Source organism: Pasteurella atlantica (genome assembly GCF_963693435.1).
GTDB lineage: Bacteria > Pseudomonadota > Gammaproteobacteria > Enterobacterales > Pasteurellaceae > Phocoenobacter > Phocoenobacter atlanticus.
Genome location: NZ_OY856306.1, coordinates 230,686 through 346,028, shown reverse-complemented (window position 1 = coordinate 346,028; position 115,343 = coordinate 230,686). Strand labels below are relative to the sequence as shown.

The 115,343-nt window shown below is 35.1% G+C and carries 103 protein-coding genes, 8 tRNA genes, 1 pseudogene, 1 CRISPR repeat array and 1 riboswitch (1 of these 114 running past the window's edge); of the genes and pseudogenes, 54 read left to right on the top strand and 58 right to left on the bottom strand.

Annotated elements, in window-relative coordinates:
* Positions 1-4: 4 nt before the first annotated feature.
* The 6 genes from U9966_RS01630 to menD all read right to left on the bottom strand — a co-directional run bounded on the left by U9966_RS01630 (position 5) and on the right by menD (position 4,229).
* Positions 5-1,300 carry an NAD(P)/FAD-dependent oxidoreductase gene (locus U9966_RS01630; protein WP_306347545.1) on the bottom strand — a complete coding sequence of 432 codons (1,296 nt, stop codon included), beginning with the start codon at positions 1,298-1,300 and terminating at the stop codon, positions 5-7.
* 46 nt (positions 1,301-1,346) lie between these two features.
* Positions 1,347-1,423: transfer RNA gene (locus U9966_RS01625), tRNA-Arg, on the bottom strand.
* A 39-nt stretch (positions 1,424-1,462) separates the two neighbouring features.
* Positions 1,463-1,539: transfer RNA gene (locus tag U9966_RS01620), tRNA-Arg, on the bottom strand.
* A gap of 18 nt (positions 1,540-1,557) precedes the next feature.
* Positions 1,558-1,650: transfer RNA gene (locus U9966_RS01615), tRNA-Ser, on the bottom strand.
* A 96-nt stretch (positions 1,651-1,746) separates the two neighbouring features.
* Positions 1,747-2,520: a 2-succinyl-6-hydroxy-2,4-cyclohexadiene-1-carboxylate synthase gene (menH, locus tag U9966_RS01610; RefSeq protein ID WP_306347544.1), complete on the bottom strand. Its 774-nt coding sequence runs from the start codon at positions 2,518-2,520 to the stop codon at positions 1,747-1,749.
* On the bottom strand, positions 2,520-4,229 hold the full coding sequence (gene menD / locus U9966_RS01605; RefSeq protein ID WP_306347543.1) for a 2-succinyl-5-enolpyruvyl-6-hydroxy-3-cyclohexene-1-carboxylic-acid synthase: 1,710 nt from the start codon (positions 4,227-4,229) through the stop codon (positions 2,520-2,522). Before menD ends, menH begins: the two co-directional genes overlap by 1 nt.
* A 153-nt stretch (positions 4,230-4,382) precedes the next feature.
* On the opposite strand from menD, the gene U9966_RS01600 reads away from it, so the two are divergent.
* The 11 genes from U9966_RS01600 to tuf all read left to right on the top strand — a co-directional run bounded on the left by U9966_RS01600 (position 4,383) and on the right by tuf (position 13,988).
* The gene (locus U9966_RS01600; RefSeq protein WP_211599179.1) at positions 4,383-4,661 is read left to right on the top strand and encodes a YihD family protein; all 279 of its coding nucleotides are present in this window, start codon (positions 4,383-4,385) and stop codon (positions 4,659-4,661) included.
* 41 nt (positions 4,662-4,702) lie between these two features.
* Positions 4,703-5,329, top strand: a complete 627-nt coding sequence (locus tag U9966_RS01595) for a DsbA family protein (RefSeq protein ID WP_306347542.1) — start codon at positions 4,703-4,705, stop codon at positions 5,327-5,329.
* A gap of 137 nt (positions 5,330-5,466) precedes the next feature.
* Positions 5,467-6,057 (top strand): aminoacyl-tRNA hydrolase, encoded by a 591-nt coding sequence (gene pth, locus U9966_RS01590; protein WP_306347541.1) that lies wholly within the window; start codon positions 5,467-5,469, stop codon positions 6,055-6,057.
* Positions 6,058-6,104: 47 nt separating this feature from the next.
* Positions 6,105-7,196 carry a redox-regulated ATPase YchF gene (ychF, locus tag U9966_RS01585; RefSeq protein WP_306347540.1) on the top strand — a complete coding sequence of 364 codons (1,092 nt, stop codon included), beginning with the start codon at positions 6,105-6,107 and terminating at the stop codon, positions 7,194-7,196.
* Between the two features lie 27 nt (positions 7,197-7,223).
* Positions 7,224-7,472: a hypothetical protein gene (locus U9966_RS01580; protein ID WP_306347539.1), complete on the top strand. Its 249-nt coding sequence runs from the start codon at positions 7,224-7,226 to the stop codon at positions 7,470-7,472.
* 10 nt (positions 7,473-7,482) lie between these two features.
* Positions 7,483-7,860, top strand: a complete 378-nt coding sequence (locus tag U9966_RS01575; RefSeq protein ID WP_306347538.1) for a hypothetical protein — start codon at positions 7,483-7,485, stop codon at positions 7,858-7,860.
* A gap of 178 nt (positions 7,861-8,038) precedes the next feature.
* Positions 8,039-9,463, top strand: coding sequence for a tRNA (N6-isopentenyl adenosine(37)-C2)-methylthiotransferase MiaB (gene miaB, locus U9966_RS01570; RefSeq protein ID WP_306347537.1), 1,425 nt, complete (start codon positions 8,039-8,041; stop codon positions 9,461-9,463).
* 121 nt (positions 9,464-9,584) lie between these two features.
* Positions 9,585-9,959, top strand: coding sequence for a 30S ribosomal protein S12 (gene rpsL, locus U9966_RS01565; protein WP_115316225.1), 375 nt, complete (start codon positions 9,585-9,587; stop codon positions 9,957-9,959).
* 108 nt (positions 9,960-10,067) lie between these two features.
* Positions 10,068-10,538, top strand: a complete 471-nt coding sequence (gene rpsG / locus U9966_RS01560; RefSeq protein ID WP_306347536.1) for a 30S ribosomal protein S7 — start codon at positions 10,068-10,070, stop codon at positions 10,536-10,538.
* A 94-nt stretch (positions 10,539-10,632) separates the two neighbouring features.
* Positions 10,633-12,741 (top strand): elongation factor G, encoded by a 2,109-nt coding sequence (gene fusA / locus U9966_RS01555; protein WP_306347535.1) that lies wholly within the window; start codon positions 10,633-10,635, stop codon positions 12,739-12,741.
* Positions 12,742-12,803: 62 nt separating this feature from the next.
* Positions 12,804-13,988 carry an elongation factor Tu gene (gene tuf, locus U9966_RS01550; RefSeq protein WP_306347534.1) on the top strand — a complete coding sequence of 395 codons (1,185 nt, stop codon included), beginning with the start codon at positions 12,804-12,806 and terminating at the stop codon, positions 13,986-13,988.
* 124 nt (positions 13,989-14,112) lie between these two features.
* On the opposite strand, the gene U9966_RS01545 is transcribed toward tuf, so the two are convergent.
* Positions 14,113-15,501 carry a tetratricopeptide repeat protein gene (locus tag U9966_RS01545; RefSeq protein WP_306349286.1) on the bottom strand — a complete coding sequence of 463 codons (1,389 nt, stop codon included), beginning with the start codon at positions 15,499-15,501 and terminating at the stop codon, positions 14,113-14,115.
* Positions 15,502-15,818: 317 nt separating this feature from the next.
* Here U9966_RS01545 and U9966_RS01540 point away from each other — a divergent pair, with 317 nt between their 5' ends.
* Genes U9966_RS01540 through U9966_RS01505 form a run of 8 tightly spaced genes read left to right on the top strand, consistent with a single transcriptional unit; the run spans position 15,819 to position 20,842 of the window.
* Entirely contained in the window at positions 15,819-16,376 is a 558-nt protein-coding gene (locus U9966_RS01540) for a DUF1287 domain-containing protein (RefSeq protein ID WP_306347532.1), read from the top strand.
* A 48-nt stretch (positions 16,377-16,424) separates the two neighbouring features.
* The gene (tldD, locus tag U9966_RS01535) at positions 16,425-17,870 is read left to right on the top strand and encodes a metalloprotease TldD (RefSeq protein WP_306347531.1); all 1,446 of its coding nucleotides are present in this window, start codon (positions 16,425-16,427) and stop codon (positions 17,868-17,870) included.
* Positions 17,871-17,916: 46 nt separating this feature from the next.
* Positions 17,917-18,900: a virulence RhuM family protein/type II toxin-antitoxin system death-on-curing family toxin gene (locus U9966_RS01530; RefSeq protein ID WP_306347530.1), complete on the top strand. Its 984-nt coding sequence runs from the start codon at positions 17,917-17,919 to the stop codon at positions 18,898-18,900.
* A 36-nt stretch (positions 18,901-18,936) separates the two neighbouring features.
* Positions 18,937-19,422, top strand: coding sequence for a hypothetical protein (locus U9966_RS01525; RefSeq protein WP_306347529.1), 486 nt, complete (start codon positions 18,937-18,939; stop codon positions 19,420-19,422).
* A gap of 21 nt (positions 19,423-19,443) precedes the next feature.
* Complete coding sequence (locus U9966_RS01520) at positions 19,444-19,626, top strand: hypothetical protein (protein WP_306347528.1); 183 nt, start codon at positions 19,444-19,446, stop codon at positions 19,624-19,626.
* Positions 19,627-19,674: 48 nt separating this feature from the next.
* On the top strand, positions 19,675-20,145 hold the full coding sequence (locus U9966_RS01515; RefSeq protein WP_306347527.1) for a hypothetical protein: 471 nt from the start codon (positions 19,675-19,677) through the stop codon (positions 20,143-20,145).
* A gap of 2 nt (positions 20,146-20,147) precedes the next feature.
* Complete coding sequence (locus U9966_RS01510; RefSeq protein ID WP_306347526.1) at positions 20,148-20,543, top strand: immunity 22 family protein; 396 nt, start codon at positions 20,148-20,150, stop codon at positions 20,541-20,543.
* Positions 20,540-20,842 carry a hypothetical protein gene (locus tag U9966_RS01505; RefSeq protein ID WP_306347525.1) on the top strand — a complete coding sequence of 101 codons (303 nt, stop codon included), beginning with the start codon at positions 20,540-20,542 and terminating at the stop codon, positions 20,840-20,842. The genes U9966_RS01510 and U9966_RS01505 overlap by 4 nt, the downstream gene beginning before the upstream one ends.
* A gap of 77 nt (positions 20,843-20,919) precedes the next feature.
* Here the strand turns inward: U9966_RS01505 and U9966_RS01500 are convergent, their stop codons facing one another.
* The 11 genes from U9966_RS01500 to ubiD form a co-directional block, all read right to left on the bottom strand.
* Positions 20,920-21,402, bottom strand: coding sequence for a chorismate--pyruvate lyase family protein (locus U9966_RS01500; RefSeq protein ID WP_306347524.1), 483 nt, complete (start codon positions 21,400-21,402; stop codon positions 20,920-20,922).
* A gap of 103 nt (positions 21,403-21,505) precedes the next feature.
* Positions 21,506-21,925, bottom strand: a complete 420-nt coding sequence (locus U9966_RS01495; protein ID WP_211599396.1) for a F0F1 ATP synthase subunit epsilon — start codon at positions 21,923-21,925, stop codon at positions 21,506-21,508.
* A gap of 37 nt (positions 21,926-21,962) precedes the next feature.
* The gene (atpD, locus tag U9966_RS01490; RefSeq protein ID WP_211599397.1) at positions 21,963-23,339 is read right to left on the bottom strand and encodes a F0F1 ATP synthase subunit beta; all 1,377 of its coding nucleotides are present in this window, start codon (positions 23,337-23,339) and stop codon (positions 21,963-21,965) included.
* A 17-nt stretch (positions 23,340-23,356) separates the two neighbouring features.
* Entirely contained in the window at positions 23,357-24,223 is an 867-nt protein-coding gene (gene atpG / locus U9966_RS01485) for a F0F1 ATP synthase subunit gamma (protein WP_306347523.1), read from the bottom strand.
* Positions 24,224-24,247: 24 nt separating this feature from the next.
* A complete protein-coding gene (gene atpA, locus U9966_RS01480) occupies positions 24,248-25,789 on the bottom strand; it encodes a F0F1 ATP synthase subunit alpha (protein ID WP_306347522.1) in 1,542 nt (513 codons plus the stop codon).
* A gap of 12 nt (positions 25,790-25,801) precedes the next feature.
* Complete coding sequence (gene atpH, locus U9966_RS01475; protein WP_306347521.1) at positions 25,802-26,335, bottom strand: F0F1 ATP synthase subunit delta; 534 nt, start codon at positions 26,333-26,335, stop codon at positions 25,802-25,804.
* A 12-nt stretch (positions 26,336-26,347) separates the two neighbouring features.
* Positions 26,348-26,818 (bottom strand): F0F1 ATP synthase subunit B, encoded by a 471-nt coding sequence (gene atpF, locus U9966_RS01470; protein ID WP_306347520.1) that lies wholly within the window; start codon positions 26,816-26,818, stop codon positions 26,348-26,350.
* 68 nt (positions 26,819-26,886) lie between these two features.
* Complete coding sequence (gene atpE, locus U9966_RS01465; RefSeq protein WP_211599402.1) at positions 26,887-27,141, bottom strand: F0F1 ATP synthase subunit C; 255 nt, start codon at positions 27,139-27,141, stop codon at positions 26,887-26,889.
* Positions 27,142-27,249: 108 nt separating this feature from the next.
* Complete coding sequence (gene atpB / locus U9966_RS01460) at positions 27,250-28,041, bottom strand: F0F1 ATP synthase subunit A (protein WP_211599403.1); 792 nt, start codon at positions 28,039-28,041, stop codon at positions 27,250-27,252.
* A 27-nt stretch (positions 28,042-28,068) separates the two neighbouring features.
* Entirely contained in the window at positions 28,069-28,467 is a 399-nt protein-coding gene (locus tag U9966_RS01455; protein WP_213156445.1) for an ATP synthase subunit I, read from the bottom strand.
* Positions 28,468-28,604: 137 nt separating this feature from the next.
* Positions 28,605-30,071 (bottom strand): 4-hydroxy-3-polyprenylbenzoate decarboxylase, encoded by a 1,467-nt coding sequence (ubiD, locus tag U9966_RS01450; RefSeq protein WP_306347519.1) that lies wholly within the window; start codon positions 30,069-30,071, stop codon positions 28,605-28,607.
* 134 nt (positions 30,072-30,205) lie between these two features.
* On the opposite strand from ubiD, the gene znuA reads away from it, so the two are divergent.
* Positions 30,206-31,180: a zinc ABC transporter substrate-binding protein ZnuA gene (znuA, locus tag U9966_RS01445; RefSeq protein ID WP_306347518.1), complete on the top strand. Its 975-nt coding sequence runs from the start codon at positions 30,206-30,208 to the stop codon at positions 31,178-31,180.
* Positions 31,181-31,267: 87 nt separating this feature from the next.
* Here the strand turns inward: znuA and putP are convergent, their stop codons facing one another.
* The 6 genes from putP to oxyR form a co-directional block, all read right to left on the bottom strand.
* Complete coding sequence (gene putP, locus U9966_RS01440) at positions 31,268-32,758, bottom strand: sodium/proline symporter PutP (protein WP_306347517.1); 1,491 nt, start codon at positions 32,756-32,758, stop codon at positions 31,268-31,270.
* Positions 32,759-32,776: 18 nt separating this feature from the next.
* Positions 32,777-36,232, bottom strand: a complete 3,456-nt coding sequence (putA, locus tag U9966_RS01435; protein ID WP_306347516.1) for a bifunctional proline dehydrogenase/L-glutamate gamma-semialdehyde dehydrogenase PutA — start codon at positions 36,230-36,232, stop codon at positions 32,777-32,779.
* A gap of 197 nt (positions 36,233-36,429) precedes the next feature.
* A complete protein-coding gene (tpiA, locus tag U9966_RS01430) occupies positions 36,430-37,200 on the bottom strand; it encodes a triose-phosphate isomerase (protein WP_090919705.1) in 771 nt (256 codons plus the stop codon).
* A 134-nt stretch (positions 37,201-37,334) separates the two neighbouring features.
* Positions 37,335-38,084 carry a DNA-binding transcriptional repressor DeoR gene (gene deoR, locus U9966_RS01425; protein ID WP_306347515.1) on the bottom strand — a complete coding sequence of 250 codons (750 nt, stop codon included), beginning with the start codon at positions 38,082-38,084 and terminating at the stop codon, positions 37,335-37,337.
* A gap of 103 nt (positions 38,085-38,187) precedes the next feature.
* Complete coding sequence (locus U9966_RS01420) at positions 38,188-39,927, bottom strand: chloride channel protein (RefSeq protein WP_306347514.1); 1,740 nt, start codon at positions 39,925-39,927, stop codon at positions 38,188-38,190.
* Between the two features lie 46 nt (positions 39,928-39,973).
* A complete protein-coding gene (gene oxyR, locus U9966_RS01415) occupies positions 39,974-40,861 on the bottom strand; it encodes a DNA-binding transcriptional regulator OxyR (RefSeq protein WP_306347513.1) in 888 nt (295 codons plus the stop codon).
* A gap of 114 nt (positions 40,862-40,975) precedes the next feature.
* On the opposite strand from oxyR, the gene U9966_RS01410 reads away from it, so the two are divergent.
* On the top strand, positions 40,976-41,707 hold the full coding sequence (locus tag U9966_RS01410) for a glutathione peroxidase (RefSeq protein WP_306347512.1): 732 nt from the start codon (positions 40,976-40,978) through the stop codon (positions 41,705-41,707).
* A 343-nt stretch (positions 41,708-42,050) separates the two neighbouring features.
* Here the strand turns inward: U9966_RS01410 and U9966_RS01405 are convergent, their stop codons facing one another.
* Positions 42,051-43,157: an ISAs1 family transposase gene (locus tag U9966_RS01405; protein WP_322631706.1), complete on the bottom strand. Its 1,107-nt coding sequence runs from the start codon at positions 43,155-43,157 to the stop codon at positions 42,051-42,053.
* Between the two features lie 90 nt (positions 43,158-43,247).
* On the opposite strand from U9966_RS01405, the gene U9966_RS01400 reads away from it, so the two are divergent.
* Both U9966_RS01400 and U9966_RS01395 read left to right on the top strand, forming a co-directional pair.
* Positions 43,248-43,430, top strand: coding sequence for a hypothetical protein (locus tag U9966_RS01400; RefSeq protein ID WP_306346810.1), 183 nt, complete (start codon positions 43,248-43,250; stop codon positions 43,428-43,430).
* 12 nt (positions 43,431-43,442) lie between these two features.
* Positions 43,443-44,465, top strand: a pseudogene (locus U9966_RS01395) (ISL3 family transposase); the annotation flags it as partial.
* A 114-nt stretch (positions 44,466-44,579) separates the two neighbouring features.
* Here the strand turns inward: U9966_RS01395 and purF are convergent.
* From purF to U9966_RS01340, 11 genes are all read right to left on the bottom strand, one after another.
* Positions 44,580-46,025, bottom strand: a complete 1,446-nt coding sequence (purF, locus tag U9966_RS01390; protein ID WP_425325398.1) for an amidophosphoribosyltransferase — start codon at positions 46,023-46,025, stop codon at positions 44,580-44,582.
* Between the two features lie 2 nt (positions 46,026-46,027).
* Positions 46,028-47,305 (bottom strand): phosphoribosylamine--glycine ligase, encoded by a 1,278-nt coding sequence (purD, locus tag U9966_RS01385; protein WP_306346809.1) that lies wholly within the window; start codon positions 47,303-47,305, stop codon positions 46,028-46,030.
* 10 nt (positions 47,306-47,315) lie between these two features.
* Positions 47,316-48,833 carry a bifunctional phosphoribosylaminoimidazolecarboxamide formyltransferase/IMP cyclohydrolase gene (gene purH / locus U9966_RS01380; protein ID WP_306346808.1) on the bottom strand — a complete coding sequence of 506 codons (1,518 nt, stop codon included), beginning with the start codon at positions 48,831-48,833 and terminating at the stop codon, positions 47,316-47,318.
* Between the two features lie 76 nt (positions 48,834-48,909).
* Entirely contained in the window at positions 48,910-49,476 is a 567-nt protein-coding gene (locus U9966_RS01375) for a formyltransferase family protein (protein WP_306346807.1), read from the bottom strand.
* On the bottom strand, positions 49,464-50,480 hold the full coding sequence (gene purM / locus U9966_RS01370) for a phosphoribosylformylglycinamidine cyclo-ligase (RefSeq protein ID WP_306346806.1): 1,017 nt from the start codon (positions 50,478-50,480) through the stop codon (positions 49,464-49,466). The genes U9966_RS01375 and purM overlap by 13 nt, the downstream gene beginning before the upstream one ends.
* A gap of 63 nt (positions 50,481-50,543) precedes the next feature.
* Complete coding sequence (locus U9966_RS01365; RefSeq protein WP_306346805.1) at positions 50,544-50,780, bottom strand: hypothetical protein; 237 nt, start codon at positions 50,778-50,780, stop codon at positions 50,544-50,546.
* Between the two features lie 7 nt (positions 50,781-50,787).
* On the bottom strand, positions 50,788-51,492 hold the full coding sequence (gene purC, locus U9966_RS01360) for a phosphoribosylaminoimidazolesuccinocarboxamide synthase (protein WP_306346804.1): 705 nt from the start codon (positions 51,490-51,492) through the stop codon (positions 50,788-50,790).
* Positions 51,493-51,526: 34 nt separating this feature from the next.
* Positions 51,527-52,000 carry a 5-(carboxyamino)imidazole ribonucleotide mutase gene (gene purE, locus U9966_RS01355; protein WP_407675185.1) on the bottom strand — a complete coding sequence of 158 codons (474 nt, stop codon included), beginning with the start codon at positions 51,998-52,000 and terminating at the stop codon, positions 51,527-51,529.
* Between the two features lie 75 nt (positions 52,001-52,075).
* Positions 52,076-55,813, bottom strand: coding sequence for a phosphoribosylformylglycinamidine synthase (locus tag U9966_RS01350; protein ID WP_306346803.1), 3,738 nt, complete (start codon positions 55,811-55,813; stop codon positions 52,076-52,078).
* Positions 55,814-55,991: 178 nt separating this feature from the next.
* Positions 55,992-56,089, bottom strand: a riboswitch (purine riboswitch).
* A gap of 44 nt (positions 56,090-56,133) precedes the next feature.
* Positions 56,134-57,168, bottom strand: a complete 1,035-nt coding sequence (gene rsgA / locus U9966_RS01345; RefSeq protein WP_306346802.1) for a small ribosomal subunit biogenesis GTPase RsgA — start codon at positions 57,166-57,168, stop codon at positions 56,134-56,136.
* A gap of 45 nt (positions 57,169-57,213) precedes the next feature.
* Positions 57,214-57,894 (bottom strand): YggS family pyridoxal phosphate-dependent enzyme, encoded by a 681-nt coding sequence (locus U9966_RS01340; protein WP_306346801.1) that lies wholly within the window; start codon positions 57,892-57,894, stop codon positions 57,214-57,216.
* A gap of 69 nt (positions 57,895-57,963) precedes the next feature.
* Here U9966_RS01340 and U9966_RS01335 point away from each other — a divergent pair, with 69 nt between their 5' ends.
* The 11 genes from U9966_RS01335 to U9966_RS01285 all read left to right on the top strand — a co-directional run bounded on the left by U9966_RS01335 (position 57,964) and on the right by U9966_RS01285 (position 65,690).
* The gene (locus U9966_RS01335; protein WP_211597175.1) at positions 57,964-58,503 is read left to right on the top strand and encodes a KdsC family phosphatase; all 540 of its coding nucleotides are present in this window, start codon (positions 57,964-57,966) and stop codon (positions 58,501-58,503) included.
* A 142-nt stretch (positions 58,504-58,645) separates the two neighbouring features.
* The gene (rsfS, locus tag U9966_RS01330) at positions 58,646-58,963 is read left to right on the top strand and encodes a ribosome silencing factor (protein WP_306346800.1); all 318 of its coding nucleotides are present in this window, start codon (positions 58,646-58,648) and stop codon (positions 58,961-58,963) included.
* Positions 58,960-59,427, top strand: coding sequence for a 23S rRNA (pseudouridine(1915)-N(3))-methyltransferase RlmH (gene rlmH / locus U9966_RS01325; protein WP_306346799.1), 468 nt, complete (start codon positions 58,960-58,962; stop codon positions 59,425-59,427). The genes rsfS and rlmH overlap by 4 nt, the downstream gene beginning before the upstream one ends.
* The gene (mrdA, locus tag U9966_RS01320) at positions 59,427-61,376 is read left to right on the top strand and encodes a penicillin-binding protein 2 (RefSeq protein WP_306346798.1); all 1,950 of its coding nucleotides are present in this window, start codon (positions 59,427-59,429) and stop codon (positions 61,374-61,376) included. The genes rlmH and mrdA overlap by 1 nt, the downstream gene beginning before the upstream one ends.
* Positions 61,369-62,511: a rod shape-determining protein RodA gene (gene rodA, locus U9966_RS01315; RefSeq protein WP_306346797.1), complete on the top strand. Its 1,143-nt coding sequence runs from the start codon at positions 61,369-61,371 to the stop codon at positions 62,509-62,511. Before mrdA ends, rodA begins: the two co-directional genes overlap by 8 nt.
* Before the next feature lie 25 nt (positions 62,512-62,536).
* Complete coding sequence (locus tag U9966_RS01310) at positions 62,537-63,337, top strand: septal ring lytic transglycosylase RlpA family protein (RefSeq protein ID WP_306346796.1); 801 nt, start codon at positions 62,537-62,539, stop codon at positions 63,335-63,337.
* 9 nt (positions 63,338-63,346) lie between these two features.
* The gene (locus U9966_RS01305) at positions 63,347-64,528 is read left to right on the top strand and encodes a serine hydrolase (RefSeq protein WP_306346795.1); all 1,182 of its coding nucleotides are present in this window, start codon (positions 63,347-63,349) and stop codon (positions 64,526-64,528) included.
* 2 nt (positions 64,529-64,530) lie between these two features.
* Positions 64,531-65,223, top strand: coding sequence for an epoxyqueuosine reductase QueH (locus U9966_RS01300; RefSeq protein WP_306346794.1), 693 nt, complete (start codon positions 64,531-64,533; stop codon positions 65,221-65,223).
* Positions 65,224-65,399: 176 nt separating this feature from the next.
* Positions 65,400-65,476, top strand: a tRNA-Arg gene (locus U9966_RS01295).
* A 36-nt stretch (positions 65,477-65,512) separates the two neighbouring features.
* A tRNA-His gene (locus U9966_RS01290) sits at positions 65,513-65,588 on the top strand.
* Between the two features lie 25 nt (positions 65,589-65,613).
* Positions 65,614-65,690: transfer RNA gene (locus U9966_RS01285), tRNA-Pro, on the top strand.
* 81 nt (positions 65,691-65,771) lie between these two features.
* Here the strand turns inward: U9966_RS01285 and U9966_RS01280 are convergent.
* Positions 65,772-66,914: a YjhT family mutarotase gene (locus tag U9966_RS01280; RefSeq protein ID WP_306346793.1), complete on the bottom strand. Its 1,143-nt coding sequence runs from the start codon at positions 66,912-66,914 to the stop codon at positions 65,772-65,774.
* Positions 66,915-67,606: 692 nt separating this feature from the next.
* On the opposite strand from U9966_RS01280, the gene secE reads away from it, so the two are divergent.
* The 10 genes from secE (at position 67,607) to U9966_RS01230 (ending at position 81,934) form a co-directional block, all read left to right on the top strand.
* The gene (secE, locus tag U9966_RS01275; RefSeq protein WP_306346792.1) at positions 67,607-68,020 is read left to right on the top strand and encodes a preprotein translocase subunit SecE; all 414 of its coding nucleotides are present in this window, start codon (positions 67,607-67,609) and stop codon (positions 68,018-68,020) included.
* 22 nt (positions 68,021-68,042) lie between these two features.
* The gene (gene nusG / locus U9966_RS01270) at positions 68,043-68,618 is read left to right on the top strand and encodes a transcription termination/antitermination protein NusG (RefSeq protein WP_306346812.1); all 576 of its coding nucleotides are present in this window, start codon (positions 68,043-68,045) and stop codon (positions 68,616-68,618) included.
* A gap of 187 nt (positions 68,619-68,805) precedes the next feature.
* Positions 68,806-69,234 (top strand): 50S ribosomal protein L11, encoded by a 429-nt coding sequence (gene rplK, locus U9966_RS01265; RefSeq protein WP_115316247.1) that lies wholly within the window; start codon positions 68,806-68,808, stop codon positions 69,232-69,234.
* A 3-nt stretch (positions 69,235-69,237) separates the two neighbouring features.
* Positions 69,238-69,933: a 50S ribosomal protein L1 gene (gene rplA / locus U9966_RS01260; protein WP_306346791.1), complete on the top strand. Its 696-nt coding sequence runs from the start codon at positions 69,238-69,240 to the stop codon at positions 69,931-69,933.
* 345 nt (positions 69,934-70,278) lie between these two features.
* Positions 70,279-70,770 (top strand): 50S ribosomal protein L10, encoded by a 492-nt coding sequence (gene rplJ, locus U9966_RS01255; RefSeq protein WP_211597794.1) that lies wholly within the window; start codon positions 70,279-70,281, stop codon positions 70,768-70,770.
* Between the two features lie 65 nt (positions 70,771-70,835).
* Positions 70,836-71,198 carry a 50S ribosomal protein L7/L12 gene (gene rplL, locus U9966_RS01250; protein ID WP_115316251.1) on the top strand — a complete coding sequence of 121 codons (363 nt, stop codon included), beginning with the start codon at positions 70,836-70,838 and terminating at the stop codon, positions 71,196-71,198.
* Between the two features lie 309 nt (positions 71,199-71,507).
* Positions 71,508-75,539 (top strand): DNA-directed RNA polymerase subunit beta, encoded by a 4,032-nt coding sequence (gene rpoB, locus U9966_RS01245; protein ID WP_306346790.1) that lies wholly within the window; start codon positions 71,508-71,510, stop codon positions 75,537-75,539.
* 141 nt (positions 75,540-75,680) lie between these two features.
* A complete protein-coding gene (gene rpoC, locus U9966_RS01240) occupies positions 75,681-79,943 on the top strand; it encodes a DNA-directed RNA polymerase subunit beta' (RefSeq protein ID WP_306346789.1) in 4,263 nt (1,420 codons plus the stop codon).
* A 145-nt stretch (positions 79,944-80,088) separates the two neighbouring features.
* A complete protein-coding gene (locus U9966_RS01235) occupies positions 80,089-80,568 on the top strand; it encodes a deoxycytidylate deaminase (protein ID WP_229577165.1) in 480 nt (159 codons plus the stop codon).
* Between the two features lie 142 nt (positions 80,569-80,710).
* Positions 80,711-81,934 (top strand): IS256 family transposase, encoded by a 1,224-nt coding sequence (locus tag U9966_RS01230; protein WP_306346788.1) that lies wholly within the window; start codon positions 80,711-80,713, stop codon positions 81,932-81,934.
* Between the two features lie 400 nt (positions 81,935-82,334).
* On the opposite strand, the gene lon is transcribed toward U9966_RS01230, so the two are convergent.
* Together lon and U9966_RS01220 are read right to left on the bottom strand one after the other, a co-directional pair.
* Positions 82,335-84,731: an endopeptidase La gene (gene lon / locus U9966_RS01225; protein ID WP_306346787.1), complete on the bottom strand. Its 2,397-nt coding sequence runs from the start codon at positions 84,729-84,731 to the stop codon at positions 82,335-82,337.
* 86 nt (positions 84,732-84,817) lie between these two features.
* Positions 84,818-85,114 (bottom strand): YbaN family protein, encoded by a 297-nt coding sequence (locus tag U9966_RS01220; RefSeq protein WP_306346786.1) that lies wholly within the window; start codon positions 85,112-85,114, stop codon positions 84,818-84,820.
* A 249-nt stretch (positions 85,115-85,363) separates the two neighbouring features.
* On the opposite strand from U9966_RS01220, the gene U9966_RS01215 reads away from it, so the two are divergent.
* Positions 85,364-85,439, top strand: a tRNA-Gly gene (locus tag U9966_RS01215).
* Between the two features lie 18 nt (positions 85,440-85,457).
* Positions 85,458-85,531: transfer RNA gene (locus U9966_RS01210), tRNA-Cys, on the top strand.
* A gap of 66 nt (positions 85,532-85,597) precedes the next feature.
* A CRISPR array of direct repeats spans positions 85,598-86,048; the repeat unit is 29 nt; unit sequence ATTTCTAAGCTGTGTATGCCACAGGTAAC.
* Positions 86,049-86,183: 135 nt separating this feature from the next.
* Here the strand turns inward: U9966_RS01210 and cas6f are convergent.
* The 4 genes from cas6f to csy1 are packed head-to-tail and all read right to left on the bottom strand — an operon-like array spanning position 86,184 to position 90,200.
* Complete coding sequence (cas6f, locus tag U9966_RS01205; RefSeq protein WP_306346785.1) at positions 86,184-86,843, bottom strand: type I-F CRISPR-associated endoribonuclease Cas6/Csy4; 660 nt, start codon at positions 86,841-86,843, stop codon at positions 86,184-86,186.
* A gap of 3 nt (positions 86,844-86,846) precedes the next feature.
* On the bottom strand, positions 86,847-87,851 hold the full coding sequence (gene csy3 / locus U9966_RS01200; protein WP_306346784.1) for a type I-F CRISPR-associated protein Csy3: 1,005 nt from the start codon (positions 87,849-87,851) through the stop codon (positions 86,847-86,849).
* A 28-nt stretch (positions 87,852-87,879) separates the two neighbouring features.
* Positions 87,880-88,815, bottom strand: a complete 936-nt coding sequence (gene csy2, locus U9966_RS01195) for a type I-F CRISPR-associated protein Csy2 (protein WP_306346783.1) — start codon at positions 88,813-88,815, stop codon at positions 87,880-87,882.
* Positions 88,812-90,200, bottom strand: coding sequence for a type I-F CRISPR-associated protein Csy1 (gene csy1, locus U9966_RS01190; RefSeq protein WP_306346782.1), 1,389 nt, complete (start codon positions 90,198-90,200; stop codon positions 88,812-88,814). The genes csy2 and csy1 overlap by 4 nt, the downstream gene beginning before the upstream one ends.
* Before the next feature lie 250 nt (positions 90,201-90,450).
* Between csy1 and U9966_RS01185 the strand changes: the two genes are divergently transcribed.
* The gene (locus U9966_RS01185) at positions 90,451-91,995 is read left to right on the top strand and encodes a protein kinase family protein (RefSeq protein ID WP_306346781.1); all 1,545 of its coding nucleotides are present in this window, start codon (positions 90,451-90,453) and stop codon (positions 91,993-91,995) included.
* 377 nt (positions 91,996-92,372) lie between these two features.
* Here the strand turns inward: U9966_RS01185 and cas3f are convergent, their stop codons facing one another.
* From cas3f to U9966_RS01135, 10 genes are all read right to left on the bottom strand, one after another.
* Positions 92,373-95,783 carry a type I-F CRISPR-associated helicase Cas3f gene (gene cas3f, locus U9966_RS01180; protein WP_306346780.1) on the bottom strand — a complete coding sequence of 1,137 codons (3,411 nt, stop codon included), beginning with the start codon at positions 95,781-95,783 and terminating at the stop codon, positions 92,373-92,375.
* The gene (gene cas1f, locus U9966_RS01175) at positions 95,783-96,739 is read right to left on the bottom strand and encodes a type I-F CRISPR-associated endonuclease Cas1f (protein ID WP_306346779.1); all 957 of its coding nucleotides are present in this window, start codon (positions 96,737-96,739) and stop codon (positions 95,783-95,785) included. Before cas1f ends, cas3f begins: the two co-directional genes overlap by 1 nt.
* A gap of 408 nt (positions 96,740-97,147) precedes the next feature.
* On the bottom strand, positions 97,148-98,314 hold the full coding sequence (cgtA, locus tag U9966_RS01170) for an Obg family GTPase CgtA (RefSeq protein ID WP_306346778.1): 1,167 nt from the start codon (positions 98,312-98,314) through the stop codon (positions 97,148-97,150).
* Positions 98,315-98,328: 14 nt separating this feature from the next.
* Positions 98,329-99,255 (bottom strand): DMT family transporter, encoded by a 927-nt coding sequence (locus U9966_RS01165; RefSeq protein ID WP_211597321.1) that lies wholly within the window; start codon positions 99,253-99,255, stop codon positions 98,329-98,331.
* Positions 99,256-99,328: 73 nt separating this feature from the next.
* Complete coding sequence (gene rpmA / locus U9966_RS01160; protein WP_090922052.1) at positions 99,329-99,586, bottom strand: 50S ribosomal protein L27; 258 nt, start codon at positions 99,584-99,586, stop codon at positions 99,329-99,331.
* A 20-nt stretch (positions 99,587-99,606) separates the two neighbouring features.
* Positions 99,607-99,918, bottom strand: a complete 312-nt coding sequence (gene rplU / locus U9966_RS01155; RefSeq protein WP_090922050.1) for a 50S ribosomal protein L21 — start codon at positions 99,916-99,918, stop codon at positions 99,607-99,609.
* A 224-nt stretch (positions 99,919-100,142) separates the two neighbouring features.
* The gene (rlmB, locus tag U9966_RS01150) at positions 100,143-100,886 is read right to left on the bottom strand and encodes a 23S rRNA (guanosine(2251)-2'-O)-methyltransferase RlmB (protein WP_306346777.1); all 744 of its coding nucleotides are present in this window, start codon (positions 100,884-100,886) and stop codon (positions 100,143-100,145) included.
* Entirely contained in the window at positions 100,886-102,742 is a 1,857-nt protein-coding gene (locus U9966_RS01145) for an AMP-dependent synthetase/ligase (protein WP_306346776.1), read from the bottom strand. The genes rlmB and U9966_RS01145 overlap by 1 nt, the downstream gene beginning before the upstream one ends.
* 111 nt (positions 102,743-102,853) lie before the next feature.
* Positions 102,854-103,945, bottom strand: coding sequence for a tRNA (uridine(54)-C5)-methyltransferase TrmA (gene trmA, locus U9966_RS01140; protein WP_306346775.1), 1,092 nt, complete (start codon positions 103,943-103,945; stop codon positions 102,854-102,856).
* A gap of 55 nt (positions 103,946-104,000) precedes the next feature.
* Entirely contained in the window at positions 104,001-104,324 is a 324-nt protein-coding gene (locus U9966_RS01135) for a MaoP family protein (protein ID WP_211597316.1), read from the bottom strand.
* Between the two features lie 367 nt (positions 104,325-104,691).
* Between U9966_RS01135 and acpP the strand changes: the two genes are divergently transcribed.
* Positions 104,692-104,922 (top strand): acyl carrier protein, encoded by a 231-nt coding sequence (acpP, locus tag U9966_RS01130; RefSeq protein WP_090922038.1) that lies wholly within the window; start codon positions 104,692-104,694, stop codon positions 104,920-104,922.
* Between the two features lie 35 nt (positions 104,923-104,957).
* On the opposite strand, the gene tusA is transcribed toward acpP, so the two are convergent.
* Positions 104,958-105,203 (bottom strand): sulfurtransferase TusA, encoded by a 246-nt coding sequence (gene tusA, locus U9966_RS01125; protein ID WP_211597315.1) that lies wholly within the window; start codon positions 105,201-105,203, stop codon positions 104,958-104,960.
* A 167-nt stretch (positions 105,204-105,370) separates the two neighbouring features.
* Here tusA and dnaA point away from each other — a divergent pair, with 167 nt between their 5' ends.
* The 6 genes from dnaA to rpoD all read left to right on the top strand — a co-directional run bounded on the left by dnaA (position 105,371) and on the right by rpoD (position 113,079).
* Positions 105,371-106,711: a chromosomal replication initiator protein DnaA gene (gene dnaA, locus U9966_RS01120; RefSeq protein WP_306346774.1), complete on the top strand. Its 1,341-nt coding sequence runs from the start codon at positions 105,371-105,373 to the stop codon at positions 106,709-106,711.
* A gap of 9 nt (positions 106,712-106,720) precedes the next feature.
* Entirely contained in the window at positions 106,721-107,824 is a 1,104-nt protein-coding gene (dnaN, locus tag U9966_RS01115; RefSeq protein ID WP_306346773.1) for a DNA polymerase III subunit beta, read from the top strand.
* A 12-nt stretch (positions 107,825-107,836) separates the two neighbouring features.
* Positions 107,837-108,931: a DNA replication/repair protein RecF gene (recF, locus tag U9966_RS01110; protein WP_306346772.1), complete on the top strand. Its 1,095-nt coding sequence runs from the start codon at positions 107,837-107,839 to the stop codon at positions 108,929-108,931.
* Between the two features lie 185 nt (positions 108,932-109,116).
* Positions 109,117-109,332, top strand: coding sequence for a 30S ribosomal protein S21 (gene rpsU, locus U9966_RS01105; protein ID WP_211597311.1), 216 nt, complete (start codon positions 109,117-109,119; stop codon positions 109,330-109,332).
* Between the two features lie 101 nt (positions 109,333-109,433).
* Complete coding sequence (gene dnaG / locus U9966_RS01100; protein ID WP_306346771.1) at positions 109,434-111,173, top strand: DNA primase; 1,740 nt, start codon at positions 109,434-109,436, stop codon at positions 111,171-111,173.
* Positions 111,174-111,246: 73 nt separating this feature from the next.
* A complete protein-coding gene (gene rpoD, locus U9966_RS01095; RefSeq protein WP_407675184.1) occupies positions 111,247-113,079 on the top strand; it encodes an RNA polymerase sigma factor RpoD in 1,833 nt (610 codons plus the stop codon).
* Positions 113,080-113,213: 134 nt separating this feature from the next.
* Here rpoD and srlR read toward each other — a convergent pair whose 3' ends face one another.
* The 4 genes from srlR to srlB all read right to left on the bottom strand — a co-directional run.
* Positions 113,214-113,981 carry a glucitol operon DNA-binding transcriptional repressor SrlR gene (srlR, locus tag U9966_RS01090; RefSeq protein ID WP_306346769.1) on the bottom strand — a complete coding sequence of 256 codons (768 nt, stop codon included), beginning with the start codon at positions 113,979-113,981 and terminating at the stop codon, positions 113,214-113,216.
* A 32-nt stretch (positions 113,982-114,013) separates the two neighbouring features.
* Positions 114,014-114,376, bottom strand: coding sequence for a transcriptional regulator GutM (gene gutM / locus U9966_RS01085; protein WP_306346768.1), 363 nt, complete (start codon positions 114,374-114,376; stop codon positions 114,014-114,016).
* A 62-nt stretch (positions 114,377-114,438) separates the two neighbouring features.
* Positions 114,439-115,215, bottom strand: a complete 777-nt coding sequence (gene srlD, locus U9966_RS01080) for a sorbitol-6-phosphate dehydrogenase (RefSeq protein ID WP_306346767.1) — start codon at positions 115,213-115,215, stop codon at positions 114,439-114,441.
* A gap of 14 nt (positions 115,216-115,229) precedes the next feature.
* On the bottom strand, positions 115,230-115,343 hold the end of the coding sequence (srlB, locus tag U9966_RS01075) for a PTS glucitol/sorbitol transporter subunit IIA (protein ID WP_306346766.1). 249 nt of this gene lie beyond the right edge of the window; only the last 114 of its 363 coding nucleotides appear in the window; the start codon falls outside the window, past its right edge; it ends in the stop codon at positions 115,230-115,232.

Sequence of the window (115,343 nt, the reverse complement as noted above, 5' to 3'; positions counted from 1 at the left end):
CTTTTTAACAGAATTTATCTAAGAAACGATAATAACGCATACCAACATATAACGCTGCTTTTTTGACTAACTTTCCCCCCCAAAGACTTGGGACATTTAATTGTTCAAAAATAGCTAATCTTTCATCATTTCCACAAATTGCTTCACTGATAATTCTACCTGCTAATCCTGTTAATGCAACACCGTGTCCTGAAAAACCTTGTGCAAAATATAAATTAGGCTGAATTCGACCAAAATGTGGGGCTGAATTCAGCGTCATATCAATAGGTCCTCCCCAACCATAATCAATTTTTACACTTTCAAGATGTGGAAATACGTTGAGCATATTTTTTCGCATTTTTGCGATCATATCCGTATTATTACTAGAATCACTACCAAATAATAAGCGATTATCCGCACTTAATCGGTAATAATTTAATAAATAATTACTGTCACATACAGACATTCCATTATTGATTATATTATCTGCAACTTTTTGTTCTAAAGGTTCTGTGGCAATAATAAAACTTTCTACGGGTAAAATTTTATTGGCAATACCAAAATGGATTTTATCGGATAATCCAGAAATATAGGCATTGGTTGCAAGAACAACATCTTGAGCGATAACGGTGGCTTTCTCTGTTTTTACTGTTATTTTACTTGTTGTAACATCAAGAGCGATTACGGGTGAATGTTCATAAATTTGTACACCTAAATCTTGGCAGGCTTTTGCTAAACCTAAGCAGTAATTAAGAGGATGTAAATGTCCTGAAAGACTGTCGTACAAAGCACCGTGATAAATATCACTGTTCAAATGTTGTTGTAACTGTTGTTTATCCCAAATTTGGGAATATTTATAGTCAAAAATGTCTCGAACTATTTTTCTTGAAAGTTCAAGCTCTTCCATTCGGCGTTCATTTAATGCTAAGGTTGCGTAGCCTTGTTGCCAATCACATTGAATATTATATTTTTTTATTCTTTCTTGGATAATATCTAATGCTTCAAGGGACATATCCCAAATTTTGCGGGTTTTTTCTAAACCGAGTTCTCGAATATAAGACTCTACACCTTCTTCAAAACCATTAATGGCTTGACCACCACTACGACCAGATGCACCAAAGCCCACTCTTGCACCATCGAGTACAATCACGCTTTTACCTTGTTCTGCAAGTTCTAATGCTGTTGATAAACCAGTGAAACCTGCACCAATAATACATACATCAGCGGTTTGATTTTGAGATAAATGTGTAAATTTAAATTGAATATTTGCCGTATCAGAATAATACGTTTTTTTATGTTCTTGATATGCGAAATTAAGCATAAAAAATCACTTTTTTGTTAAGAATAAGAATTGAGAGTTGAAAAAATGGCGCACCCAAGAGGAGTCGAACCTCTAACCGCTCGGTTCGTAGCCGAGTACTCTATCCAATTGAGCTATGGGTGCGTTTTGATATTACAAACAGTTTTCAATATATAAATAAAATGGCGCACCCAAGAGGAGTCGAACCTCTAACCGCTCGGTTCGTAGCCGAGTACTCTATCCAATTGAGCTATGGGTGCGTATTTCAAATTACAAAATGGCGGTGAGAGAGGGATTCGAACCCTCGATGGAGTTTTTGACCCCATACTCCCTTAGCAGGGGAGCGCCTTCAGCCGCTCGGCCATCTCACCACGGTTTGTGGGCGGAGATAATACTAGAATCTTAAAATAAGTCAAATGCTTTTTAGATGATTTATTTTTAGTTGATTGATTACTAAGCAAAATTAATCATCGTTCTATTATTGCCATTAATTTTGTTATGAAATTGGCTGGATTTTCCCAATGGCAATTATGACCAGCATTTTCAATTAGTTGATAATTGAGTTTATATTGTTCTGCTTGTGTTTTAAATTTGTGATCTCGTTCACCAATAAAAAAATAGATATTTGAAGAGCTGTTAACTTCATTTAGTAAAAATTTTTGTTTAGCAAGACTGGTTGCTTTTAACATTTTTGCTATTTGATGACCGCTATTTTGTTTACGTTTTTCGATTAATTCACTTTTTTTTGCAAAATTTAGATCAGAAAATACCGCTTGTTGATACCAATCTTGTAAAACATTTTCAATTTTTTCATTTTCAAAACGTTCAGCCCAATGTAAATCATTTTGCCAACGTTGTTGTTTTTTTTGTTCAGTAGGCAAGCCTATATTTGCACCTTCAATAATGGTTCCAAGTAAGTAGGGATTATTGTTGGATAAGTGATAATGTAATGCAATTCGTCCTCCTAGTGAATATCCCACGAGCCAAAAGGGTTGATGAATTTGAGATTGTAAACATTGATCAATTTTTTGACAAACTTCATCAAAATTACTGCAAGATATACTTTCACTTTCTCCGTGAAAAGGAAGATCAATAGTAAGCGGTATGATTTGTGGAAAATTTTGCAAATTTTTTAATACATTTTCCCAATCTTGTTGAGATCCAAGTAATCCGTGTAAAAATACGACAGGAATACTTGAACTGCAGTGGTTTAAATTATTATGCCATTTAAATGCTAACATTAATCAATAGACGCTCTTGAGATCTGTTTAATAATAGATTGATATAACGCACTACCTTCTTGATCATTGACTTTAATTTCTACAAAGGTGACCCCTCTACGAGCATAGGCTTGTTTTAGTTTTGTTTTTAAATCAGCCCAAGTAAAAGGTCGGATATAATCAATGCCAAACATTGTAGCTATTTGTGAAAATTCAAAGTGATGTGAGGCTCGGTAGTATTCTGCTTTTACTTTTGGATCAACGGGTAAGGTATCAAAAATGGCTCCACCGCTATTATTTATCACAAATAAAATTGTTGGGTGATTAATTTGGCGTAATAAAGCAACAGAATTGAGATCGTGTAATGCAGAAATATCACCAATAATGCCGACAGTTGCTTGCTCGCTCCCTATTGCGATGCCCGCCATTGTTGCAATTAAACCATCAATACCACTTGCACCTCTATTTGTATAAATCGAATAGCCTTCTGGTAATTTACACAGAGCATCAACCAATCTTACAAAGAGGCTATTACCAACAAAAAGGTGTCCATTTTTAGGTAATACTTGTTCAATATAATGAGCAAGGGAGGCTTCGTTTAAGTTAGTGCCAACTTGCTTTTTAATAAATGAATCACAAAATTGAGAAAGTGCTAATGGTTCTAGTAACCAGGCTTTTTGACGCAGTGGTGGATGAGCTCGAATAAAATGATGTGATTTTGCGATAAAACGTGTTTGTGGTTTTGCATTTTGATTGAGGTAGTCAGCGTGTTGATCCACTACCCAAAATTCTCCCTCAAACAAGTTTAGAAATCGATTAACCCTTTTGCTAACAATCTGAGAACCAAATTGTATCACTATATCTGCCTGTAATAAGCGTTGTTGAACCGTATTATTTGCAAGCCAAATATCTGCATAAGGTAGATTTGTATCAACGGCAGACTGTACATCACAAATGAGACACCATCCTAGAGTTTCAGCCCAGTTTTTTAATCCAATACCTTGCCCTGTAGGAAGTTTTCCTACAACAATTACTCCTTTTTTTGCTCGCCAATAATCCCAATCTTTATGCATTAATACATCTGTTTGGCTATCTTGTTGATCTAACCATTTTTTATTAGATTGAGTAAGCCAAGATTGAATTGATAAAAGCCAGCTATCATTTTCAATTTCGTCTTCATTTGCCTCATACAAAGGTTCAGAGAAAGGGGTGTTAATATGTATTACTCCCGCTTTATTTTTTTGTTCATAACAGACTTTTTCTACCATAGAAACCAACCAGTTTGCACTATAATCATGGCTTGGTTTTGGTAGGTTTAAATTTTCAATAGGATAATTCGCAAAAATATGTTGTTGATTAATCGCTTGGTTGGCTCCACAGTCAATAAGCTCTGGAGGTCTATCTGCGGATAAAATAATTAGTTTATGATGTGTCTTACTTGCTTCAATAATAGCAGGATATAAATTAGCTACAGCTGTACCTGATGTAACAATAATGGCAACAGGATCATTGGTTACTTTCGTTATTCCTAGTGCAAAAAAACCTAAACCTCGCTCATCAAAATGAGTATGACACTTTGCCAAATGCTGTTGTTGTAAATGTAATGCTTCTAATGTTAAAGGGGTAGAACGAGATCCTGGTGCAATACAAAAATGTTTTACACCATAACGCAAAAGAGCATTGAGTATTACTCGTGACCAAGCTCGATTAAAGGTACTGGTTGTATTCATTATTATCTACCTATTAAAATTAAAAAGTTTTGCTTATCATATAACAACTTTGACTAACAACCAAATACCAAGCGGGTAGATTTTTATAAAATTTTGCAAATTTTTCACTAAAAATATATGATAAGCCATAATTATTTCTAATAAAGGATGAAAATGAACAATCAACTAACACATCGAGTGGATGAGATTATTGAATTATTAGGTGATCATTGGCGTAAAGAACCTGATTTATCTTTACTGGATTTTTTGAAACAATTAGCAAAAGAAGTGGGAAAACCAGACGATCTTTCTGCTTTAACGGATGAAGTCTTAATCTATCAATTAAAAATGCGTGGAACCAGTAATGACACTGTTATTCCAGGGATAAAAAAAGATTACGAAGAAGATTTTAAAACGGCGTTATTAAAAGCGCGTGGAATTTTAAAAGATTAAGATTGTCCAAACAACAGCTCAAATTATTAGGATAAATTAAAATGAAAAAATTATTAAAGATAGGTACTATTGTATTACTTGGTCTAGTTTCGTTTAATGCAACTGCATTTGAACCTAAACTAGGCAAAGAGTATGTTGAAATAAGTCAACTTCCCGTTACTCAAAAAGAAGTGGTAGAGTTTTTCTCTTTCTATTGTCCACATTGTAAAAATTTTGAAATAACCTATAAAATACCGACTCTTATTAAAGAAAAATTACCTGAAAATATACCGTTAACACAATACCATTTAACCTATGGACCTCAAGGTGAAAATTTAACCCGAGCTTGGGCATTAGCAATGGCGCTTAATGTTGAAGATAGTATAAAAATACCGCTATTTAACGCTGTTCAAGAAAAGAAAATAAATTCAATGGAAGATATCCGCTCTCTTTTTGTTGAAAATGGTGTGTCTGAAAAGCAATTTGATGGTGGTATTAATAGTTTTGCGATCAATGGTTTGGTGGCAAAACAAGAAAATTTAGCGAAAACCTTAAAGGTAGAAGCGGTTCCTGCTTTTTTTGTGGATAATAAATATAAAATTAATGGTGAAGGTTTTAGTGATGTGAAAACTACTGAAGAATTTATTCAACATTATGTAGATACTATTACCTCTTTAGCAACTAAATAAAAAATACGTCTTTTTATAAGTATTGTAGGCACGAGGCGTGCCCTGTGCCTACAAATTAATATACATTTAAATCACCTTGTTAAAATCCCTTATTTTCCCTACAATATACCTTTGTTTGATTATTCAAAGAGAATGCTGTGTCAAAAATTAAATTGATTGTTGGTTTGGCTAATCCAGGAACGAAGTACGAAGGAACTCGTCATAATGCAGGAGAATGGCTAGTCAACGAAATTGCACGTTTATTTAATACAAGTTTAAAAGAAGAAAATAAATTTTTTGGAAAAGTGGCGAAAACCAATACTTCACAAGGCGAAGTACGATTGCTTGTGCCAACCACTTTTATGAATTTAAGTGGCAAAGCGGTTGGGACATTAGCGAATTTTTATCGTATCCAACCCGAAGAAATTTTAGTCGCACATGATGAACTTGATTTACCTTGTGGCGTGGCAAAAATCAAGCAAGGTGGCGGACACGGTGGGCATAACGGTTTGAAAGATATTATTGCCAGTTTAGGCAATAGCAAAAATTTCTACCGTGTGCGTATTGGGATTGATCATCCCGGCGATAAAAATATGGTGTCTAATTATGTGTTAGGCAAACCATCGCCAACTGATCAAAAGTTAATTGATGAAGCCGTTGATGAGGCAACTCGTGCGGTAGAAATTTTATTTAAAGACGGCGTAGAAAAAGCAATGAACCGTTTAAATGGGTTTAAAGCAACGCCGTAAATAGCGGTCAAATTTTAGTAAAAATTTACAAAAAGTAAGGAAAAATTATGGGATTTAAGTGTGGGATTGTCGGTCTTCCAAATGTAGGGAAATCAACCCTTTTTAACGCATTAACAAAAGCAGGGATTGAAGCGGCAAACTATCCGTTTTGTACTATTGAACCAAATACTGGTGTTGTACCGATGCCAGATCCACGCTTAGATGCGTTGGCTGAAATTGTAAAACCACAGCGAGTATTACCAACCACAATGGAATTTGTGGATATCGCAGGTTTAGTGGCTGGGGCGAGTAAAGGCGAAGGATTAGGAAATAAATTCTTAGCCAATATTCGTGAAACTGACGCAATTGGACACGTGGTACGTTGTTTTGAAAATGATGATATCGTTCACGTTGCAGGAAAAATCGATCCAGCGGAAGATATTGAAATCATCAATACTGAGTTAGCATTAGCCGATTTAGAAAGCTGTGAGCGTGCAATTCAACGTTTAAACAAACGTGCCAAAGGTGGCGATAAAGACGCACAATTTGAATTATCAATTATGCAAAAAATCTTACCAGTGGTTTCAGAAGCGGGAATGATTCGTAGCATTGATTTAGACAAAGATGAGCTATTTGCGATAAAAGGTTATAACTTCTTAACGTTAAAACCAACAATGTATATCGCAAACGTGAACGAAGATGGTTTTGAAAATAACCCTTATTTGGATAAAGTACGTGAAATTGCAGCCACAGAAAATGCGGTTGTGGTACCTGTTTGTGCGGCGATTGAATCTGAAATTGCAGAACTTGAAGACGATGAGCGTGATGAATTCTTAGCAGATTTAGGTATTGAAGAAGCAGGGTTAGATCGTGTGATTCGTGCAGGTTATTCATTACTAAATTTACAAACTTATTTTACCGCAGGTGTAAAAGAAGTGCGTGCGTGGACAGTGGCAGTGGGTGCAACTGCTCCAAAAGCGGCTGCCGTTATCCACACTGACTTTGAAAAAGGCTTTATCCGTGCCGAAGTGGTTGCTTATGAAGACTTTATTCAATATAAAGGCGAAAACGGTGCCAAAGAGGCGGGTAAATGGCGTTTAGAAGGTAAAGAGTATATAGTTAAAGATGGTGATGTAATGCATTTCCGCTTTAATGTTTAATTTTTCTTTAATCTAGTGGGGTAAAGAATGAATATTATTGATTCATTGGGCTCAATGGTGAATTATCCTAAAGAGAAAATCGCAAAAAAAATTCGAGAAAAAGCAATTATTGCAACGAAAGCAAGAATTGCTGAGCGTAATAAAACTTTTGATGATTATAGTGATGATGAATTAGAAATTATTATTGCTGATGAAGAACGAAAAATTACCGAAGATCTAAAATCAAAATCCTTAGTAGTCGCATTAGCTGCTCTAGGGCTTAATATCTTCGTTTAAAGGATTTTAAATGTTTAAGCAGTTTAAATCAGCATTGATTTGGTATTATCTTTTTAAATTACGACGTCGTTTAGCTCTTGTCGTCTTTTTATTATTGATTGCTTTTTTTGCTGATGCAATTTATGAAGATTTTATTGAGTTTTTAACATTACAAAATATGCTTGAATATTTAGCATTAGTATTAATTATTAAATGGATAATTATTATTGGTAATATTGCACTTTCTAGCTATTTACTGATTACAATGTTTAGGAGAAAAGATGATCCTAAAAGTGAAGAAAAAGAAGCCGTTAAAGTGGCAGTAAAAGAAAAATTTACTGATAGAGAGAAAAGGTTTCTTAATAAGAAAAAATTACGCTCAAAGGCTGATATATTACTTGATGATTAATAAATGGTTTGTTTAATAGTAAAGGGACTAATAAATAGTGCCTTTAGTGAAACTAAAAATAAACACTAGCGATAAAACATACAAAAAGGTAGAATGCTCCGCTACACCTCAAAGCGTGGATAAGCTCTTACTTACGCTTTTTTTATTTTAACTGATTAATTCTTAGATAAATTTTATAATGGCAAAGAAATTACATATTAAAACATGGGGCTGTCAAATGAATGAATATGATTCATCAAAAATGGCAGACCTATTAAACGAAACACACGGATTTGAACTCACAGATAATGCTGAGGAAGCAGATGTTTTGCTTTTAAATACGTGTTCAATTCGTGAAAAAGCACAAGAAAAGGTGTTTCACCAATTAGGTCGTTGGAAAAATCTAAAAAAGAATAAACCTGACTTAATGATTGGTGTTGGCGGTTGCGTGGCATCACAAGAAGGGGAGCATATTCGTAAAAGAGCACCTTATGTAGATATGATTTTTGGTCCTCAGACTTTGCATCGCTTACCTGAAATGCTCAATCAAAGAGGAAAAAATAATAATCCGATTATTGATATTAGTTTTCCTGAAATTGAAAAATTTGACAATTTACCAGAGCCTCGAGCAGAAGGACCAAGTGCTTTTGTTTCTATTATGGAAGGGTGTAATAAATATTGTTCTTTTTGTGTTGTACCTTACACGCGTGGGGAAGAGGTGAGTCGTCCTATTGATGATATCCTTTTTGAGATTGCTCAATTAGCAGAGCAAGGTGTACGTGAAGTAAATTTATTAGGTCAGAATGTAAATGCTTATCGTGGTGCAACCTTTGATGGTGGGGTTTGTACATTTGCAGAATTATTGCGTTTAGTTGCGTCAATAGATGGCATTGATCGTTTACGCTTTACAACTAGTCACCCAATTGAATTTAGTGATGATATTATTGAGGTATATCGTGATACACCTGAATTAGTTAGTTTCTTACATTTGCCAATTCAAAGTGGTTCAGATCGTATTTTAACAATGATGAAGCGTAATCATACTGCGTTAGAATTTAAAGCGATTATTCGTAAATTACGTCAAGCTCGTCCGAATATTCAAATTAGTTCAGATTTTATTGTGGGATTTCCTGGTGAAACAGCAAAAGATTTTGAAGATACAATGAAAATCATTGAACAAGTAAATTTTGATATGAGTTTTAGTTTTATTTACTCTCCTCGACCAGGCACGCCTGCAGCTGATTTGCCTGATAACGTAAGTGAAGAAGAGAAAAAAGAGCGTTTGTATCGTCTTCAGCATCGCATTAATACCCAAGCGGTACAATTTAGTCGGATGATGCTGGGTACTGAACAACGCATTTTAGTTGAAGGACCATCTAAAAAAGATTTAATGGAACTCACTGGACGCACTGAAAATAATCGTATTGTGAATTTTAGCGGTTCACCAGATATGATTGGTAAATTCGTTGATGTTAAAATCACTGAAGTTTATACAAACTCCCTACGAGGTGAAGTGGTGCGAACAGAAGAAGAAATGGGATTACGAGTGGTTGAATCGCCACAAAGTATTATCGAGCGAACTCGCAAGGAAGACGAATTAGGTGTTGGACGATTTATCGTTTAATTTATTCTCGCATTTATTAGAATTTCTTGACAATTGAGCAATACAGCAATAGAATTACACGTCCTTTTCTCGTAAGAAAAGGATTTTTAATTAATATTTAATTTTAAACTGGAGTTTTTTAATGGCAACTATCAACCAATTAGTACGCAAACCGCGTGTGAAAAAGGTTGTAAAAAGCACCGTTCCTGCATTAGAGGCTTGCCCGCAGAAACGTGGCGTGTGTACACGTGTGTACACAACTACACCTAAAAAACCGAATTCAGCATTACGTAAAGTATGTCGTATTCGTTTAACAAATGGTTACGAAGTAACTTCTTATATCGGTGGTGAAGGTCATAACCTTCAAGAGCATAGTGTTGTTCTTATCCGTGGTGGTCGTGTTAAAGACTTACCAGGTGTGCGTTACCACACCGTACGTGGAGCACTTGACTGTGCTGGCGTAAAAGATCGTAAACAAGCGCGTTCTAAATACGGCGTTAAACGTCCTAAATCTTAATGGTTCTCCGTTAAGTAAGGCCAAACGTTAATTTAGTTATTTATATTTATACGAAACTCCAGTCAAAAGAGTTTTGGATATCCTGAAGATTTATACGGAGAATTTGCAATGCCACGTCGTCGTGTTATTGGACAACGCAAGATCCTTCCAGATCCTAAGTTCGGATCAGAATTACTTGCGAAATTTATTAATGTTTTAATGGTAGATGGTAAAAAATCTATTGCTGAAACAATCGTTTATGGTGCTTTAGAGACGCTAGCACAGCGTACAGGTAAAGACCCATTAGAAGCATTTGAAGAAGCACTTGAAAATGTGCGTCCAACGGTTGAGGTTAAATCTCGTCGTGTGGGTGGTTCAACTTATCAAGTGCCAGTTGAAGTTCGTCCAGTGCGTCGTAATGCACTAGCAATGCGTTGGATCGTAGATGCAGCACGTAAGCGTGGTGATAAATCTATGGCATTACGTTTAGCTAACGAACTTTCTGATGCAACAGAAAATAAAGGTACATCGGTGAAAAAACGTGAAGACGTACACCGTATGGCTGAAGCGAATAAAGCGTTTGCACATTACCGCTGGTAATAGCGAAATCGTTTTATTTTTAGGCTTCATCACATACATTATTATGCGATGAAGCCTTGTTATATAAAAAATTTTAAAATAGTTAGGAAATAGTATGGCTCGTACAACCCCGATTGAAAGATATCGTAATATCGGTATTAGTGCTCACATTGATGCTGGTAAAACAACAACAACTGAGCGTATCTTATTCTATACAGGTCTTAGTCATAAAATCGGAGAGGTGCACGATGGTGCAGCTACGATGGACTGGATGGAACAAGAACAAGAGCGTGGAATCACAATCACATCAGCAGCGACAACAACCTTCTGGCAAGGTATGTCTCAACAATACGATCAACACCGTATTAACATCATCGATACTCCTGGACACGTTGACTTTACTATCGAAGTAGAACGTTCAATGCGTGTTCTTGATGGTGCGGTAATGGTTTACTGTGCAGTTGGTGGTGTTCAACCACAATCAGAAACAGTATGGCGTCAAGCAAACAAATATAAGGTACCTCGTATTGCATTTGTAAATAAAATGGATAGAACGGGTGCTAACTTCCTACGTGTTGTTGAACAAATTAAAACACGTTTAGGTGGTGAAGCGATAACTCTTCAACTTCCTATCGGTGCTGAAGAAAACTTCAAAGGTGTGGTTGATTTAGTTAAAATGAAAGCAATCAACTGGAATGAAGAAGATATGGGTATGACATTTACCTATGATGATATTCCAGCAGATATGTTTGAAGCTTGTGAAGAGTGGCGTGGTAAATTAGTTGAAGCTGCTGCAGAATCATCTGATGAGTTAATGGATAAATACTTTGGTGGTGAAGAGTTAACTGAAGAAGAAATCAAAGCTGGTTTACGTAAACGTGTTCTTGCAAATGAGATTATTCTTGTAACTTGTGGTTCAGCATTCAAAAATAAAGGTGTTCAAGCAATGCTTGATGCAGTTATTGATTATTTACCAGCTCCAACCGAAGTTCCAGCAATTAAAGGTATTAACCTTGATGAAACAGAAGGTGAGCGTAATGCAGATGATAACGAACCTTTTGCTGCATTAGCATTCAAAATTGCAACAGACCCATTCGTAGGTAACTTAACTTTCTTCCGTGTATATTCTGGTGTGGTTAACTCTGGTGATACAGTAATGAACTCTGTACGTCAAAAACGTGAGCGTTTTGGTCGTATCGTACAGATGCATTCAAACAAGCGTGAAGAAATCAAAGAAGTTCGTGCTGGCGATATCGCTGCAGCAATCGGCTTAAAAGATGTGACTACAGGTGACACGCTTTGTGATCTTAATAAACCAATTATTCTTGAGCGTATGGAATTCCCAGAACCAGTAATTTCTGTTGCTGTTGAACCAAAAACCAAAGCCGACCAAGAAAAAATGGGTCTAGCATTGGGTCGTTTAGCACAAGAAGATCCTTCGTTCCGAGTTCACACTGATGAAGAGTCTGGTGAAACCATCATTTCAGGTATGGGTGAATTACACTTAGATATCATCGTTGACCGTATGCGTCGTGAATTTAAAGTTGAAGCGAACGTTGGTAAACCACAAGTATCTTACCGTGAAACAATCCGTACACGAGTTAATGATGTTGAAGGTAAACACGCAAAACAATCTGGTGGTCGTGGTCAATATGGTCACGTAGTGATCGACTTATATCCATTAGAAGCAGTGGAAGATGGTCCAGGTTACGAGTTTATCAATGAAATCAAAGGTGGGGTAATTCCAAGTGAATATATTCCTGCAGTTGATAAAGGTATCCAAGAACAGCTTAAATCTGGTCCATTAGCGGGTTACCCAGTAGTTGATATCGGTGTTCGTTTACACTTCGGTTCATACCATGATGTGGATTCATCTGAATTAGCATTTAAATTAGCTGCATCATTAGCATTTAAATCAGCATTTGGTAAAGCAGAGCCTATACTACTTGAACCATTAATGAAAGTTGAAGTAGAAACTCCAGAAGAGTATATGGGTGATGTAATTGGTGACTTAAACCGTCGTCGTGGTTTAGTTGAAGGTATGGATGATACTGGTCTTGGTAAAACAGTTCGTGCACAAGTTCCATTATCTGAAATGTTCGGATATGCAACGGATCTTCGTTCACAAACACAAGGTCGTGCATCATACTCAATGGAACCATTGAAATACGCAGAAGCACCAAGAAATATTGCAGAAGCAATTATTGAAGCTCGTAAGAAGTAATTTTATAAACCGATCTATAACACATCAAGTGTTATAGATCCTTTTTCTAGGAAAATTGACAAATGTCTAAACAAAAATTTGAACGTACTAAGCCACACGTAAATGTGGGTACAATCGGTCACGTTGACCACGGTAAAACAACGTTAACTGCTGCAATCACAACTGTTTTAGCTAAAAAAACAGGTGGTGAAGCGCGTGATTTCGCACAAATCGATAATGCGCCAGAAGAAAAAGCGCGTGGTATCACTATCAATACTTCACACGTTGAGTATGATACAGAAACTCGTCACTATGCACACGTTGACTGTCCAGGACACGCGGACTATGTGAAAAATATGATCACTGGTGCTGCACAGATGGACGGAGCAATCTTAGTAGTTGCTGCAACTGATGGTCCAATGCCACAAACTCGTGAGCACATCCTTTTAGGTCGCCAAGTAGGTGTTCCATACATCATCGTATTCTTAAACAAATGTGATATGGTTGATGATGAAGAATTATTAGAATTAGTTGAAATGGAAGTACGTGAACTTCTTTCTGACTATGACTTCCCAGGTGATGATACACCAATCGTTCGTGGTTCAGCATTAAAAGCATTAGAAGGCGAAGCAGAATGGGAAGAAAAAATCCTTGAATTAGCAGACCATTTAGATAGCTACATTCCAGAGCCAGAACGTGCAATTGACCAACCATTCCTATTACCAATTGAAGATGTATTCTCAATTTCAGGTCGTGGTACAGTAGTAACTGGTCGTGTTGAGCGTGGTATCGTTCGTACTGGTGATGAAGTAGAAATCGTTGGTATCAAAGATACAACAAGAACAGTTGTAACGGGTGTTGAAATGTTCCGTAAATTACTAGACGAAGGTCGTGCTGGTGAGAACGTAGGTGCATTATTACGTGGTACAAAACGTGAAGAAATCGAACGTGGTCAAGTACTTGCTAAACCAGGTTCAATCACGCCACACACAGACTTCACATCAGAAGTTTATGTATTAAGTAAAGATGAAGGTGGACGTCACACTCCATTCTTTAAAGGTTACCGTCCACAGTTCTACTTCCGCACAACTGACGTAACTGGTACTATCGAATTACCAGAAGGTGTAGAAATGGTAATGCCAGGTGATAACATTCAAATGGTAGTAAGCCTAATTCACCCAATCGCAATGGACGAAGGTTTACGCTTCGCTATCCGTGAAGGTGGACGTACAGTAGGTGCGGGTGTTGTTGCTAAAATTGTTAAATAATTAGATTTATTTAAGCACAATGCTAAAGGGTGTATCACAAGATATACCCTTAACAGAATATTAAGAAACCCATCTAGTTTTATAGATGGGTTTTCTTTTTTAGTATTAGATTTATTCTTATGTTCTATTTTTTGTTTTTTAGCATTTCATAGTTGCTTTCTATAATATCAATATCAGGGTGACCCTTAGGAAATATTTTGTGCAAGATATTTAAAGCCTTTTTGTACAAAGGCTCTGCTTTAGCATACTCGCCTTGTTTTTTATATAAAAGTGCAAGATTATTTAATGTGGTTGCCACAGAAGGATGATTTTCCCCCAAAGCCTTTTCTTTTATTGCTAAAGACCTTTTGTACAAAGGCTCTGCTTTAGCATACTCGCCTTGTGCTTTATATAAAAGTGCGAGATTATTTAATGTGGTTGCCACATCAGGATGATTTTCACCCAAAGCCTTTTCTCTGATTACCAAAACCCTGTTGTACAAAGGCTCCGCTTTAGCATACTCGCCTTGTGCGTAATATAGTGCTGCGAGATTATTTAATGTGGTTGCCACATCAGGATGATTTTCACCCAAAGCCTTTTCTCTGATTACCAAAGCCCTGTTGTATAAAGGCTCAGCTTTATCATACTTGCCTTGTTCATAAAAGACCCCAGCCAGTCCGCCTTGAGCATTTGCATAATCAAGGCTATTGGTATCGTGTTGAGTAAGTTCAATCAGTTTTTCAAACCATTGTTTTGCTTGGTCAAAATCACCTACTTTTGTTGCCATTTGTGCTGCTTTAAGTAAATAATCAGGGTTGTTTTCATCAAGTATTACCGCTTTAGTAAATGCTTTCATTGCTTTGCGGTAATCCACACGGTTTTCTGCTAATCTACCGCTTTCATAAGCTGCTGGGGCGATTTCTTTAGCTCCTGATTCAACAATTTCATCAAGGTCTTTTTCTGTTTTCCGAGTATCAGGATTATTACGTAGCTCTTTTAAAACTTGAGCTATTTCTGCTTTAGGTTGTTTTGATTGTAAAGTAAGAAGGTTTTTTTCGATTTCTTGTTTTAATTGTATTGTTTGTTTGTATGTGGCGGCTGTTGTATTTTTTAGTTCTTTTAATTCGTTGTTTATGCGATAATTTTCTTTCTCTAATCTAGTCGCTTTTTCTTTTAATAGTGTTATCAGCAGGTTGTCCTTGATAGCCCCACTTTGGAGTTTTGTATTGATTTCTTGTAATTCTTTTACTGTGTTCTCTTTTTCTAATAAAACTTGGTCAATTCGTTTTTTTCGTATTTCATATACTTGTTCTTCTGTGAAGTTATAATTATTAGTAATCTCTTGATGAATTTGGACATTGTTTCCTCCTGTGACATTAGTTATGTTTCCCCCTTCTGCTACCTGACTTCCTTCTTTTTCTGATGTTGGGGGATTAAATATAAGAGTTAATATAAAAACAATAACAGCAGTACCTAAACCACTGAGTAATTTATGTTTTGATAATAATGTTTTGAATTTCTGCCACTGTTTCATTATGCAATCCTCCATTAAAAGTTTGTATAAGTTCATTAATATTCTCTTTATTATAATAGGCGATTTATTTTTCTATTGCAAATTAAGGCTAAGGTATTGAAAATAGAAAACAGGGTAAATGTAAAATTTTGGTTTTTATCTAACGTGGAGGAGTAGCATTCTATATTTCTATAAATAAAATTATAAATCAATATGTTATAGACATCAAAAGGAGATAATCATATCTTCAATTAAGCGGTACGATCTTGATATAAATTTGCAAAAAACTCCTATTTTCTTTAACCTTAACGTTATCTTATTATTCAACAGAGGCGGTTATGCGATTTATTCTTCTTTTATTATTTTCTTTTTTTAGTACTCAATTATTGGCTTTGTCTGGTGAGCAACTGGTTAAAGATGCTCGATCTCAAATTGGAAAAACACTGTTTTATGATCCTGCTTACACCAAACTCACATATCCAATGGGAGATGTGCCTATGATAAAAGGGGTGTGTACGGATGTGGTAATTCGAGCATTAAGAAAACAAGGTATGGATTTACAAAAACTTATTCACGAAGATATGCAACAGCATTTTAATCAATATCCTAAAAAATGGGGATTAAAAAAGACGGATAAAAATATCGATCACCGCCGAGTCCCTAATATAGCGACCTACTTTAAACGAAGAGGCTATGAAATTAAAACCGATAAGTTTCAAAGTGGTGATATTGTGACTTGGGATTTAGGGCGAGGTATTACGCATATTGGGATTATTTCAGATAAAAAATCAGGTAATGTTCCTTTAGTTATTCATAATATTGGTTATGGCACTCAAGAAAATAATATACTCTATGATTTTAAAATTACAGGTATTTTTCGAATTCCGAGTAAATAAATTGCAAAAATCTGTTAAAATCATACCGCTTAATAATAAGGAATAAAAATGTTAAATACCGTATCTCAACGTTTACTTGCTCCAAGTGGGTTAGAATTATCAAAATTACATAATATCTTAGATATGTTCTCAACGCGTCAAATTGATTATGGGGATCTCTTTTTCCAGCTGAGTATGGATGAAAACTGGTCGTTAGAAGATAGTATTATTAAAGAAGGAGGATTTTATATTGATCGAGGCGTGGGTGTGCGAGCTGTTGCAGGGGAAAAAACAGGTTTTGCTTATACCGATCAGATCAATTTTAATCAGTTAGAACAATGTGCCAATGCCGCAAGAAGTATTACCAATGAAAGTGGACATTTAAATATTCAATCGTTTAAACAAACCAATGCGATTATTCGTTATCCTTCAATTAATCCTCTTGAAACAATGAGCCGTGAGAAAAAAGTTGAGTTATTGCATTTAGTTGATAAAACCGCACGAGCTGAAGATCCTCGAGTTATTCAAGTGAATGCAGGGCTTTCTGCATTATATGAAGAAATGTTAATTACAGCCACAGATGGCACAGTTGCCGCTGATATTCGCCCTTTAGTTCGTTTATCTATTTCTGTTCTAGTTGAACAAAATGGTAAACGAGAAAGAGGTGGCACGGGTGCAGGTGGACGATTCTCACTCAATTATTTTTTAGAACCCAATTCACAAGGTGAAGTAAGAGCCATTTATATGGCAAAAGAAGCTGTTCGCCAAGCATTAGTAAACTTAAATGCGATTACAGCACCTGCTGGTGTTATGCCAATTATTTTAGGGGCAGGTTGGCCAGGTATTTTATTACACGAGGCAGTGGGTCACGGTTTAGAAGGTGATTTCAACCGCAAAAAATCCTCGCTTTTCACGGGTAAAATTGGACAAATGGTGACTTCACCTCTTTGTACTATTGTGGATGATGGCACTATCGCAGATAAACGAGGCTCATTAACTGTTGATGATGAAGGCGTTCCTTCACAACGTAATGTGTTAATTGAAAAAGGCATTTTAAAAGGCTATATGCAAGATAAACTCAATGCTCGTTTAATGGGTGTTGATCCAACAGGTAATGGACGACGTGAGTCTTATGCACACTTACCTATGCCACGAATGACGAACACCTATTTAACGGAAGGAAATAGTAGCTTTGATGAGATGATTGCCTCTGTAGATAAAGGGTTATACGCCCCTCATTTTAGTGGTGGTCAAGTTGATATAACATCAGGAAAATTTGTATTTTCTACTTCTGAAGCTTATTTAATTGAAAAGGGCAAAATAACTAAACCAGTAACTGGGGCAACGTTAATTGGCAGTGGTATTGAAGCAATGCAACAAGTTTCAATGGTTGGTAAAACGATGGAATTAGATCAAGGTGTTGGAACTTGTGGAAAAGAAGGACAAAGTGTTCCTGTTGGCGTGGGGCAACCAACGGTTAAATTAGATAAAATTACTGTTGGAGGGCGTGGATAGCGGTACGATCTTTGTGAAAATTTGCAAAAATAATAGAGGTAAGTAGATGCAAAGTGATTTACTGATTTATAAAGATGATAATGGCAATGTTGCAATAGATGTGCGTTTAGAAGATGAAACTGTTTGGCTATCACAAGCTCAAATGGCGGAATTGTTTGAAAAAGATGTTAGAACAATTAATGAACATATCAAAAATGTTTTTAATGAGCAAGAATTAGAGGAAATTGCAACTATCCGGAAATTCCGGATAGTTCGTCAAGAGGGTAGTAGGCAAATTAAAAGAGAGATAGAACATTATAATTTAGATATGATTATCTCAATTGGTTATCGTGTGAAATCTAGGCAGGGTGTTGCATTTCGCCGCTGGGCAACCTCTCGATTAAAAGATTATTTGATTAAGGGTTATGCGATTAATCAACAGCGTTTACTACAAAATAGTCAAGAATTACAACAAGCCCTTGCACTTATTCAAAAAACAGCAAATTCATCTGAATTAACTGTAGAGAGTGGTAGAGGTTTGGTGGATATTGTTAGTCGTTATACGCAAACTTTTTTGTGGCTACAACAGTATGATGAAGGGTTATTGACTGAACCTAAAACACAACTAGGTGGGGAGTTGCCTAGTGTTGAACAGGCTCGTATAGGATTAAGTGAGTTAAAACAACAATTGATATCTCGAGGCGAAGCATCAGAATTATTTGGACGTGAGCGAGATGATGGGTTAAGTGCAATTTTAGGTAACCTTAGTCAAAGTGTTTTTGGCGAGCCTGCTTATCCAAGTATTGAAGAAAAAGCCGCTCATTTACTCTATTTTATCGTTAAGAATCACCCATTTTCAGATGGCAACAAGCGTAGTGGCGCATTTCTTTTTGTTGATTTTTTACATCGTAACAATAGACTATTTAATACTGATGGTAATGTTGTGATTAATGATACAGGATTAGCTGCACTAACCTTGCTGGTGGCTGAATCTGATCCAAAACAAAAAGAGACTTTGATTAAACTGATTATACATATGTTAAAAAAATAAATTAAACAATGTTATAAAAAAGAAAGGATTAAACCAGTGAAAACAAATTTCGATGAAATTTTACAAAAAATAGAAGAAACACAGTTTTTTAGTCGTGCTGGTATTAATGAATTTTTAGGAGAAAATATTATTTTAATAAAAAGCTTAGAAGATGCTTTTATAAATAATTATACTACTGATTTTCAAGGACTTTTTAATAAAATGGAATACCTTCCTTCAAGTTTGAAAGTGATAGAGGATCCTTTTTATAAAGATATCTATACCCCCAAAGCACTTGTAAAGCAAAAGGTACAAATAAGTAAAATGATTTTCCAAAAAATAGCAAAATTAGATGAAAATTTGTTTAACGTAAAGCAGCATAATTTTCATCAATGCTTCAAATACTCAGCAAGTTGTGCTTTCAGCGGATACTTTCTTGAAAATTATTTGCAGTTGGGTAATCAATGGAAAAGGGTGGTAGATATTTATCATAAAGGACACTATCCCTTTGGTTTTTATAAAGAGACATTATTTGTGGTTTAGGTACGAAAGGGATAATTTAAAATGAATGCAGATTTTGAAGCCTTTAAAGAATACGCCTCTTGGTTTATTAAAAAATCAGATAAAGTTGAGTTTTTAGATATAAAAATTGTGCCTCTTACTCTAAAATTCCGAAAAACCTTTCCTTGTCTTGCAAGTTTAATCGATGCTTCAACTATATTAAATTTGAAAATTAATGATCAATAATATAGATTATATTCTTGGACAAACAAGGATAATCTCTCTTGTGGTTGGTTGAGTAAAATTGAGTGTACTGAAAATATAAAGTTAAATTTGATTGAAGAGCATCTTTTATTACTTTCAGAAATCGGTGGGATTCAAGAATTTTATAATCCACCAGAAGGAAGCCTTTGTGAAAACCAAAATTTTGTGTTTATGGGTAGTAAATGCATTTGTGGAATTGGAGCATCAATAGATTACTATCAGGAGCTATGTTTCGAAGAAAATAAAAAACCTATAAATTGTAGTGATTTTATTTGCTTTTCAGAAGAGGCTAATGGAAATTTGACATTGTATGATCCACATACAAAAGCAGTGTTGCTATTTGCTCCTGATCACTGTTTTGATAATGTTAGTTTTATAGAAAATCAGCCTGAATTTACTTTTTATACATTTGATAATATTATCAATTTCATTGATTATGTCGAAGCTTTTGCCTCTCAATGGGTAGATAAAATAGAAATAACTTTTCAAAAAGAGAAATAGAAATGAATAATAATGTGGTTTGTGTTTGGATTGGATATTTCAGCTCTGAAGAAGAGTTATATGATAACTATTTAAGTTTTAATTATGAAAATGAAGAAGTATCCCATTTATGTAAAGATACAGGTTTAGATTATTATGATGAGGATTTTATTGAAAGTTGGTGGTTTGAAACCTTAGAAATAAATAATTTATTGAATAATAAAGATTATTTATTTGATTCTAAGTATTTTTTTGATGAACTTATTGCAAAATTAAAAGAGCTAGATTTATCTCAATATAATTCCATTTCATTTTTATTTGGTACACAAGATCAAAATGAAAATTTATTTGCTTATCAGGGAATGACGATGAAAAATGCACCCATTCAATTTGTATTTAAAAAGGAATATGTGAAATGAATGGCTTCCATTTTTCTAAAAATCAGTGTGAAAACTGTGGTTATAAAATAGAGGAAGGTGATCTTTTACAAGTTGTTAATTTTTGGGATAACGTAAATTGTCGTATTTTTGCAAATTATTTATATGTTTGTGATAAGTGCTTTGAAACTCGTACTACCTGGTGTAAAAATATTTTTACTGATTATTGCGAAAGCTGTAATAAATATATTGATGTAGGTGAGCATGATATTTATGAGATCGTTGAAAATATTAAATACAAGGTAGTATGTGCTGAATGTAAAATAAAGTTAGATAAATAAAGCGGTATGATCTTTGTAAAAATTTGCATATTTCCTGCGATGACAATAATTAAAGTAGCTTCTATGCAATGAAATATCTAATTTATTGGAAAAGTAAAATTTTCTAAAAATAGTTCTGTAATTTCTAACGGATAGCCCTTCAGAAGTAATGTTGAACGGCGAGCATATAATTCGGTCTCAGGATCTTGTGTCCATTCTAAGTGGGTACGTTCAGGATTTTGGGGAAATAACCATAAGCCAATGGATTTGTTACCTAAAGTTAAAATATCGTGAGCAACATTATTAATGGTTGCTTGTGGTAAGGTTGTACGAGCAAAAATAATTTCCGTGTTATCTCCCATTAATAAAATATCACGTTGCCAGATCGGGATATCGAAATTGGTATCAGATACCCATTTTTGAGAAATTACTTTTACGGTGATATTGGTATAGTATTGCTGTAATTTGAGTGTGAGAGAATGTTGATATAATAACCAGTCTTTGTGTTTTTTTGATAATAAATGTTTATTATTTTCTTCAAAATAAAGATTGGAAAGTATATTTTGATAATTATTATTCATTATTTTAATATAATAAGCGGTATGATTTTATAAGAAATTTACAAAAATAGACACCTTATCGCAGTTAATTATTTTTTCACTTAGATAAGGTGTGGATAATTTTTTAACGTTTATTCATCAATTGAGAATGAGTAATTTCATAAACGCGTAATTTTGCGATTTCTCGTGCAAGTTTTGCTGCAAGATCTGCATTATTTGTTTTAGTAAGATTTTCTTCTGCTTGGCGTTTGGCCTCCAGAATACGTTGTCGATCTAGCTCTTCTCCTCGAATTGCTATATCAGCCAGTACTGTTACTATATTTGGTTGTACTTCTAAAAATCCACCAGAAACATAAATTGCATCCTCACTACCATCAGCAAGCGTATATTTCACCATTCCCGGTTGAATTGCTGTGAGTAAGGGGGTATGCCCTGCATAAACCCCTAATTCACCATCAATTCCTGAAACACGAACACTTGTAATTTTGCCAGAGAAAATTTTACTTTCTGCACTTACGACAGTCAGTTCAAATTCAGTCGCCATATCTTGTTCTCCTTATGCCCTATGGTTTAGGGAACAATTACATTTTTTGTGCTTTTTCAATAACATCGTCAATTGAACCTGCCATATAGAATGCTTGTTCAGGAATGTCATCATATTCACCATTTAAGATACCTTTAAAACCACGAATAGTTTCTTTTAAAGATACATACTTACCTGGAGTACTATTAAATACTTCAGCAACGAAGAATGGTTGCGATAAGAAACGTTCAACTTTACGTGCTCGAGATACCACGAGTTTATCTTCTTCAGATAATTCATCCATACCAAGAATGGCAATAATGTCTTTTAACTCTTTGTAACGTTGTAATATTCCTTGAACACCACGTGCGGTATCATAATGCTCTTGACCTACAACCAATGGATCTAATTGACGTGAAGTTGAATCTAAAGGATCAATCGCAGGATAAATACCTAAAGATGCAATTTGACGGCTTAGTACCACAGTTGAGTCTAAGTGAGCAAAGGTCGTCGCTGGTGATGGGTCAGTTAAGTCATCGGCTGGTACATATACCGCTTGGATTGACGTAATTGATCCTGTTTTAGTTGAAGTAATACGCTCTTGTAATACACCCATTTCTTCAGCCAATGTTGGTTGATAACCTACTGCTGATGGCATACGACCTAAAAGAGCTGAAACCTCGGTTCCTGCAAGAGTATAACGATAAATATTATCGACAAAGAATAATACATCTCGTCCTTCTTCACGGAATTTTTCGGCCATTGTTAAACCCGTTAATGCAACACGCAAGCGGTTACCTGGTGGTTCATTCATTTGGCCATAAACCAGTGATACTTTGTCTAATACATTAGAGTCTTTCATTTCATGGTAGAAATCGTTACCTTCACGGGTACGTTCTCCTACCCCTGCAAATACAGAATAACCAGAATGCTCAATTGCAATATTACGGATTAACTCCATCATATTTACAGTTTTACCTACACCAGCACCACCGAATAAACCAACTTTTCCCCCTTTTGCGAAAGGGCAGATTAAGTCGATTACTTTGATACCTGTTTCAAGTAATTCTGTACTATTTGCTTGATCTTCATAACTTGGTGCTTCACGGTGAATAGACCAACGTTCTTCTTCTCCGATCTCACCTTTTTCATCAATAGGATCACCTAATACATTCATAATACGACCCAAAGTCTTCGTTCCTACTGGAACTTGAATTGGGTTATTTGTATTTACTGCCTCTAAGCCACGTTTTAAACCATCAGATGTACCTAATGCAATACAACGTACTACACCACCGCCTAATTGTTGTTGAACTTCAAGGGTCAAACCTGCTGACTCAACTTTTAAGGCATCATACACTTTTGGTACTGAATTTTGTGGAAACTCAACATCGATTACTGCGCCGATGATTTGGACTATTTTTCCAGTTGCCATTACCGTTCCTCTTTTATTTAAATTGCAGCAGCGCCTGCCACAATTTCATTTAACTCATTTGTAATGCTTGTTTGACGAGCTTTGTTATACACTAATTGTAAATCATCAATTAGTGAACCAGCATTATCTGTTGCTGCTTTCATTGCTACCATTCGAGCTGCTTGTTCAGAAGCTAGATTATCCACTATTGCTTGGTAAACTTGGGACTCAAGATAACGTACTAATAATGAATCTAGTAATACCTCTGGATTTGGTTCATAAATATAATCCCATAATCCATTGTTATTTAGATCATCGTTATCGAGCTTTGGCAATGGAAGTAACTGTTCAATTGTAGGCTCTTGAGTCATCGTATTTACAAAACGGTTAAATGCAATATAAACTACATCAATTTCACCATTACGATACGCTTCAATCATTGTATTGACTGAGCCAACAACTTGTTCCATTTGTGGATTATCGCCTAAGCCTGTAACTTGACTTGTTACTTTTAACCCTGTTGGTTTAAAGAACGCTACAGATTTTGAACCCACCAAACCAAGTTCAACACTAACGTTTTTGTCTTTCCACGCTTTTAACTTGCCTAAAGTAGCTTTAAACAAGTTGATGTTAAGACCGCCACATAAACCACGATCTGTAGAAATAACTAAATATCCTACATTTTTTACATCACGTTGAACCAAAAACGGGTGCTTATAACCAATGCTTCCTTTCGCAATATGGCTGATCACCTTACGTATCATTTCTGAATACGGACGTGATGCAGACATACGCTCTTGCGTTTTACGCATTTTAGAGGTAGCAACCATTTCCATTGCTTTTGTGATCTTTTGGGTATTTTGAACACTTGCAATTTTGGTTCTTATCTCTTTAGCACCTGCCATTTTTATTCTCCGCTAAAGTTTAACTTACCACGAACTGTTCTTTTTGAAACTCTTAACAATGTCAGTTAATTGATCTTTGATTGAATCATTATAATCGCCTGATTTTGTTAAATCTTTCATAAAGTCGGCATAATTGTTTTCTGCATACTCTAAAAGACTAGTTTCAAATGAACTGATACGTTCAAGTTCTACATCATCAAGATAACCAAACTCAGCAGTAAATAATACAATCGCAAGCTGTGCAACAGACATTGGTGCATATTGTTTTTGTTTAAGTAATTCAGTTACTTTTTGACCATGTGAAAGCTGTTTACGTGTTGCTTCATCAAGATCTGAGGCAAATTGCGCAAAGGCTGCTAGTTCACGATACTGTGCAAGTGCGGTACGAATACCACCAGACAATTTCTTAACAACTTTAGTTTGTGCAGCACTACCTACACGAGAAACCGAGATACCTGGGTTTACCGCTGGGCGAATTCCCGCATTAAATAAACTTGATTCTAAGAAAATTTGACCATCTGTAATAGAGATTACATTAGTAGGTACAAACGCAGAAACATCACCTGCTTGAGTTTCAATAATTGGCAATGCAGTTAATGAACCTGTTTTACCTTTAACTTCGCCGTTGGTGAATTTTTCTACGTAATCAGTATTTACTCGAGAAGCACGTTCTAATAAACGTGAATGTAAATAGAATACGTCACCTGGGAATGCTTCACGACCTGGTGGACGACGAAGAAGTAGTGATACTTGACGATAAGCCACGGCTTGTTTTGATAAATCATCATAAATGATCAATGCATCTTCACCACGATCACGGAAATATTCACCCATTGTACAACCAGCATAAGGTGCTAGATATTGTAATGCAGCTGATTCTGATGCACTTGCTACAACCACAATGGTATTGTGTAGTGCATTATGTTCTTCTAATTTATGTACTACGTTAGCTACAGTTGATGCTTTTTGACCAATTGCAACATAGACACATTTAATACCAGAATCACGTTGGTTAATGATAGCATCAATTGCTAGTGCTGTTTTACCAGTTTGACGGTCACCGATAATCAATTCACGTTGACCACGACCAATTGGTACCATTGAATCGACAGCTTTATAACCAGTTTGAACAGGTTGATCAACGGATTGACGTTCAATTACCCCTGGAGCAATGACTTCAATAGGAGAAAAACCATCATTCTCTATTTCCCCTTTACCATCGATAGGTTGACCCAATGTATTTACAACACGACCAAGTAACCCTCGACCAACAGGCACTTCTAAGATACGACCAGTACATTTTACTGTCATACCTTCGGCTAAGTCTGCGTAAGGTCCCATTACTACCGCACCCACTGAATCTCTTTCTAAGTTCAATGCGATTGCATAACGATTGCCAGGTAATTCAATCATTTCGCCTTGCATTACATCAGCAAGACCATGAATTTTGATAATACCATCACTTACTGAAACGATTGTACCTGTACTTTGAGCTTCACTAACCACTTCAAATTTGGCAATTCGTTTTTTAATTAACTCACTAATTTCTGTTGAATTTAGTTGCATATTTTATTCCTCTTACAAGCATAACTCATTTGCTAAGCGATCTAATTGTCCTCGGCTACTACTGTCAATCACAATATCATCATAACGAATGATAACACCTGCGATTAATTCTTTTGACACCTTAGAGACAATTCGCACTTTACAATTAAGTCGCTTCTCCATCGCTGTTGCGATTTTAGTTTCATTAGCTTTACTTAACTTTGTTGCAGAGATAACTTCAATATCTTTAATTGATTCATACTCTGATCGCAATTGAATAAATGCTTTTAATACTGAAGGCAACACCGTTAAACGTTGATTTTCAGCCATAATACGAATGAAATTTTGCCCATATTGATCGAGCTGATTTTCACAAATTCCAATAATGACTTCTGAAATTTGCTGTGGCGATGATGCTGATTTTAAATAATTTGTTACTTGTTCATCTTGGATAACAAGTGTGACAAATTGTAACATCTCCTGCCATTTATCTAACTGATCATTTTCTAAAGCAAAATCAAAAGTCGCTTTAGCATAGGGGCGAGCTACTGTACTAATTTCTGACATAGCTCCTCCTTATTATAGTTCTGCAACTAATTTATCAATAATGTCATTGTTTGCCGCAGCATCAATATTGCGACCCACAATTTTCTCTGCTCCTGCAACAGCTAAGGCAGCGACTTTTTGACGAAGCTCTTCTTGAACACGTTTACGCTCATTTTCAATTTCAGCATAACCTTGTTCAATAATACGTGCTTTCTCAATCTCTGCTTCGGCTGTGACAGAATCCAAAATTTCATTACGACGTTTATTTGCCAAATCAACAATGTGTTGCGCTTCTTCTTTTGCTTTTAAAATTTCTTGTTCTGCAAGATTTTTTACTTCAGCTTGTTCTTGTTTCGCTTTTTCAGCAGAAGCAAGGGCATTAGCAATTTCTGCTTGACGCTCTTCTATTGCTGTTATAATTCTTGGCCATATATATTTCATACAAAACGTAACAAATAGTACGAATGTAATCATTTGACCAATTAATGTTGCATTTAAATTCACAATGCCTCCTTAAATCGGATTAATCACTCTAAAAGAGTAACTATTGTTAATAAAAAATCCGACTATTACTATGATAGTAAAGAGATGAATGGGTTTGCAAAAATGAATAGTAACGCAATACCTACAGCAATCATAGAAATAGCATCTAAAAGACCTGCAACAATAAACATTTTTGTTTGCAAACTATTTGCTAACTCAGGTTGACGAGCAGATGATTCTAAGAATTTTCCACCTAAAATACCAAAGCCAATTGCTGTACCTAGTGCCGCAATTGCAAGTAAGATTGATGCACCAATGATTGTTGCTGTAATTACAGATTCCATAGTTTTCTCCAATTAAGGTTAAAGGAAATTGACCCAAAGGGTCGGTTAATAAAAAGTTAATAATTAAAAGCAGAATAACATTATTATTTGTTATTCTATTTTAAATAGTTAATGCTCTGATTTGTTATAAGCAATACTCAAATATACTATCGTTAGCATCATAAAAATAAATGCTTGTAAGGTGATAATTAGAATATGAAATACCGCCCAAGCCCACTGCAATGGTAAACCTAAAACTTGTAATAAAACGTTATCAGCAGTGTACATAACAGCGATTAGAACAAAAATCAATTCTCCCGCATACATATTACCAAACAAACGAAAAGCTAATGATATTGGTTTTGCTATTAAAGTAACAACTTCTAAAATTAAATTTACAGGAATCATTATTGGATTATTAAAAGGATGTAAAGTATATTCCTTTACAAAGCCTTTCCAACCTTTTGATTTTATTGTATAAAATATAATTAAGAAGAAAATACAGATAGAAAGTCCCAATGTTGAATTAATATCCGCTGTTGGAACAGCTCGAAGGTGTTCAATTCCAAACAAATGAGCCATTTGTGGTGGTATGTCGACTGGGATTAAATCGATTGCATTCATAATAAATACCCAACAGAATATTGTTAATGCAATAGGTCCAACAACATTACGAGGTCCTTCAAAATTGTCACGAACCACGCCATCAACCCATTCAATCACCATTTCGACAGCACATTGTAATTTACCTGGAACACCAGATGTTGCATTTTTAGCAACTTTGCGAAAGATCCAAAGGAATAAGGCACCAGATACAAAAGTAAAGAATAGTGTATCTAAATGAATACTCCAAAATGAATCACCAGAAGCTAAAAATGTTAAATGGTGTGTAATATATTCAGCAGTAGTTTGCCCAGCCATAATTTACCCTTCTAAATAAAAGAAATGTTAATTCTTTTTTATTTTAATTCCTTCTTTTTTTATTACAAAAGGAACTAAACTATTACATATAAGTATTAAAAAATACCCTAAAAAAAACACAATTACATCTATTTTTAAATAAAATTTAAAAATCAAAATAAGTAGAACAATAGTAACCAACCATTTTATCGCTTCACCTGTATAAAAGACAGTGATTTGTTGCTTTTCTTGGGATGACTTTCTAAAAAATACCCAATAAGTAAACAAACAATGGGGTATAAAACCCGCAACAGTTCCCAAAATGTAAGAAGAAAGTGAGTTAAATTTAACGACACTAATACTTATTGAACTTACTATTAAAATATACAGTGTGATTCTTATTGCTTTTAAATAGGTTTGCTTTGCCTGATTGATTACCGCTGACATTTAATATCCCATCAAATTAATAAAATTAACTGTTACTAGCCTATTGTTATGCAACCTGTAGATTATACACATCTACCTATGCGATTCAACAATAAATCTTTTAAATTGTACAAATATAATTTTGATTAGAAATTATTTTAGTCAATTCCTAATTCACTCCAAATATCATCTATTTTTTTTACTATCTTTGGATCTTTAATAATCGGTGTTCCCCACTCTCTATTCGTTTCACCTTGCCATTTATTGGTAGCATCAATGCCCATTTTGGAACCAAGTCCCGCTACTGGCGAAGCAAAATCTAAATAATCAATTGGAGTATGTTCAATCATTGTGGTATCACGGGCTGGATCACAACGAGTAGTGATTGCCCAAATCACATCTTTCCAATCTCGAGCATTGATATCATCATCACACACAATTACATATTTGGTATACATAAATTGACGTAAGAAAGACCAAACACCCATCATTATACGTTTGGCGTGTCCTGCATACTGTTTTTTTATAGTAACGACAGCCAAACGATAAGAACATCCCTCTGGAGGTAAATAAAAATCCACAATTTCGGGGAATTGTTTTTGTAAAATAGGGATAAAAACTTCATTCAAGGCTTCACCTAATACCGCAGGTTCATCAGGTGGACGACCCGTGTAAGTAGAATGATAAATAGCATCTTTTCGCATTGTGATATGGGTAATAGTAAATACAGGAAAATGATCTTGCTCATTATAGTAACCCGTATGATCACCATAAGGACCTTCTAATGCCGTTTCATTTGGATCAATATAACCTTCTAATACAATCTCAGCACTGGCAGGAATTTCTAAATCATTAGAAATAGATTTAGTGACTTCCGTTTTATTACCACGTAATAATCCAGCAAAAGCATATTCTGAAAGTGTATCAGGGATAGGCGTTACCGCCGCTAAAATAGTGGCAGGGTCTGCTCCTAACACGACAGAAACAGGAAAAGGTTCATTAGGGTGTTGTTGTTGCCATTCTTGAAAATCTAATGCTCCTCCTCGATGAGAAAGCCAACGCATAATTAATTTATTTTTTGCTAATAACTGTTGGCGATAAATTCCTAAATTTAAGCGTTTTTTGTAAGGACCTTGCGTAATTGTCAGTCCCCAAGTCACTAAAGGTGCCACATCATCAGGCCAACATTTCATAATGGGTAATTGATACAAATCCACCTCATCCCCAGTTAAAATTATTTGTTGGCAAGGTGCTTTTGTGACAGTTTTACTTGGCATATTTAACACTTGTTTCCACTGAGGAAGTTGTCCCATTAACCCTTTTAAACCCTTAGGCGGTTCAGGTTCTTTTAAAAATGCTAATAATTTACCTAGTTCACGTAATGCTTTAACATCATTTTGTCCCATTCCTAAAGCAACACGCTCAGGCGTTCCAAATAAATTACATAAAACAGGCATAGTATAGCCTTTAGGATTTTCAAAAAGCAGAGCAGGACCACCAACACGTAAAGTTCGATCAGCGATTTCTGTCATTTCTAAATTAGGATCAATTTCTTGAGAGATTCGTTTTAGCAGTCCTTTTTGCTCAAGTAAATCCAAAAATTCACGCAGATTTTTATAATTCATACCACTTTTAACCTTTATTTGAATATTGATTGCAGTATAACGAAATTACAAAAAAATAATAACCACAAAAAAATTATTGCTTTTTATTTTTGTTTTGTTAATATCGCACAACTTTTATAACAAAGGAGATAAAAATGTTAAAAAAAACTACTTTAAGCCTAGCTATTTTAGGGATGGCTACGGTGACGCACGCAAATGTACTTACAACTATTAAACCTTTAGGTTTTATTGCAAATGCCATTACCGATGGTGTAACTGAGACGGATGTTTTGTTACCTACTAGTGCTTCCCCTCACGATTACAGTTTAAAACCTTCAGATGTGCAGAAATTGAAATCTGCAGATTTGATTGTATGGATTGGTGATGAAATGGAAACTTTTTTGGAAAAAAGTATCGAGAAATTACCTCAATCATCTGTATTAACCCTAGAAAGCATACCTGAAATTAAAGAAATAGTAGAACATACTGATAAAAGAGTTAGAATTAAACTTGATGAAAAGCATCATAATGATGAACATGATCGTCATAGTGAACACGAACATCACGATGATAATGATGAACATAAACATCATACACACCATCATCACAGTCATAATCACGATTGGCATATTTGGATTTCTCCAGAAATGAGTAGCATTATTGCTGAGCAAATCGCAAAACGATTAAGTGAAAAATTACCTGCTAAGAAAACAAAAATCGAAGCAAATCTTACAGAATTTAAACTTGGATTGGCTAAGGTGAATATAGAAATAGCTAAACAACTTTTACCTGTAAAAGATAAAGGTTATTACACTTTCCATGCTGCTTATGGTTATTTTGAAGATGCTTATGGGTTGAAATCCTTAGGAGCATTTACAATGAATCCAACTGTTGCTCCTGGAGCAAAAACATTAGAGAAAATTAAAGCAAATATCAAAACTCATCAAGCAGCCTGCTTATTTACTGAACCACAATTCACCCCTAAAGTGGTTGAACGTTTAAGTAAAGGAGTGCAAGTAGGTGTTGGAAGATTAGATCCATTAGGTGGAAATATTAAACAAGGTAAGACAGCATATCTAGAATATTTAAGATCACTTGCGACAGCCTTTGAACAATGTTTAAGTAAGTAATTTATTGACTAATTAAGCGGTTACATTGAAAGAACTTTTTGCAAATTTTCAGTATAATGTCACCGCTTAAATCTTATCATTTATTATTTAATTGCTCTTATTAAACTTAACTAATGCTTTATCAAATTGTTCTGCAACTTGTGGATTAACTGTGCTAAATATTGACGAGGTTAGTGTGATAAAAGAGCACATTAAGAAACCAGGTATAATTTCATAAAGATTAGCAAGATCGATCCAACCTAAATATTGTATTAGTGGCTTCCAGACCACAACCATTATCGCTCCCGATAACATTCCCCAAAGAGCGGCTGTTGAACTAATATTACGGTTAAATAGAGATAAGATGATTACTGGTCCAAACGCTGCACCAAACCCTGCCCAAGCATAAGAAACAAGCCCCATTACTTTCGATGATGGATCTTGTGCAATGGCAATGGCTACAACTGCAATTGCCAATACCATTAGTCGTCCAACCCAAACTAATTCCTTGCTTGATGCTGCTTTACGGATAAATCCTTTATAAAAATCTTCTGTAATCGCCGCTGAACACATTAGTAATTGTGCAGATAGGGTACTCATCACCGCAGCCAAAATGGCAGAAAGAACGATACCAACGATCCAAGGGTTAAACATTAATTTGGATAATTCAATAAAAACAGTTTCTGAATTTTCTAATTCAATATTATTTGCAGAGAAATAGGCTAAGCCAAAGTAGCCCACCGCAACTGCACCACCTAGACATAAAAACATCCAGCTAATACCAATATGGCGAGCTCTCTTTAATGATTTCAGTGAATCTGCTGCCATAAAACGGGCGAGAATATGAGGTTGCCCAAAATAGCCTAATCCCCAAGCCAATGCAGAAATAACACCAATACCAGAGACATTATGTAACCAATTAGAATAAGGAATATGCGTTACTGCGGATTTTACTGTTAGTGCAGTATTAATTTCTTCCCAACTCAAATTAATTAAAACCATTACTGGAGCAAGTAATAATGCAAAAAACATCAATGTTGCTTGAATGGTATCACTCCACGAAACAGCCAAATAACCGCCAATAAAGGTATAAGTGATCGTTGCTAATGCTCCCAACCAAAGTGCGGTGCTATAGTCTAATCCTAAAAAGCTTTGGAATAATTTGGCGCCTGCAACAACACCTGATGCACAGTATATAGTAAAGAAAAATAAAATAATTGAAGAAGAAATTATTTTTAACGCTTTCTCTTGTTGAGGAAAACGTTGTGCAAAAAATTCAGGTAAAGTTAATGCATTCTGATAACTTGCCGTAAAAATACGTAATCGACCTGCAACCACGCGATAATTTAAGTATGCACCAATGGTTAAACCGACGGCTATCCACGCTTCTGAGAGACCTGAAACAAAGATCGCACCCGGTAACCCCATCAATAGCCAACCAGACATATCCGAAGCCCCTGCTGACATTGCGGTCACAAAACTACCCATTTTACGCCCACCCAAAATATAATCATCAAAATTATCAGTGGAACGATAGGCATAGATACCTATACCTAAAATAATAACGAGATAAAGTCCAAAAGTAATATAAATTTGCATAATAAGTTTTCCTTTTTTTTATTGTTCTTGTGCTGCCATTAAAGACGCATTTCCGCCTGCTGCGGTGGTATTTTCACTACGAGAAAACTCATCATAAAGAGGCATTAAATCTTGAGTTTCTCTCCAATCATAACATTTAAAAATAGCGGGGCTATTTTGGGCTACCCAAAGGCGTTGCTCTTTCGTTATATTTTCTAAATAAACCCCTTTTTGACAATGCCCTAAGGTTTTTGCTACTCGAACATTATCAAGGTTTAATTTAGCCAATGGATGTTGTGGCTCAACTAATACACTAAAACCTGCGGCTAATAATTTTTCTGCGGCTTGTTTTGCTTGTTCTAATGAACCATCAAAAATAGCCACTTCACAAGGTAAATAGGCTAATGAATTATCTTCACCTGTAATGCTCTCCAACAGTGGTTTAGCATTAGCTAAAGCCATTTCATCGCCAAACTGACTATAATATTGTGTTGTTTTGGTTAAGCGTTGTAAATAGAATTCGCCACCTGCTTTTGGTCCTGTTCCTGACTGGCTATGTCCACCAAAAGGCTGAACCCCCACAACTGCACCAACAATATTTCTATTAATATAAAAATTACCGCAATTTAGATGTTTTTCAACAAAATCCATCTGCTTATAAATTCGGCTATGACAACCTCCCGTCAGTGCATACCCTTTTGCATTGACTTCAGCTAACACATTAGCGAGGTTCTCTTTTTTATAAGTAACGATATGTAAAATAGGTCCAAAGACTTCTCGCTCTAGCTGTGCCAAGTTATCTAATATATAAACAGCAGGTGCGACAAAATGCCCTTCTTTAGGGGATTTAAGTTCTACATAACGCTGTGCTATTTGACGCATTTTCATTTTGTGATTGTCTAAATTTTGTAGTGCTTCCTTGTCAATAACAGGACCAACATCAGTGGCAAGTTGTGTTGGGTTTCCTACTTTTAACTCTTTCATTGCCTCACATAGCATTGAGTAAATTTTATCGGCAACATCTTCTTGTAATAATAAAATACGTAATGCAGAGCAACGTTGTCCTGCTGAATCAAAAGCAGAGTTTAAGACATCTGCAATCACTTGTTCTGCCAGAGCAGAAGAATCAACCACTAACACATTTTGTCCACCTGTTTCTGCAATAAAAACAGGATCATTATCTGTTTGTGCTAATTGTTCATTGATCAGTTTTGCTACTTCCGTTGAACCAGTAAATACCACTCCATCAAAAGGTTGTTTTACCAATGCTGCACCAATATCACCCGTGCCTAATACTAATTGCAATGCACTACGAGGTAAGCCTGCTTGGTAAAATAATTCAACTGCAGCAGCGGCAATTAATGAAGTTTGCTCAGCAGGTTTTGCTATCACCACATTCCCTGCTGCCAAACTTGCGGCAATTTGCCCTGTAAAAATCGCTAATGGGAAGTTCCAAGGTGAGATACATAAAATTTTGCCTCTTGGTTCAGCAAGTTTATCCAATTGAGCCAATTTTTCTAACTGAACCGCATAATAACGTAAGAAATCCACAGCCTCTCGCAATTCTGCAATAGCATTTGGTAAAGTTTTACCTGCTTCCAGAATAGCAATTTTCATTAGTAATGCTGCATTCTCTTCGTAAAGATTGGCGGTTTTACGTAAAACATCTGCTTTTGAGGTAGCATCAAAATTATTCCACTCGGTCATCGTTGCACTTCCAAAAACTTGTTCTACTGCGTCTGCTTTTAAAAATGAAACCTCGCCTACTTTACTAGACAGATCCGCAGGATTAAAAACAGAATGACTTTGGTGGTGAATAGTCTTATTTGCAAAATTTACTAAAGATGTGACCGCTTTAATTTGTGTTTTTTCAAAACCTTTCTCTAATTGTTCAAGGGTAAACTCATTGGTTAAATCAAAACCTTGTGAATTTTTACGATCACTAAATAACTCCAATGGTAATTTTACCGCCTTGTTTCGCTCACCTTGAGATTTTTCATAAAGTTTCCAAGGTGGTGTCACTAACTGTTCTGCGGGAATGGTTTCATCGATCAGTTGATGTACAAAAGAGGAATTAGCCCCATTTTCTAATAAACGACGCACTAAATAGGCGAGCAGGGTTTCGTGCGTGCCAACAGGAGCATAAACACGAACTAAACGATCAAAATTCTCTTTTCCAACTACATTATCATATAAATTCTCGCCCATTCCATGTAAGCATTGAAATTCATAATTTTTATCTTTACCTAATTCATAAATCGTACATAAACTTTGTACGTTATGGGTCGCAAATTGTGGATAAATCACATCTTGAGCCGTTAATAATTTTTTAGCACAAGCAATGTAAGAAATATCGGTATGATTTTTTCGAGTATAAACAGGGAAGCCTTCCAATCCTTCCATTTGAGCCCATTTAATTTCACTGTCCCAATACGCCCCTTTTACCAAACGGATCATTAAATAACCCTGTTTTTCACGGGCTAATTCAATTAAATAATCAATCACTTTAGGACAGCGTTTTGAATAGGCCTGAATAACAAAACCAATTCCTTTATAGCCTTTTAATTCAGGTTCATCTAATAATTTTTCAACTAAATCTAAAGAAAGCTCTAAACGGCTGGCTTCCTCAGCGTCAATATTAATACCAATATTGTATTTTTTACCTAACAACATTAGTTGTTTTAGTTTTGGGTAAAGTTCGTCCATAACACGATCATATTGCGAACGAAAATAACGTGGATGAATGGCGGAAAGTTTTACTGAAACGCCATTTGATTGAAAAATATCTTTATCTGCAGAATCTCTACCAACGGCTTCGATGGCATTAATATAATCTTGAAAATACCGCTCGGCATCAGAAGCTGTCATTGCTGCTTCACCTAGCATATCAAAAGAGAAACAAAATCCTTTCTCAACACGTTTTTTTACTCGATGAAGGGCATTTTTAATATCTGTTCCTGTGACAAACTGAACACCTAAAATACGCATTGCTTGTAGCATTGCGAGTCGCATAGCGGGTGCAGATAAACGTGCAAAACTACGAGTTAACGCATTAGAAAGGGTTTCTTCATCAAAACTACCGCTTAATTTTTTACCCAGTAACAAACCGTAGCTAGCTGCGTTAATAAAGATAGAAGAAGATCGCCCAATATGACTTTGCCAATTGCCCTCTTTTAATTTATCGTGAATTAATTCATCTTGTGTTTCTTCATCTGGAATACGTAATAATGCTTCCGCTAAACACATTAATGCTATTCCCTCTTCATCACCCAATGAAAACTCTTGCATTAAAGCATCAATGCCATAGCTATTCTTCTTAATATTACGCACTTTATTAATTAAATTTACGGCATTTTTTTGAATGGCATTTTCTTGCTCGGGAGTAAAAGTTAAGGTTTCATATAACTGATCAACCGCTTTTTTTTCATCAATGCGATAATATGAAGTGATATCACGACGTAATTGACTATATTTTTTAGAAAGAGAAAAAGACATAACACACCATTCCTATTTATTTTGTAAAAACATTGTAAAAAAATAGCAATTAAAGTGTTAATAGTAAACTACAAATTATAAATTTTGTGAAATTATCTGCAACTTTAGAAAAATCAAGCGGTACGATTATCAAAAAAATTTGCAAATTTTTGTAATAATCGTACCGCTTGTAGTAGGGCTATTTATTTAGAAATAAATTAACTTTTTGCTTTTTCTGCTGCTTTAACAATTACTGCAAAAGCATCTGCTTTAAGTGAAGCTCCACCTACTAACGCACCATCAATATCTGGTTGTGTAAATAGGTCTGCTGCATTTGAATCATTTACTGAACCACCGTACTGGATAATTACTTGATCTGCGACTGCTTGAGATTTTGCAGCGATGTGATCACGGATTGATTTGTGAATTGCTTGAGCTTGCTCAGGAGTGGCAGATTTACCTGTTCCGATTGCCCAAATTGGTTCATACGCAATGATCGCACCGTTAAATGCTTCAACACCTAATGTGTTTAATACGGCATCAATTTGACGTTGGCAAACTTCTTGGGTTTTACCTTCTTCATTTTCTTGTTCCGTTTCACCGATACATAACACAGGCACTAAACCCGCTTCTTTTAACGCACCGAATTTTTGTGCTACAAATTCATCACTTTCTTTGTGGTATTGACGACGCTCAGAATGACCGATGATAATGTATTTTGCACCAAAATCTTTTAACATTTCAGTTGAAATATCGCCCGTGAATGCACCAGATTGTTTTAAATCCACATTTTGTGAACCTAATGCAATCACAGATTGACCAGTTAGTGCCGCTTCAGCTTCAGCTAAATACATTACTGGTGGTGCAATTGCGACATCACAGCCTTTCACTTCTTTTAATTCTGCTTTTAAGCCTTCAACTAATTGTTTTGTGAATGCTTTGCTACCGTTTAATTTCCAGTTACCCATTACAAGTGGACGACGTGCCATTTTTTTCTCCTAATAATAATTAATAAAAAACTGTCTAACTATATCAAAATTTTAGTATTTTTTTATTTTTTTCTACAAATTTAATGATCTAGTTCAGAAAATAAGGAATATTTATTGGATTAATTCCCCATTTTTTAGGTAATAATATTTAGATCACTGCTATTAAATTCATAAGGCAATGGTTGATCTGTGATAATTTGGTCAAAGCGATCAATAGGACAAATATAAGCCTGTTGTGCTTTATTAATTTTAGAATGATCAAAAACAAGAATGCTTTGCTCTGTTTTTGCCATTGCCTTTAGTTTTGTTTGTACTTCATTAAAATAGAAGCAAGTCACTCCTTTGCTATCGCTCACGCCAGCTGCTGAAATAAAGGCTTTGGTCGTACAAATATTATCTAATTCATTTGATAAACTAATTGAATTTAAGTAGCTATTTTGACGAGAATAACTTCCACCACAAAGAATCAGTTCACAATATGGATATTCTTGTAAAACCAAAAAGGTATTAATAGAACAACAAACGGCTGTAAATTTTAATGAGCGGGGAATTTGTGATGCAATAAAGGGAATAGTTGATCCACCATCAAAAAAAACCACATCATTTTCAACAAGTTGCGATGCGGCAAGTTTTCCTACATACATTTTTTCTGCAATATGCTTAGTTTCTTGCTCTAGAATAATATAATTATTTTGGCTATTGGTTTGAGGCGATTTAACAATATATCCACCGAGTAAAGTAACGGAGTTTGTATTGTTACTGAGATCTCGTCGGATCGTCATTTCTGAAACGTTTAAAATTTCTGCCGCATCACGCAGATGAATTTTATCCATTTTTTTTAGTAAGAAATTGAGTTGTTGAATGCGAGAATGTACTTTGCTCATAGTGTCCTCAATATTTTTAACTTAGGCTATTATCTTATAAATTTTATAAAATTGAAATAGCTGTATTCTTATACATACAATAAGACTATTGTCGTTTTAACAGTTAAACCACATTTTCTTCATTACGTAGCTGATTTAAAAAACTGAGGTAATGAGAAATCAAGTCGTTGTTATAAATAACGCCGATTAACTTTGGATTATTTTCACCATCTAATACGGGGATAAAATTAACATTTATTTTAGGCATCACTTCCATTGCTCGCCAAATAGAAGAGGCACGATAAACAAATTCAATGGATTTTTGAGCGATATCTTCAATAATGATATCTTCTTCTTTTTTCGTATTTTTATAGAGTTCAATGTCAACTAATCGTATTCGACCAAGGAGATAATTATGTTCATCCACCACAAAAGCAATATTTTTATGATTATCGAGCATTTGACGTTCTGCACTATCCAGACTTATTGAGCCATTCAGTACCAGATAATCTTGTGATATTAAACTATTGATACTGTGGGTTTCTGTATATAGTCGATCTCGTCCGTGTTCTAAATCTAGTCCTCGAGCTTTCAGTTGTAAGTCAAAGAAAGAGGAGGTGCCCATAAAACGGTAAGCCGTAATATTTGCCATTACTACAGCGAGCATTACGACACTGACAATTTGGAAATCTCCTGTAATTTCAATAGTAATTAAAATCATTGAAATAGGTGCACCAATAACTGCAGAGATCATTGCAGCCATAGTAGTAATGATAATAATTTCTGGTGAAAAAGAGAGTAGAGGAAATAATAATTGGATAACACCAGCAATAAGTCCTCCCAGTGCCGCACCAGTAAAAATGGTCGGTCCAAATATTCCTCCAGGGATGCCAAAGCCGAAAGTGAGAACGGTTGCAGCACCTTTTGCCATAAAAATAAAGAATAGTGCCATCAGGGTATAACTATGCCCCGTCATTAAATTATTCATTGCATCTAAGCTACTTCCAGCAGCCTCTGGTACAGTAACAATAATGAATGACGTTAAAATAGCGGCAATAAGTAGTTGATGAAACATTGCGAGTTTTATTTTTGCGTTAAAACGTTGTACCCACATAATATGGCGAATTTGCATAATACCAATAAAGGCGGCAACTATTCCGCCGAATGCAGCAATAAAATAAGTCGTGACATCGAAAGAATAGTGAGCAGGTAAGTTAAAGAAGATGGCTTTATCAAATAACTTACTACTGATAACGTAGCTGGTTACCGCAGAAATGGTAATAGGAGCAAAAGCACGAATGGAAAAAAAACGTAGTAAAACTTCGTGAACAAAAATGACTGCACCGAGTGGTGAGTGAAAAATTGCTGCAATTGCAGCCGCTGCCCCACAACCAATACTAATATAACGATGAACAGGACGAATCCATTTTAAGCGATGAAATAATATACCCGCCCCACTTCCAAGTTGGACTGTTGGTGAATAATAGCCGACAGAAAATCCAAAACCAATAGAAAATATGGATGCAAATGCGGAAAGTAGTGAAGATTTTGCATTTATTTTACCATTTTTAGTGTGAATACCAGAGATTAAATCTGTTGGACTATGTTGGCGGTGTTCAGGTATTTTTTGTAGAAGATAGTACAGTATAGGACACGCAATTAAAGGACCAAGAGCGAAAAGTAACCATTGGGGAACAAAAGTTAATAAATGGTTAGTCTCTCGCCAATAGGTTGCGAGAAGATGGAAACTTTTTTCATAAGCCGCTGCAATAAAGGCGACCATTATCCCTAATACAACGGCATAAATAATAACCCCTATACTATGAATAATATCTTGTTTATTTAATTTAAAATCTTCAAACATAATTTGTAAAAAATAAAAATAATCTTACCGCTTGTTTTGGTTTATATTAACGCTTCACCATCATTTTTCTAATTTCTGTTGCTAATCGTTCATATCTTACTCTTAAGGGTGAACCCGGTCGGTAAATTAAACCAATATCTCTAAAAGGTTCAGGTTCTTTAAAGGGAATATAATGTATTTGTTTATCTGATTTTTGTTGCATAGCTAACTCTGGAACTAATGTAATTCCCATATTGGTTGCCACCATATTTTTTAATGTTTCTAAACTTCTTGCTTTAAAATGTTTATCTTCTTTTCCTCCAACAGATAAACAATAACTTAATGCTTTATCCCTTAAACAATGTCCATCATCAAGTAATAACATTTCTTTTTCAGCAAGATCAGATAAAGCAATTTCAGTTAAATTCCCCCATTTGTGCTGAGTTGAAACGGCGAGTTGGATTGTTTCTTTAAAAATAGGCACTTCAATAAAAGATTCAGTTTCTCGACAAAAGGCTAATAAGCCACAGTCTAGTTGTCCAGTCTCTAATTGTTGTACAAGTTCAGCTGTTTGAAGTTCATAAATATAGAGTTCTAATTGGGGAAATAATTTTGCTAAATGAGGTAAAATTATCGGTGATAAATAAGGGGCTAGAGTTGGAATAATTCCAATATGCAAAGGACCAGACATCTCTTTGCCTTGATTGCTTGCCATATCTTTAAATACTTTCACTTCTCTTAATATCGCTTTAGCTTGATCAACAAGGATTAATCCTGCTTGAGTAAATAACACTTTACGGCTTGTTCTTTCAAGTAATATTGTACCTAATTCATTTTCTAATTTTCTGATTTGACCACTGAGAGTGGGTTGGCTAACATTACAAGAATCCGCCGCTTTACGGAAATGCTTAAACTCTGAAAGAGCAATTAAATATTCAAGATCACGAATATTCATAGAAATCCCCTATAAAAACCTATTGATATAATAGGCGACATTATGACATAAATCAGTGTAAAATAGTCAACAGTTTTTTAGAAAAACACCTCAATTAAATAGGAGAAAAAAATTATGTCTTTACAAGATATTTCAGGTCAAAAAGTACCACAGGTTACCTTCCACACACGTCAAGAAGACAACTGGGTTGATGTAACAACTAACGATATTTTTGCAGGTAAAACTGTCATCGTATTCTCATTACCAGGTGCATTCACACCAACTTGTTCTTCAACTCACTTACCTCGTTATAACGAATTAGCGAGCGAATTTGAAGCATTAGGTGTTGATGATATCTACTGTTTATCAGTAAATGATACTTTTGTAATGAATGCGTGGAAAGCTGATCAAGATGCGAAAAACATCAAAGTGATCCCAGACGGTAGTGGCGAATTTACCAAAGGTATGGGAATGTTAGTAAGCAAAGATGATTTAGGCTTCGGCGATCGTTCTTGGCGTTATTCTATGCTTGTGAAAGATGGCGTAATTGAAAAAATGTTCATCGAACCACAAGAACCAGGCGACCCATTCAAAGTATCTGATGCTGATACAATGATCAAATACTTAAAACCTGATTGGCAACCAAAACAATCTGCATCAATTATTACAAAACCAGGTTGCCCATTCTGTACAAAAGCGAAAATGCTATTAGAAGAAAAAGGCATTGCTTATGAAGAAATCGTTTTAGGTCGTGATGCAACAATGACTTCTGTTCGTGCAATTACTGGTCGTGCAACAGCACCACAAGTATTTATTGGCGGAAAACACATTGGCGGATTTGACGATTTAGCAAAATATTTTTCATAATTGCAAAAAGGTTAAATAAAGTAACCGCTAAAAACCCTTATTCGCTTGAGTAAGGGTTTTTTATATTCTACAGTTTTGAGGAAAATTTCTCTTTTTTGTCCTTTATACCTATATTCTTGGTACTAAAAGATAAATTCATCAAGCTATTCTATCAAGAATAACTATCCATAATTTAGATGAGTGACTTTATTGCAGGGCAAGATAGTATTTAAAATCTAATAAAAATCCTCACAAAACATTATTAGGCATAAGTATAGCGGGTAGATCCAGTTAAAAATTTAGGCTCTCCCAAAAATCAAGTGGGTAAGTTATAATCAGGGCAACCGCGTACTTTGTCTATAAATTAATCACACACACCAAAAATAAGCTCAGACCTCATTTCATCAGACCAGCCAGCTGATTTCAGCTTGCTTTTCATACTATTTTTAGCTGGATGTAGTCGTGCTAAATTAAGCCCTAAACGCCTAATTATTGCCATATTTTCAACGCCATCCCCCAAATAAATCGTACTATCATCTTCTTTAAAAACAACATCAAGTACCCAATGCGCTTTATTTTCAACTTCCCAATGACCCCTAATATATTTCGCAAAGTCTTCGCAAGGAACATCTAAGCTACTGATATAAAATACTTTTTCTTCACTTTTCTTGCCATTGTCTTCTCTTATCCTATGAACTTGAATAAGGCTTTTAATTCCTGTCCAACCTTGAGATTCCAAAAGCCAATCACTTATTGGTAATTTTGAATAATACCGTTGATCTATTCGACTTCTTTCACAGTTAACTTCTTGAAACTTATCTATTTTTATTGATTTTTCTCGCACTACTTTATGAAAATAACTTTCTATTTCGTTTCTAAATTTCTTATGATTATTTTTCAATGGCATCACATAATCACTCTTCTTTTCTATGATTTTCTTCGCTATTTTCTTTTGCGTATTCATCGCATCTACCGTAATGACGGCTTGATTTAGCTCTAAAATATCTATCATTTCTAGAATGCTTTCATTCTCATTTTTCTTACTTTTGGACTTATTTTGAGCTAAAATTAATCCTCTTGAACAGCTCCAAGCCGTAATACTATGTAGCGCATTATGAGGCTCTAAATGTGAACTATTTTTTAATGTTTTACCATCTATTGCAATACACTCTTTACCTTGTGATTTTCGTATCTCATTGATAAAATTAATAAAAATATAATTTAATTTCTCAGGATTTATCCGTCTTACAATACGAGCAATCGTATCATCAACAGGAATACCATTTTCAAAATCTCGGTATTTTCGTAACCATTTTATATTCAATTTACCAAACTGATGAATTTCACTCCATCCTTCTGCACCTGATATTACCGCACTTACGACAAGAAAAATAACATCTAAGAAGTCATATTTTTTGTTTATATCTTTGCGAGGGTCTTCTAAATCTTTAAAAGCTGATAATATATTCATTTTTACACCTATTTGTTATTGAATAATAGGTGCTATTAGATCATATTTTTAAGAAAAGTGCGATCTTGCCCTGAAGTTATAATAATCATCATGATGAAATATTTATTTGAACAAGCGTTATCTATTAACGCACCTTGGTTTATTGCCAAGATAAACTTTGACGATCAAAAAGGACGTCTTGATATCCACTTAGACTTTGCTCGTGGCAGTCATTTTGCAGACAAAGATGGTCGCCTCTGTCCAGTACATGATACTGTTAACAAGACTTGGTGACACTTAAACTTCTTTCAACACGAATGCTATTTACACGCACGTATTCCTCGTATTAAGTGCGATAATGGTAGTGTAAAGCTCATTACACCTGATTGGTCTGGAAAACTATCTGGCTTTACCTTATTATTTGAAGCATTGTTGTTACAGCTAGCTATCTCTATGCCGGTCAGCAAGGTTAGTCAGCTGGTAGGCGTATCAGAATATAAAATTTGGGCTATGCTAGACAAGTACGTTGAGCAGGCACTTTCTGAACAAGATTTATCAACAATTGAACAGATAGGTATTGATGAAACTTCAATTGCTAAAGGTCATAGCTACATTAGTCTGTTTGTCGACTTATACCAACGTCGTACTATTCACATCAGTGAAGGAAAAGGAAGCGATACAATCTGTGATTTTGTTGCTCATCTTACAAAACAAAATGGTACAGCAGAGCAAGTGAAAGAAGTCAGTTGTGATATGTCGCCAGCCTTTATTAAAGGGGTGTCAGAGTCATTGCCAGAAGCAAAAATAACCTTTGATAAGTTTCATATTTTAAAGCTCATTAATGAGGCAGTTGATAGTGTGAGAAGAACTGAGGCAAAAACTAATCCATTACTAAAAGGCAACCGTTATACAGTACTCAAGAATGATGCAAATTTAACGGCAAAACAAAGAGAAGCCAAATCATCGCTGTCAAAACTAAATCTTAAGACGATGCGGGCTGTGAGCATGCGAGAAACGTTTCAACAGCTATATTCATCACCTGATTTATTTTCATTTGAACAGGCTCTAAAACGTTGGTATTTCTGGGCAACACACAGTCAATTATCACCAATGATAAAAGTAGCAAAGACGATTAAGAAACATTGGAATGGTGTGTTGCACTGGGTTGATAGTAAGATTAACAATGGTATTTTAGAAGGGCTCAACTCGGTACTACAAGCAGCCAAAAGAAAAGCCAGAGGTTACAAAGTAAAACATTTTAAAACAATGGCTTTTTTATTGACTGGAAAACTAGATTTTACAGCTCAGAACCCTTATTTACCCACTTGATTTTTGGGAGAGCCAAAATTTACTACTTTTATGCTCGCTGATTTTTAATAACATTTAGTTATTGATTTTATGAAATCAATAGGTAAGGATTGCCCTTACCTTGAGTTATAAGTTTCACTCCTTTAGAATTTCTTGTAGATTAGGGTTATCTTTTTCATTAGTTATATAATGACCATCAAATATACTTGTTTCAAATTGTGTTAGTTTAGGATTGAGTTCCATAATTAATGTTTTTAGATCAGTTAAATCTTGAAATATAATTCCATCAGCACCTATTTGCTTACCAATAGCCTCATCATCTCTGTTATAACCAATCAATTCTGTGGCTAAGGGCATATCAATGCCATAGACATTAGGATAACGAACTGCTGGTGCAGCTGAAGCAAAATAAACCTTTTTTGCTCCCATCTCTCGAGCCATTTTGATAATTTGCTTTGATGTTGTTCCACGTACAATAGAATCATCTACTAGTAAGACATTTTTCCCCTCAAATTCACTACGAATAGGATTGAGTTTACGTCGCACAGATTGTTGTCGTTGTGCTTGGTTAGGCATAATAAAAGTACGTCCAATATAATGGTTTTTTACAAAACCAAATCGACAGGGTAAGTTTAAATACCGAGCCATTTCAATGGCGGCTGTTCCACTTGTTTCTGGTATAGGAATAATGACATCAATATCGTGATGTGACCATTCGCGCTGTAATTTTTGAGCTAATTTGATACCTTGTGCCATACGAGAATGATAAACCGAGACACCGTCCAAAATAGAGTCAGGACGGGATAAATAAATATATTCAAATAAGCAAGGAGTAGTTTGTGGATGGTCTACACAAATTTGAGTAAAACATTCTCCTTGTGTACTAATAAAAATAGCTTCTCCTGCTTGAATATCTCGTTCTAACTTAAAACCACAGATACTTAAAGCTGCACTTTCGGATGCAACCATATACTCCGTTCCTTTATCTGTTTGGCGGCTTCCATAGACGAGAGGTCGTATACCATAAGGATCTCGAAATGCGACAATACCGTAGCCAGTAATAAGTGTTACAACTGCATATCCACCACGAATTCGTTGATGAACTTGAGTAATTGCTTGAAAGATATCTTTTGCAGTAGGGGTTTTTGCTCCTTGTCTCTGTAGCTCATGAGCAAAAACATTTAATAATATTTCTGAATCAGAATAGGTATTAAGGTGCCGCAGATCATTACTATGAATTTCTTCAATTAATTGAGCGGTATTTGTCAAATTACCATTATGAGCTAGTGCGATACCGTAGGGTGCGTTAACGTAGAAAGGTTGAGCTTCTGCCACATTATTTGTACCTGCAGTTGGGTATCGAACGTGTCCAATACCAATATTTCCTGTTAATTTTTTCATATGGCGAGTACGAATAACCTCTCTGACTAATCCATTTTCTTTTCGCATATAAAATTTACCATTATCGCCAGTAACTATTCCAGCAGCATCTTGCCCACGGTGTTGTAACACCGTAAGGGCATCAAAGATAATTTGATTTACATAATTTTGAGCAACAACAACACCAACAACACCACACATTTTTATATCCCTTTATCTGAAAGTAATTGACCAATATCATTACGATAATACATTTCTCTAAAAGTAATGTTAGCCACGTTTTGATATGCTTTTTCTTTTGCCTGTTCTAGGCTACTCGCTATTCCTACGATATTAAGCACCCTTCCACCGTTTGTGTAGTAGAGGTGTTCTTTTTCTTGAACACCTGCGAAGAAAATTTGACAATCCTTTTTTTCAATGCTTTCTGCTATGCCTAAAATTTTGTCCCCTTTCTTATATTTGGTAGGGTAGCCCCCTGCAGTAAGGACGACACAACAAGTGCTAGCGTTATGCCATTGTAGAGTGATACTTTCTAACTGTTTATCTAAGGATTTTTGAATAATCTCCAGTAGATCACTTTCTAAAAGTGGTAAAACGGCTTGCGTTTCAGGATCACCAAAACGCATATTGTATTCGAGTAAATAAACGCCGTCAGCACACACCATTAATCCAAAGAAAATGACGCCTGCAAAGTCCATTTTTTCTTGCTGTAACCCTTTTAATGTTGGTTGCAGAATATCAGTAATGAATTGTTGTTTTACTTCTGGGGTGTAATGTGGATTGGGGGCAATAACCCCCATTCCGCCAGTATTTAAACCTGTATCTCCCTCACCAATTTTTTTGTGATCTTTGGCAGAGATAAAAGGTAAAATTGTTTTACCATCAGTGACTGATAAAATAGAAATTTCCACACCTTCTAGAAATTGTTCGATAATAATGGTATCACCAGCATTGGCGAAAACTTTTTTAACCATCATATCATCAATGGTTTTTTCAGCCTCTGTATGTGTTTGACAGATAACCACGCCCTTACCTGCTGCTAAACCACTGGCTTTAACTACAAGGGGATATGGCATAAATTTGATATAACCTAGAGCAAGTTTAGGATCATTAAAACTTTGTGATTTTGCTGTTTTCACACCATACTTCTGCATAAATTGCTTAGCGAAAGATTTAGAACCTTCTAATTTAGCTGCTTTTTTATCAGGTCCAAAAATAGTTAAGTTATTTTGCTGAAATAAATCAACGATACCTGCTACTAATAATTCCTCACTACCAACAATTGTTAAATCTATTTGTTGTTCTTTAGCAAAAGTAAGGATTTCTTGACTTGTTGTTAAGTTTACATTTTCGCAATTAGGTAATAAAGTATCATAGGCATTACCCACTGCTGCGTAAATCTTTGTTACTCGTGGATTTTGAGCTATCTTCCAAGCGATAGCGTGTTCACGACCACCTGCTCCTATAATTAATATTTTCATTTAGGTTACCTTAATGTTTAAAATGTCTTAATTGACTAAATACCATCGCAATATCTTTTTTATTGCAGACATCAATAGAATCTTGATCACGAATAGAGCCACCCGGTTGAATAATTGCAGTAATAGCATTTTCTGATACTAATTCAACCACATCACTAAATGGGAAAAATGCATCAGAGGCAAGCACCATATTGGTTTTATCAAAGGTATTAGCTCTTTCAATGGCTTTTTCTGTTGCCCAAATACGACTGACTTCACCGCCACCAATTCCAAGTGTTTGTCCATCTTTGGCAATCACTATTGCATTTGATTTCACATATTTAACCACTTTTAAAGCAAATAATAAGTCTTTATTCTCAATATCATTTGGTTGTTTATTTGTGACCACTTTAGCATTATCTAGTAGGGCATTATTTACGTCTTGTACTAACAAACCACCATCTACTTTGATATATTCTTTACTGTCTTGTGGCTTTTGATTGCATTTGATGACTCTTAAGTTTTTCTTTTGTTTAAGAACAGTAAGGGCGTTATCGCTAAAGCTAGGAGCAATAACAATTTCTAGGAAAATATCGTTTAATTTTTTTGCCGTACTTTCATCAACTTCACTGTTAAAGGCAACAATGCCACCAAAAATTGATACGGGGTCGCATTCGTAGGTTTTGTTATAGGCTGTTTCAACGCTATCAGCAATGGCAACACCACAAGGTGTTGAGTGCTTAACTGCACAACAAGCAGTATCTTCAGTTTCATTAAATTCACAGACTACTTTCCACGCTAAATCCATATCTCGAATATTGTTAAATGATAAGGCTTTACCGTTTAGCTGGCTAAAGTTTTTCATTGCTCCATCATTCATTTTATCAACATAGTAAACCGCTTTTTGATGTGAATTTTCGCCATAACGCATTTCACTTTCTTTTTGATAAGAAATCGTTAAAAATTCAGGGCAGTCATCATCAAGTAGGAATTGGGAAATAGCAGCATCATAACAAGCGGTCAGATTAAATACTTTTTTTGCAAAAAATTTCCTTGTTTCATAGCTAATAGTTTGACTGTTATTTAGTTCATCAATAACGATTTGATAATCTTTTTTATCAGTAATGACTACTACATCTTTAAATGACTTGGCAGCACTGCGGAGCATTGTTGGACCACCAATATCAATAAATTCAATAGTATCATCAAAAGGTAAATTTTCTTTCACTTTATCAAAGAATGGATAAAGATTCACAATGACAAAATCAATGGTGGCGATATTTTTTTCTCTTAAAGTTTGCATATGTTCTGCATTGTCACGTATTGCCAAAATACCACCGTGAATATATGGGTGGAGCGTTTTTACTCGACCATCTAGCATTTCATCAGATTCAATCACTTGGCTGACCTCTAGTACAGGTACACCGTTATCTAATAAATGTTGATAAGTTCCACCTGTAGAAATAATCTCTATATCGTGTTTAATCAATTGTTCAGCTAACTCAACAACACCTTCCTTATCATAAACGGATATTAATGCTCTTTTCATTTTTTCATTTCCTGATTGTTATTCTAAAATAAGTTTGTTATCACAAATACAATGTAAAGATGGGGTTATTCTTTCTTTACAGTGAATATTTAATTAGGTCTTTAACTACCATTGGTAATAATACCCACTCTTTTTCTAATACCAATTTGGCAATCTCTTTGACACTGTTGGCATTACTGATATCTACTTCGCTTTGAGCGATAATATCGCCAGTATCTATACCTTCATTTACATAATGCACAGTGCAACCACTAATGGTATCACCACTTTCAAAGACAGCTTTGTGTACATTTAAGCCATACATTCCACGTCCACCATATTTAGGTAGTAGCGAGGGGTGGATATTAATGACGGTATAGCCGTCAGTGAGGTCTTTATCTAAAATAGATAAAAATCCAGCCAGTACCACTAAATTAATTTTGCGTGTAGCTAAAATTTCACAAATTTGCTGTGAACAATCGTCTCTTGTTACTTGAAAGGTGGTGATATGGTGTTGTTCAGCGAGAGCGGTAGCTTTACAATTTCTATCTGCAACAACGCAATCGATTGCAATTTTATGTTTAATTAATTGCATCATATTGCTACCACCACCAGAGACTAAAACAGCAATTTTGACAGGGTCTTTAGGTGTTATTTTAGACACAATTGATTATCTCCTTGTTCAATATGTCCAATCACATAAGCAGGTTCGCCAATACTGGCTAAATAATCAATAACATCATCAGCCATATCAGGATTAACCACAAGGGTAAAACCTACGCCCATATTAAAAGTGCCAAACATCTCATCTTCACTGATATTACTTCGTTGCTGAACTTCGGCAAAGAGTGGTAGTGATTGCCATAGTGGAGTGACCTTATTTTTGAACACTACAGGTGATAAGTCTTTATTCATACAACGAGGTAGATTTTCAATCAAACCACCGCCAGTAATATGTGCCATTGCGTGAATATCAAACTTTTCCAATAGTTGTAAGATCGGTTTCACATAGATTTTGGTTGGAGTTAGTAGCCAATTACTGACACTTTTGCCTTCAATAACTTCATTATAATCGCTAAAAATTTTGCGTAGCAGAGAAAAACCATTACTATGAAAACCACTCGAAGGTAAGGCAATAATACTATCACCAGCACGTACTTTATCCCCATTAATCAATTGTGATTTTTCTACGACACCAACACAAAATCCAGCAATATCGTAATCACCGATTTGATAAAATCCGGGCATTTCAGCGGTTTCTCCACCAATTAAAGCTGCTCCAGCTTGTAAACAGCCATCAGAAATGCCTGATACTAATTCAGCGGCAACTTCAGCCTCTAATTTGCCACACGCCAAATAATCTAAAAAGAACAGTGGTTTTGCACCGTGACATAAAATATCATTAACACACATCGCCACGGCATCAATACCGACCGTATCGTATTTTTTCTGCGTTAAAGCGATTTCTAATTTTGTGCCTACACCGTCGGTGCCTGATACTAAAATGGGGTTTTTATATTTACCCAATTCGTACATCGCTCCAAAACTACCTAAATTGGTTAGTACTGATGAATTATGTGTTTGTTGCACTTTTTTCTTCATCAGTTCAACGGCTTTATAGCCTTCTTCTTTATCTACGCCTGCTTGTTTGTATGTACTTGTGGTCATTTTTTCTCCACTTTGTTAATTTCAACTTAATAAATTCGTAATATACTTATTACAATAAAATGTTTAAAACATTCTTCCAAATGCTATTTCCCAGTGTTTGCCTATCATAAGCTGACCTGCCATATCTATATGTTTATAATCACGAGTTTTTAAATATCGTTGGCATAATTTACCCACATCAGTATTTTGTAAATCATCAGAAAGTTCTTCCCAAGAAGAAGTATCACTACGAGAAAGGGCATAAACAGCAAGTGCAAGGTCATACCATTCTGATTTACTTAATTCTGCTAATTTTTTCATATTCTTTTTATTTTGCTAAACGCTGAAAAATTTCCAAATAGGCATCTTCAATATCGCCTAAATCTTGACGGAAACGGTCTTTATCTAATTTTTTACCTGTTTCTTTATCCCAGAAACGACAGGTATCAGGCGTAATTTCATCAGCAAGTAAAATATCGCCTTTTGCATTTTTACCAAATTCAATTTTAAAATCGACTAATGTAATGCCAAGTTTGTCAAATTTGGTTTTTAACAAATCATTAATCTTAGCAGTAATATTATAAATATTTGCCAATTCATCATAAGTTGCTAAACCTAATACGACGGCGTGGTGATCATTAATCAATGGATCGCCATATTCATCATTTTTATAGCAAATTTCAAAAATGGTATTATTTGGTTTTGTACCTTCGGTAATACCCACTCGTTTTGCCATTGAACCTGCAATTACGTTTCTAACGATGACTTCTAGAGGAAAGATTTTAACTTTTTGGCATAGCTGTTCACGATCGCTTAATTTTTCAATAAAGTGCGTTTTGATACCATTTTCTTCCAATAATTTAAAAATTATTGTAGTAATTTGGTTATTGAGTACGCCTTTATCTTTGATTGTTCCTTTTTTTGCACCATTACCAGCCGTGGCATCATCTTTGTAAAAAATAATCACTTGCTCAGCATTATCGGTTGCATAAATTTGTTTGGCTTTGCCTTCATAAATAAATTCTGTTTTCATTGTTTTTCTCTCGTTTGGATAAAATAATTAATGGTTATAGTTCTACATTCATATTTTGCTTAAAATCAGCCTTCATTTGTTGTCTGAAATCTTGCAGTTTGGTTCGTAATTCGGCATTGTTTGTTGCTAATATCTGTACCGCAAGCATTCCAGCATTGTAGGAATTATTAATCCCTACAGTAGCCACAGGAATTGATTTTGGCATTTGTACAATAGACAATAGAGAGTCTAAACCGTCAAGAGCAGCATTTATCGGTACACCGATAACTGGCAAAGTGGTTTTAGATGCAACAACGCCAGGTAAGTGAGCAGCAAGTCCAGCACCTGCAATCACAACACCATAGCCTTCACGTTCGAATTCAGCCAGTTTTTCAACCAGTAATTCAGGCACACGGTGTGCTGATAATATGTGTGCTGAGTACGTTACACCAAATTGTTTAAGGCAATTTGCCGCACCTCGCATTACTTCTAAGTCAGATTGACTACCGAAGATAATTCCTACTTTCATTTTTGCTCCTATATGAGTTTTTATACAACTAAAATAATGTTATTTGACTTCTGTTTTTTCACAATTATTTCTAAACTACCTGAAATAATTGATACCATTAACAAAAATATTTTGGTTATTATCACCAGAAATATTTTTAAATGTTCCCTTAGAATAACGTTCACAATGCCCCATTTTTCCTAAAATGCGACCGTCAGCTGACATAATACCTTCTATGGCTAGGCTTGAACCATTAGGGTTATAAATAAATTCATTAGTTGCTCTACCAGATAAATCAACATATTGTGTCGCAATTTGCCCATTGGTAATGAGTTGTTGTAAGGTATCTTCGCTTGCATAAAAACGCCCTTCACCATGAGAAACGGGAATATCAAAAGTTTGTCCTACAGCAAAAGAAGATAACCAAGGTGATTGGTTATTTACTATTTTTGTTGTTACCATTTGAGAAATATGGCGACCGATCTTATTAAAAGTTAGCGTTGGCGATTGCGGCGTAATTTGACCTATATCACCATTTGGTAACAAGCCTGATTTAACAAGAGCTTGGAAGCCATTACAGATACCTAAAATCAAGCCATCTCTTGCTAGAAATTCATTAATACTCTCTTTTAATTGTGGGTTTTGTAAGATAGCAGCAATAAATTTACCTGAACCATCTGGCTCATCACCTGCACTAAAACCGCCAGGTAATACAAAGATTTGTGCTGTTTTAAGTTTATGGCACAGTTGATTAATAGAATCACGAATATAATTTGAGGTAATATTTCTAAATAATAGTATTTCCGCACATCCTCCATTGCGATTAAATGCGTTATACATATCGTATTCTGAATTACTACCAGGGAAAGTGGCGATTAATACTCTAGGTTTTGCAACCTTAACACCTTGTATTGAATGTGCTATTTTATTTGTTGTCACAGATAAATCTGTCAGAATAGCCGGTTGTTCATCCGTTTTTACTGGAAAAATTTTTGCTAGTTTTCCTAGCCATACTTCTTGCAAAGTAGTTAGATTAATATGTTCGTTATCAATAATAATAGAAAATTCATTAATACTTCGCCCTAATAAAATCGCATTAGGTTGATTGATTATTTGCTGACTTTCAATAACAATGCTGGCGGGTTTAATAGTAAAATAATCAGTGTCATTATTATTGAGTCTAACACCGATACGATTACCGAAACTCATTTTTGCCAAAGCTTCCGCAATACCACCGTGTTTTACTGTCATTGCTGATAATATAGTGCCTTTTTCAATACCTGTCAGCACTGTCTCAAAATTATTTTTAAGGGTATGGGCATCATATTGCCCCTCATTATCTAATGGATTATCCAGTAGATAGATATATGAACCAACTTGCTTAAATTCAGGAGAAATAATGTTATTAATATTACCAGAACTTACTGCAAAAGAAATAAAAGTCGGTGGTACGTGCAAATCGTTAAATGTGCCACTCATCGAATCTTTACCACCAATAGCAGCAACGTGAAAATCACTTTGAGCCTTGATTGCTCCCAGTAGTGCTAAAAAAGGTTTTGACCAAGCGACACTATCCTGCCCCAGTTTTTGAAAGTATTCTTGGAACGATAAGCGAGCTTTCTTATAATCAATACCGACTGAAACTAATTTAGCGAGAGAATCAATGACGGCATACATTGCACCGTGATAAGGTGACCACGATAATAGATAAGGATTACACCCCCAAGTAATGGCAGAAACGGTTTGTGTTTCTTTATTAAGCACTGGCAATTTAGCAACAGAAACATCTATTGGGGTCATTTGGTAACGTCCACCAAATGGCATTAATACTGTTCCTGCTCCAACAGTAGAATCAAACATTTCGCTTAAACCTTTTTGTGAGGCGACGTTTAAATCACATAAATTTTCTTCCCACTGTTTTTGTAAATTATCACCTGAAACCACCCGCTTAAAGGGTTGTTGTCTATCAATATCGGTAATGGTAATATCAATTTGTTGTCTCACACCATTAGTGTTTAAAAACTCACGTTGAATATCGACAATATTTGTCCCTTTCCACGTTAGTAGTAAACGACTATCATCTGTTACTTTACCAACGACTGTTGCTAATAAATTTTCTTCTTGGGCATATTGTAAAAAGGTTTGGCTGTCTTTTTCAGACACAATCACGGCCATACGTTCTTGTGATTCAGAAATAGCAAGTTCAGTACCGCTTAAACCTTCATATTTTACAGGAATTAAATCAAGATTAACTTTAACACCATCGGCAAGTTCACCAATCGCAACACAAACCCCACCTGCACCAAAATCATTACATTTTTTAATTAATTTAGTTGCGTTAGCATTTCTGAATAAACGTTGAATTTTACGCTCTTCTAGAGCATTACCTTTTTGTACTTCTGCTCCACAAAGTAGTAAAGAGCTATCATTATGTTCTTTGGATGAACCTGATGCACCACCACAGCCATCGCGTCCTGTTTTGCCACCGAGTAAAATAATGTGATCATTGGGTTGTGGTTTAGCTCTAATTACATTTTTAATTGGAGCAGCAGCAACCACAGCACCTACTTCCATACGTTTAGCTTTATAACCTTCGTGATACAACTCTGATACCAATGAGGTAGCAATACCAATTTGGTTACCATAGGAAGAATAACCTTCAGCAGCTTCAGTGGTGATTTTTTGTTGGCTTAATTTACCAGCAAGAGTATCTTCGATTTTTTCCAGTGGATTAGCTGAACCTGTCACGCGAATTGCCTGATAAACATAAGCTCGCCCAGATAATGGATCTCGAATAGCACCGCCTAAACAAGTAGAGGCACCACCAAACGGTTCAATTTCTGTTGGGTGATTGTGAGTTTCATTTTTGAACATCAACAACCATTTTTCAAGGTGTTTTTCCCCTGAAAAATCGCTAGTTTCCACATCCAAATAGACAGAACAGGCATTGTTTTCATCAGAAATTTCTAAATCATCTAAATATCCAGTTTTATGTAAATATTTTGCCATCACTGTTGCCATATCCATTAGACACTGAGACTTATTTGCAGCTACTTTTGATTTAATGTCTAAATAATGATTGAATGCTGACTGCATTTGTTGTCCAAAAGGCGAATCAGGAAAGCTGATATGTCTAATTTGTGTTTCAAAGGTGGTATGGCGACAATGATCTGACCAATAGGTATCAAAAACTTTAATTTCAGTTTCAGTAGGATTTCTACCTAGTTGTTGATAATGTTGATGAATAGAATGTAAATCTTCGTAGCCCATAGCAAGATTTAGTTCATCTTTTAATTGATCGAGTTGGTTATGATTAAGACTGAGGAAGTTATCATAGATAACTACGCTATCATTAATAGTAATGGGTGTTTTAGCAAAGAGAGATAAATCTTTCTCTTTGCTATCAACAGGGTTTATATAGAATTGTTTAATTTTACTGAGATCAGCGAGGTTAACACTTCCTTCAAGAATAATAATTTTAAAAGATTTAACGGTAATATTAAGTTTTTTTGATAAAATAATTTCAATACATTGTAAAGCAGAGTCTGCTCGTTGGTCGAATTGCCCATCTAAGCATTCAACAGCAAAGTACGTTTTATTTGTTAATTCTAATTCATCAATAACTTTATCACTAACAAGTTCTGATAAAATTCGATATTTAATTTTAGCAATCTCTTGGACACTTGCTTCTAGATCAAAAATATCATAACCATTGATTACCTTTAAGGATTCTAATCCTTGAATATGTAATTCTTGTTTAAATTTAGCACATAACTGCTTCGCCTCTATATCAAAACCAGACTGCTTTTCAATGAAAAAACGTAGATTTGTCATCTTATCCTCAAAGTCATTTTAAAAATGTTAGAAACAAAAAAAGCCTAGATGCACGCATCTAGGCTGAATAATACAGATAAATTATTTTGTGATTTATACAAGTGCTTTATTCTCATTACAAAATACCATAGTTTTACGAAAACAACGCAAGGAGTACAGAATTAAATTCAGTACTTTTTGTAATAAGAGTTATTTTCGTAGTAGTTAATTTAAGGTTAACTGTAGAGACGCTCAACCATATTTTGAGCATATACGATTAAAAATTTTGTGCGATTGTACAACATTTTTTTGTAAAGTAATCCTCTTTTTTTAAATAAAAATTAATTGTTTTTAAAATAGCGTTGTCCTTTCACTTCTTTACTACTTTCAATTAAACGATGATAATTTTCAAAGCGAGTTCGGTTAATTTTGCCTTCTTCTACGGCTTCTCTAATTGCACAGTTTGGATCGGTGTTGTGTTTACAATCACGGAATCTGCATAAACCTAAAATAGATTGAAATTCTATATAACCTTGAGTGATTTGCTCCACCTCTAAATGCCATAAGCCAAACTCACGAATACCTGGAGAATCAATTAGTTTACCACCTTGTGGTAATTGATATAAATAGGAAGCGGTAGTCGTGTGTTGCCCTAACCCTGAGTTAGTACTCACTTTATTAGTGAGTATATTGCTTTCTGGCAGTATTTGGTTGATTAAGCTTGATTTTCCGACACCAGATTGTCCTACAAAAATAGACGTACCTTGTGAAAGATAGTGGTCTAATTTTTCCATTCCCTCTCCTGTTTGAGCAGATAAACAAAGGCTTTGATAACCAATGTTACGATAGATATCAAGTTGTTTCTCAACTTCTTGTCGCTCATCATCATTTAATAAATCAATTTTATTTAACACTATTAAGGCTGGAATTTTTGCATTTTCACAAATCACCAAATAGCGATCAATAATATTTAATGACAACTCAGGCAATACGGCAGATACAATAATAATTTGATCAATATTTGATGCCATTACTTTGATTCCGTCATAATAATCGGGGCGAGAAAGTTCATTTTTACGAGGATAAATTGCCTCGATCACACCACTAATGCCTTGTAATTGTTCACTGCCTTTTCGCCAGGATACTTTATCACCGACTACCACAGATTTTAGAGTTCGACGTAGATTACAACGGCATACCTCACCATCTGAATTTTCTACGTCAGCATGTTTAGCGTGACGGGCGATAACCAAACCATCTTTTGTTTCACCCAGCATTTCATCTTGCCATTCTAATTCTTTTTTATGAATTTTATTGTGATGATTAGATTGAATACGTCGTTTTTGATTTTGTGTGAGTTTTCGTTGTTTTCCCAAAAGATTATCCAAATTAACTGATTTTATTAAATTATAGCCTAAGAATTAACTTCTTGCTCCAAAAATTGCACTTCCTATACGAACCATTGTTGAACCACATTCAATCGCACTTTGCATATCATTGCTCATTCCCATTGAAAGGGTGTCAATTTCGGGGTAGTGCTGTTGTAAGGTATCAAATAATGCTTTCATTTTATTTAAGGCGATTTTTTGTTTTTCAGGCTCACTCTCCGATTTTGGAATCGCCATCAAACCACGTAGTTTTAAACGTGGTAACAGCATAATTTCATTGGCAAGAGAGAGCATTTCACGGGGAGCAATCCCTGATTTTGATTCTTCATCACTAATGTTAATTTGGATTAACACATTCAGTGGAGCAAGGTGTTCAGGGCGTTGTTCATTTAAGCGAGTGGCGACTTTTAAGCGATCGATAGTTTGTACCCAATCAAAATATGCAGCCACTAAGCGGGTCTTTTTTGATTGTAGCGTACCAATAAAATGCCATTCAAGATCATTATAATTATGAAAATAAGCAATTTTTTCTACCCCTTCTTGCACATAATTTTCCCCAAAGGCACGTTGTCCGCAAGCAATTGCTTGTTCAATATCGTTTACAGGTTTGGTTTTGGTTACTGCAAGTAATGTTACTTGATCTGAGCGGTTACATTTTTGTAAAAATTTGCAAATTTGTTTCTTTATTTGTGTTAAATTTTGTTCAATAGACATTTTTAATCCTAAATAAGCTATAATCTCTCCATATTAAAATGCAATATGGTTTAAATCAATAGAGAATATATGAAAGAGTTAGCAAAAATTAAATTAGTAATAACCGATGTCGATGGTGTTTTAACAGACGGCGGACTTTATTACAATGAAAAAGGCGAAGAATTAAAAAAATTCCACGTACAAGATGGTTTAGGTATTAAAATGCTCTTAACTACAGGTACAAAAGTGGCGGTGCTTTCGGGCGGTGATTCGCCGTTGTTACGTAAACGAATTGATGTGTTGAAAATTCCTTATTTTTTATTAGGGAAAATGGAAAAACGCACCGCTTGTTTGACCTTAATTGAGCAAGCAGGAGTAACCCCAGAAGAAACGGCTTACATTGGTGATGATACCTTAGATTTACCCGCATTTGAGATTTGTGGTTTGGCAATTGCTGTGGCAGATGCCCCTGATTACATTAAAAAGCAAGCTGATTTAATTTTAAAAAAGGCAGGGGGACAAGGTGCTTTTCGTGAACTTTCCGATATGTTGTTACTCTCACAAGGAAAGGAAGATGTTTACAGTACAGCAGACGGTTTTATGAGAGTGGTTGAGCAAATGACTCAGTAGTTTTAGATATAATTTTAAAATCATAAAAACAAGCGGTAAGATTTGTGATAAAATTCGCAAATTAATCAAAAAATTTTAAATAACACGTAGAGACAAGGCATACCTTGTCTATTGAATATATATCGTAAAGGACAATAAACAAGTGGAAATCAATTTAGTTGAATTTTTAAAGAACACTTTGGCTGATTTAAAAGCTGAAAATATACAAGCTATTAATGTAAAAGGCAATTCGAGTATTACTGATACAATGATTGTATGTACAGGAACATCAAGCCGTCACGTAGCCTCAATGGCAGATAATTTAACCGAAGAAAGTAAAAAAGCGGGTATTGAAGTCTTTGCCTCTGAAGGGAAAGTGACAGCAGATTGGATAGCGGTAGATTTTGGGCAAGCAATAGTACATATTTTGCAACAAGATAGCCGTGAATTGTATCAATTAGAGAAATTGTGGCATAGATGAGAATTCAGTTAGTTGCAGTTGGTACGAAAATGCCAAAATGGGTAACAACTGGATTTGAAGAGTATCAACGTCGTTTTCCTAAGGATATGCCTTTTGAATTGGTAGAAATTCCTGCGGGAAAACGAGGTAAAAATGCGGATATTAAACGTATTTTAGAGCAAGAGGGTTATGCGATGTTAAACGCCTGTGGGCGTAATCGCATTGTTACCTTAGATATTCCGGGTAAGCCTTGGACAACTGGGCAGTTAGCTCAGCAATTAGAAATATGGAAAAATGATGGACGAGATGTGAGCTTACTTGTCGGTGGTCCTGAAGGTTTGTCGCCTGAATGTAAACAACGAGCAGAACAAAGTTGGTCACTTTCGCCATTAACTTTGCCTCATCCCCTTGTGAGAGTGGTTGTGGCAGAGAGCTTGTATCGTGCGTGGTCATTAACTACTAATCATCCTTATCATAGAGAATAATGAACGTTTTTAGCCAAAAAGAATTAGTATCCAAAGAAGTGAGCAACGGTAAGGCTGAGGCTCATCTTTTTATTCGTCGAGCATTAATTGGGTTTCTTGGTGTTCTTGTGTTAACTGCAATATTATTTGCTAATATCTATCATTTACAAATTATTGATTATAAAACCTACCAAACTCGTTCTAATGGAAATAGAATTAAATTATTACCAACTCCTCCTGTTCGAGGATTGATTTATGATCGTAAGGGAAAAGTACTCGCACAGAATTTAACTTTTTTTGGATTATATATTGTTCCTGAAAAAGTCAATAATCTCAAAGAAACATTACAAAAATTAAAAGATGTTGTAGGCTTAACAGATAAGGATATTGAAGCCTTTCATAAAGAACGCAGACGTTCTTCCCATTACACGCCTATTATTTTAAAAAAAGATTTAACAGAAGAACAAATTGCTCGTTTTGCTGTAAATCAATATTTATTTCCTAACATTGATGTTCAAGCTTATTTTAAACGTTATTATCCTTATGGCGATGCATTAACGCATATTATTGGCTATGTCGCAAAAATAAATGACAAAGATCAAAAAAAGTTGAAAGCGGAAGGGAAATATCAAGATTATGCAGGTATGCATAGTATTGGTAAGCGTGGTATCGAAAAATATTATGAAGAGCAGCTACACGGAATGCCAGGATTTGAAGAAGTTGAAATTAATAATAGAGGTAAAGTTATTCGTAAATTAAGGGAAAAAAATGCCATTGCAGGAAGCAGTATTCAATTGACGCTTGATATTGATTTACAGCGTTATATTGTGGATTTATTATCGGATAACAAAGGGGCGGTTGTGGTATTAGATGCGAAAGATAGTAGCATATTAGCAATGGTTACCAATCCGAGTTATAACAATAATTTATTTGTTGATGGTATTTCTTACGATGATTATGAGTATTTATTAAATAATCCTAATCGACCTCTGTATAGCCGAGCAACGCAAGGATCTTACCCTCCTGCCTCAACAATTAAACCTTTTATGGCAATTGCAGGTTTAACAGAAGGGATTGTTACACCTCAGATGACCATTTTTGATCCAGGATATTGGATAATTCCAAATACTAGCCGTAAATTTAGAGATTGGAAACGAGCAGGACACGGACAAACAAATTTAAATAAAGCAATTACGGAGTCTTCGGATACTTATTTTTATCAATTGGCGTTTAATTTAGGTATTGATAAGACATCAAAATGGATGAAAAAATTTGGCTTTGGAGAAAAGACGGGTATTGATATTTTTGAAGAGTCTTCTGCCATTATGCCAAGTCGTGAATGGAAGCAAAAACGTTATAAGCAACAGTGGTTACAAGGAGATACAGTCTCTGTCGGGATTGGGCAGGGCTATTGGACAGCGACACCACTACAACTTGCCAAAGCATTAGCTATTTTGGTGAATAATGGTAAAGTGAATACTCCCCACTTAATGAAAGAAATTGTGGGGGTTGATGTTATGCAATATCAAGATCCCCTTTTGTATGATGATATAAAAAATGTACCTAACACATTTTGGAAAGCATCAAAACAGGGAATGTATAGTGTTATTAATTCATCGCATGGAACTGCACGCAAGGCTTTTGCCGATACACCTTATAAAGTTGCAGGGAAATCTGGTACTGCACAAGTATTTAGTTTGGCAGAAAACCAAAAATATGATGCGAAAGAGCTTAAAAAAGAATTACACGATCACGCGTTATTTATTAGTTTTGCGCCTTATGAAGATCCTAAAGTTATCGTTTCTATTATTTTGGAAAATGCAGGAGGAGGATCAAGTAATGCTGCTCCAGTTGTGAGAAAAATAATGGATTACATCTTTCTTGAATCGGATTTATTTAAAAATTTGCAAAATTTAGATCAAAAGTCACCGCTCAATACCCCTCAAGAAGGTAAGGTTTCAAATGAATAGTACATTTATCACTTATATGAAAAAAATATTGGATATTGATATTTGGTTGTTACTTGGATTATTGATGATTAGTTGTTATGGTTTATGGGTATTATATAGTGCGAGTGGTGCCAATGAAAGAATGTTCAATAGTCGATTAATTCAAATAACATTAGGATTTGGTGTACTCTTTTTTATGGCTCTTGTTCCTCCTCGTGTTTATGAATTTTTTTCTCCTTTTCTTTATTTACTCTGTATTGTTTTACTCGTTTTGGTTGATGTAACGGGGGAAATAAGTAAAGGAGCACAACGTTGGTTAAACTTGGGTTTTGTTCGTTTTCAACCTTCAGAAGTGGCAAAGTTAGCCGTACCATTAATGGTGGCAACTTATTTGGGTAAACGTTCTTTACCTCCATCATTAAAAGATACCTTTATTGTACTTGTGATTATCTTAGTGCCAACATTATTGGTTGCGATACAGCCTGATTTAGGTACCTCGATTCTTGTGTTTGCAGCAGGGATGTTCATCCTTTTTTTAGCAGGATTAAATTGGAAGTTAATCGCTTCAGGGCTTTTAGGTTTGGCTATTTTTATTCCGATTATGTGGTTTTATTTGATGCACGATTATCAAAAAACGAGAGTAATGACCTTACTTGATCCAGAAAAGGATCCGCTGGGTGCAGGTTATCATATTATTCAATCTAAAATTGCGATTGGTTCGGGTGGCTTTTATGGAAAAGGTTGGATGCAAGGAACACAATCTCAATTAGAGTTTTTACCAGAGCCTCATACTGACTTTATTTTTGCCGTATTAGGTGAAGAGCAAGGAATGGTTGGAATTGTTACTCTCCTAGCGATTTACCTTTTTATTATAGCAAGAGGATTAATTGTAGGAATGAAGGCAAATTCAATATTTGGGCGTTTAATCTCAGGAGGAACAGCGTTATTATTTTTTGTTTATGTCTTTGTAAATATAGGTATGGTGAGTGGCATTCTTCCTGTGGTTGGTGTACCATTACCCCTTTTTAGCTATGGAGGAACATCTTTTGTGACTTTAATGGCGGCATTTGGTTTAATGATGTCTGTTTATGTACATCAAACAAAACAGAAGGATACCAATCCTTACAATAGAAAATTTACAGAATATAAATATTAAGAAGGTTTTGAATTAAAGGAATACTATGCGAGTTATAAAATTTTTCAATGTGTTACTTGTTGCTATGATGACAATGAGTACTTTTGCAAATGCAAAATTATCCAAAAATGATGTTCACGTAAAAGGTGCGAAGTTACTTCCATCTAAGGTGTCGACAAGAATATACAGCTATCGAGATAGAGGGTATAAATATACTACCTTGAGTAAAGAGAAATCGGCTCGTTATCATGCTGTTGGAATGGCCAGTTATTACGGTGGTAAGTTTAATGGTCGAAAAACAGCAAGTGGTGAAATTTTTAATGAAAATAATTTTACTGCTGCACATAAAACATTGGCGTTTGGTACTTATTTGCTTGTTACTAATTTACGTAATGGGCGTAAAATTATTGTCAGAGTAAATGATCGAGGTCCATTTAGTAAAAAACGAATTCTTGATCTTTCTAAGAGAGCGGCTCGTTCTTTAGGAATGCTACATTCAGGTGTTGCTAAGGTAAAAGTTGAAGCTTTACAAGTTGATCAAAATGGTTATATTTCAGGAAAGGGAACGGCATCTTTATTAAAAATAGCCAAAAAATCAGGTTTACCATTAAAAATTAAGCAGACGTCAAATTCAACAGCATCTATTATTGTTAAAGTTACAAATTTTGAATCTAAAGATACCGCTTATGAGATAACAAGAAAGGTTAAACCTAAAACTGTTATTGAAAAAAATGGCAAGTACTATGATGTGTTAATTACAGTAGATAATATATCACAAGCGAAAAAGCTAAAAAATCAACTTACTCTTTTAACACATAATAAAGTTTATATACACTATAAAAAATAGGGAGATGCAATGTCTAAAATTATGAATAAATTACACCAGTTAGGATTATGTGTATTAATAACATCATCGGTTGCTTATGCTCAGAATGATATAGATTTTACTCCATCTCTTCCATCATTAAAGGCACAAACTTATGTCTTAATGGATTATAATTCGGGACAAGTATTAGCGAGTTTAAATCCCAATCAACGTCATTATCCAGCGAGTTTAACTAAAATGATGACCAGTTATGTTATCGGTTCTGCTATTAAGCAGGGATATATTAGTAATGATGATGAAGTGATTGTTTCTGAAGCTGCTTGGGGATATAAATTCCCAGGTTCATCAAAAATGTTTTTAAACTTAAAACAAAAAGTATCTGTAGATGAATTAAATAGAGGGATTATTATTGCTTCAGGAAATGATGCTTGTGTTGCAATGGCTGAACATATTTCAGGTTCTCAAGAAGCTTTTATTAATGTAATGAACCAATATGTAGATAAGTTTGGTTTAAAAAATACACATTTTGCAACAGTGCACGGTTTAGATCATCCAAAACAATACTCTTCAGCTTATGATATGGCAATGATAGCTTCTCGAATTATTCGTGATTTACCTGAAGAATATAAAATTTATTCAGAAAAAGAATTTACTTTTAATAAGATTAAACAGCGTAATCGAAATGGTTTATTGTGGGATAAATCAATGAATGTTGATGGTATGAAAACCGGACATACTAATGAAGCTGGCTATAACCTTGTTGCCTCAGCGACAAATTCGAATATGCGTTTAATTTCAGTCGTAATGGGGGTACCCACTTATAAAGGTCGTGAAATTGAAAGTAAGAAATTGTTAAAATGGGGATTTAATAATTTTGAAACATTCAAATCTGTGACGGCGAATCAAACGATTGCTGAACAAAGTGTTTATTATGGTGAACAAAATAAAGTAAAACTTGGATCATTTACCGATAGCTATATTACTATTCCTAAAGGTAAAAGGGCAGAGCTAAAAGTACGCTACGATTTAGAGAATAAAGAGTTAAAAGCACCTTTAATCAAAAAACAAGTAGTTGGAAAAATTATTTATCAATTAGCAGGAAAAGAGATCGCCTCGACGGATTTACAAGTAATGGAAGATGTAATGGAAACAAATATCTTTGGGCAAGCTTGGGATTGGTGTGTTTTAACCGTACAAGGATTTTTTAATTAAATATGGAACCGCAACACAAAAAGAGACGTCAAAAGAAAGATCCTAATGCACCTTTTGTTCGTCCACAACTAGAGCTACCGAATGGACATAAAAAATTATTATTACATTCTTGTTGTGCACCTTGTTCAGGGGAGGTAATGGAAGCAATTTTGGCATCAGGAATAGAGTTTACCATTTATTTTTATAACCCAAATATTCATCCATTAAAAGAATACTTAATTCGTAAAGAAGAAAATATTCGTTTTGCAGAAAAATATAATATTCCTTTTATTGATGCAGATTATAATCGTGCAGATTGGTTTGAGCGTGCAAAAGGAATGGAAGATGAACCAGAACGAGGTATTCGTTGTACAATGTGCTTTGATATGCGTTTTGAAAAAGCGGCACAATATGCTCACGAAAATGGTTTTCCTGTTTATACGAGCTGTTTAGGTATTTCTCGTTGGAAAGATATGAATCAAATTAATGGCTGTGGGCATCGTGCTGCAGAACCTTATGATGATGTCGTTTATTGGGATTACAATTGGCGTAAAGGTGGCGGCTCACAACGAATGATAGAAATCAGTAAACGTGAACAGTTTTATCAACAAGAATATTGCGGTTGCGTGTACTCATTGCGAGATTCTAATCGATGGCGAGAGGCAAGTGGTCGTCAAAAAATAGAAATAGGTAAACTTTATTACTCAATGGGATAATATTGGATAGTAAGTGCACAAAATATTTTTGAAGCGGTATGATCGGTAACACTTTTTGCAAATAATTTCTGTTTTTGGATAAATTCCCCTCAATCAGTAAAAAAATGCAAAAAAATGCTAGACAATAGCTTATAAAATCACTAACATACGCTCTCGCAACGACGCAGTACTTAAAGGCGTTCGTAGCTCAGTTGGATAGAGCGTTGGCCTCCGGAGCCAAAGGTCGCAAGTTCGAATCTTGTCGAGCGCGCCAGACGTTAATGCTAATACAACAAAAAAATAGACAATGGTGGCTATAGCTCAGTTGGTAGAGCCCCGGATTGTGATTCCGGTTGTCGTGGGTTCAAATCCCATTAGCCACCCCATTTTTTGTATAACTCAAATTAAGATCGGCGAGTAGCGCAGCTTGGTAGCGCAACTGGTTTGGGACCAGTGGGTCGTAGGTTCGAATCCTATCTCGCCGACCACTTCTTTTTAATTCAATTTTAATCAAAAAAATACCCACAGTAATTAATTACTGCAGGCATTTGTTTTTAAATCAGAAATGATTATTCAACAGTTAATGTTTTACCATCATAACTCATCGTTTTAACCTCTGTTAATGCTTTATTACCCGTAGTTTTACCACCAGCAATAATCACTTTATCGCCATAAGTAACAGAAACTGCTCCAGCAGTACCCACAGGCAATTTACCTACAATTTTCCACGAGCCTGTTTTCATATCTAAAGCATAAACATCAGAACGGAATGTTTTACTTGCTTTTGCTTTACGATGATCGTTGACACCTTTTTTGTAATTTTCAGCGACACCTGGGAAGTTTGCACCACCAGTCACTAAATACGTACCGTGACTAACACCACTCATTACAGCAGCAATACCTTCTTGATATTTATCGCCTTTTGGAGCTGGAAGTTTTTGCATTGCTTTCCACTCAATACCTTTATCACCTAGTGTTCCCACTTCTGTGGTATCCGTACGAAGTCCTGCTTTAAGTTCACCATTTGCAACTACAAATTTACCATCAACAACGGCAAAGGCTGCTCCAGCACGTCCACCATAAGGGAAGTAGCCTTGATTTGCCCAGTGATTGGTTTTTGGTTCATAGCTGGTTACAATTGAATTAAATAAGAAATCTTCTGCAGACATATCAAAATATTTATCAAAGACTTTGCCCTTGCCTTCTTTTCCTGCTGCTTTTGCATCTTGGAATAAGCCATCCCAAATATTTTGGTTTACCCCACCAAAGAAGTAAATTTTACCTTTATAGGTTGTCACACTGGTACCTGCACTTGGACCAAATGGTGAGCGAGTCGTTAGTTTTTGCCATTTTTTATCAGCGGGATTGTAGCTATAGGCATCTTTTGCCGTTTGGTTATCAGCAACCTCTGTATTATGGAAACCGCCAAAAACATAAAGTTTACCATCAACACCTGCGGCAACAGCTTGGTTTCTTTTACCACCTGGGAATGCAGGAACCACTTCCCATTTAGCTTCTTTTTCTTTTAAATTTAATGAATAGAATAAGTCAGAACCTGAACCTAACCCCACATAAAGGGTATCACCCACTAATGCACCTGTTCCTGAACCCGCAATCACTTCTGGTAAAGCAGGGTATGATCCAGCAAATGCACCTTGAGTTAAAGCGAGAGCTGCAATTGCGATAGATGATTTAAAAAAAACTTTTTTCATTGATAAACTCCTTATATATTTAACAAAGATAGGAATAGTTAAATAGAAAGTAAATGCGAAAATATTACTAGGCGTAATTTAGATATTACATTTACCCTATATTTAATTAACTAAAGAAAAACTTCAAAATTTGGAGTTAATTTGAAATTAACTTCTAAAAAGTGATTATATTCAAGACGATTTATTTTAGGAATAAAAAAAATTCAATTTTGCTAGTTAGTTCACAAAATTGAAATTTTTATAAAAATATCTAAAAGGGTTGGGATCTTGCTAACTTATTGAAAAGATTATATTATGGATAAAAAAGTTAAAAAGACCACCAAATTAGTTTTACTTCTAAGTAGTTTGTTTTAGAAAACTAATATTATCTGAGTTCGTTGTTTGAATTAAATACAAATTAGGAGCAAAAAATGAAAAGATCATTACTATTTTTATCACTACTTTCGGTCTTCCCAAGCTATGCAGATCAATGACAGATTTACCCCATATCCATTCATAGAACGACATAAAATTTCTACCAAATAAGGTAATCTAATCTACTTTTATACAGAATTATATTAAACCAAGCGGTAACATTTTTATGAAAATTTGCAAAAAGTGATAAAAGATCGTGGCAACCGCTGTAGAAAATGGTAGAATTACACGCTTTCAAAATTGAACAATCTTTTCTTTTACACAAATTTAGGTTTTATATGGCAAATAACAATAAAAAGAAAGTCTCTGAAAAAACAGCAGAGATCACATTAAAAAGTAAAGGTGTAAATACATTTTTATGGGTAATTGCTATTACGCTTTTAGCGGTAGCAGCAGTTGGAAATGTTTATTTTACAACACATTTTGGTTTATTAGTTCGCGTCTTATTGATGGTGGGCTTATTGGTTGCAGGCTTGGTTGTTGCGGCATTAACTAATGAAGGAATAAGAGCGATTAGATTTTTAAAAGAATCTCGCTTAGAATTAAGAAAAATTATTTGGCCAACACGTCAAGAATCAACGCAAACGACTTTTATTGTGATCGCAATTACCGTCGTGGTTTCTTTAGCCTTATGGGCAATGGATTCAATCATTGTTCAGTTAGTGACATTTTTAACTGAGTTGAGGTTCTAAAATGAGTGAAGTTGAAGTAGAAATGGAATCACAAGAACAGCAAGAAGAAGTAGTAACAAAGAGTGATAAACGTTGGTATGTCTTACAAGCTTTTTCTGGTTTTGAATCTCGTGTCGCAATTACTTTGCGTGAATACATTAAACAACACCAAATGGAAGATCAGTTTGGTGAAGTATTAGTACCAACGGAAGAAGTGATTGAGACTGTAGCGGGCAAGCGTCGTAAATCTGAGCGTAAATTTTTTCCAGGTTATGTTCTTGTACAGATGGATATGAACGATGAAACGTGGCATTTGGTTAAAAGTGTGCCTCGTGTATTAGGCTTTATTGGTGGAACAGCGGATAGACCTGCTCCAATTACTCAAAAAGAAGCAGATCGTATTTTAAATCGCCTTCAAGAAACTTCTGATAAGCCAAAACACAAAACCACTTTCCAACCAGGAGAATTGGTTCGTGTTACTGAAGGTCCATTTGCAGACTTTTCTGGTACAGTGGAAGAAGTGGATTATGAGAAAAGTCGAGTTAAAGTATCGGTTTCAATCTTTGGTCGTGCAACACCCGTGGAATTAGCCTTTAATCAGATTGAAAAACAGAGTTAATTAAATTGTAAATTTTTATCAAAAACTGACCGCTTGTTTTCGGTGAGTTTTTATATTTTTGTGAAATCGTTAGGTTTTGCTTGAAAAATGATCGTGGATTCATTAAAATCTGCGGTCTTTATATATTTTTTATATAACAACGGGAAGCTAATTTTTAGCGTTATTACCCATTAAGAGGAAATCAAAAATGGCAAAGAAAGTACAAGCCTATATTAAGTTGCAAGTTGCAGCTGGTGCGGCAAACCCAAGTCCACCTGTTGGTCCTGCATTAGGTCAACACGGTGTGAATATTATGGAATTCTGTAAAGCGTTCAACGCAAGAACTGACAGTATGGAAAAAGGTTTACCTATTCCTGTTGTAATCACAGTTTACGCAGACCGTTCTTTCACCTTCATTACTAAAACACCACCAGCAGCGGTATTGTTGAAAAAAGCAGCCGGCGTTAAATCTGGTTCTGGTGTACCTAACAAAACTAAAGTAGGTAAAGTAACTCGTGCACAAGTTCAAGAAATCGCAGAATTAAAAGCGGCGGATATGACGGGTGCAACTATTGAAACAATGATGAAATCTATTGAAGGTACTGCACGTTCAATGGGTTTAGTGGTGGAGGACTAATCAATGGCTAAACTTACTAAGCGTATGAAAGCAATTAGAGAAAGTGTTGACGCTACTAAATCTTATGAAATCAACGAAGCAGTTGTTTTATTGAAAAAATTAGCAACAGCAAAATTTGTTGAAAGCGTTGATGTCGCAGTTAATCTAGGTATCGATCCTCGTAAATCAGACCAAAACGTGCGTGGTGCAACTGTGTTACCACACGGAACAGGTCGTGATGTGCGTGTAGCAGTATTCACACAAGGTGCAAATGCAGACGCTGCGAAAGAAGCGGGTGCGGACATCGTGGGTATGGACGATCTTGCTGAATTAGTGAAAAAAGGCGAAATGAACTTTGACGTTGTGATTGCTTCTCCAGATGCAATGCGTGTTGTGGGTCAATTAGGTCAAATTTTAGGTCCACGTGGTTTAATGCCAAACCCTAAAGTTGGAACTGTGACACCAAACGTTGCTGAAGCAGTGAAAAATGCGAAATCAGGTCAGGTTCGTTACCGTAATGATAAAAATGGTATTATCCATACTTCAATTGGTAAAGCTAACTTCTCTGAAGAGCAATTAAAAGAAAATTTAGAAGCATTTTTAGGTGCAGTAATTAAAGCTCGCCCAACAACAGCAAAAGGTGTTTTCGTTAAGAAAGTAAGCCTTTCTACCACTCAAGGTGCTGGTGTTGAAGTGGATCAAGCTTCATTAACTATCTAACTTTTTGAGTGATGATAAATTCATCACTTTACAGGGTTGAAAATTATTGTTACAATTTTCGACCCTTTAGACTATTTTAGTCTATTTCTGGTTGGTGCTTGACCTTTTTCAAGTCCCGTCCAAGACCGTAGGTGAGAACGCTTATAATATTGTAGGTGTGTTTTCTTAATTTTCCTGCGTAGATGGTGTCAGAACGATAGAAGAATTTTTTCTGCTTCTGTTCACCTTTAGCCTCAAGGGTAATGTAAATTATTTTTGAGAATTTTAGAAAAAATCTGACCGCTTAATTTATTTATACTTATGTTATAGAGAGATAAACGGCAGAGGTATCAGGAGCTAAAACCAATGGCATTAAATCTTCAAGACAAACAAGCAATTGTTGCTGAAGTAAATGAAACAGCCAAAGGTGCGCTGTCTGCAGTTATCGCGGATTCTCGTGGTGTGACTGTAGGTAAAATGACTGAATTGCGTAAATCAGCTCGTGAAGCTGGCGTTTCTATTCGTGTGGTTCGTAATACTTTGTTACGCCGTGCAGTAGAAGGGACAGAATATGAGTGTTTAAAAGACGCATTTGTAGGTCCAACACTTATCGCTTTTTCAAATGAACACCCAGGTGCAGCAGCACGTTTGTTCAAAGACTTTGCTAAAGCAAACGATAAGTTTGAAATTAAAGGTGCAGCCTTTGAAGGTAAAATCCAAGATCCAAACTTCTTGGCAACATTACCAACGTTTGACGAAGGAATCGCTCAATTAATGAGTGTAATGAAAGAAGCTTCAGCGGGCAAACTTGTTCGTACTCTTGCAGCTCTTCGTGATCAAATGGAAGCCGCAGCTTAATTTTAGTGATTAAACTAGATTAAGTTGTGCAATTATTAACTTTTTTATTTTAGGAAACAATTGTTATGTCATTAACTAATGAACAAATCATTGAAGCGATTGCTTCAAAATCAGTAACTGAAATCGTAGAATTAATTTCTGCAATGGAAGAAAAATTTGGTGTATCAGCAGCGGCAGCAGCGGTAGTTGCAGGACCAGCTGAAGCAGCAGAAGAAAAAACAGAATTTGATGTTGTATTAAAAGCAGCAGGTGCTAATAAAGTAGCAGCAATCAAAGCGGTACGTGGTGCAACTGGTTTAGGCTTAAAAGAAGCGAAAGACTTAGTTGAATCAGCACCAGCAACCTTAAAAGAAGGTGTTGCTAAAGATGAAGCTGAAGCACTTAAAAAACAATTAGAAGAAGCGGGCGCAGAAGTAGAAATCAAATAATTTTGATTTTTCTGTTATGCTCTTTTAGAGACAATGGCTGGTGGATTTTTCCATCAGCCTTTTGTACTTTAAAGAATTTGAGTAGATTTTGTCGTTTTAGTCTACTGAATTATAGTTAGTAAAACTAACTCCATTTCTCCAGCTTATGCCCTATAAGTAGTGATTTTTGACTTATAGCTTGCAGAGTTGGAAAACGACACCTCGTAATTAAGAAGAGTAAATAATAATTTACTTTTTATGCCACTTCCAGCCTCTTCTGAGTGCAGGATTGTGAATTCAACTAAAGAATCAATAGTAGAGATATAAAAAATGACGTATTCCTATTCAGAGAAAAAACGTATCCGTAAAAGCTTCGGTAAACGTCAGCAAGTTTTGAATGTTCCTTATTTGTTAACAATTCAGCTTGATTCTTTCGATAAGTTTATCCAAAAAGATCCAGAAGGACAACTAGGTTTAGAAGCGGCATTCCGTTCAGTTTTTCCTATTGTAAGTAACAATGGTAGTACTGAATTACAATACGTTTCTTATGAATTAGGCGAACCAACATTTGATGTTCGTGAGTGCCAAATTCGTGGAATTACCTATGCTGCTCCATTGCGAGTAAAACTTCGTTTGGTAACTTATGATCGTGAAGCCGTTGCTGGAACAGTAAAAGATATTAAAGAACAAAAAGTATATATGGGTGAAATTCCATTGATGACAAACAATGGAACATTTGTTATCAATGGTACAGAGCGTGTAATTGTATCGCAATTACACCGTAGTCCAGGTGTATTTTTTGATAGTGATAAAGGTAAAACTCATTCATCAGGTAAAGTCCTGTATAACGCACGTATTATTCCTTACCGTGGATCGTGGTTAGATTTTGAGTTTGATCCAAAAGATAATTTATTTGCTCGTATTGACCGTCGTCGTAAATTACCCGCGACGATCATTCTACGTGCATTAGGCTATTCAACAGAAGAAATTTTAAATTTATTTTTCGATACTATTACATTTAAGATTGAAGATAATAAATTATTGATGACGTTAGTACCAGAGCGTTTACGTGGTGAAACAGCTGCATTTGATATTGAAGCAAATGGCAACGTGTACGTAGAAGCGGGTCGTCGTATTACCGCTCGTCATATTCGTAACTTGGAAAAAGATAATATAGCCCAAATTGAAGTACCAGTTGAGTATATCGTTGGTAAAGTTACAGCGAAAGATTATATTGATCTTGAAACTGGAGAAGTCGTTTGTTCTGCAAATGATGAAATTAATTTAGAATTATTAGCTAAATTGAGTGCTGCAGGTTATAAAGAAATTGATGTATTATTTACCAATGATTTAGATCACGGTGCTTATATTTCAGAAACATTACGCGTAGATTCAACAACAGATCGTTTAAGTGCATTAGTTGAAATTTATCGAATGATGCGTCCAGGCGAACCACCAACAAAAGAAGCAGCTGAAGGCTTATTTGATAATATGTTCTTCTCAACAGATCGTTATGATCTTTCTTCTGTGGGTCGTATGAAATTTAATCGCTCTTTGGATATTCCAGGAGAAGAAGGTTCAAGTATTTTAAGCAGCGATGATATCGTTGGCGTAATGAAAAAACTGATTGAAATTCGTAATGGTCGTGGTGAAGTTGATGATATTGACCATTTAGGAAACCGTCGTATTCGTTCGGTGGGTGAAATGGCTGAAAACCAATTCCGTATCGGTTTAGTGCGTGTTGAACGTGCGGTTCGTGAGCGTTTATCATTAGGCGATTTAGAGGGTGTAACTCCACAAGATCTGATCAATGCAAAACCTATTTCTGCGGCAGTGAAAGAGTTCTTCGGATCTTCACAACTTTCGCAATTTATGGATCAAAATAACCCGCTTTCAGAAGTCACCCATAAACGTCGTATTTCTGCATTAGGTCCTGGTGGTTTAACCCGTGAGCGTGCAGGCTTTGAAGTTCGAGATGTTCATAATACTCACTATGGTCGTGTATGTCCGATTGAAACCCCAGAGGGTCCAAATATCGGTTTGATCAACTCACTTTCAGTTTATGCTCGTACGAACAGCTATGGTTTCTTAGAAACACCATATCGTAAAGTTGTTGATGGTCAAGTAACGGAAGAAATTGAATACTTATCAGCAATTGAAGAAGGTCAGTATGTGATTGCTCAGGCAAATGCAAACTTAGACGAAAACTTACGTTTCACAGATACTTATGTGACTGCTCGTGGAGAACACGGTGAATCAGGTTTATTCCGTCCAGAAGATATTCAATATATGGACGTTTCACCACAACAGATGGTATCTGTGGCAGCAGCATTAATTCCATTCTTGGAACACGATGATGCGAACCGTGCCTTAATGGGTGCGAATATGCAACGTCAAGCCGTGCCAACATTACGTGCGGACAAACCATTAGTCGGTACAGGTACAGAAAAAGCCGTTGCACTTGATTCAGGTGTTGCTGTTGTAGCTAAACGTGGCGGTACAATCCAATATGTGGATGCATCTCGTATCGTCGTGAAAGTAAACGAAGATGAAACTATTGCGGGTGAGTCAGGGATTGATATTTATAACTTAATTAAATATACCCGTTCAAACCAAAATACTTGTATCAACCAAATTCCTTGTGTGAATTTAGGCGAACCAGTAGAGCGTGGTGAAATTTTAGCAGATGGTCCTTCAACAGATTTAGGTGAATTAGCCTTAGGTCAAAATATTCGTGTGGCATTTATGCCTTGGAATGGATATAACTTTGAAGACTCAATGTTAGTTTCAGAGCGTGTGGTTCAAGAAGATCGTTTCACAACTATCCATATTCAAGAATTATCTTGTGTGGCACGTGATACGAAACTTGGTTCAGAAGAAATCACAGCGGATATTCCAAACGTAGGTGAATCTGCATTAAGCAAACTTGATGAATCAGGAATTGTTTATGTGGGAGCTGAAGTAAAAGGTGGCGACATTTTGGTGGGTAAAGTTACACCAAAAGGCGAAACTCAATTAAGCCCAGAAGAAAAATTACTACGAGCGATCTTCGGTGAAAAAGCATCAGACGTAAAAGATTCATCATTACGTGTACCAAACAGCATTTCAGGTACCGTTATTGATGTTCAAGTCTTTACCCGTGATGGTGTAGAAAAAGATAAACGTGCATTAGAAATCGAAGAAATGCAGTTGAAAGAAGCGAAGAAAGATTTAGTGGAAGAATTAACCATTCTTGAAGCTGGCTTATTCTCTCGTGTTCGCAACTTGTTGATTGTAAGTGGTGTATCAGACGCTGAACTTGATAAAACACAACGTGAAAAATGGTTAGAGTTAACCATTGATGACGAAGAAAAACAAAATCAACTTGAACAACTTGCTGAGCAGCACGAAGAGTTACGTAAAGAATTTGAACGTAAGTTAGAAATCAAACGTAACAAAATTATTCAAGGCGATGATTTAGCACCAGGTGTGTTGAAAGTGGTTAAAGTTTACCTTGCGGTTAAACGCCATATTCAACCTGGTGATAAAATGGCGGGACGTCACGGTAACAAAGGGGTTATCTCAAAAATAAATCCTGTGGAAGATATGCCGTATGATGAAAATGGTCAGCCTGTTGAGATCGTATTAAACCCATTGGGTGTACCATCTCGTATGAACATCGGTCAGATCCTTGAAACTCATCTAGGTTTAGCGGCCAAAGGTATTGGTGATCAAATCAACCAAATGCTTAAACAACAACAAGAAATTGCTAAATTACGTGAGTATATTCAAAAAGCGTATGATTTAGGACAAGGTGTGCAAGTTGTTGATTTAAATACATTTAGTGATGAAGAAGTTATGCGATTAGCAGAAAATCTTCGTAAAGGTATGCCACTTGCCACTCCAGTGTTTGATGGTGCTTATGAGAGTGAAATTAAAGGCTTATTAGAATTAGGCGGATTGCCAGCATCTGGTCAGATTACTTTATATGATGGTTGTACAGGTGAAAAATTTGAACGTCCAGTAACAGTTGGTTATATGTATATGCTGAAATTGAATCACTTAGTTGATGATAAAATGCACGCACGTTCAACGGGTTCTTATAGTCTTGTTACTCAACAGCCATTGGGTGGTAAAGCACAATTTGGTGGTCAGCGTTTCGGAGAGATGGAAGTATGGGCATTAGAAGCTTATGGTGCCGCTTATACCCTACAAGAAATGCTTACGGTTAAATCCGATGATGTGAATGGTCGAACTAAAATGTATAAAAACATTGTGGATGGCTCACACCATATGGAACCAGGTATGCCAGAATCCTTTAATGTAATTACGAAAGAGATTCGTGCATTAGCCATTGATATGGAGTTGGATGAATCAAAGTAATCTAAATATTACTTTAAAGCGGTAAGATACTCTTAAAAATTTGCAAATTTTTGAAAATATCTAACCGCTTCCAACAAAATAAAATTTCATTGTTTAAGGCATTGCCTTAAATAAACTTTAATTCCTTGTCAGGAGTAGAAAGTGAAAGACTTAGTAAAGTTTTTAAAATCACAATCTCAAACAAATGATGATTTTGATGCAATTAAAATTGGTTTAGCGTCACCAGATAAGATCCATTCGTGGTCTTTTGGAGAAGTGAAAAAGCCAGAAACAATTAATTACCGAACATTTAAGCCAGAACGTGATGGTCTTTTCTGCGCACGTATTTTTGGACCAGTAAAAGATTATGAGTGTCTTTGTGGAAAATACAAACGCTTGAAACACCGTGGTGTAATTTGTGAAAAATGTGGTGTTGAAGTTACCCAAACTAAAGTGCGTCGTGATCGTATGGGTCATATTGATCTTGCGTGTCCAGTGGCTCATATTTGGTTTTTAAAATCATTGCCATCTCGTATTGGTATTATTTTAGATATGCCATTACGTGATATTGAACGTGTGCTTTATTTTGAATCTTATGTGGTTGTAGAGCCAGGTATGACTGATCTTGAAAAAGCACAGTTATTAACAGAAGAACAATTCTGGGAAGCTGAAGAGCGTTGGGGTGACGAATTTGAAGCAAAAATGGGTGCAGAAGGTATCCAAGATTTACTTCGTGAGTTAGATTTAGATCACGAATGTGAAATGTTGCGTGAAGAATTACAAGAAACCAATTCAGAAACCAAACGTAAAAAAATCACCAAACGTTTAAAAGTATTGGAAGCTTTCCAGTATTCTGGTAATAAACCAGAGTGGATGGTATTAAAAGTATTACCTGTATTACCACCAGATTTACGTCCATTAGTGCCACTTGATGGTGGTCGTTTTGCAACATCAGATTTGAATGATTTATACCGTCGTGTAATCAACCGTAATAACCGTTTAAAACGTTTATTAGATTTAGTTGCACCAGACATCATCGTACGTAACGAAAAACGTATGCTACAAGAGTCTGTAGACGCATTATTAGATAATGGTCGTCGTGGTCGTGCAATTACGGGTTCAAACCGTCGTCCACTTAAATCATTAGCGGATATGATCAAAGGTAAACAAGGTCGTTTCCGTCAAAACTTATTAGGTAAACGTGTAGATTATTCAGGTCGTTCGGTAATTACCGTAGGTCCATATTTACATTTACACCAATGTGGTTTACCGAAAAAAATGGCGTTGGAATTATTCCGTCCATTTATTTACTCTAAATTAGAAGGTCGTGGCATTGCTTCAACAATCAAAGCGGCGAAGAAAATGGTTGAGCGTGAAGAGCCGATTGTTTGGGATATCTTAGCAGAAGTTATCCGTGAACACCCAATCTTATTAAACCGTGCACCAACACTTCACCGTTTGGGTATCCAAGCGTTTGAACCATTGTTGATCGAAGGTAAAGCGATTCAGTTACACCCATTAGTTTGTGCGGCATTCAATGCGGACTTCGATGGAGACCAAATGGCGGTTCACGTACCATTAACACTTGAAGCTCAATTGGAAGCGCGTGCGTTAATGATGTCAACCAACAACGTGTTATCTCCTGCAAATGGTGAGCCAATTATCGTACCTTCTCAGGACGTTGTATTAGGTCTTTACTATATGACGCGTGAAAATATCAATGCGTTAGGTGAAGGGATGTATTTCTTAGATCCACGTGAAGCCGAAAAAGCGTACCGTACAGGTCAAGCAGAATTACACGCACGTGTTAAAGTTCGTATTACGGAATATCAAAAATCAGAAAGTGGTAACTATGTTGCAACAACGAATTTAGTCGATACAACTGTGGGTCGTGCAATTTTATGGATGATTGCACCAAAAGGTATGCCATTTGCACTGTTTAACCAAACATTAGGTAAAAAAGCCATTTCAAAATTAATTAACGAAAGCTATCGTCATTTAGGTTTGAAAGAGAGTGTTATTTTTGCTGACCAAATTATGTATACCGGTTTTGCTTATGCGGCACGTAGTGGTGCATCAGTGGGTATCGATGATATGGTTATTCCTGATGAAAAACAATCGATTATTTCAGCAGCAGAAACGGAAGTTGCGGAAATTCAAGAACAGTTCCAATCAGGTTTAGTTACGGCAGGTGAGCGTTACAATAAAGTCATCGATATTTGGGCAGCCGCTAATGAGCGTGTTGCAAAAGCGATGATGGAAAATCTTTCAACAGAAGAAGTTAAAAACCGCCAAGGTGAAATAGAAATACAACCTTCATTCAATAGTATTTTTATGATGGCAGATTCAGGAGCACGTGGTTCAGCAGCTCAGATTCGTCAGCTTGCAGGTATGCGTGGTCTGATGGCAGCACCAGATGGTTCGATCATCGAAACACCAATTACGGCAAACTTCCGTGAAGGTCTAAATGTACTTCAGTACTTTATCTCAACCCATGGGGCACGTAAAGGTCTTGCGGATACAGCACTTAAAACAGCAAACTCTGGGTACTTAACCCGTCGTTTAGTTGATGTGGCACAAGATTTAGTGATTGTTGAAGATGACTGTGGAACAGATAAAGGTATTGTAATGACACCGCTTATTGAAGGTGGTGATGTTAAAGAACCATTACGTGAGCGAGTATTAGGACGAGTAGTTGCCGAAGATGTTGTTAAACCTGGAACAGAAGAAATTTTAATTCCTCGCAATACATTACTTGATGAAAAATGGTGTGATGTGATTGATGTTGAATCTGTTGATGTAATTAAGGTTCGTTCAGTAGTAACTTGTGATACAGACTTCGGTGTGTGTGCAAAATGTTACGGACGTGATCTGGCTCGTGGTCATATCATCAACCAAGGTGAAGCAGTTGGGGTTATCGCAGCACAATCAATCGGGGAACCGGGTACACAGTTAACGATGCGTACGTTCCATATCGGGGGTGCGGCATCAGCAGCAGCGAAAGAATCTAGCGTTCAGGTGAAAACTGCAGGGACATTAAAACTGGCGAACGCAAAATTTGTAACTAACAAAAATGGTAAACTCGTCATTACTTCTCGTACTACTGAAATAACGGTTATTGATGCCTTTGGTCGTACTAAAGAGAAATATAAAGTGCCTTATGGTACTATTCTTTCTAAAGGTGATGGAGCAGAAGTTGAAGCGGGTGAAGTCGTTGCAAACTGGGATCCTCACGCATTACCAATTATTGCAGAAGCTAGTGGTTTTATTCAGTTTAGCGATGTAATTGATGGTGTGACTGTTACTCGTCAAACGGATGAGCTGACAGGTTTATCATCCATTGTTGTACAAGATGTTGGTGAACGTACTGCTACAGGTAAAGATTTGCGTCCAGCATTAAAACTGGTGGATAAAAAAGGCAATGATGTATTGATTCCAGGTACCGATGTGCCAGCTAACTATTTCTTAGCCGGTAAATCTATTGTTAGCTTAACAGATGGTGCTGAGATTTCAGTGGGTGATGCGTTAGCTCGTATGCCACAAGAATCTGTGGGAACTAAGGATATTACAGGGGGTCTTCCTCGCGTAGCAGATTTATTTGAAGCACGTAAACCAAAAGAACCAGCAATCTTAGCAGAAATCTCAGGTATTATTTCATTTGGTAAAGAAACCAAAGGAAAACGCCGTTTAGTGATTACACCAGCAGAAGGCGAAGCATATGAAGAAATGATTCCAAAATGGCGTCAGCTTAATGTGTTTGAAGGTGAGATGATCCAACGAGGTGATGTAATCTCCGATGGTCCTGAAATGCCTCACGATATCTTACGTTTACGTGGTATTCACGCAGTAACGGATTATATTGTAAACGAAGTGCAAGAAGTTTACCGCTTACAAGGGGTAAAAATTAACGATAAGCACATCGAGGTAATTGTTCGTCAGATGTTACGTAAAGGAATTATCACAAACGCATATGACTCTGAATTCCTAAATGGAGAACAGGTTGAAGTGGCACGAGTGAAAATTGTGAACCGTAAACGTGAAGCAGAAGGTAAACCATTGGTTGAATATCAACGTGAATTATTAGGTATTACCAAAGCATCACTTGCAACAGAATCCTTTATTTCTGCTGCATCGTTCCAAGAAACAACACGTGTGCTTACTGAAGCCGCTGTTGCGGGTAAACGTGATGAATTACGAGGCTTAAAAGAGAACGTAATTGTTGGTCGTTTAATTCCTGCGGGTACTGGTTTTGCGTATCACCAAAAACGTGCTCAGAAACGTTTACAAAGTGAAGTTAAGCTAGATCTAACATCAGTAGCGATGTCTGAAGAGCAACCTGTTGTAATTGCAACAGAGCAATCTTCTGCAACAGATGAAGCAGCTCAAAGTTTAGCTGCGTTATTAAATGCAGGTTTAGATAATTAATTGAATTGATATCTAAATAATATAAATAAACCCTTTACTAAAACGTAAGGGGTTTTTTTATAGATTTTATATTGATTTTAGAAAATTAATAGCTTAGATTAAAAAGAGCAAGATGATAAATTTTAAAAAATTATAGGATATTATTATGAGAAAAAATTATATTGATTGGGATTGCTATTTTATGGGGATTGCAATCCTATCAGCAATGAGAAGTAAAGATCCTAATACTCAGGTGGGGGCTTGTATTGTGAATCAAGATCACCGAATAATCGGAGTAGGATATAATGGCTTTCCTGCTGGGTGTAAAGATGAGGATTTCCCTTGGGCAAGAGAAGGTGATTTACTTGATACCAAATACCCCTATGTTTGCCACGCAGAACTTAATGCCATATTAAATAGTATTAAATCCTTAAAAGATTGTATTATCTATGTTGGGCTTTTTCCTTGTAATGAATGCAGTAAAGCAATCATCCAAAGTGGCATTAAAGAAGTGGTCTATTTATCAAATAAATATGCACATACGGATACTCAAAAAGCATCACAGAAAATGCTTGATAGTGCAGGGGTAAAATATCGACAATTACAAACGGAAAAAGAGAAGATAGAACTTTATTTTGATAAATGATAGCGGTGAGATGTTAAAGAAAATTTACAAAATGCAAAATAACAGATTGAAAATACTAAGCTTATTTATTGCAAATTGAGAGACTATAAAAATAACTGTGTATCTGCTTTAATATACAAAAAACATTAAGGTGGATACCAATATGAAAAAAGTAAATTTAACCAACCAAATCGATGCACTACTTAAACAACTAGATTCTCAAGAAGATATCGCAAATGCGACTCAGCTATTGCACAAACGTTTCTTTGAGAAATCTCTCAATGCTGAATTAGATGCACATCTAGGCTATCAAAAGAATGGCACACGTAAAGGAAGTAACGCTAGAAATGGCGTTACAACCAAAACAGTATATTCTGAAGAGGGGAAGTTCTCTATCGATACCCCACGTGATAGAGAAGGAACTTTTGAGCCTGAAATTATCAAAAAACGACAAACAAGAGTCCCCACTCTAGACTTAAAAATTATCTATTTATATTCACAAGGAATGAGTACCCGTGAAATCACTGAAACCTTGTCAGACCTTTATGGGACTGAAGTCTCACCTACACTGGTATCACGTGTGACAGATGCACTATTAGATGATGTTATAGAGTGGCAATCTCGCCCGCTTGATGAGGTCTATCCTATTGTTTATTTGGACTGCATCGTTGTCAAAGTCCGTCAAGATAAACGTGTGATTAATAAGGCAATTTACCTTGCCTTAGGCATTAATATGCAAGGACAAAAGGAGCTTTTAGGCTTGTGGATATCTGAAAATGAAGGGGCTAAATTTTGGTTAGGGGTGCTGACTGAATTACAAAATAGAGGTGTAAAAGATATCCTTATTGCTTGTGTAGATGGTTTAACGGGCTTTCCTGATGCGATTAATGCCGTTTATCCAAAAACAAAAATCCAGCTTTGTATTGTCCATATGGTGCGTAATTCAATGAAATATGTACCTTATAAGGATTATAAAGCGGTAGCTCGAGATTTAAAGAAAATTTATCAATCTGCAACGGAAGATGAAGCGTTACAGGAATTAGAAAATTTTGCGAATACTTATGACGATAAATATCCGCAAATATCACGGTCTTGGTATAAACACTGGGATAAGCTGAATACCTTGTTTAACTACCCTGAAGATATAAGAAAAGCCATTTATACGACGAATGCTATTGAGTCTGTAAATAGTGTTATTCGCAAAGTCATCAATAAGAGAAAATTATTCCCAACGGATGATTCTGCGAAAAAAGTCGTTTATCTGGCTATTCAAAATGCCTCTAAAAAATGGACAATGCCAATTAGGGACTGGAAATTAGCACTCAATAAGTTTATGATTGAGTTTGATGATCGCTTAGCTGATTATAGCAATAGCATTATAATTTGACATAACAATTCCTCCTCTCTCATTACGAAATAATCTAAAACAAAGTGGCACAGAATTATTTTATTATGCCACTTTATACTATCTTTGCTATATCTTTAACTAACTTTAACTAAAGTGCAGTTACACAGTTTAAGAGACAGTCTCCAAATTGAGTTTTTTATACTAATTCACTTTTAGAAAGAAAAATACTCGATATCACAAGCATTATATCTCTTAATACCAATTTTCGTTGTAAGTTTATGACAAGTTGTAGAATGTTCTTTTATCAAAGAAATAATATTCCAAAATATTGGATTTTTCTTCAATGGTTAAATTTTTTGTTTTTGTATTCATTCATAAAAGTTACTTAACGTCTTATTATATAATCCTTTAAGTAACTTTTTAGCGTCATTTTCTATATTTATTGAACCGTTAAAGTATTTTTTGCCTTTAATTTAATGTGTGGGTTTGGAATAATTTCAATACCTTCTGGTGTTTTTTCCAAAGCAATACTTAAGACTTCATCAATAGTTTCAACTGGATGAATAGCTAAATCTTGTTTCGCTTTATCAGGGATATCTTCCAAATCTTTTTCATTTTCTTTTGGAATAATTACTGTCTTGATACCACCTCGATGTGCTGCAAGTAATTTTTCTTTTAAACCACCGATAGGTAATACTTTACCTCGTAAGTTAATTTCACCCGTCATCGCAACATCTGCTCGAACAGGGTTACCTGTTAAAGTAGAAATTAGAGCTGTACACATCGCTATTCCCGCACTCGGGCCATCTTTAGGCGTTGCACCATCTGGGACGTGTACGTGAATGTCACGTTTTTCATAAAAATCAGAAGCAATTCCTAATTTTTCAGCACGTGAACGAACAACGATCATTGCAGCTTGGATTGATTCTTTCATTACATCACCTAAAGAACCTGTAAATGAGAATTTGCCTTTACCGATGACTGAAGCAGTTTCAATAGTGAGTAAGTCTCCACCAACTTCTGTCCACGCCAATCCAGTTACCTCACCAATGCGGTTTTGAGAATCCATTTTGCCATAATCAAAACGTTTCACACCTAAAAATGCATCAAGGTTATCTGCATTAACAGTGATTGATTTTAGTTTTTTATTTAGTACTAATTTTTTTACTGCTTTTCGACATATTTTTGCAATTTCACGTTCTAAATTTCGTACACCAGCTTCACGTGTGTAGTAACGAATGATATCTAAAATAGCACTATCTTCAATATTTAATTCGTTTATTTTTAAACCATTATTCTCTTTTTGTTTTTCAACTAAATGTTTTTTAGCAATGTTCATTTTTTCATCTTCGGTATAACCAGAAAGACGAATAACTTCCATTCTGTCTAATAAAGCAGGTGGAATATTCATTGAATTTGAGGTTGCTACAAACATTACATCAGAAAGATCATAATCTATTTCTAAATAGTGATCATTAAAGGCTTTATTTTGTTCTGGATCTAGTACTTCAAGTAATGCAGACGCTGGATCGCCTCGCATATCTTGAGCCATTTTATCAATTTCATCTAGTAGGAAAAGCGGGTTTTTCACACCAACTTTTGCCATTTTTTGAATTAATTGCCCCGGCATTGAGCCAATATAAGTACGGCGATGACCTCGAATTTCAGCTTCATCACGTACACCACCTAAAGCCATACGAACATATTTACGTCCTGTAGCATTAGCAACCGATTGTCCTAGTGAGGTTTTTCCTACCCCAGGAGGTCCTACCAAACATAAAATAGGTCCTTTTAATTTATTTAATCGAGTTTGTACTGCGAGATATTCTAAAATACGCTCTTTAACACGTTCTAAGCCGTGATGATCTTTATCTAATATCTCTTGTGCTTTTTGCAAATTTTTCTTTACAACTGACCGCTTATGCCAAGGCACTTGTAGTAACCAATCAATGTAGCCACGCACAACCGTTGCTTCTGAAGAGCCTTGAGGCATCAATTTTAATTTTTTTAGTTCATTTTCCGCTTTTTCTTTAGCTTCTTTTGGCATTTTTGCTTTTGTAATTTTTTCTTTAAGCTGATCTAATTCTGTTGCTTCTTGATCTTCACCATTACCTAGCTCTTTTTGGATTGCCTTAATTTGCTCATTCAAATAGTAATCACGCTGATTTTTTTCCATTTGTTGTTTAACACGATTACGGATACGGCTTTCTGTTTCTAAGGTATCCATTTCTGTGACCATTGTGATGAGTAAAGCCTCAAAGCGAGCAACAAGATTAATCTCTTGTAACAACTCTTGTTTACGATTAGTTGGCGCAATTAAATTTGCTGCGATAGTATCAGCTAAACGTTCCTCAAAAGTGATTTTTTTCAATTTTGGTAAAATATCAGGGGATATTTTCTTATTATTTTTTATATAGTTCTCAAATTCCACTAATGTTGTTCTTGCAATAGCTTGCAATTCATTTTGTTTATCCTGAGTCTCTGAAATTAATGGTTCAACATTTGCTATCAGTCCATTTTTACTATCACTTGCATAGTTTATTTTAGCGCGTTGTTGTCCTTCAACGAGCACTTTTACTGTGCCATCAGGTAAGTTAAGCATTTGAATAATATTTGCGATTACACCAACATCATAAAGTTCGTTTATCTCAGGATCTTCACTGCTAGGATCTTTTTGAGTGACTAAAAACAATTGCTTGTTATTTTCCATTGCGGCTTGCAAACTTTGAACGGATTTTTCTCGCCCAACAAAAAGCGGCATTACCATAAATGGAAATACTACAACATCTCTTAATGGAAGCATTGGTAAATTAATGATATTTTTCTTTTTTGCCATAAATTAAACTCTTTCTATTTAGGAATTAAACTATTATGGGGGTAGATTTTAATAACTCAAGTAAAAAATGAGTTATGGATACATTTCTACACATATTTATAGATTAAAATGGTAAAGCTGACAGTGATCATAACGGACATTAATACTTTAGCATAAGTAGGAATACGCCGTGTTTCATTCCAATCCCTTAATGGTTTACCTAAAATAGGATGATTAAGTAACCATAAATGAAAACGTGATGAACTATGAGAAAAGCAGATTAGTGCAACAAGTAAAAAAGGGGTCGTTGGCATTAAAGGAACGATTATTCCAATAATACCCAAAGCAACAAAGAGCCATCCTAAAGTAAAGAAGAGTATTGTTTTGATATTGTATTTAACCATAAATTATTATTTTTTAAGTTTGCCTCAAATTTTTATGCATTATATCATTTACTTCCTTATAAAAGGAAATGATTATAAATTACAATAAACAATAGTTTCATTTTTTAGGAAAATGATTTAAGTTGATGATAAAAAGGATTTTTTTTAATCACCTAATTTAAATTAGTAAAAATTTAGTTTGACACTAATTTAAATATCCGTAGAATACTCTCCAGTTTCTATTATGTAATTCAATTACATATATTTGAAGCGGGAATAGCTCAGTTGGTAGAGCACGACCTTGCCAAGGTCGGGGTCGCGAGTTCGAGTCTCGTTTCCCGCTCCATTCTATACTCAATATGATGGTACGCTAGCAAAGCGGTTATGCACTGGATTGCAAATCCATGTAGCTCGGTTCGACTCCGGGGCGTACCTCCATTTTTTACTTTAATCAAAAAACTCCAATATTTTCCAAGTAGTCTATAAAAATTTGCAGAAAAAGGGATTTCTAAGCTGTGTATGCCACAGGTAACATAGTTCTAGTGCTGATGCAATTTATACAGCATTTCTAAGCTGTGTATGCCACAGGTAACGATTTAATCATAGAATGGCAAAATCAATTGAGATTTCTAAGCTGTGTATGCCACAGGTAACATCCAACAAGTGGCTTTATTTTCAAAAACAAATTTCTAAGCTGTGTATGCCACAGGTAACATATTTAGAATAACCCTACTGCTAATTTAACTATTTCTAAGCTGTGTATGCCACAGGTAACCGTCAATAGTTGAAAGAGTCTTACCAGCACCATTTCTAAGCTGTGTATGCCACAGGTAACAGAAAAAGAAAGAAATAAAAATAGAATAATTATTTCTAAGCTGTGTATGCCACAGGTAACCTAATAAAATATAATCATTCAAGCCAATTTTATTTCTAAGCTGTGTATGCCACAGGTAACCAGACGTTTTAAATCCAAAACCCTTATTTATCAACATATCATAGAGAAATTATCAAAAATACCTTCCAAAGAACCAAACACCCTAACTATCTGATAATTAAGGTGTTTTTGTTTGGACTAAAAATAAAGGGTATTTTACCAATTTGGGACAGTTGTTGTGCTACTTAATCCATAAGTATTAAATTGTCCAGATTGATACGTATCTACGTCTATTTGCTCAATTTGTAAAGAAAATTCATTTTGATTACTTTCACTCTTTAATTTGATATAAGGGCGTAATTCAAGAGGAGGATTATAATAACGGATCAATGCCTTTTCTCGACTTAAATTTTTTTGTTGCATAATTTGTGCAATTCGCTCAGTCTTAACCTCATCAAAAGTTTTGTTATGGCGTTTTGCATAACGACGAACTTGACGATCTCGATTTTTTTCCTGTCGGAAACGTTTGACACAAATATAACTTACCTGTTCGGGTACGGCTTTAATACTAGAACAATGAACATAATCAGCAAGGCGTTCCAGCCATTTTTTAAAATCTAACTGTTCGAGTTCCTGTTGTGTTTGAGCAAAAATACGTAGTTTTGATCCTAAAGTAGCAACTGTTTTCCCTTCTTTTTCAAAACATCGATATTCAGGGAAACTGACGCCGATATCTGATGTTTTTGCACTCTCCCCATTTACTTTTTTAGCTTGTTCAACCAATGCTAAATGGAGTTGAGTGAAAGTTTTTGACCAAATAAAATAAAGAGAAATATCTGCATTTTTGATCAAGGTAATTTCTTGGTAGTAATTCATTTGTTACTCCTTACCACTTGCCCCAAACACACCACCACGAATAAGCACACCAATAACATAATGTTGTTGTTCAACATCAGGTTCTTTTCCTTTTAACACCCAATCATCAAAGAGAGTATAAAAATCCATTTTTTGTTTTGGTTGGCGGAAAGCCTTTCCCATTGTTGTTACGGCACCATAAGGCTCAATGGCAATTGGAAACTCTGCTCCAGGATACCAATCATCAATAGTACGAATAGCATTACTTACTTTTTGTGAGTGCATACCTGCTTTACCGTTAATTTCGTATAATACTTTACTCTTAGTTTTACCCGTATCTAGCACTAACTCTTGTGATGGGTAGACTTCCTGCCCATAGCCCATTTTTGCCGTTGCTGTGATATATAAAATAATAAAGCTTTCTCCAATCAATCCTTTCTCAATAAGTTTTGCCAGTTTGGTTATATTCTCATTTTGTATATCAAAGTTTTGTAGCGTAATTTGTTTTGCATCAAATTCAAACTCGTCTTGGTTACAAGTCACTTTTACTTTAATTTTCTCTGCACCAACACGATTACGCCATAACCAACGAGCATTGGCAATATTAATAGCATAACGTCGTGCAAGTTCTGCAACACCTTGCGTACTTAAATAATCTGCAACAGTTTTTTCTAGAGCTTTTTGATAATCTTGATCATTACACACATTTGGTTTTCCTGTAAAAGGTAATACTTTACAGCTCCAGCTAACTAATAAAGTATCACAACTTTCATCTAAAGCTGCGGCATCTACTCGTTGTAAATTCGCATTTTGTATTTCTGCATCTAACTTTGTATGATCTTTTTCAGCATCCTGTTTATCTTTTTTCTTTAACCGATTGCTAATTGTTCCTCTAACAGATTTTTCCTTAATGCTAACTGCAATAGTTTTTTTATTTTTTGCTGTACTATCAACTTGTGCAAAAAATGCGTCAGAAATATCAAGATTACGTTCAAAAGCTAATACGCTTGCGGTTGTTAATTTGCTCATTATGTACTCCTATTGGATAAAAATTTAGTTAAATATTTTGTGTAACAAGGTATAAAGATTGTTCTTCATTGTAAGAATAATGCCAAAAAGCATTTTTAATATTATCAGTTAATCGCTGAGGATAAACCCATTCTCCTAAACCATATACAGCCTCAACATATTGGCTCGGGTATTCAGGATTTCTAATATTTTGCATAAGCCCTGCATCATATTTTGGTGAAATACCTTGATAACCAATCGGCATAGGAACAAGCCAGCCTCGTCCTGTTTTTTGAGAGGTAGTTTTCCACACAATTTCAGTTTGTCCTTTTTTATTTGGCACCTCTTCTGGAATATGATGTAAAGTACAAACATCAATAAGGGCATCTAAAGCGGTCACATTCGGATCGACTTTTTGCAATTCTGTAATAATTTCCTCAAAATCCTTTTGTGCATCCATTAAAACAAAAGCAGGCATTAGCATTGGAACTACATCGTGTAAACCATTATCTAAAAAATCAACCTTTGCCAATCTTTGAGTGCTGCCTCCTGCAATACGTTGCTGTAAAATCCACTGTGAGCTTTGCTCAATAAGGTGTTTTTGTTCTTCTATAGAAAGATCTTCTGTGCCTAATACTTCGATAACAAAGCTCATTGTGAGATGGCATTTTCCCTCTTCAATAATAGACGCCGTTTTGCCATCTTTTTTAATTGGATTACGGCTTTGATTAAAAGTGTAGTTGCTATATTTATTAGCTCTGTAGATTTGAGGTTGACAGTCATAACAAGCAAGTAACACACCACCCAAACTGTACGCCTGCCACTCCTCCATAGCCATCATTTTACGAGACATTGAATGGAATGCACCTAAAAAACCAGTAATAGCAGGGAAACCATAAGTAATGGGGCTAGATATACTATTTGCATTGCTAATTTGGACTTTATGAAAAACTAAGTAGCCAGCAACCTGTTTATTGATATTCATAGAAACACTCCTTTACCCGCTCGTTCATATTGTTTTTTCATATCCATTATTTCACGTCGCCACTCATTATATTCAGGCTTACCCGTATCGTGTTTGAGATGAGGAAATTTATCCTGAATAAGCTTATTTAGCCAATTCGCAAATTGTCGATAAATCTCTAAGTGCCACTCAAGATCTTCTCTATCTTCTGCAAACTCTTCTTCACCCTCTAAATTAGCACGCAAAGGGTCTAGCCATAATTTTTGGTTATAATCGAGTTGATAATCTTTTGACCAACCAGCAGGGTAGGTATTTTTTATATAGGTAGAAATAGAGAATAAAATATGCAAAATCTCATCAATAGCGAATTTTCTTGCATCACGTATATCAACAGTATTTTTAGGACTTTTAACAACCTGAAAACACTGCTCTATTGGTTTGTAACATTGATAAGCTAAATTTTTATTAAAAATGGTTCTAGCAGATTTGGATACATTAAAACGATACCGTTGTGAAAATGTTGGTGGTATAGAGGGGAGTAGATAATTTCTACCTCCTTGCTTACTCATTAACAAACTCACATTTTGAGGCTTTGTGCCACCTAATTGAACACTCGCTAAATCTGATAAAGTAACATAAGGTTTTTGCTCCGCTGTTTTTTTAAAGCGATTCTCTTGTGCTTCCTTATTTTCTTCAGAATATTTTAAAGTATTGATACGTTGATATAACTTGTGGGTTAAAACTGATGGATAAAGAGGGACGATATTATGATAGCTAAGATCTTCAATGCTCCCTGCTACATTAGAATTAGTTGCCCACAGTATCTGTTTGTTTCGTTCGTGAGTGATAGGTGAGGTCACAGTATTTTGTAAAGCCTCTTTAAATGCTTGATGATAATTTGTTGCTATTGTTTGATCACTAGATAATGAAGCAATAAAATCCGCATTATCTTCTAAAATAAGATCTCGAATTTTCACCTGTTTATTTGCGAACTCACCAACAACAAAATCAAAAAAAGCCGCTAACGGTAAAGCTGCTGCATTTCCATTAGCATCGATATAATCACTTTTGATACTGTGAGAACCTACTATTTCAATAGGCAAATGGTGATCGGACTGAAAACTAATATTATCACCTTTGGCATCAGGATGAACACCTTTAGAAATATGCGTACCAAAATACAATTGTTTTGCCATTTTATTGGCTGCGTTTTCTAGCCATATAGCAGAACTGTATTTCTCTCGCTCTTTTGAAAGTTTTTCTTGTAAGGTTGCAATTTGATCACTGCTATCACTTTCTTTCGCTTTCTCTAATTGCCTTTGCTCTTTTTCGGTTTTTTTATTGAATTGACTGTTTAAGAAGTTTTGTACAGCGTTTTGGGTAAGTTCTGAAGGAATTTGAGGCATTTGGGTTCTCCTTTGTTTAAACTTTAAGCATATTATAATCATACACCAACAAAATAATCAACCGTTATATATATAATATTTGAAAAAGTTGCAAAATTCTTTATTATGTATGCACATCGTAGAGATGGCTTAGAAAGTTATATAAATAAAATTAGATAACCCATCGAGTAGATGGATTTAGAATAAATATATTAAGGGTTTCGGTTAATGGAGATAATTAACTTTTAAAATTAATCTAGAGGAATAATATATGACAACAACAAACAACGATTCTTTAATTCAAAAATTAAAAAGAAAGCTATTTATTGATACAAATATAGGGAGGTTTGATTATAAGAAACCATTAGGTGAGGGAGGTAATAGTCTAGTTTTTCTTTTTGAAAAAAAAGGAAACTCAGTAATACAAAAATTTGCAATTAAATTTCTTAAAAAAATGGATAGTTCATCAGAAGCAAGATTTAAAGATGAATTTTTTTGTATGCAACAAATTCCAACTCATAAAAATTTGGCAAGATACTATCATTTTGACAAAATAGAAATCGATGGAGAAGGATATTTTATCGTTATTATGAAATACTATGAAAGTAAATTACAAAATAATTGTAAATCAATGTCTCTGTCAGTAAAGTATATCGATAATGGGAAACAACTTTTAAAAAATTTAATGAGTGCAGTTAAACATTTGCATTCATATAACATTATTCATAGAGATATAAAACCACAAAATATCTTTTTTGATAGTGATATAGAGGAATTTGTTTTAGGAGATATGGGAATTGCTAAATTTCCTGAAGTGTTAGTAAAAAATGCTAATACAAAAAAATCTGATAGACTTGCAAACTGGAGTTTTGCACCTAAAGAGCAGCTTAATAGTAAGTTGGATGCAGAAAAAAATTGGGATTATTTTGCTATTGCACAAACTATACAATGGTATTTTACAGGAGAACCAACGAGAGGAGAAAACCGTAAAAAAATAGATGCAAATAAAGATCATTGCTTAAAAATTATTGATAATTTTATTAGTTACTGTCTACAAGATAATCCTCAAAATAGACCACAATCATTCAAAGATATTCAAACTTTTTTTGAAAAACAAAAGGAATATAAGCATGATTATTGGAAAGCTATCTACCAACTGGATGATCTTATCAGAAAAAACTTTACAAAAATAAACAATATTGAAGAAACATCAGATAAGAAAAAGATTGCTAAGTTTTTATCTGATTTTAATGAGATTATTCCATCAAAGTTCTGGATGATGGATTTAGAGGGCGGTGACTGGGATTGTAATACAATAGATTCTATTGGTGATAGCCAATGGATCACTCGAAATTGTGAAATGAGTATTAAAAAATTGATTGTATATAGAAATGAACATGCAATACAAAAAAATTTTTTTCTTATTGTAGCAGATCCAAGTGAACGATTTAAAGTACATGATAATCAGGGGAATATATCTCAATCACAATATGAAAAAGAAGATATTGCTCGTTTTTGGAAAGAAAAGTCAATATATCTTAGTTTAGAAGATACCAAAAATGGTTACTTTGAGACACAAGATGGAGAAAGTTTAAAGCTTAATTGTGATGAATTTCCTGAAAGATATAGAAAATTAGAGGAATTTGTTTATATGGTCGCTCCTGTTGGCACTCCTTTAAATATATATAATCGGGAACCATCTATAAATTTAATGAGAAATGTACTTGATGCTAATAGATTAAACATTGATGATGTAAAGAAATACGAGGAAATTACTAAAGGAAAATTTGCCAATGAAATAAAGTTTTCTTTGTAAAAGTATAGGGCAAAATCATACTTTAATTAGAACAAGATAATATTTAAAATCTAATAATAAATCAATAGATTATATTAATTGACATAGGGATAAGTTTAGCAAGTTGCGTATATCCGCCCGTTGCTTGGTTTGAAAATTCTCATAAACATTATTAGGCATAAATATAGCGGGTAGCTCAAATAAAAAATTAACAAATTTAATATTTCATAGACAGGGCATGCCCTGTCTCTACAATATATTTATATATCAATTGGTTACGTTGATTACTAATAAAATATAGCGGTTATATTCAGTTAGAAATTTACAATTTTGATGCTTACTTTTCTTAATTATAAATTTCTTTAGTAAAACAGAACCAACTCCCACACTTAAAATAACTACCCAACAACCCCCAAAAACTCACTAAACCGCCACTCTTTTCTATCATCTAATGAAACACTAGAAAAACGAGTAGCCAAATAACGTAAACTCTTATCAGGATAAGATTTTTGTATCTCTTCTAGTGCTTCAACTAGTCCTGTTGCTAGCCAAGGGCTGATTTGAGGGTGAGAGAAATCTGCCTCTAATGGTGATATTATGTTATCTTGCAATGTTGCGTCAGATAAACCATTTTTATACACAGATTCTGCAAAATAAACATCATATCCCTCTTCACTTTCATCATTTGGGATAATTAAAAAATCCTCTTCAGATTTACCTGCTCTAAATGGGCTAATTAGTTGTAAATGTATATGTGCTCGGTTGGCTGTTGTCTGTTTGTTCCAATAGGCATTAACATAATTTAGTGAATTATTATTAAGTAAGTTTTGCATAACTTGATGCTCTAAATCACTTAAGGTTTTAATATCATCATTAGTCGATTTAATAATACGAGGTTTTGCATCAATTTGTGCTAATTGTTCTGCTGTTAATAATTCCTGTAAATTATAGCTTGTAGGTTTAAACTGTTTGGTTTCAAATCCGGGATAAGTGAAAATAGTCGAATTTGGATTTTTAAAATAACGAATATTATGTTGTAAAATCAACATATTTGTTTTTTCAGCTACTTTATCAGGACGATGTCGCCAAATACGTCCTGCGAGTTGGATAATAGAACGCATAGAAGAGGGTTCAACAATTGCCCAATCATAATCGTGATCACGTCCTACTTCAGCAACAGGTGTCGCTAAAATGATAAAAATATGGTGCTTTACCTGACTTTGTTTTAGTGCTTTTTTTATTTCTGAATGCTCAAATAGTGCTGCTGGATTTTCTTTATCACGATGTAAAATACGATCTAATCTAGTTTCTAATGCGTTGCGTAATACCAATAGTTGTTTTGAATGGTAACAACTCAAATGGATATGCACATCCTCAGGTACTTCTGCTTTTGCAAATAATTGTGTAGCAATGGGAATAATATTATTAATATTGGCAATTCTAACTAAGCCAATACTTACTTTTTTACTAGTTTGAGGATCAATTTGATGATAATTATTATGTAAACTAATCGCACCATTTAGTATTTGCTGTCCTAAGTTGGCATAGAAACGAGCAGGTCTTTCTTGATTATAGCTTAAATCTAACGGCAAAATATCAGCTTTACGCCTAACCTTTTGTTTTGAGAGAAAATCTTTACGTTTTTCAATAAATTGCTGGTTTTCTTTTGTAAAAACATTGATATTAGAACACTGTACTGTTTTCATTGCAGTTTTTTGTTCATCAAACCAAGCACAAACAATGTTGGGCTTACCTTTATTTTGACTGTGATTAAATAGCTCTCGTCCTGCTTGATAGGCTTGAAATAATCCCATTAATAGATCAGGCGTCAATGTCGCAGAAGATAATAAAACTCGTGAACCAAATAGCCCAGCCAAATGCACTAAACGAGACAGAGCAGGCAAATCATTTTGGTCAAAATCATCAGGTTCATCTAAAATCAAATCACTACTAAGTAGTCTTAACATTGGTGCTATATAGCGACCACCACGCTTGCATTCACTCGCTTGAATAATATGATCTACCGTACAAGTGACAACTGGTGAAAACAACAAGTCTCGCACTTTTTTATTTTCTATTACTGTACCTAAATTAAGCTCAGCATAGTCTTGATAATCAATTTGACTATCTACCCATTCGCTAAGTATATCCTCACTTGATTCACTCCCTAACAATCCCTCTTTTTCATCTTCTTTTTTGTCTTGAGAATTATTTTGTTGATTTAATTCAAATAGATCTTTACTCGCTTGTCCACCCACTAAAATGGCTAATTTCTCTGCGGATAAATCTAGATCCTTACGAAAACTTTGTCCTGTTTGTAAGGTTAAAACACGCAATCCTAAAGCAATAGTAAAACGAGCACCTTTCTTGGGATCCGCTAAGCCATACATAATGCGAGCATTAGCAATGGTTTTGCCACAGCCTGTCGATGCCATATTCACACCAAAGAAACCGTGTTCTTCACTCTCTTTTTGAACACGTTGAGCGAGCTGATAAGCCTTATTTTGCCACTTAAATCTTGAAATATCAGTGAATTTGGATAAAGATTGTTGCTCTTTTAATGTTGGTAACGCCGTTGCAATAATGGGTAATTTTCTTGCAAAGCCTGCCGTTAATGCTGCTACCCCAATAAGATGTTCATCAAGAGTTTGATTAGGCTTTGAAATTGGTTCATCTTCTACAAATATTCTTTGTGTATTAGCGACTAGCATTTTAAAGTTTTTATCACCACTAAAACGACGATCTTTATCTTTTTCGCCCAAACTAGAATAATTATGATCCGCCACCATCAAACATAAGCGTGATAAATATAATAAAAAAGTATCATCAATCGCTTTTTTATTATCAATAGCCTGTTGGCTTAATTGCATTAAAGCAGGGTCTTTTAATGCCTTATTAGACCAACGTTTAATGGCTTTTTGCCAAACAGGACTACACATTACTTGTTCTTTAAATTTCCAAAAAGAATTTTGCTGTTTGATAGCTATCTCGTCAAATTTTTCTTTTTCAACTTTGACCCAATTGTCAAAAGCACATAAATATTTTTGATAATATCTTTCCAAACTCACGGAGAGGTTGATTTTCTTGTCTTCACTTCTGCATTCTTCTCTATCTTTTGGTGATAAACGCACTTTTTTATAAGGTGGAAATCTATGATGGGAAATAATCAACCAAGCCACCCATTGTGCAAGAGGGGGGATTTGTCCTAATTGAGTGGTATCTCTATGACATTGTTGTAACCTTTTATTAAGAGTACTTTTATTTTTAGATAACCATTTATCTATCTCAGTAAAACGGGATAACCATTGTTCATCTGTTTCACAACCTTCTACCATTACTTCAAATAATTTTAGTGAAATCCACTCGTGCCGATAAGGATCGCTTTGCAAACTCCCTTTTTTTAATTTATCTTGAAAGCCAAGTGTCGTTTTTCCAATATCGTGCAATAACGCAGCAATAGTCGCAATAATTTGAATACTACTTGCATATTTCCAATCATTTTCCCACTCATTGTGTAAAATATTCCTTTTGGTTCTATTCACCGCCACAATCCCCAAATGATTAAACTTTCTCTTATTTCCCACAATCCAAATTAATTCGGTACGTTGGCGAGTTCGCACTCGGTGGCAACTCACCGCTGTTGATTTACTGGCTGTTTGGCGTAGCAATTGCTTGACGGCGAGTAGTCCCTCTTCTGTAATCGCCGTTTGCCAAACATTATCGCCAATACGATTAGCGAAAGCATCTAAAATACGGCGAGTACGAGAGAGGGCTTTCTTTTCACATTGAGAAATAAAGGTGACTAACATTACTCCTCCCAATCTGTTTTTAATGCTAATGTTTTTATAGTGTTAAACATCACATCAAGGGCTTTATGTTGTGTAAAAGTATTTAAACACTCCTGACGAAAATCTTGTTCTGTCGCATTTTCACTAGCACAAATAAAAGCTTTTGGAAGAATAAGCGCATCTTTTACGATATCCGCAATATCAAATACCAAAGCCCCTCGTCTTGTTTTACCGTGCATTACTGCAAAACCGTGAGGAATACCAAGCACCCAAGCCGTGGTTGCCCCTAATCCGTAGGCAAGATAATTACCGTGATTTAAAAATATATTGGCTTTATCTAAGCCATCGTGATCACGGCTAAACCCGTTATAATGGGTATTTTTACTGGCTAATTTATACAGCTCTTTTGTTAAACGGGCTTCAAGCTGTAATAAATTCATTATGCTTGTTTGTTGGGGGATTTTTTCTTTATAGGTGGAGATAAGGTTTTTAATATGATCGTTATTACTGTCAAATCCATATAGACGTAAATCTTTATCTTTTGACCAAGTAGCATCGAGGAAATCAAGACGAGCAATTTGCAAATTTTTGGCAATATCTAACCGCTTGTTATCATCAAACCACCAAGATAACCAACCTTGAACATATTCTGTTGGTCGATATTCACTTTGAGGCGTTAGCCATTCAATTTCACTTGCCATCAATAACGGCGTTCCGCCACCACCTGAGAAACCAACTAAAACACCTGCTTGAGCTAACATTCGCATTGCAGCTTGTGTGATCGAAGTCCCTGTGCCTAAAAGTAAGCAAGTTGTGTTGGCGATAGGAATATTGTAATACAGGTTTTCTTTATCGCTTTCTGTAAGATAAAGAACACGCCCATCTTTTTGCATTACTCGGCAGTATTCCAAGTAATAAATATTGGCTCGTTTTGAATGAAGAATAGCTTTAAGGGCAGAGGATTGAATAGGTTGCATATAAACTCCTGCGGGAAAAAGTAATCATTATCATCATATAATAAACCACCAAAAATAATATGATTTAAAACAAATTTCGTGTTTTTAAATGTATTATTTTTTATATAAGCGGTTACTTTCTTGTAAGAATTTACACTTGATTTTTGGGAGAGCCAAATATATTTTTCATTATTTTCATATTTTAACACAGTTCGATTTGTGTAGATACCTATGCAAGCGGAAGAGGGAATTCAGGTGTACAACCTAAACAAAAAATTCCTCCCTCCGCTTGCGAGGGGAGGTTAGGAGGGGGGGGCAAATTTCAAGTGCGACCTTATTCTGTTAGAGCATAAATTCTCAAGCGGTTAGATATAAAAGAAAATTTGCAAAATCCCTCTTAATGATGACCATAAGAGGGATTTTTTTATATTAAGGTTGGTAAATAATTTCTACACCTTCATCATCTTCTTCTGTCCAATCGTCATCCCAATCATCTTCAGTAATTGGATTTTGAATGGCTTGGTTATGGTATTCTTCCCATTTGAACTCCACTTCCTCTTTGGCTTTTTCCTCTTCTTCAACTTCTCGAGGATTAGCTTCAATAAAGTCCATAATGCTGTTGGTTAATGTAGATACATTGTGACCTGTTGCTGCAGAGATAATGTAATAATCTCCTTCCCAACCAATTTGTTCAATAATCTCTTTCGCTCTTTGCTGTGCTTCTTCTTCGCCAATAACATCACATTTATTAAACACTAACCATTGAGGTTTATCTGCAACTTTTTCACTATATTGAAAAAGTTCTGATTCAATAATGGTAATATTATCTGCAGGATTTGTTTCATCAATTGGCACAATATCTACTAAATGAAGTAATATACGACAACGTTCTAAGTGCTTTAAGAAACGAATACCTAAGCCTGACCCTTCTGCAGCACCTTCGATCAATCCAGGAATATCTGCAACCACAAAACTACGATCACCGCTAACACGAGCCACACCTAAACTTGGAACAAGTGTTGTAAATGGATAATCGGCTACTTTAGGTTTGGCTGCTGAAATGGCACGAATAAAGGTTGATTTGCCCGCATTGGGTAAACCTAACATTCCAACATCAGCAAGTAACATCAATTCGAGCATTAAATCTCGTTTTTCACCCTCTGTACCATTAGTTTTTTGACGGGGAGCACGATTAACCGAAGATTTAAAACGTGCATTACCTAAACCGTGAAAACCACCTTTGGCAATCAATAATTTCATTCCGTGTTTGGTTAAGTCTCCAATCACTTCTTTAGTATCATTATCTATTGCACGAGTTCCAACAGGTACACGTAATGTAATATCTTTACCTCTTGCCCCCGTACAATTTGAGCTACGTCCATTCTCACCACGTTCTGCAGCAAAGCGTTTAGTAAAGCGGTAATCAACTAATGTATTTAAATTATCATCTGCAATCAAGTAAACATCACCACCATCACCACCATCACCACCATCAGGACCACCTTTTGGGATGTATTTTTCACGGCGGAAACTGACACAACCATTTCCACCATCACCAGCTTCTATTCTTACTAGAGCTTCATCAATAAATTTCATTTTTACTCCTAAAATTATTTTATTCTATTCTTTTTGATTAACTTATGTCCAAGTACTGAGATAATTGTACCTGAAACTACAATAAATGCACCGATATAACTTAAAAAACTCATTTCAGGATTGGCAAATATGTCAGGAAAAGAATAATAACCTATATTTGAAAAAAACATTGTAAAAATTGGAATGAGTACCGTAATTGCACTGACTTTTGATGCATCCCAATTATTAAGTGCTTCCGCATAAGCACCATAGCCAATTAAGGTATTTAAGCAACAAAAAATAAAACAACCTAATGTAAATCCACTTAACTCACTAAATTGGTTAGGTGTGGCAAAACCACTGAAGACAATTGCACACCCCATATAAATGATGAACAAAATTTGTTGCGAACTAAATCGTGCTAACAATAATTTTTGTGAGATTGCATATAATACCCAGATAGAAGATGCACCCACACCAAATAATATGCCTAATGCATAGTCGCCAAGTTGTAATATTTCTTCAAACTGTTGATGAAAAAAAGTAATTAATCCAATAATTAATAATATTGAACCAATTTTTTGGTGTAAACCAAAACTTTCTCGGAAAAGTAATACACTAACAATCATCATTATAAAGGGAGATAATTGACTTAAAACTTGTGTGGTTGTTGGGGAAATATATTGTAATGCTGAACTAAATAAGAAAAAATTGGCGGAAAGCCCAATAATACCAAATAAAATCCACTTATATTGTCTAAAAGATAAACTTGTTAATTTGGGTAATTTTTTAGTCAATCCCAATATAATAAATAAACCTAAGCCTGCAACTAAGAAACGATACCAAACTATAGTAGTAGGTGTCATTACAGCTAATACTTTTTGTACCGCAATAGGTACAGCTCCCCACATTGAGGTAGCAAGTAATGCCAATAAAAATCCAATTACGGGTCTTTGTTTCATATACTCTCTTTTCTTAAATCCTATAAAAAAACCCCGCATAAAGTGCGGGGTCATTTATTCTTTACTTTGAAAACTACTCAGCGTCAATGCTCACAAATTTGCGATTTTTGTCACCTTTCACTTCAAATTTAACTTTACCATCTGCTGTTGCAAATAATGTATGGTCACGTCCCATACCTACGTTTGTTCCAGCGTGGAATTTAGTACCACGTTGACGAACAATAATACTTCCCGCTAATACAGATTCACCACCGAAACGTTTAACACCAAGGCGTTTAGATTCAGAATCACGACCGTTACGAGTTGAACCACCTGCTTTTTTAGTTGCCATCTACTTGATCTCCTCTGAAATTATGCTGTAATCCCAGTGATTTTCACTTCTGTGAACCACTGACGATGACCTTGTTGTTTACGGCTATGTTTACGACGACGGAACTTAACGATTTTAATTTTATCGCCACGACCGTGTGAAACAACTTCTGCTACTACTTTGCTACCAGCAACTACTGGTGCACCAATTTGGATATCTTCACCATTAACGACCATTAACACTTTGTCAAACTCAACTGTTTCACCAGTTGCAACTTCAAGTTTTTCTAAACGAATTACTTGACCTTCGCTTACTCGGTGTTGTTTGCCGCCACTTTGGAAAACTGCGTACATATATACTCCGCTAAATTATGCGTTCGCATTCTGTTTCTAATTAACTTGCTACTAACATTTTTAAATCATTAAAATAGGTCGCCAATTCTACGCAAAAAAAGAGTTAAGAGCAAGATCGTTTTTAGATTATTTTGATAATTTATGAAAAATAATAGCTAAGCGGTCACTTACTCTTAATTTTTTGCAAATTCTTGCCTGTAAGTTACCGCTTACTTTTGAGAAGTTTAACTTTTTAACGTTAAATTTTGACGTACAATTTCAAAAAGACAAATCCCTGTCGCAACAGACACATTTAATGAAGAAACTGAGCCTGCCATTGGAATGCTGATCAGTTGATCGCAATGTTCTCGAGTTAAACGGCGCATTCCTTCCCCTTCTGCACCCATCACTAAAGCAACAGCACCCGTTAATTTGGCTTGATAAAGATTTTCAGTGGCTTCACCGGCTGTGCCAACGACCCAAATATGCTTTTCTTTAAGCTCTCTGAGTGTACGAGCCAAGTTGGTCACTCGAATTAATGGAACAGTTTCTGCCGCCCCACAAGCAACTTTACGAGCAACAGAAGTCAGCTGTGCTGATTTGTCTTTTGGTACAATCACCGCATCAACGCCAGTGGCATCAGCTGTTCGTAAACACGCACCAAGATTATGAGGGTCTGTGATACCATCAAGCACCAATAAAAAAGGTTGTGCTTTTTGTTCTAATAAATTTGCTAAATCTTGTTCATTAAGTTCTTTTGTTGGCACGACTCGAGCGATAATACCTTGATGTACTTCGCCTTGTGCTTTTTTGTCTAAGGTATTACGATTTAACCATTGAATCGAAATACCGTAATTATTTAATTGTTGCAATAATGGTTGTAGGCGTTTATCTTCACGCCCTTTTAAAACAAAGACCTCAATTAAACGCTCAGGGGTATTTTTTAAAAAGGATTCAACAGAATGAATGCCATAAATATGTTCGCTCACTATTTTTTATCATCCTCTTTTGGTAAGTTTTCTTCGCTATTTTTAGCTTCTTCTTTTTTATTAGGAGAAAAATATTCGTTATACATTTCTTCAATATGGTGTTTATAACGCTCTAAAATCACTTTACGACGTAATTTTAAGGTTGGCGTAATTTCCTCCATTTTGGCACTAAATTCTTCTGAAAGTAAGGTGAATTTTTTGACCTGTTCAAAATGGGCTAACTCTTTTTGTAATTCATTAATACGCGTTTCAAAAAATTGAATAATTTCAGAGTTTTTAATAAGTTCTAAACGATCTTGGTATTTAATATTAAGCTGTTCAGCTAAATCTTCTAATGCCTCAAAACTTGGTACTACTAAGGCGGATACATATTTTTTAGCATCAGCAACTACGGCTATTTGCTCAATAAATTTATCTTTTCCAATTTTGCCTTCAATATATTGAGGTGCAATATATTTACCATTTGAAGTTTTCATTAGTTCTTTAAGGCGATCGGTAATGTATAAATTGCCGTATTCATCAATTTCACCTGCATCACCTGTTTTTAAGAAGCCATCTTCAGTAAAACTTGCTGCTGTTTCTTCAGGTTTCTTGTAATAACCTTTCATTACAATACCACCTCGTACCAAAATTTCATTTTCCTCACCAATTTTGATCTCTACATTTGGCATTACTTTACCGATAGAGTTACTTTTAAACCCTTTTTGTTCCCAACAAGAAATCGTGGCAGTCGTTTCTGTCATTCCATAACCCGTAATGATATTAATTCCAATAGAATGAAAAAATTCCGCAATGGAAGGTTCTAATTTTGCACCACCACAAGGTAACATACGAACTCGCCCACCCAGTAACGATCTGAGTTTAGATAATACCAGTTTATCGGCTAATTTATAACGTACTTTTAACCATTTAGAATGGTGCTTACGTTGTAAACTTTTTTCTCCGATATTGATTGCCCAATTAAATAATTTTTTACGGTATTTTGGTGCTTTATCTACTTTATCCCAAATTGCTGAGTACATTTTTTCATATAAACGAGGAACCGCACACATTAAGGTTGGCTGTGTTTCAGCTAAAGCAGAACGTACTTCATTAGTATCTTCTAAATAACAAATGATGGCTCCTCTATGTAGCATATAGGCCGACCAAGCACGTTCATAAACGTGAGAGAATGGCAAGAAAGCCAAAGAAACATCATTATGATCAATAGGAAGTAACGCAAGATCGTGACTTTGAAATTGATGAGCCAAATTTGAATGCGTCAGCATTACACCTTTCGGTTCACCAGTGGTGCCAGAGGTATAAATCAGGGTAAACAGATCGTCTAAGTTTTTAGTTGCAATACGTTGTTCAAAGTCTTGTTTATTGGCATTTTCACCTAATGCAATAAAATCATTCCATTCTATAATTAAATCATTGGCTTGGTATTGTAATCCCTCTTTCATTAACACAATTTTTGTTAATGTCGTACAATTTTCCGCAACACTTAAAATCGCATCCAGTTGAGGTTGATCACCCACAAACAAGATTTCTACATCTGCATTATTGATAATATATTCTGCTTGCTTAGGCGTATTTGTTGCATAAATAGGTACCGTAATTGCACGTAATTGCAAGGTGGCAATATCAACAATTGTCCAATTTGGCATATTTTGTGCAAAAATCCCCACTTTATCCTGAATGCCAATATTTTGGCTCAGTAAGGCTAAAGAGAGTTGATCTAATTTTTGCTGAAACTCACCCCAAGAAATATCTTGCCAAGTTTCATTTTGTTTAAAACGCAATGCACTACGTTCAGGGTGTTCTAAGGCTTGCTTACGAACACGGCTTACGATATGGAGATCTAATAAATTCATAATGGTATTTTAATTAAAATTAAACGGAAAAACGTTAGCAATATAACGTTTTCTAGTAAAAAAAGCGAGTGAATTTAATGTTTTTGCAAAAACTAAAATAAATCTTACCGCTTATTTCTTCAACAACCAAACCCCACTTTCAATATGGTCTGTATAAGGGAATTGATCAAATAACGCACATCGCTCAATACGGTGGGTTTGGCTAAGTTGTTCTAAATTCTCACATAAAGTATGCGGATTACACGAAATATACAAAATTCTTTCATAGTTTTGTACTAAATTTAAGGTATCTTGATCTAATCCCGCTCGAGGAGGATCCACAAAAATTGTATTACATTGATAATCAGATAACTCAATTCCTTTTAAACGGTTAAATTTACGCACTCCATTCAACGCTTGCGTAAATTCTTCCGCTGACATTCTGATAATTTGTAAATTATCAATTTGATTTTGTTCAATATTATATTGTGCGGATACCACAGAAGATTTAGAAATTTCCGTTGCTAATACTTTTCTAAATTGGCTAGCAAGTGCAATGGAGAAGTTGCCATTTCCACAATAAAGTTCCAATAAATCCCCTTCGCTATTTGCGGTACAACTTCTTGCCCACTCTAACATTTTTATATTTATTTTTGCATTAGGCTGAGTAAAACTATTTTCTACTTGGCGATAAATATATTCTTTATTATCAATGGTTAATTTTTCTTCGACATAATCACGATCAATCACAATTTTTTGCTTTGTGGCACGTCCCACCAATTGAACATCAAAACCTTGTTGAATTAAATTTTGTTTAAGTAATTTGGCTTGCACTGTCCAATTTTCGTCAAGTTTTTTATGATACAACATTGACACCACAATTTGTCCACTTAATGATGTAAGGTAATCCACTTGAAATAAACGATGTCTTAATATGTCATTGGTGCGAATTTCATCTAATAATGCGGTCATCATTTGATTGATTAACAGACTACCAATCGGAAATTGATCGACTCGATAGCGTTGTTTGGTTTGTTGATCAAACATTATGTGATAAAGATCGTCATTATTGTGCCAAATGCGAAATTCTGCACGTAAACGAAAATGGTGAGTTTCAGATTCAAAAGCCTCAATACAAGGAGGATTAAAAGGAGCAAGTAAAGCGGTCAGATTTGCCACTTTTTTTGCAAATAATTGAGGATATTGTTCAATCTGTAGTGTCATAATTTCTCTATATTGATATGAAAATTAAAAAGAAATTCCCCTTTTAATTCTTTGATTATTCTGATAAATCGTCAGTTTCATTTCCTAAATTATCAGCCAATGTGTATAAACGTTTTGTTTGACTAATTTTAGTACGATATTTCACCCAAACTCTTTCTAATGGTGTCGTTGCTTGTCTTTCTGCTTTAATCATCGCAACAAATTGCTTTTCGTCTTCTGTTACTGGCTCTCTTTCTCCAAGCTCTAAGGCAAGACAAGCTTGTCCAAATTGTTCCAATAGTTTTGCTTCATTAATAGTATAATCACCTTGACGAGAAAATCCTCTTGGATAGTTTTTGTTATCAAAAAAGCGACGAGTTGCACTAAAACTTTTTGTCATAATTTTTCTTCTCCTAAAACAACAGATCTAAAAATCAGAGAAATTAAAACAAGTTTCAAAAATAAGTCAATTATTTTTATTCAAATATGCTTCATTTATTTTACTTATTTGCATTTTTTATGGTTTTTTATTAAAAAATGACCACTTAATCAAAAATCAACTATGGATCAACATCATACATAATGGTAAAATCATTCTGCTTTTTCGTTCAGACCGTAGAACAAAATTATTTTATTGAACGGTGTGAGGAAAAGCATAGCTGGTTTGACATCTATTAAAATTGCTTAAATAAGAGTTGAAATCAGTTAAATTTTCTTTACACTATACATTTTCGCAGTTAGGCGAAGTCATAAATAGGAAACAAAAAATGAGTATTGAAGAACGCGTAAAAAATATTATCGTAGAACAACTTGGCGTTAAAGAAGAAGACGCAAAACCAGAAGCATCATTTATTGATGATTTAGGTGCAGATTCTTTAGATACTGTTGAGTTAGTAATGGCTTTAGAAGAAGAATTTGATATCGAAATTCCAGATGAAGAAGCTGAAAAAATTACAACTGTTCAATCTGCGATTGATTACGTTCAAAACAATCAATAAGATTACAACAAGGCGGTCATTTGACCGCCTTCGTTTTATATTCCTTTCTTTATCCAGTATTGATACGGTATTGTTTCTGTTTGAAAATCAACTAATTGATGATTCATAAACTCACAAAAACTAGGAATGTCACGAGTTGTCGCAGGATCATCTGCAGTAATTAATAAAATATCCCCCTCTTGCATATTTCTGATAGTTTTACGTACAAGCATTATTGGTTCAGGACATCTTAGTCCTAATGTGTTTAGTGTTTGATTAGATTTAGGTCGATTAAATTGCAATTTTCATTCTCTCTTATCTATAAAGCGCCATTGTATCAATTTTTCATAAAATAAGCGGTGAGATTGATCAAAAAATTTGTAAAAAAATAAAAAGATCTTCATTACATTTTGAGGTATGATATTAGTTCTTTCTTAGTAACAATTTTCTTATTTTTTGGGAGTAATTAGTGTCTTCTCTTTGGCGTGATACCTTAGATCATTTGCAAACTAAAGTATCTTCACAAGAATTTAATGCGTGGTTGCGTCCTTTACAAGCAACGTTAAGCAATGATCAGCTTACACTTTATGCACATAATTCATTTATAATTGACTGGGTACAAAATAAATATCTTTCTGAAATTACAGAACTAGTTCGTTTTTTATCAAAAAATGATAACCTTACTGTCGTTATTAGAGAAGGAAAAAAACCAGTAGAAACAGAAATAAAAACTCAAACGCAATCTGTTTCGACAAATAAAAATGAAGTATTTAAATCATCTATCCAAACTGGATTATTAGAAGGCTTAACTTTTGACAATTTTGTTCAAGGGAAATCTAATCAGCTGGCGTTATCTATAGCTCAATCTGTGGTTGAAAATATAGGTGAAAGTTATTGTAATCCATTTTCTCTATATGGTAGCACTGGATTAGGGAAAACTCATTTGTTACACGCCATTGGTAACGAGATCTTAAAAAATAATCCCGATGCCAAAGTTGTATATATTCATTCTGAACGCTTTCTTCAGAATATGATAAACGCATTGCAAAATCGTCATACTATTGAGAAATTTAAGCAATTTTATCGTTCCCTTGATGTATTAATGATTGATGATATTCAATTTTTTGCCAATAAAGTAGCAACTCAAGAAGAATTTTTCCATACTTTTAATACGCTTTTTGAACGTAGTAAACAAATTGTGGTTGCCTCAGATGTTTTCCCTAAAAATATTCAAAATATTGAAGAACGTATTCGTTCTCGCTTAAGCTGGGGGGTTAATGCCGCTATTGAACCACCCGAACTTGAAACTCGTGTCGCTATTTTAATGAAAAAAGCAGAAGAACGAGGTGAAAGACTAGAAGAAAATGTAGCCTTATTCCTAGCTCAAAAGCTTCGCACAAATGTGCGAGAATTAGAGGGGGCATTAAATCGTGTGATTGCGTGGCGTAATTTTACAAAACGTCCAATTACTATTGATGCAGTACGTGAAGCCCTTAAAGATTTAATGTCATCTTATGAACATTTAATTACTATCGAAAATATTCAAAAAACAGTTGCAGAGCGTTATAATATAAAAATATCAGATTTAAAATCAAAAAGTCGTAAACAAATGTTTGCTCGTCCTCGTCAAATCGCGATGGCATTGGCAAAAGAATTAACTAACCACAGTTTACCTGAAATTGGTCGAGAATTTGGTGGTAAAGATCATACCACTGTGATGCACGCAATAAAAAGAATCAATGAGTTAATGGACTCTGACAGTAATCTTAGAGAAGATTATATCAATTTAACACGCAAATTATCATCTTAAGGAATTGTTATGCAATTTACTATTACACGTGAAAAATTATTAAAACCATTACAACAAGTTTGTAGCGTTTTAAACAGTCGCCCAACATTACCCATTATTAATAATATTTTACTGGAAGTAAAAGGTAATCTATTATTTTTAACTGGTACAGATCTAGAGGTTGAATTAACGACTCAAGCAGAGTTAGAAGAACATCTACAGACTGAGGCAAAATTAACTATTCCAGCTAAAAAGTTTTTAGATATTTGTAAAAGTTTACCCGAAGATAGCCTAATTTCAGTTAAATTTGAAGAGGATCGAGTGCTTATTCAAGCCTCTCGTAGTAAATTTAATTTAGCAACTTTACCTGCAAGCGATTACCCAAGTTTAATGGATTGGAGTTCTGATGTTGATTTTAATATTGAACAAGCAACATTAACTCGCCTCATTGATGCCACACAATTTTCTATGGCAAATCAAGATGCTCGTTATTTTTTAAACGGAATGAAATTCGAGACTGAAGGAAATTTATTAAGAGCGATCGCAACAGATGGTCACCGTTTAGCTGTTTGTACTATGCCATTAGCTCAAGAACTTCCTTCTCACTCGGTAATTGTTCCTCGTAAAGCAGTAATTGAACTTTCTCGTTTACTTATCCCAAATGATGAAACGACGCGTCTTGAGATTGGAGCAAATCACATTCGCTTTTCTATGAATAAAATCGTATTTACGTCTAAATTAATTGACGGTCGATTCCCTGATTATCGTCGAGTTTTACCTCGTAATGCAGATCGTATTTTAGAAGCAGATACTGAAACATTAAAACGAGCATTGGTGCGTGCCGCTATTTTATCTAACGAACGTTTTCGTGGTGTTCGCTTATTATTAACGGATAATTTACTCAAAATTACGGCTAATAATCCAGAGCAAGAAGAAGCAGAAGAAATTATTGATGTTGCTTATCAAAATGTAGAAATGGAAGTGGGTTTTAATGTTAGCTATTTGTTAGATGTCCTTAATACCTTAAAATGCGAAAGAGTACGCATTAATTTAGTGGATTCTTCATCGAGTTGTCTCATTGAAAACTGTGATAACAATAGTGCTGAATACGTTATTATGCCAATGCGTTTGTAATAATTGTAAATAATGCCTTTAAGCCGTCTGATTATTAATAATTTTAGAAACCTTAATGCCGTGGATCTTGAATTAAGCCACGGCTTTAACTTTTTGGTTGGAGAGAACGGTAGTGGTAAAACAAGTTTATTAGAAGCTATTTTTTATCTTGGACACGGACGATCATTTAAAAGTAATATAACAAACCGTATCATTAATTATGAAAGTGAACATTTTATTTTGCACGGAAAAATAGACGAAGCTAAATATCACTGGAGTGTGGGATTACAAAGAAGTCGTCAAAATCAAACTATTCTCAAAATAAATGGTGAAGATGGAAATAAAATGGCCGATCTCGCCCATTTATTACCAATGCAAGTCATTATGCCTGAAGGTCTTACATTATTAAATGGAGGACCAAGTTATAGAAGAGCCTACCTTGATTGGGGACTTTTTCATTTACACACTCACTTTTATACGCATTGGACAAACCTCAAACGTTTATTAAAACAACGAAATGCTGCTCTCCCTCAAATTCGTTATTATCAAGAGTTGCTTCATTGGGATAAAGAGCTCGTAAATTTAGCTCTAGTTGTCAGTAAAATGCGAGCAGAATACGCAGAAATACTTTGTCCTGAAATTGAAAAAACGTGCCAGTTTTTTTTGCCAGAATTAGAAATTTCAGCAACATTTTATCAAGGCTGGAATAAAGACCAAGATTATGCAACCATTTTGGCACAAGGTTTTGAGAGAGATAAATCTATTGGTTATACAATGATTGGACCTCAAAAAGCAGACTTTCGTTTTCGAGCAAATGGATTACCCGTTGAAGATGTTCTATCTCGAGGGCAGCTAAAACTATTAATGTGTGCATTACGTTTAGCTCAAGGAGAGCATTTAATACAACAAAAAGAATGTCAGTGCCTATTTTTAATTGATGATTTTGCTTCAGAACTCGATGCAAATAAAAGAGAATTACTGACTCACCGTTTACGAAGAAGCAACTCACAAGTATTTATTACTGCTATCAATAAAGAACAACTGCAATATATGGATTGGCAAAAAAATAATACTGATAAATTATTTACGGTTAAAAATGGTAATATTAGGCTTCTTTCACCAAAATAATGAAATTTAAAGAATAAAAATATAATTTTTCCTTTGGGAGAAACGTTCCCTAAAATAATTAGTTGAGATCTTTCTTTACATCTGTTTTCCTCTGAGCTAAAATAACCTACCTTTTTTAGTCTATTGTCGCCATTATTTAAGCGACATTTTATTTTAAACATATTATTTTTCTGAGGTGATGGCTTATGCCAGTAATTAAAGTTCGTGAAAATGAATCATTTGACGTTGCATTACGTCGTTTTAAACGCTCTTGCGAAAAAGCAGGTATTTTAGCAGAAGCTCGTGCTCGTGAATTCTACGACAAACCTACAAGTATTCGTAAACGTGAAAAAGCATCTTTAGCTAAACGTCACGCTAAACGTAATAATCGTGAGAATGCACGCAACAATCGTTTGTACTAGTTTAGATTTATTTTCAAGCGAAATTCTAGAACCGTGACTCTTTTATAAGATCACGGTTTTGGTGTTTTTAGTTTCTAATTAATTTAACATAAGAAGAATTGATGAAAGGTCTTATTCCTCGTTCATTTATTGATGATCTCATTGCACGTACCGATATAGTTCAATTAATTGATTCTCGTGTGAAATTAAAAAAAGCAGGACGAAATTATCAAGCCTGTTGTCCTTTTCATCACGAGAAGACTCCATCATTTTCAGTTAGTCCAGCAAAACAGTTTTACCATTGTTTTGGTTGTGGAGTAAGTGGCAATGTAATTTCTTTTCTTATGGAATATGATAAATTGGAATTTGTAGAGGCCATTGAAGAACTCGCTCAACTATACGGTTTAGATGTACCAAGAGAGAATACTTCTTTAAATAGTACACCAACAACGAGTTATAAGACAAAAAGAAATCTCTATGAATTGATGGAAGAAATTGCAAAATTTTATCAAGATCTTACCGCTTCCAATCCTCATAGTTTAGTTTATTTGAAAGAGAGAGGACTTTCCAACGAGATTATTAAACGTTTTGAATTAGGTTTTGCTCTCAATTCAATGGACAGTGTATTACAGCGATTTGGTAAAAATCGTGATGAAATAGAAAAACTTCTTGATGCTGGAATGCTCTCTAAAAATGACCAAGGAAGAGTTTACGATCGTTTTCGTAATCGTATAATGTTTCCTATTCGAGATCGTAGAGGACGAATAATTGCATTTGGAGGACGAGTTTTAGGTGATGAAAAGCCAAAATATTTGAATTCTCCAGAGTCGGCGATTTACCATAAGGGAAATGAACTTTATGGATTATATCAAGCTCTACAACTTAATGACAAACCTGAGTTTTTGATTGTGGTTGAAGGTTATATGGATGTCGTTGCCCTTGCTCAGTTTGGGGTAAATAATGTGGTTGCCTCACTGGGCACAGCAACTACAGGAGAACAACTTCAACAGATGTTTCGACATACAGAGCAAGTAATTTGTTGCTATGATGGCGATCGTGCAGGAAGAGATGCTGCTTGGCGAGCCTTAGAAAATGCACTACCTTATTTAGAAGATGGTCGTCAGTTAAAATTTATATTTTTACCAGATGGTGAAGATCCTGATTCATTTGTTAGACAACAAGGAAAAGAGGGATTTGAGAAAAATTTAACAAAAGCTCAATCATTAAGTGATTTTTTATTTAGTTCATTATTAGCCAAAGTAGATCTTTCGACTAAAGAGGGAAAATCAAAATTAGCGGCATTAACCCTTCCTTTACTCAAACAAATTCCAGGGGAAATGTTTCGTGTTTATTTACGTAATATTTTAGGGCAGAAACTCGGTATTTTAGATTCAGCACAATTAGAATCGATGCTACCTCAAACACAACAAACAACAACGCAAAAAAATTCTCAGTCTAAAGTTGAGCAAACACCAATGCGATTATTGGTTGCATTGTTATTACAAAACTCTCATTTAGTGCAGCTTGTACCTAATTTACAGCCACTAAAAGAGCTTAATATTGCAGGTTTGGAACTTTTTGAAGAACTGGTAGAATTATGTAAAACGCATCAAGGAATAAGTTTGGGAGGAATTTTAGAATATTATCGTGATAAAAAATCATTTAAAACCCTTGAAATTCTTGCTAACTGGAACCATCTAGTAGCACCTGAAAATGTAGAAAGCGCTTTTTTAGAGACCCTTGATTTTTTTTATAAAAAATTAGTTGAAAAACAAATAGAAGAGTTAATTGCAAAAGATCGTACAATAGGGCTAAATACGATCGAAAAAAAAGAACTGGCTTTATTAATTAGCCAACAATAATTTAGTATTAACAATAATTTTAAAAGTAGTGGTATAATCTACCCTCTTTTCTAGCATAAATGTGGATATCAGAATGGAAAAACAATCTCAACTTGAACTGCTTATTACTCAAGGCCGTGAACAAGGATACTTAACTTTATCAGAAGTTCACGATCACCTACCTGAAGATTTGGTAGATGCTGAGCAAATCGAAGATATCATCCAAATGATCAATGATATGGGAATTAAGGTTCTGGAAACAGCACCTGATGCAGATGATTTAATGTTATCTGAAAATATCACTGATGAAGATGTGGTAGAAGAAGCAACTAAAGTCCTTTCCACCGTAGAATCCGAACTGGGTAGAACAACTGATCCTGTACGTATGTATATGCGTGAAATGGGCACCGTTGAACTTCTTACTCGTGAAGGTGAAATTGATATCGCAAAACGTATTGAAGAAGGTATTAATGAAGTTCAATGTACCATTGCAGAATATCCAGAAGCATTAACTAACTTAATCGCTAGCTATGAGCAAGTTGAAGAAGGAACAATGCGAATTACGGATCTCATTACTGCCTTTATTGAACCAGATATTGAAGAAAGCGAAGTTGCCGATGATACCTTTATCGTTCCTGAAGAAGAAAATAGCGATATTCCTGAAGATGATGATGAAGATAGTGATGATGACAGCGATGATAATGCTGATGATAATGGTATTGATCCTGAACTTGCTCGCCAAAAATTCTACGCATTACGCGATCAACATAAAAAAGCACTTTTAACCATTCAAAAGTATGGTAGAACAAGTAAAAAATCAAAAGAGCAAGTAAAAGCCCTTTCGGAAATTTTCCGTGAATTTCGTCTAGTACCAAAACAATTTGATCTACTTGTTGCCCAAATGCGTACTATTATGAAACAAGTTCGCAAAGAAGAGCGTCAAATATTACGTTTAGCCGTTGAGTATTCGAAAATGCCAAGAGGCGCATTTTTAAAAGCATTCCAAGGTCATGAAACGGATGATGCTTGGTTAATCAAAGCGATTGAATCAAACAAACACTATTCAGAAAAATTAGGTTTGAATGCAGAAAAAATTCGTCTCAATATGAATAATTTAAAACATATTGAAGAACAAACAGGATTAACTATTAAGCAAATTCGAGTGATTGGTGGACGAATTGCAGAAGGCGAATTAAAAGCTCGCCGAGCGAAGACTGAAATGATTGAAGCAAACCTACGTTTGGTTATTTCTATTGCTAAAAAATACACCAACCGTGGCTTACAATTCTTAGATTTAATTCAAGAAGGTAATATTGGTTTAATGAAAGCAGTTGATAAATTTGAATATCGTCGTGGGTATAAATTTTCAACTTATGCAACTTGGTGGATCCGCCAAGCTATTACTCGTTCAATTGCCGATCAAGCACGTACTATCCGTATCCCTGTGCATATGATTGAAACGATTAATAAATTAAATCGTATTTCTCGTCAATGTTTACAAGAAATGGGACGTGATGCGACACCTGAAGAATTAGCAGAAAAAATGGGAATGCCTGAAGATAAAATTCGTAAAGTTCTTAAAATTGCTAAAGAGCCAATTTCAATGGAAACACCCGTCGGTGATGACGATGATTCACATTTAGGGGATTTCATCGAAGATACTGCACTTGCCCAACCACTAGATTCTGCAACATCAGAAAGCCTACGTTTAGCAACTGGTGGAGTATTAGAGGGTTTAACACCTCGCGAAGCAAAAGTATTACGTATGCGTTTTGGTATTGATATGAATACCGATCATACGTTAGAAGAGGTGGGTAAACAATTTGATGTAACACGTGAACGTATCCGTCAAATTGAAGCAAAAGCATTACGTAAACTGCGTCACCCAAGCCGTTCTGAAACGCTGAGAAGTTTCTTAGATGAGTAACGATTATAAACGTAAAGGATATTGCATCATTTACAATGTCCTTTGTGCCTAAATGATTTACAACAAAGAGTTATAAAGAGCAATTTAAGTTTGCTCTTTTTTATAGCGGTGAGATGTTGAATAAAATTTACAAGTCATTCCACAAGTACTACGTTAATATTATTTTTAATAAGCTGATTATAGATTTCTTTATCTAGCTTAGTATCTGTAATAATGATATCAATTTGATCTAATGGGCAAACGATATTTGGACTACGACGACCAAATTTTGATGAATCTGCTAAAACAATAATTTTACTTGCGGCTTTACACATTGCTTTACTTACACCGTGTACTTCATTAAATGTCGTCAATCCTGAATTTAAATCAATACTATCAGCACCGATAAAGAGTTTATTAAAAGAAAAGTTTTCAAACGTAGATTCGGCGAGTGTGCCGTGAAATGAGCCTGATTTAGGGCGAAATGTGCCACTTGAAATAAGTAAACTGTAATCTTTATCTAAATTTACAAGGCTATTTATAATATGCAAACTATTCGTCATTATGGTGAGATTATCAAAAGATGATAAAAAAGGAATCATTTGTAATACCGTACTGCCTGTATCCATAATGATTGAATCACCTTCTTCAATTAACATCGTTGCTTGCTTAGCAATTTTCTTTTTAATTTCTAAATTGATGGAGGATTTACTTAAGATAGGTAAATCACGATCTTCATCATTACTTGCAAGAAGCACGCTACCATAAGTGCGTAAAACCTTACCACTATTTTCAAGTATGGTTAAATCTTTTCTGATGGTGGCACCTGTGGTATTAAAGTTTTGAGCAAGAATCTCAACAGAAGTTTTTCCATTTTGTTGTAAATACTCAATAATTTGCTTTTGTCTTTCTACAGGTTTCATTTACTTAGCACCATTTATTATGTTTGAAAATATTATTTCAACTTAATTGCTTCTGTTAATGCTTCCTGATACGATTTTTTGTTTGGAAATAATTTTAATGGATCAATATCATCGTAATGTAATTTAGATAAACTTTCAATTGGTTGTGGTCTTGAAAAAACCGAAAAACCTTTCATTAAAATAGAATCTGTCACATACTGATTTTCATCAAATGCAATGGCAATAACTACTTTAGGTTTAAAACGACCTTTTGATTTACCTACACCTACATTACCTTTTTTACAAAGCGATTGAAACGCTTTATTAAAGCAAGAAACTTGCCACCAGCCCAATCCTATTTGTAAAATCCACGCAATAACAGCAATAAATATTAAAATATGTGTTGAATCTGTCATCTATTATCTCATATTTAGAAAAATTGGCGAGCATTAAAAATAATAAACTCGCCATATTTTAATTAGAACATTACTTGTCCACCGGTAATATTGATGGATTGCCCAGTACAATATGCTGCTTGTTCACTTGCATAGAACAATAACACATTAAGTACATCTTGATAATCACAACCTCGTTTTAAAGGTACTTTATCAATATAAACCTGTTCTACTTCATTTTCTGGAATGCCTAGTTTTTCAGCATACTGTGGAATTAATGATTGAAACATTGGTGATTGAAGTAAATTTCCTAACATTAATGAATGAACAGTAATACCATATTCTGCAAGATCAAGTGCTAATGATTGTGTTAAGCCAACACCACCAAATTTAGCAGCACTATATCCAGAATTATGTTTACTTCCTACTTTTCCTGATTTTGAATTAATCTGCATTATTCTACCTTTAATGCCATCACGAATCATCAATTTAGAAAATTCTCTGGCACACAAGAAATAACCTGTTAGGTTTACTTTTACAGATAAATCAAAATCATTGAGTGAAAATTGTGTAATAGGAGATGCTTTTGCGATACCTGCACTGTAAACAATTAAATCTACTCGTCCAAAATGGGCATCTACATCTTTAGCTAGTTTAATCACACTTTCTTCATTTGTTGCATCAACTTGAAAGCCTTTAGCAATCAAATTTTTACTTGTAATCTCACTTGCAATATTATCTGCATTTGCCCCGTTTAAATCGGCAACAGCTACACGGTATCCATTATTGGCTAATCCTGTACTTAAAAAAGCACCTAATGTTTGCCCTCCACCAATAACTACTGCAACCTTTCCATTCATATATAACTCCTATGTTAATTTTGTTTAATTACTAATGTTGTATTAACGCCAAGTGTCGGTATTCTTCCATTTAAATGAATATTCCCTGGATATTCCGCTTGTGTTGCATTATCAAAACGGAATGTTAC

Bases quoted from the DNA above. Each gene is read 5' to 3' on its own strand.
- acpP (WP_090922038.1), top strand. From the start codon at position 104,692: ATGAGTATTGAAGAACGCGTAAAAAATATTATCGTAGAACAACTTGGC.
- csy2 (WP_306346783.1), bottom strand. From the start codon at position 88,815: ATGAATATCAATAAACAGGTTGCTGGCTACTTAGTTTTTCATAAAGTC.
- deoR (WP_306347515.1), bottom strand. From the start codon at position 38,084: ATGAGCAAAGTACATTCTCGCATTCAACAACTCAATTTCTTACTAAAA.
- putA (WP_306347516.1), bottom strand. From the start codon at position 36,232: ATGTCTTTTTCTCTTTCTAAAAAATATAGTCAATTACGTCGTGATATC.
- rlmH (WP_306346799.1), top strand. From the start codon at position 58,960: ATGAGAATTCAGTTAGTTGCAGTTGGTACGAAAATGCCAAAATGGGTA.
- rplA (WP_306346791.1), top strand. From the start codon at position 69,238: ATGGCTAAACTTACTAAGCGTATGAAAGCAATTAGAGAAAGTGTTGAC.
- purM (WP_306346806.1), bottom strand. From the start codon at position 50,480: ATGACCACAAGTACATACAAACAAGCAGGCGTAGATAAAGAAGAAGGC.
- purD (WP_306346809.1), bottom strand. From the start codon at position 47,305: ATGAAAATATTAATTATAGGAGCAGGTGGTCGTGAACACGCTATCGCT.
- putP (WP_306347517.1), bottom strand. From the start codon at position 32,758: ATGCAAATTTATATTACTTTTGGACTTTATCTCGTTATTATTTTAGGT.
- atpD (WP_211599397.1), bottom strand. From the start codon at position 23,339: ATGGCAACTGGAAAAATAGTCCAAATCATCGGCGCAGTAATCGATGTT.
- cas6f (WP_306346785.1), bottom strand. From the start codon at position 86,843: ATGAATTACTACCAAGAAATTACCTTGATCAAAAATGCAGATATTTCT.
- purH (WP_306346808.1), bottom strand. From the start codon at position 48,833: ATGAAAAGAGCATTAATATCCGTTTATGATAAGGAAGGTGTTGTTGAG.
- rpsU (WP_211597311.1), top strand. From the start codon at position 109,117: ATGCCAGTAATTAAAGTTCGTGAAAATGAATCATTTGACGTTGCATTA.
- tpiA (WP_090919705.1), bottom strand. From the start codon at position 37,200: ATGGCACGTCGTCCACTTGTAATGGGTAACTGGAAATTAAACGGTAGC.
- csy3 (WP_306346784.1), bottom strand. From the start codon at position 87,851: ATGAGCAAATTAACAACCGCAAGCGTATTAGCTTTTGAACGTAATCTT.
- trmA (WP_306346775.1), bottom strand. From the start codon at position 103,945: ATGACACTACAGATTGAACAATATCCTCAATTATTTGCAAAAAAAGTG.
- purE (WP_407675185.1), bottom strand. From the start codon at position 52,000: ATGAAAGTAGGAATTATCTTCGGTAGTCAATCTGACTTAGAAGTAATG.
- oxyR (WP_306347513.1), bottom strand. From the start codon at position 40,861: ATGAATATTCGTGATCTTGAATATTTAATTGCTCTTTCAGAGTTTAAG.
- U9966_RS01235 (WP_229577165.1), top strand. From the start codon at position 80,089: ATGAGAAAAAATTATATTGATTGGGATTGCTATTTTATGGGGATTGCA.
- dnaG (WP_306346771.1), top strand. From the start codon at position 109,434: ATGAAAGGTCTTATTCCTCGTTCATTTATTGATGATCTCATTGCACGT.
- rplJ (WP_211597794.1), top strand. From the start codon at position 70,279: ATGGCATTAAATCTTCAAGACAAACAAGCAATTGTTGCTGAAGTAAAT.
- U9966_RS01530 (WP_306347530.1), top strand. From the start codon at position 17,917: ATGCAAAGTGATTTACTGATTTATAAAGATGATAATGGCAATGTTGCA.
- U9966_RS01340 (WP_306346801.1), bottom strand. From the start codon at position 57,894: ATGTCTATTGAACAAAATTTAACACAAATAAAGAAACAAATTTGCAAA.
- miaB (WP_306347537.1), top strand. From the start codon at position 8,039: ATGGCAAAGAAATTACATATTAAAACATGGGGCTGTCAAATGAATGAA.
- atpG (WP_306347523.1), bottom strand. From the start codon at position 24,223: ATGGCAGGTGCTAAAGAGATAAGAACCAAAATTGCAAGTGTTCAAAAT.
- dnaN (WP_306346773.1), top strand. From the start codon at position 106,721: ATGCAATTTACTATTACACGTGAAAAATTATTAAAACCATTACAACAA.
- U9966_RS01500 (WP_306347524.1), bottom strand. From the start codon at position 21,402: ATGAATAATAATTATCAAAATATACTTTCCAATCTTTATTTTGAAGAA.
- recF (WP_306346772.1), top strand. From the start codon at position 107,837: ATGCCTTTAAGCCGTCTGATTATTAATAATTTTAGAAACCTTAATGCC.
- srlR (WP_306346769.1), bottom strand. From the start codon at position 113,981: ATGAAACCTGTAGAAAGACAAAAGCAAATTATTGAGTATTTACAACAA.
- ubiD (WP_306347519.1), bottom strand. From the start codon at position 30,071: ATGAATTATAAAAATCTGCGTGAATTTTTGGATTTACTTGAGCAAAAA.
- U9966_RS01455 (WP_213156445.1), bottom strand. From the start codon at position 28,467: ATGTCAGCGGTAATCAATCAGGCAAAGCAAACCTATTTAAAAGCAATA.
- U9966_RS01580 (WP_306347539.1), top strand. From the start codon at position 7,224: ATGAATATTATTGATTCATTGGGCTCAATGGTGAATTATCCTAAAGAG.
- U9966_RS01575 (WP_306347538.1), top strand. From the start codon at position 7,483: ATGTTTAAGCAGTTTAAATCAGCATTGATTTGGTATTATCTTTTTAAA.
- rpmA (WP_090922052.1), bottom strand. From the start codon at position 99,586: ATGGCAACTAAAAAAGCAGGTGGTTCAACTCGTAACGGTCGTGATTCT.
- U9966_RS01165 (WP_211597321.1), bottom strand. From the start codon at position 99,255: ATGAAACAAAGACCCGTAATTGGATTTTTATTGGCATTACTTGCTACC.
- rplU (WP_090922050.1), bottom strand. From the start codon at position 99,918: ATGTACGCAGTTTTCCAAAGTGGCGGCAAACAACACCGAGTAAGCGAA.
- U9966_RS01280 (WP_306346793.1), bottom strand. From the start codon at position 66,914: ATGAAAAAAGTTTTTTTTAAATCATCTATCGCAATTGCAGCTCTCGCT.
- fusA (WP_306347535.1), top strand. From the start codon at position 10,633: ATGGCTCGTACAACCCCGATTGAAAGATATCGTAATATCGGTATTAGT.
- lon (WP_306346787.1), bottom strand. From the start codon at position 84,731: ATGGCAAAAAAGAAAAATATCATTAATTTACCAATGCTTCCATTAAGA.
- U9966_RS01595 (WP_306347542.1), top strand. From the start codon at position 4,703: ATGAAAAAATTATTAAAGATAGGTACTATTGTATTACTTGGTCTAGTT.
- gutM (WP_306346768.1), bottom strand. From the start codon at position 114,376: ATGACAGATTCAACACATATTTTAATATTTATTGCTGTTATTGCGTGG.
- U9966_RS01305 (WP_306346795.1), top strand. From the start codon at position 63,347: ATGTCTAAAATTATGAATAAATTACACCAGTTAGGATTATGTGTATTA.
- mrdA (WP_306346798.1), top strand. From the start codon at position 59,427: ATGAACGTTTTTAGCCAAAAAGAATTAGTATCCAAAGAAGTGAGCAAC.
- U9966_RS01310 (WP_306346796.1), top strand. From the start codon at position 62,537: ATGCGAGTTATAAAATTTTTCAATGTGTTACTTGTTGCTATGATGACA.
- U9966_RS01630 (WP_306347545.1), bottom strand. From the start codon at position 1,300: ATGCTTAATTTCGCATATCAAGAACATAAAAAAACGTATTATTCTGAT.
- atpE (WP_211599402.1), bottom strand. From the start codon at position 27,141: ATGGAATCTGTAATTACAGCAACAATCATTGGTGCATCAATCTTACTT.
- atpH (WP_306347521.1), bottom strand. From the start codon at position 26,335: ATGTCAGAAATTAGTACAGTAGCTCGCCCCTATGCTAAAGCGACTTTT.
- rodA (WP_306346797.1), top strand. From the start codon at position 61,369: ATGAATAGTACATTTATCACTTATATGAAAAAAATATTGGATATTGAT.
- U9966_RS01145 (WP_306346776.1), bottom strand. From the start codon at position 102,742: ATGAATTTATTAGATCTCCATATCGTAAGCCGTGTTCGTAAGCAAGCC.
- U9966_RS01505 (WP_306347525.1), top strand. From the start codon at position 20,540: ATGAATGGCTTCCATTTTTCTAAAAATCAGTGTGAAAACTGTGGTTAT.
- rpoD (WP_407675184.1), top strand. From the start codon at position 111,247: ATGGAAAAACAATCTCAACTTGAACTGCTTATTACTCAAGGCCGTGAA.
- purF (WP_425325398.1), bottom strand. From the start codon at position 46,025: ATGTGTGGTGTTGTTGGTGTTGTTGTTGCTCAAAATTATGTAAATCAA.
- U9966_RS01230 (WP_306346788.1), top strand. From the start codon at position 80,711: ATGAAAAAAGTAAATTTAACCAACCAAATCGATGCACTACTTAAACAA.
- menH (WP_306347544.1), bottom strand. From the start codon at position 2,520: ATGTTAGCATTTAAATGGCATAATAATTTAAACCACTGCAGTTCAAGT.
- U9966_RS01510 (WP_306347526.1), top strand. From the start codon at position 20,148: ATGAATAATAATGTGGTTTGTGTTTGGATTGGATATTTCAGCTCTGAA.
- U9966_RS01135 (WP_211597316.1), bottom strand. From the start codon at position 104,324: ATGACAAAAAGTTTTAGTGCAACTCGTCGCTTTTTTGATAACAAAAAC.
- rpoB (WP_306346790.1), top strand. From the start codon at position 71,508: ATGACGTATTCCTATTCAGAGAAAAAACGTATCCGTAAAAGCTTCGGT.
- U9966_RS01300 (WP_306346794.1), top strand. From the start codon at position 64,531: ATGGAACCGCAACACAAAAAGAGACGTCAAAAGAAAGATCCTAATGCA.
- U9966_RS01495 (WP_211599396.1), bottom strand. From the start codon at position 21,925: ATGGCGACTGAATTTGAACTGACTGTCGTAAGTGCAGAAAGTAAAATT.
- ychF (WP_306347540.1), top strand. From the start codon at position 6,105: ATGGGATTTAAGTGTGGGATTGTCGGTCTTCCAAATGTAGGGAAATCA.
- U9966_RS01220 (WP_306346786.1), bottom strand. From the start codon at position 85,114: ATGGTTAAATACAATATCAAAACAATACTCTTCTTTACTTTAGGATGG.
- srlD (WP_306346767.1), bottom strand. From the start codon at position 115,215: ATGAATGGAAAGGTTGCAGTAGTTATTGGTGGAGGGCAAACATTAGGT.
- U9966_RS01410 (WP_306347512.1), top strand. From the start codon at position 40,976: ATGTCTTTACAAGATATTTCAGGTCAAAAAGTACCACAGGTTACCTTC.
- U9966_RS01520 (WP_306347528.1), top strand. From the start codon at position 19,444: ATGAATGCAGATTTTGAAGCCTTTAAAGAATACGCCTCTTGGTTTATT.
- U9966_RS01400 (WP_306346810.1), top strand. From the start codon at position 43,248: ATGATGAAATATTTATTTGAACAAGCGTTATCTATTAACGCACCTTGG.
- U9966_RS01350 (WP_306346803.1), bottom strand. From the start codon at position 55,813: ATGACAAATCTACGTTTTTTCATTGAAAAGCAGTCTGGTTTTGATATA.
- nusG (WP_306346812.1), top strand. From the start codon at position 68,043: ATGGAATCACAAGAACAGCAAGAAGAAGTAGTAACAAAGAGTGATAAA.
- secE (WP_306346792.1), top strand. From the start codon at position 67,607: ATGGCAAATAACAATAAAAAGAAAGTCTCTGAAAAAACAGCAGAGATC.
- rplK (WP_115316247.1), top strand. From the start codon at position 68,806: ATGGCAAAGAAAGTACAAGCCTATATTAAGTTGCAAGTTGCAGCTGGT.
- rpsG (WP_306347536.1), top strand. From the start codon at position 10,068: ATGCCACGTCGTCGTGTTATTGGACAACGCAAGATCCTTCCAGATCCT.
- rpsL (WP_115316225.1), top strand. From the start codon at position 9,585: ATGGCAACTATCAACCAATTAGTACGCAAACCGCGTGTGAAAAAGGTT.
- U9966_RS01540 (WP_306347532.1), top strand. From the start codon at position 15,819: ATGCGATTTATTCTTCTTTTATTATTTTCTTTTTTTAGTACTCAATTA.
- atpA (WP_306347522.1), bottom strand. From the start codon at position 25,789: ATGCAACTAAATTCAACAGAAATTAGTGAGTTAATTAAAAAACGAATT.
- U9966_RS01185 (WP_306346781.1), top strand. From the start codon at position 90,451: ATGACAACAACAAACAACGATTCTTTAATTCAAAAATTAAAAAGAAAG.
- atpB (WP_211599403.1), bottom strand. From the start codon at position 28,041: ATGGCTGGGCAAACTACTGCTGAATATATTACACACCATTTAACATTT.
- U9966_RS01405 (WP_322631706.1), bottom strand. From the start codon at position 43,157: ATGAATATATTATCAGCTTTTAAAGATTTAGAAGACCCTCGCAAAGAT.
- cas3f (WP_306346780.1), bottom strand. From the start codon at position 95,783: ATGTTAGTCACCTTTATTTCTCAATGTGAAAAGAAAGCCCTCTCTCGT.
- tuf (WP_306347534.1), top strand. From the start codon at position 12,804: ATGTCTAAACAAAAATTTGAACGTACTAAGCCACACGTAAATGTGGGT.
- U9966_RS01335 (WP_211597175.1), top strand. From the start codon at position 57,964: ATGAAAGAGTTAGCAAAAATTAAATTAGTAATAACCGATGTCGATGGT.
- U9966_RS01365 (WP_306346805.1), bottom strand. From the start codon at position 50,780: ATGAAAAAATTAGCAGAATTAAGTAAATCAGAATGGTATGACCTTGCA.
- rplL (WP_115316251.1), top strand. From the start codon at position 70,836: ATGTCATTAACTAATGAACAAATCATTGAAGCGATTGCTTCAAAATCA.
- U9966_RS01420 (WP_306347514.1), bottom strand. From the start codon at position 39,927: ATGTTTGAAGATTTTAAATTAAATAAACAAGATATTATTCATAGTATA.
- znuA (WP_306347518.1), top strand. From the start codon at position 30,206: ATGTTAAAAAAAACTACTTTAAGCCTAGCTATTTTAGGGATGGCTACG.
- csy1 (WP_306346782.1), bottom strand. From the start codon at position 90,200: ATGCCTCAAATTCCTTCAGAACTTACCCAAAACGCTGTACAAAACTTC.
- tldD (WP_306347531.1), top strand. From the start codon at position 16,425: ATGTTAAATACCGTATCTCAACGTTTACTTGCTCCAAGTGGGTTAGAA.
- cgtA (WP_306346778.1), bottom strand. From the start codon at position 98,314: ATGAAATTTATTGATGAAGCTCTAGTAAGAATAGAAGCTGGTGATGGT.
- purC (WP_306346804.1), bottom strand. From the start codon at position 51,492: ATGAAAACAGAATTTATTTATGAAGGCAAAGCCAAACAAATTTATGCA.
- U9966_RS01545 (WP_306349286.1), bottom strand. From the start codon at position 15,501: ATGAAACAGTGGCAGAAATTCAAAACATTATTATCAAAACATAAATTA.
- cas1f (WP_306346779.1), bottom strand. From the start codon at position 96,739: ATGCAACCTATTCAATCCTCTGCCCTTAAAGCTATTCTTCATTCAAAA.
- menD (WP_306347543.1), bottom strand. From the start codon at position 4,229: ATGAATACAACCAGTACCTTTAATCGAGCTTGGTCACGAGTAATACTC.
- U9966_RS01600 (WP_211599179.1), top strand. From the start codon at position 4,383: ATGAACAATCAACTAACACATCGAGTGGATGAGATTATTGAATTATTA.